Origin of the sequence: Streptomyces dryopteridis (genome assembly GCF_049606955.1) — a bacterium.
GTDB lineage: Bacteria > Actinomycetota > Actinomycetes > Streptomycetales > Streptomycetaceae > Streptomyces.
On record NZ_CP187113.1, the window covers coordinates 3376993 to 3492335 of the forward strand.

Genomic DNA, 115343 nt, shown 5'->3' on the forward strand with positions numbered 1-115343 from the left:
CGCTTACCCAACGAACTCAAGCCCCTCATCATCGTCAACGCCAAAGCGGACGCGCCGCTCATGAATAACCGCCGGACGCTCGCCCGGGGTGAACTCCCAAAGGGGGCGCCGAATATCAACATCCGGCAGCACCCTTAGAGCCTCGGCGAATTCATCCCGGGTCATTACTCCGCCACGGCGTCACTGTAGGAACGAATGCGGTTGATAACCGGCTTGTAGTAGCTCACAAAGAGACCCTTCTTAGGGCCCTTCTTGATGGTGAACTCAACAAGCTCAAGAGCGAGTTCCGCCACAGCCTCACCGCCGACACGCTCAAGGTCATTCGCGTACTCGTGAAGCACAGCGGCCATGGTCCAAGAGCCGGTCTGGAAGCGGAAGAGTCCAAGCTCAGGATCATCCGCCAGACGGAACGTGATGTTGATGGACGGGGACGGACCCATGAAATCCTTCGCCGCCTGCTTTCGCTCCGCGAAAAGCTCAGGGCAAAGGCACGGCTTACCCTTGCGCTCATCCGGCGAAAGGAACTTAGTGCCGTCGCAGTGGTGGACAAGCTTGTTGCGGTTCCACAGCTTCATGTCCGCCTTGATAGCGTCCGGCCCCTCAAGGATGACCGGCACAGACTCACGCGAAGTGAACACGTCTATGTAGTTCTCAGATGTGGTCTCTTCGTTCTCCACCGGCTGACCACCAAAGAGCTGAGCAACAGCCTTGGCAACTTCCGGGTCACCGGTAGAGATACGCCACTCAGAGAGGCTCTCAGGCTCCTTCTCGCCCTTGTCGTTAAGGACCGAGTGGCCAGAGTGGAACTTGCCCACGGTGTCATCAGAGAACGTGACGCGGGGCTTGGGCTTGTTGTTGGGGTCGGTGTCCCAAAGGTTAAGCAGCATGCGGAATCTCTCCAAAGAGGTCAAGTGATTTGGAGAGAGGGGGAGGGAGGTTCCCCGGCTGATCAGCTAGCCGGTCCGTCCCTCGCCCCTCTCTACTAGCCCTTGGGTGCGAGGGATTCCGCCTACCGGGCCCGGCGCTCAGTTCCGGTGACAAGCTTTCCGGCGGACTTTGCGATAGCGCGACCGATGACGGTCTTACTGGTCTCCCGGTCCCACGTGAAGACCTTTCGGAGAGTCAGGAACAGATCAAAGACATGGGCCTGAATGGATACCGGCTTGAACGCCCACTGTTCCGGGGTGATGTGCAGTACAGCAGCGCCATCGAATTCCGGCATGGGCTCACGGTTGCCGTCCGGGTCAATGATGAAATCGGCGTGCGCATATGCGGCCATCTGTAGGGCCACATCCGCGTAGGTGGCCTTGGACGTCTTCCAGTCCACAATCAGGATGTGAGGCACCCCGGAACGGTCCGGGGTCGGCTTCCCCACTTTGTCCAGCCACACGCGGAGAATGGCGTCAAAGCTTCCCGCGTAGTCGTGCGTGTCGGACCACGCCACATCTTCCGCGCGGAGTAGTTCGGGGTTCACCGCCTCAAGGAACTCAGCGAACATCACGCGGTAGGGCTCAAGGTCCGGGTGGACGTGGCCGACGTACTCACCCCGAATCATGCGCTCGAAGAGGTCATGAGCCTGAGAGCCGATATCGGCCCGAATCTTGGTGTACCGGCGAGCGGCACCCTTGAGGAAATCAACTGCCGCTTCGCGTCCGGCTGTTGCGTGCATCTGCTCTACGAACGGCAGGGAATCAACGGCGAGTTCGGCAACCATCTTGGCGTTCCAGAAAGCCAAGAACGGCTTAGGAAGCATAGAGATGATGGACGTTACGCCCGGCCTTTTGATGGTGCTGTCTTCCGGGTCGATATAGAACCGGGTGCCGGAACGCTGGATAGTGCGGACGGTTCCCACTGTGCCCCCTTGGGCTTGGAAGTGCTTACAGGGGGGCTAGGGGGCGAGGGATTCCGCGTAGGGGAGTGGTGACGAGTGACGACCGTGAGGGGGCTTCCGGGTTGGTCCCACAGAAGAGACTGACTGAGTGATGTATGGGTGGAACAGAACTACTCGTCATTCCGTCACTCGTCACCACCTGCCCACGCCGCCACCCCACCCGGGGCCCTGTACGCCCGTCTGCGGGCATGGAAAAGCCCCCGGGTCCGAAGACACCGGGGGCCGTCCGCTAGGCCGTTAGGCAGGCACTCAGGGCCTTTCCTCTTGAGTCAGGTTGAACAGCTCGTTCAACTGACTGGCGATCCTCAGGAATCCTTCACGGGTGGGTTCGCCGTTTGCGTCGCAGTCCTGCTGTCGGATTGCGTCCCCCAGGGGGCCCCATCCGTCTTCGGGGTGCCGACCGCGCGCCTTGATCTCTTGCCATGCTTTGGCAAGCCCCCCGGGGGTAAACGGTCCGAACGTAAACTCCCCTTCGGTTACAAAGTCGGCAACGAAACCCGGTTCCCATTCCGGATTCCAACCGGGGGCCCGGAAGCTCTCCGCGTAGGCGAGTGCGTAAACCATCTCGTCCCACTGGACCGCGATTACGCCCGATGTCTGCTTAGCGCGGGGCGCCGTGGCAATTGCGTTCCACTCGTTCCGCTGAGTCAGGATCTTGCGCTTAGCGTTAGCGTCAGGAATGTACGGGCCGAAGTTGTCCAGCACCCCCGCGTACCACTCAGCGATTTCGTCTTGTGTCGTCTTCGCTGCGCGCTCCCTCGTTTCCGTTTTCGCCTCACCCTTCCTGGCAGCGTCGTACCCTTTCGCGCTCAGGAAGTAGTGCCGCTTACCAGTTTCCGGGTGCACGTAGGACTCAAGCATTCCGGCGCGTTCCATGGCCTTGAGGGTGCTCACGTGGCCCTTGGCGGCACCGTTGGGCCCATGCTTCCCAGCTATAGCGTCTTTCATGATGGCTGACCAGTTTGATTCGGTCACGTCCGGTCCCCTTACTGTCGGACCCCACCACCTACTTGATTAGTAGGTGGTCTTACGGGAAGGGCCCCCGCCCCATCCTTGCGGGAATGAAGCGGGGGCCCGTGGTGCCGGTCGGTCAGCCGGTCTTAAAGAAGGGCGGCAATCGCAGCCTTGATCTTCTCAAGCTCAGCTTCCAGCTTTTCGCGAAGAGCCTTCTTGCCCTCTTCGGAAACCTTGCCGATCGTCTTCACGTCAAGGTTCTTGTTCGCCTTCTCCACCTTGTTGAGGTACTGAGCGGCGTAGACGTCCGGGGTGATGTTGGCGGACGTGGCAGCGGCTTCCTCGCCCTCACCCTCGCCGGTACCCTCGCCCTCGCCCTCGCCGGACGTCAGTTCCTTCTTTGCGGCGGCAGCGAGTTCCGCCGCACGGTCCGCGTTCCACTTGTCCTCTTCAAGCTCAAGCTTGGACTTGCCCCGAGAGATCTTGTGGTACTCGAACACTGCTTCCGAAATCGGCTTGTCCGGGTGAGCGGCAGCGGCCTTTTCGAACCGGGCGGCAAGTTCAGGCTTGCTGTCAAGGCTCGCCACAAAGTCACGGCGGGCCGAAGCGTGCTGGTTCTGGATGGCCTTGAGCAACTTCTCAAGGGTCTTGTGACCCTCGAAGGTGTCCGGGATACCGGCCTCAGCGAGCGCGTCCGTGGTCATCTTGCGGAACGCGTTCTTGAGGCTGTCACCGGCAAACATGATGTCCGGGTCACCGTGCTTGTTGGTGAAGCCAACGGCAAGTTCCATCTTCGTGTCTGCGATTTCACGGGCCAGGCGAGAGAACTTGATGTTGTGGACCAGCGCGTCACCGATGCGCTTCGCGGCAGCGGACACCTTCTCTTCGGCACCCGGGATGTCTTCCCAGTTCTGCGTTTCGAGAGAGGCGACCTCAGCCTTAGGGGCGGTCTTCGCGGCTTCCTTCGCGGCTTCCTCAGCCTTGGTCAGTTCCGCCTTAAGCGTGGCCTTGACACCAGCGGCACCCGTGCCAGTGATCTTGTTGATAGCGGTCTTGATCTCCGCCGCAAGTTCCGTGACAGCATCCCCCTTGCCCTCAGCGGCCAGAGAGGGGATACGCTCGATGCTGGCCCGAACGTCCTCAGCGGCCTTGTCCTGAGCGGCCTTGTCCATCGTCTTCGCTGCCATGGTGGCTTCCTTCTCTTCGGTGTTGGTGGTGCCGGTCTCAGGGGTCTCAAGGGGAACCGCTACGGCGGTCTTCACCTTGATGGCGCGGTCAAGTCCGGGGATGGTGACGGTCTCTTCAAGGATCTCAACCGGACCGGTCTCAACAAGGGCAGAGCACTTGATGCACAGCTCAAGGTCCGGTCCCTTCTGCTCATGCGCGGCACCCCATGAACGGAAGGGAGTCTTGGCCTTGGTCCCGCAGTAAGGGGCCCAGAGCGCCCCGTCCGGGCCGTCAACCAACTTGAGAGCATGCGGCATCTTGCCACCGTTGGTTGCGCCGACCATGACGTCTCCGCGAACCTCAGACAGTTTGAGCTTTGCAGTCATGTTCCCCGCCTCTTCGTTGTTATCGGTCTCGGGCGCCACGTCGTCATGCATCGGCGCGGCCTCTTCCGCCGCAAGCTGGGCAAGAGCCGCCTTTTCGCAGGTCTTGCAGAGCTTACGGCCACCCTGCCGGGCAGCGTTCAGGGCGTCAGCGAGAGAGTTGTAAGTCTTGCCCGCAGCAAGGCGGTAGCGGGTGATTGATCCACATGCGTTCTGCGAGTAGTCGGTGACGTAACCGCCCGCGTCACTGCCACCACTAGTGGTACGAATCGCCACCCCGTCGATGTGGTTCGTGGTCGCGTTGTACTTGATGGTGAACATGCTCCCCGCCCCTCGTTCCGCTCCGCCTTGCCAACAAGGAAGACACTAGCGGGCCGATCATGGTCCGCGCAACCCCACCTACTGAATTAGTAGGTGGTCCCGATGGGTCGTCACCCGATCGGGTTGCATGGGTACGCAAAAGCCCCCCTTCCTGAAGGAAGAGGGGCGATGTGTCTAGCGGGGTGAGATCAACTCGTCTACGGCGCAGTGCAGTTGGGGAAGTGTGCCCGTGTTGATGAGCGTGCGGTCTGCGGGGTAGTCGTCTAGTGCCGTCTCGCTTACGTGTGAAGCGTGGCCAATCTCGGCAAGCGTCATGTCTGCTAGCCCCGGGGTCGGTCGCTCTACTCGGACTAGCAGGAACCCACGGGCCTTGAGGGCTTCCGCTTCGTTGGGGTAGCGGACATCAGTCACGACCACGGGCAGGTTCCATGTATCCGCCACGTGGATCTTGTCCATGGCCACGTTGACCCAATAGTCGGCGTCATGCGTGCGGACCGTGTGGCCCAGACGTTGAAGGGTGCGGCGAATCTCCGGGAAGCGAACCTTTGCCGTCTCCCACCCGTGACGCCGGATTACATCCGAAAGGCGGTACGAGTAATAGCCGTGCGTCCCTGACTCCCCACTAACGATGGGGTCCAGCGAAAGGGCCATTCCCTTAAGTGGGTCGGCAAAAGCGATTCGGGTAAAGGAGAATGCGGAGACTAGCCGCTTTCCCACTTCGTCCTTACCGGAACGAGCCTTACCCATAAGCGCGATGTTGCGATAGGACATCCGTCGTACCCCCATAGCCGTTGTGGTCTCTCACAGCTATGGGGGTGCGACGGATTCCACTACTCCTTGCGATGCTTGCCGTCAGCATCTAGCAGAGCACCCGCAAGGGTCTTCGCGTTCTCTAGGCGCTGCACAGCCTCACCGGTACCGAGCACCGCAGCGACCACACCCAGAATGAGCGCGGACGGCAAAGACGGCACGTAGTGCGCCACCAGGGCGAGCACCGCAACGGCTAGCGCGTAGAGACGAGTGGCGTGATTCTTGGCGAAGGTCATTGACAAAGTCCTTTCGTGACTGTCTGTAAAAATTGGCCCTGGGGCCGGCATGGCCTGAATCGGTACAGAAACGGACATGCCGGGCCCCGCGGGAACTACGTTGTGTTACTTAGATACGCGCGGGACCTTGAGCGCATCCCACTGCCGCTTACCCGGCCACCCGTCGCAGTAGGCGCGCGCGTCGCCTAGCTTCACCTGCCACTTGCGGAAGGAAGCCCGGTCAGCCTCGCCCCACTCAGGGGACGGACCGACGCGGTAAGCACTGCACCCCTCAGCAACTAGCCGCTTGCCCATGGCAGTTACGATCGGGCTATTGGGGTGCCGCTTGAAGAACGCCTCACCAGGGAACGGCTCATAACCGGCAGGCTTGCTAGGGGTGGAGCCACCCGGCAGCGCGCCTAGAAGGGTCTTGAGGCTGGACGGACCGGGAACCCCGTCAGCGTCCGAACCGGCGAATCCTAGCGACCGCTGAAAGTCCGCGTAGTTGAGTGTGTCGGCGTCCGTCCAGTTCGGCCCCGGTCCCTCGCTGTAGTGCGAGCCAAAGCCCCTAGCCACAAGGGCCGCGCCAACCTGCGTCACGTGGTCACCAGTGGCGCCGTAGCCGTACGTGAGACCGTTGATGACCACCTGGGCGCGGGACGGTCCAGACGGGCCGCTATCGCCGTACGAGGGGCGACCAAAGCCCAGGATGACCGAACGGCCACGGGTGCGCCGGTAAACCCCGTCACCGTTGCCCTGAGAGCCACTGTTGCCGCTGGACGTGTTGCCCTCAATAGTGCGGACGTTGGAGCCTGCCGCAGCGTCGAACTCAACTACTCCAACGTGGTCCGCGACCGGGCCACCATCCCAAGTGAAGAACACGATGTCACCCCGCTTTGCGGCAGAGTTGGCGCTGAGCCACTGACCACGGCCCTTGAACCAATTCACATGCGACGGGCAGTAGGCGAACTTGCCGACCGCCTCAGCGTTGCCGGACAGCTCTGCCCACATGGAAACGGCCATGTCGCACCACGGCTCGTTATTCATGGGATACCAACGGCCAAACTTGGTGTCGTTATTCGCCCCCTCCTTGTAGCTAGCGTCAGCGTCAGCCGAAGCGGCGGCAAGCATAGAGTCAATAGACATTCTGCATTCCTCTCAACAGAAAGCCCCGCCCGGATTCAGCCCGGACGGGGCAGGGGGTCACCTACTAATTCAGTAGGTGGTTACTGCATGGCAACGGCCATGATGGGCGGGTCGTGGTCCACAAGGCCGCTGGATGGGGTGACTGTCGCCGGTAGTGTCGTCTGCCCACTCAGGTACCAGTTACGGCAAAAGGCTGTGGTCCCTAGATAGAAGTTGGACGGGCTGGAAGGGGCTTCATTCTGAATGTGGAAGTAGTAGAAATCGGTGGCACTTCCAGCGGTCATGAGGAACGCAAGCCAGTAGCGACCGGGCTGCATGACGTAACTTGCCGTTAGGGGAAGCGGTACGGCGCCCACGTGGTTGGTGTTCATGCCAGACGGGGAACCGCTGACCTGACCGGCCGCAGCGACGCTAGATAGCGCCGTACTGCCCGACCATGCGACGCGTGCGCCTGCCTCGCTGTAAATGCCCGCCATGAATCGTGCGGCGGGAATGGTGGTGGAGCCTGCCCAGCCACGTGCGTGGATAACCACCCGGTTAACCGTGGTTGCCTCAGTGATATTCACTGCGCACATGTAGAGCCGCTGAATGGCTGCCGCCTTGAGTGTGGTCGGGTTGGCGACCGAACCAGGGTCGACGGACCACGCCTCAAAACCTAGAGCCTTAGCGTTCCACTCGTTACGCCCGGTGCCATCGACGTAGAACTGACGCCCATTGGGTTCCTGAACCATCAGGCTTCCGCCTGCTGCCCACATGTTGATGCCGTTCGGGTTTGCCGCAGACGGGCCCCCTCCGGCGTCAATGGCGAGTACGCCGCTAACGCCGGAACCGATACTGGTTGAGCTTGCCGCTCCGCCAATGCGGATGTTCTTATCGGCGTAGAGATTCCCTAGGGGGAGTCGAATGCTACCGCTCTTGCGAACGGCCAATAGGTCAGCGGCTGCATCGTTCTGCACCTTGAGTGGGTCGGTGGCGGTAGCGTCAGCGCTGATCACAACCGGGCCGGGCGGGATGCCCCCGCCGGAACCAACGGTGACAATCGTCCCGTTGGTCTGCCGTACCTTCATAACGCCACCCTCGGCGTACGCCACTACGCCGTTAGTCGGGTTGGTTGTTGGGGCCACGTTGACGTTCTTGATGGCTAGTACGAATGTGCCCCCGGCGAAATCGGAAGTCGTGTCGCCAATGGCCATGTTGTATGCCGTGTTGGCTAGTGCGTTGCTGTACCAGGAACCATCCTTGAGTACGGTGAAGCGGGTCGTGTTGGTTCCGTCGCCGTAGACGTTCAGCGGCGCATTCGTGCCGTTACCTCGGAAGGTAGCCGCGACATTGGACGTGGTGCCGGTTGCCGACAGCGCACCAACATCCACAGCGTTAAGGGTGATGTCCGGGCCAAGCTTCGTGTTGACCGAATTCACATTTCCTAGACCGGGGTCGCCCTTGTCGCCCTTGAGCCCCTGGATTCCCTGGATTCCTTGCGCGCCCGTCGCGCCGGTATTGCCTGTGTCTCCCTTCGGGCCCTTGATGTTGCCAAGGGCGGAACCCCAGGAAGACGCGCCACGCTGCCACATGTCGCCGGTATCTGTGCGGATGAGAATGTCACCCGGCTTAGCGTCAGTACTCGGCGTGGTCGTGGTGTTCAGGAAGATTTGGGAGCCGTGAATGTCGGCCCCCACCTTCGCCCAGGTGCCGCCGGTCTTCTTCCAGTTCGTGACTGTGGTATGCGTGACACCTAGCAGCGTGCGAGTGTCGTACTGGACATAGAAGTCGTTGTTAAGCCCTGCGCCCGCAGCAGGGGCAGCGGTTCCGGTGAGTATCTGACTACCGGCCACGGGAACATAGTTCGGCGTGAGCGGGTCAGCCGGGGCAATGTCGGCAAGGTCAACGTCCGCCACGGCCTTAGGCAGCAGCATTGAGAACGTACGCGAACCGACCACACCAGAGAGGTTCTCTTTAACGGTGTAGGACCAGCTAGAGGGATTCGCCCCGGGTGCGTCGGTCGCCGGTAGCGTGACTTCAAAGCGGCCAGTCTCGTCAAGCTGAGCGACGACCGGACCGGCAATGAACAGATCGGAATCGGGGAACGTCAGCAGCGCGGGAATGCTGAACGTCACGGTTCCCTGTAGTGCGCGGCCATCCGGACCGTAGTAGGTGCCATGCACCTTAACCGTAGGGATTGAACCAGGAATAGGCATGGGCCCCCCAAAGAGGGGGACCACCTACTAACTCAGTAGGTGGTCCCGGAAGAATGGATGGTTACGGGCGGGCTAGGAGGCGGTCAATCTGTGCACGTAGCTCAGCGTTCTCGCGTCGCAGTTCGCGCACTTCCTTGTGTAGCGCGGCTAGCTCTTCGCCCTGCCGTTCAACCTTGGATCGGTAGGCTTCCGCCTCTTCCTTCCAAGACGCAACCATGCCGTCCCGGAATCGGCGCATGGTGAACGCGGCGAAGACGAGCAGGGGGACAACGATTTCCGCTGCCCCGAATAGTCGGGTTAGGTCCATCATTGTCCTTACACGAAGAAGTAGGGTTCGGTCAGGTCAGGCTGACGCGTCCATGCGGCATCCATGTTTCGGAGCCATGCCCACCCGTTAGGGGATGCCTCAGGAATTCGCTCCTTGGGTAGGCCAACGCAGTAATGCATAGCGCTAATGCCATACTCGGTGGGCTTGTTGGACCACCCGGCGGGAACGGTTACCCATCCGGTAGTTACGTTCGGGCGATTCTTTGGCAGAACCATCGTTTCGTAGCTGGTGTTGTTCGGCATTTCCAGCGAACCGCCGGTACCGGGTGCGGCCTTGTTTGTATCCTTGGAGAACACGAACACGTCAGTTGTCATCGGCTGCGTGACAGGTGCGGGCAGGAACGCGTACCGGTGCTGTAGCTCAACGGTGTAGACCGTGTTGTTGTCTTCATAGTCCCATCCGAAGGGGATGCCGTGAACCCAGCGAATTACGCCCGACCCGATATACCTCTCTGCGTCACCCTTGAGCTGTAGCACGCGGGACGCACTGACAATCTCACGCCCGGCATCGCTGGTGTGCCGGAACGCGGCAAGCCTGACTTCCGCCTCAGCCTTACCCGTGATCAGGAAGTCTGTAATGAACTTGCATTCCAGACGGTCGAAAGTCATTCCGGTTACGTTGGCGATGGAGACGCTAGACCAGACGTTTCCGCCGACCGGGGGGCGCCCCTGAGCCGCCCACTCAACTGCGGGATATCGGTCAAACTTATTGACCGGGGCAGGCGCACGCTCAATGGCGTTCAGGCGCCGCTTTACCTCAGAAAGCTCATTGATCAGCGAGGGCGGGACTACGTTAGCTTGGGTTGGCATTGCTGAATAGCTCCTTACTGGCAAGCGCTAGCTTGATAGTTTCGGTTCCGTTCGCGTCCACTGCCGTGGCGCATTCGGTCACAACGAATTCGTCAAAGAGCGCCACGTAACCCGCGTTCACGTCCACAGCGGTAACGTCCCCAGGTGTGAAGTCCAGCGGTCCGAACATGCCCGGGTAGAGCGTCAGCTCAGGAATTGCCACGGGAACGGCCCCCGCATTAATCGTTGCCTGAGCTTTGTCAATGAGGGTTTGGGTTTCCTTGACGTCGGTATATGAGCCGACCATGAGCCGTTCCGGCATGGTGGCTTCAAGGGACGGGTTAGTGAACACGCCAACGAGCTTTTCGCCGTTGCCCTTGTCGGCACCGGTTGCGTAGGCCACGGTGCATAGGGCGGTACTGTCGTAGCTCACAGACGTCACGTTGCAGTTCGCGCGGTGAGTGAGGCTGTGAGACGTGGCTACACCTTCACGGCTTGATATCAGGAACCGGTGACCAACCTTCTTTCCCGACGTCACCCAGTAAGGGGAGTAGCGGAAGTTGAAGCCCCCGATATTGTCGGCAAGCTCTTCGATTGCCTCAGCAGCGTTCTTGAGTTCGTATTTAGTCCACACCGTTGTTCGGATGTGGCCGGTTGAAGTGACAAGGCTGGTGTCCGTGGCAATGCCGTTGTCCGCGTTGAAGTAGGCGAACCAGTCCTTGAGGATGGTTGCTTGTTCCTTGCTCTTCGCGGTCCAGCCGTTGACGAAGTAGCGGCCCTGATAGTGCGAGTGGTAGCCGGTCGCATTGAGTGCAAGCGTTCCCGCGTCTATATCACCCACTAGGGTCCAAAGGATTCCACCCCACACAGGGATGTTGTCCCGCAGGACCACAAGGCCGCTCGCCCCCGGGCGAAGGGAGTTGGGGTCAGCCTCAGGAGCAAAGAGCGGTATACCGACGCTTGCGCTTCCGGCGCCGTTCAGTGCGTGCGTAAAAGCTAGGGAGGTAACCGGCAGCGTGGCTACTACGTTGCCGGTCTTTAGGTCCGTCTGAACAACGGCGTATGCAGCGCTGGTCACTAGACCCACCTATCCCGCCACGTGAGCACGGCTGTAGAGGCGGCATTCACCGCAAGGGTTGTCATGGATAGGCGGTGTTCGCCAAAGCCGTATTCGGGCCACGTAGAGCCGGGGGTAACTCGGTCCGTGAAGTCGGTACCCGTAGCCGTAGCCGTGACCCGCTGTGCCTCAGAGTCGATGGTGATTCCACCGGCAAGGTTGGTCATGCCGAACCAAAGGCCAGTCACTTCGTCAGTGAGCTTGCAGTCCTTTGCGTTGGTCAGCTTGATAAGTGGCCGGACGGCAACGGACCCAGGGGAGTTGAAGTAAAGCTTGGGGGTGGAACCCTGCCACGGGGCCGACAGGTTCTTAGTCGTCAATGCGTCGCTGTAAATGTGGGGGTCAGTGGCGAAGAGTTCCACCACTACGTTGCACACCTGATAGGCGAAGTTGAGATCAAGGGGGCCGGACCGCTTGCGCGCACGTACGTTCACGAACCCCGTTAGATCGCCGCCTACGCCAGGAAATCGGAACCGTAGGGGCTTCTCACGCTCGGCAGGCTGAAAGGCCGCGTAGAGCGCGCTGAGAGCTTTCGTGAACTCTTCCCGGGTGGCGCCGTAAACCTCAAGGGTCAGCGTCACGGTTCGGCCGTTCATGTAGTCATCGCCCGCGTACAGACCGTGACGCTGAACGAGCGTCAGATCAGATGTTCGCACGTCCGGCATGGACAGCAGACCGTCAACGCCAACGATAGAGACGGGCGAGTCAGGTTCACCCATGACCAGCCCGTTGAACTCACAAGTCCAGTCGTTCAACTCGCCCATCTCTACCCCCTATTGAGTTGGACCACCTACTAATTCAGTAGGTGGCTACCGGGGCGCCGTGCGCAGCGCCCATGCCACCTGCCGACCAATCGCGTACGGGTCGGCGTTGGTCTGCACGTTCACAACCACACCCCCGGCGGACGGGCCAGCGTGGTTGGGGATGACAGACGATCCCTTGGGGAGGTTCAGCCACTCAGGGCCACGCTCACCAACGCGGGTGAGGCCCCCTGCCGGACCACCCATGGCGCGGATCTTCGGAATGGGGTTGCGCGGAAGATCGACCCCAACCGGCCCGATTCCGATACGGTCCGGGATTGCCCAGTTGAGTAGGTCGATCAAGGAATTGATGGCGCTCTTGAGTCCACGCGCCACCGCGTCACCGATGCTTCCGCCGAAGCTAGCTAGCTGGGAAAGCCCCTGGCCTAGCGTGTCGATGATGGTTCGCCCGACACTCGCCGCAGCGCTACCGATGCTCCCGACGAAACTCATGATCCTGCCGGGTAGGTCCCGGAAGAATCCGATAACCGCGTCTAGTCCTTCCTTGGCCTTGTCGCGCACCCATAGGAAAGCCTCAGCGGTCTTCGTCTTGATGGTGTCCCAATGCTTGATCAAGAGCCCCGGACCCGTGAAATTCAGGAAGAGGTCAACCAGCCAGTTGAAGACCTGCTTGACCTTGTCCCAAACCCACTGGAAAGCCTCGGTCGTCCACGTCTTGATCTGATCCCAGTTGGTCCAAATCAACAGCGCTAGAGCAACGATTGCCGCAATGACAATGGCAATCGGGCCCATGGCAATTAGCCACGCTGCCGCCATGCGTGCCGCCTGCAACATGGACTGAGCACCCATGGCAATCCAAGTAGCCACCATGACCGCACCATTGGCCACGGCGGCAGCCGCACCGGCAACCCACTGCCCAACGACTATGGCGCCGGATATGACCGCCTGAGCCCCCGCCTTGAGCCACCCTCCGACCACTGCCCATGAGGCTGTGACCTGAGCGAAAGCGGATGTGGTGGACGCTGCCCCAGACGTCACCCACGCAGTCACGGCAGCGATTCCCTGAGTGACTGAGGTAACGCCCCACGTGATGAGCGCGGGAAGGAGAAACACCGTAATGGCCGTGGCTATTGCGGTGAAGGTGGTCTTGTGGTCACCGATGAAAGAGAAGGTGGAGTTGACCACTTCACCAAAGGTGCGGACCGCCGGAACGACATTGTCAACCAGGACGGTTTTTGCTGCACTTCCGATCGGGGCGAAAGTCCGGGCTAGGGATTCCAGCTTAGGAATTACCTTGCCGCCAACAAGGTCAACGGCGCCGGTCTCAAGGGTCCGCCAGAAAGCCGTCAGCTTGGCAGTAGCGTTATCGTGCATGGTCTTGCCTGCGCGATCGGCAGCGCCGGAAACCTTATCCAGTCCGTTGGACGCTGCCGCCGTGGCAGGGTCCATGGCAAACAGTGCCTTACCCATTACGTTCGCGGGATCACCGAAGAGAGCCGCAGCGGCATTTAGCTGCACGGTCTCGTCCTTGGTTCCCCGCAACGCCTTAAGCGTCATGCCTAGGGCTTCCTCAGCGGACTTGCCGCCCTTTTGCATCTTGGCGGCAATTTTGTCTGAGTTCAGCCCAATGGACTTGAACGCCTCTTCAACTGCCGTCCCGCCCGCAACGGCCTTTTCACCGAACTGGCCTAGCGCGTCGGCAACCTGGTCACTGTCTCGCGCTCCTGCCTGTAGGGCCTGAGAGATAAGGCCCATGGACGTCTTGCCGTCTAGGCCGATGCGCTCAAACTGAACCGAGTATTCGTTGAATGTGTCTAGCAAATCCTCAGCTTTATTTGAACCGTTCTGCGCACCGACAACGAGAATGTCAAAGGCTTCCTTGGCATTCTTCGCCATGCCGGTTTTAAGCATGGTGCCGACGGCATTAGCAGTAGGGCCGACGTCATCGCCTAGGACGGACGCAACATCCATTGCCCGCTTCGAGATGTCGGCAAGCTCATCCGACGTCGCTCCGGCCGGTACTAGACCCTGCTGCCAAAGGTTCTTGAGGGCCTCATTCGCGTCAGCGATAGACTCGCCGTAACCGGCGGAATAGACCTTACCCGCCGCCTGCCCAAGGGCCTTAGCCTGCTCAGGGTTGGCGCCTAGCTGCGCGGATAGGAGATCGTTACCGGCTTCCTTTTCGAGAGCCTTGCCAATACCCATGGCAAGCGCCCCGCCAATAGCGAGACCGGCGCCCAGTGCAAGCCCCTTGAGCTTTTCGCCAAAGCCCCCGACTTCCTGACCGGCATCCTCAATGCCGTTGGCAACTTCGTCCCCTAGGCGCCCCGCCTCTTCCGACGCTTCCTTTAGCGCGTCGGTTAGCTCAGTGCCTAGCTCAGAGACTTCCGCAGAAGCCTTGGCCATGCTCTTTGCTAGGTCGGAAACATCACCTAGCAATGTGATCTTGATGGGCTCCCCGGCCACGCCGCACCCCTATTCAGTTGTAACTCTGTGTATATCCCGCGGTATGCCGGCGGTATACGCAGAGTGAGAATTACGTCATAACCGGGGTCCGCCTGACCCCATCGGCCGGAGCCGACGTGCGCCCCCGGGACGCATTCCGGGCTTGCTTGTTCTGCTCTTCAACGTCGCTCACCATTTGGTCTGTGAGCGTGTTGAAATCCCTCAGCGAGAGTGAGCGCACATCGGCCCACGTAAGGCCCCTGTAATGCCCTACAAGCCGCGCACAGGTAATTACTCGCTGAGCGCGGTAGGGTCCTTCGGTACGGCCTTGAGGGAGATGCGCAGCTTGCCCGCATCCTCAGCGGTGAAAGTCGGGTCCTCGCGCCGCTTAATGACCACGGCCATAGCGCGAAGGAGCTTTGCCTTTCGCGCGCCCGGCTTAGCGAGCTGGTCTAGCGGACCGTCAATAATGTCTTCGATGATGTCAATCTCATCAATGGAGAGAGAGTCAATGTCGATGGACAGAACCTCACCCAGGGTGCCGACATTCTCGGCAGTCTTCTTAGCCATGGTTAACTCTCCAATTTGTTTTTGAGTACGGCGGTAATCTCACGCTCGTACGTATCCGAGACGGCTTCGGAATTCCTCGCCATTGCTCGGTAAAGGAATCGGTTAGGGCGAATGCCCCGCCGAGGAGAGCCGAAGTGAATTGCTCCGGCATAAGGTGCGCGGGCTTTAGTGCCTGCCTTGATGGCGGCGAAGTTAGCCGACGCGACCACCTTTACGGACTTGGCCAGTTTCCCGGGCCGGTACTTCTTGCTGTCCTTAGGTGTGCGCGTATGCTGCGGGACACCCGCTTGGGCATCCGGCCGGACTATCTCCGCTGCTGACTTGTTGGCGTCGCGCACGCTCTTGTTGAGGTCTTTGTCTTTGAGTTTCCTGAGAGCTTGCTTAAGCTCGTTCAGCCCATCGACCTGAACTGAAAACCTAGACGATGCCACGCGATCACCTACTAATTCAGTAGGTGCCCTTAAGGGGCAACCCATCCGGGGGTGGGCTCAATATAGGTGAGCTTGAGTGCAGCAGTGTTCGCCGTGCCCGGATCAAGAATGCGGAACGGAAGCTCAGCAACCGTGACGTCATCAACCGACGCTTCCGGTGAATCGCCAGTGAACTGGATTGCGGGTGCCTCGATCTTGACCGACGTGCCCGGGGTGAGCCCCACAAGGTCAACCGTCAGAGCGGCAATCTTGCCCGCCACAAACGCTTCGTAGACCTTGAGGGTGTCATTGGTGAACTCGCCCTCTAGCGTGCCCTCGTATGTCGGCACGGCGGCGCGTACAGGCTTGGCCTTGAGTGAGCTACCTCGCAGAAAGCGCCGATCAACCTTCATGCCTAGATCGCCGGTCAGCTCAAGGGAGTTAACTGAAAGCGGGACCGACACGTTGTCAATCTTGAGGGCGACGGCCGTACGTGACCAGTCGTAGGGGAGTGCGGCAGCGGGGTAGGTGATCGGTAGGAACTGACCAGCGGTAACGGTGTGCGAAACATCCTGAAAGTCAAAGTTCGCAGTGAGGGTTACCGCGTTCTCAACTTCAGCTGTCAGGGTGAATTCTGTTGCCTGGCAACCAACGTGCTTGTAGGCAACGTTCGTTCCGTCCGTGGTAGGCCGGATCATCTGCGACGTGAACGAGGGGGCAGCGCTCTGCGTGCTGGTCTCGAATACGTGCGTGGTCTTGCCAGTCGTTCCGTTCGCCGTGCTGGTGGTCTTATCGAAGATGGCAGAGAAGAGAGCAGCCGCGCCTGCGTCTAGTAGGTCAACTTCTAGTTCGCCCTCGCCGCCCATGTTGATGATGTTCCGGCGGTCGGCACGCGCGGTCTGTAGCCCGGTCCGGAATCCAACCGACTCAATGAACTCACGCGTAGTCTTCCAGCTATCTGCCTTGCCCTCATAGCCGAGCACGGTCGTAGCCGCAGTGCCGTAGGTGGTTTCCTTGCCAATGCCGATAGCAGCGTCTAGCGCCATGGGATCACTTCCTTAGGTGACGCGTCCGCGAATCTTGATGCGGACTGTGATAGCGGCGTAAGCGCCGTCGGTGTTTTCGGCCGTCTCCGTCTCGGAGGATTCAGGCCGGATGTCTATGAGCCCCGAAACACTGGCCCGGTCCAGAGACCGGCACGCTTCCGTGATGTGCTCACGTAGCCCGTAGACGGCCCTCTCAGCGGCTATCGGGTCACCCGGGGATACGACTAGCGCGTGTGCCTCTACGTAGCCCGTGACGGCCGTAGGCTTGTGCGGACCGGCACGCATGCCGGTGGGTACAAGTTCGTCATCCGACGTGGCGCCTAGCCACACCTGTAGGCGACGGTCAGCCTTGCCCGTCTCGGCGAAGGTGCACTGAACACCGGCAGGCACAAGGGACTTGAGCTTGGTGAAGAGGGCAACCTTTGCGTCAAAGATCAGCACGGTTCCCCCTACATGAAAATGAACGGCAAGCGGACGCGATAGCGGTTTAGCTGCGCGTTCACTTCCGGCAGAGAAGTGGGGCGCCACGTACCACCAGCCTGCGAAAGCTGGATAGAACCAAACTCACTTTGTAGCTGTAGGGCCCGGTCCGGAATGCGCGACACAAGGTCAAGGCAGTATTGCCGGGCGATAGTCCGCACACACCATTCAATGGTTGCGGGTGTGGGGTTTCCGGCCGTGCCCCACTTCTGGCCGGTGTAGCTTTCGACGGTCTCAACCGCGTAGTCAATCGCTTGACTGAGCGTGTTGTCCGCGAAGAGCGAAGAGTCTTCGAGCCCATCAAGGGCCCGCAACTCGTCAATGGTTACGTAAGACATGGGCCCCCCAAGGGTGGGGGACCACCTGCTGATTCAGTAGATGATCCCCCCTCAAGTACCGCTACGCCTTAGGCGCCAACGGTCAGAACCTTCGCGGCGCGCTCATCCACAAGCAGGCCGTCCGCACGCTGTAGGAAGCGGTAAACAATCTGGTCAGTGTTGAACTTGAAGTCAACGGACTTGTCCACGCGAAGACCACCGGCAAGACGAACGTTGTACTTGCTCAGGTCACCGAAGAGAATCTTGGTGTCCGGCACGCCAACGTCAGTCAGTACGGGACGACCGTTGAAGGTGTCCGGGGCGCCAACCTGAATGCTGGACTGCCATAGGTACTGACCGTCAGTGCCCTTTAGCTTGCGCATCTGCGCGGCGCGCTTGTCGGAGACGACGAATGCAGCGTTGGCGCGGTAGCTCTGCGGAAGCTCGTAGAAGAGATCAATGAGCGCATCCGAAACGGTCGCATCCTTGGCAACTGCGCTGAACGTAGCGGTAGCCGCAGACGCAGCAGTGAAGATGCCCTTGGGCTGTGCAGTACCCGAACCGGTCAGGAAGTGCGCACCCATGCCGGTACCGATCGCCGGACCCGCGTCGCCCACCAGGAAGCCAACAAGGTCTAGTGCCTGATCGGCAACGAACTCACTGGAAACAGTGGACGCGTAGCCGTACTTGTAGGCACCCACGGACCGCTGAACGGTGGTCGGCTGAGACTCGCCAATTGCCGCACCCTCGTTGACGATTGCAGCCGCAGCGCGGCCCGTAACAACGGTAAAGTCCATCGGCTCACCGCTGGACGTGGTGAGGATGGTAGCGCCACCCCGCATGATGGTGGAACGCTCTACCGCCTCAGCGAGTAGGCGACCGAAGAGCGTCCGGCCAAACGTGGTGTTACCCGGGTTGGTCTTCGTGTCGATAGCGCGAGTCTCAGGCGCGAACGTGGCCGACTCGTTGAATCCCATGGACCGAAGCTGACTTGCTGCCTCAGCTAGCTTGTCCTGAGTGTCGCCCTTGGAGCCGGTCCCCTTGAGACCGGCCATGAGAGCGGAGACACCCTCATTGGACTTGAGCGTCTCAATGCCCCGCTTAATCCGGCCGTCAAAGTCGGCAATGGAATCTAGTAGCTTCTCTTCCTTGGAGCGCGCGTCGGCGTCCATGGTCTTACCGGCAAACTCTTCGGCAAGTGCACGTAGCTCGTTCGCGGCACGCTCACGTGCCTCAAAGTTCGCGCTCAGGGTAGTAGCGTCCATGAGGTAACCCCTATTCAGTTGGTATGTAGTTGGACGTGTGACCACCTACTGAATTAGTAGGTGGGCCGCTTTCACGTAGTGGCGCGAACAAGCGGCGGAAGATTGCGGACGTGATCAATAGGCGCAACGTCCGGGGGAGTCGTAAGGCAATCGGGCAGTGAACGAAGCGCCGCTTCCGTGGTCGGGTAGGCGGGGTTCACAACGGGGCCGACTTCCACCACATCCATAGACGTGATCTCGCGGACCGGTAGGCCGGTCTCTTCGTCGTCGGCATTCGCGCGACGCTGCCCCCCATCGTTCACGCGGAACGTGAACGAACTCCCGGACAGATCACCGCGCTTGAGAAGTGCGGCTACATCCCTGCCGGTAGTGGTATCGGGTAGCTCAATCTCGTACCAGCCCCCGCGCTCATCCTCGCCCACGGTGAGGGTGCCGGACGAAACCCGCCCTAGCAGCGAGCGAGTGTCATGGTTGAACGTGGCATAGACGTCATTGGCCTTGAGGGACGGGCCACCAGCCCCGGGAACGATACGTTCCCGAAAGCCCCCAAGGTTGTGTGACAGCTCGTTGAATCGGTACGCGTAGCCCCGCATGACGGTCTTACCGTCCTCGCGTGCACGCTCCTCAAGTGGGCTAGTGAATAGGCGCAGTTCGCGCGTCTCAGTCATTGGGCGTGTCCCCCTCTTCGTCGGTTGGGTCCGGCTCATCCGGCTCTTCGTCCGGCTTATCCGCCTCGTCATCCGGCGCCGGGGGTTCGGGTGCAGGTTCCGGCTCAGGCTCTTCCGCTGCCACGTCGGCAAGGTTCATGGGCACACGGTGCGTGGCGCCCATGCCATCCGGCAGGGGTTCCATGTCTTCCCACGCGCGCACTTCGTCAATGCTGTAAATGCCCTGCTGTAGCCCGATGGAATACATGTCCATGCGTTCCTTCGGTGCCCCGCGCTGAATTCCATCAAGAGAGAACTTGACGAATAGCTGACGGTTCGCGGTCTCAGCGAAGAGCAGACGAGTAAGCCCCGCCTCAATGCGCTCAAGCCAGGGACGTAGGGAGAACTGAGCGAAAGCCTGATTCTGTTCAGCTAGGCCCGAACCCCATGACGTCGAATTAGTCGCATCGGCAATTAGGTGCGGGGGCACGCCGAAGATTCGGGCGATTTCCGGAACCTGAAATTGGCGCGTCTGTAGGAACTGGGCTTCATCCGGCGACATAGTCACCTTGGAAAACTTCGCACCCTCAGTCAGTAGCGCGACCCTATGCGCGTTGTCTGCACCCGAATTGGCCAGGCGCCACGCTTCACGCGCACGGGATAGGCCGTCTTCGGACATGGCGCCCGGTACCTCAACCACGGCACCCGGCATGGCTCCATTCGCGAAGAACTTAGAGCCGTACTTCTGGGCAGCAAGGGCGAGGCCGATGGACTCACGCGCGTAGGTGATGGGGGAGACCCCAGTGAATTCGCCCGGCAGCATCATCCCCGGGATATGGAGAATCTCCCTCGGGGTGAACCAGCCAATAGCAACTTCGTTGCCGTCGTCGTCAACGTCGAAAGCCTCAAATGCCTTACGGCGCTGACCGTCCGCCATGACCGTGTGCGTTGTGATGCGGGACGGGTCCAGCACGTCAAGCCCGGCAATGGTGGTGTTATCCGTAGTCCAGCGCACGGCTAGATACGCGTTGCCCTCAAGCAGTAGAGAGAGCACGCACTGAGACAGTAGGTCGATACGGCCAAGCCCGCCCGGCTCAGCGGTCGGATAGTCAAGCCACATAGGCGACTTGATTTCCTTCCGTACTCCGCCACGACGTGAGTACGTCGCAACAGGCAGGGTGGCTATCGTCTCGCTCAGAAGCCGGATGCAGCCGAAGACCGCCGACACCTGTAGAGCGGAAGACGCGTCCACGCGCTGACCACTTGCAGCGACTACACCCGGGTAGGGGTACATGTCGGACGTGTCTTCCCACGTGGCGCGCGACTCATCCGGGGTGCCCCGGCGGAAAAGGTCAGACCAGAATCCCACCGGGCACCCCTCATTCAGTTGATGTTCTGTTGTGTATTCAGTTGGACCACCTACTAGTTCAGTAGGTGGTAGCTAGTCCCACGGCACGGATGGATCACCGCCCATGACGTGCACCTCACCCTTGTCGTCTTCCCACGTTGCGAGGATCGCAGCGTTGATGAATCCGGGGTTGTCCTCACGCCACATCACCGCACCGTGAACGGCGAGGATCATGGCAATTGCAAGGTCAATCTTCCGGCGCGATGCGGCGTACTCCTTCGTGACGCGCGCACCGTTCTTGTCTTCGCGCAACACCGCGTTACCGATATGGCGAGCAAGGGCCGGATTCCCGTCATGGGTAAGCCGACCGTCCCGGCAAGCGTCGTATACCGCCTGAGTGGCGGGGATCATTCGCTTCAGGCTGTTGGTGGGGAACGCTTCAACCGGGAAGCCCTCGGCTTCAAGGTTGTCTAGCGTCTCCTCCCACCGGTACGGATCGGCAACAAGGTTGCGCACGACGTACACCCGTAGCGCTTCGTTCAGTGCGTCGCGTACGTCAGCCATCGGGACACGCCAATGAGCGTCATCCTGCGGGGCTTCCCAGTGACCTAGTACGAAGACCCTGAGGTCTTCCACGCGGCAGGCAACCAATGCGGTTGAGTCCCCCTTCCATGACCCATCGAAGCCCAGTACAACGGCGTCCCCGGGGGCAAGGGTGTCTTCCCTCGCAAGCTCATCCCAAAGGCCATGAGGCAGCCACGTAGACGCGCCACGGACGAACTGACTGAGTCGGTAGATCCGGAAGCTTGCCTCAGTGCTCCGCTGGACAGCAGCGCGGAAGTCTTCCTCATTGAGGATCTCGTAAGAGGGGTTGCATGCTTTCCAGACGTCCGGGTCCGTGTGATCCACGGTGTCGCCAATGCGCGGACCCCATGAGCGGTAAAACAACGTAGGGTCGTTCAGCTCACCAGAGTTGACCCGCTCGCCGGTCTCGCACAGCTTGGCAAAGGGGCCGTCCGGGTCCGGTCCGGCCGTACTCACAACCCAAGTCATGGGCTGGTTACGAGCGGCGGAACCCAGGGTCAGCGCGTCGAATAGATCAGCGTTCTTACTGAACGCGTACTCATCAAGGCTGACCGCTGAGGGGTTTAGACCCTGCTGCCTGCCAGCATCGGCAGACACAACGCGGTACGTCGAATCCTTGAACTTGATGACGTCCCGCTGAACGTCGCAAACAGCGCTGAGCTTGGGCGACGCATTGACCATTTGCTTGGCAGCGTCAAAGACCATTCGGGCTTGGTTTCTATCATTCGCCGCAGCAATGATCTGACGCTGAGCGTCGGCCCGGTCCGCCACCAAGTGGTAGAGCATGATGGCAGCGGCAATCGTTGACTTGCCGTTCTTGCGGGCAATGCACACCACGGCCATACGGTGCTTGCGATGCCACCGGCCGAATGTGTCTTGCCGTAGCTCGTACGCATCAACGAGTAGGTCACGTTGCCAGGGGAGTAGCCGGAAAGGCTGACCGGCAAAGGAACCGGTGAGATAGCAAAACCGCTCAATCCAGTTGGCGACGCGGTAGCCCTCACTCGGAAAGGGAGCGTCAGCGGGAATGTGCCGCGCAATCACGGGGTCTAGCCCGTCCACGCGTCACCCCCTAAAAGTCTTCCGGTCCAGCCGCTACGCGGCGTGCCTCAGCGGCAACGATGCCCAGGCGCATGCGCGCTTCCGGAGTGAAACCGATGACGGTCTCAATCGCCCTGAGTTCCTTCTCAGTGGACTCAACAAACCTGAGCGCCGGATGCATGACCGGCTGACCGTTGTAGCCCTCACTCATGTACCCATCAGCGTCCACCTGAGCCAGCAACACCGCGCGCCGGTCATGCAATTCGCTGTACCTCAAAATGATGTTGCGGTCAGTGTCGGGGGAGTAGGCGCCAGAACCAGCGGACCATACGGAGCGCCACACTTCGCGGCCGGTGGCCTTGAGGTGAGCGGGCACCCTGGGGGCGCGTCCCTCATAGACGATGGGGGCCGATGCTTCGGCAGCAGTGTTGGCGTTGCCCGTCCGCTGATCGGGGCTCTTGCTTCGCGACACGTAGACACCACCTAACGGGTACTTACGGACCCCTTAACGGGTGCCTTTCTCACGTGGGCTAACCGGCGCGTGCCCAGTGTTCACGGGCCTTACAGCGGGTGGGGGGCTTGGGTTCGCCATCACACCTAGCGCGCGTATTTCGAGCTTGGGCCGGGATCGCCAGGAGGCATGCGGCCCGAACTTTCGGAACGCTCCTCCCCGCCATGCGCCGTTAAAACGGGCGCTTGCCAAAGTCGGTTGCAGTCTTGGCCTTGTGGCACGCCTTGCAAAGGACTTGCACGTTGCCGTCTACGTCTTCACCGCCAAGCGCAAGCGGCTTGATGTGGTCAATGTCCACCTGACTCGGAAGGTACATACGTAGGCATGTAGCACACGTGCCAGACACAGCCTTACGCACAGCCTTACGCAGACGGGCAGCAGCGTTATTGCCCGCAGCTATAGCCGCGCGACGCTTGGCGTGTGACTGCACTGAGCGTCTGGCTTCATAGCCCTTGTGGTGAGAGGAGCAACGCCCCTTGTGGGTAGCCCACTCGCGACACTCAAGGCACCGGGTACGCATAGCCACCCCCCCCCTACTCAACACCCCCCCCTACCGGGAAGGGCCCCCTACCACCTACTGAATCAGTAGGTGGTCATGTGTACCCACTGAGGGAGTCGAACCCTCACACACCACGTTCTAAGCGTGGCGGCTTTACCGTGTTTGCCTAAGTGGGCTAGCTTGCGTCGGGTTGGATTCGAACCAACGTTGCCCCACTCATAGGGGAGTCCTAGGCCACTGAACGACCAACGCTTTAGGCCCGTCTGTGAGAGCTACTCACTAGGCCAAGGGATCACAATGTGAGCCCCTAGCGCTCCCTACCGGATTCGAACCGGTGGCTACCCGTACGACAAACGGGGGCTCTAACCACTGAGCTAAGGAAGCATTGCCACACTGACCAGTGGGGGCCGAATTGGCCGATTGGGTCAGTGTGGCGCGCTCGAAAGAGGAAGACTCAGACCGCCTGTAGTGGAGGGTGCGCGGTACCCCCTCTCTCTACCCTTACTAGGGTGCGAAGGATTCCACTCAACCCCGTGCTTGGGGGCGAGGGATTCCGTGCGGGGGAGTGGGGGCCGGTGGCCCGTGGTGACGAGTGACGGTTGTGAGGGCACTTCCGGTTTGGTCCCACAGAAGAGCTTGATTAGATGATGTATAGGTGGAACAGGACTACTCGTCATTTCGTCACTCGTCACCCCACTTTTATACAGAGAGTGACTGGAAGTGGGGATTGGCTACGTAGAGTGTCGGTGGAGCGCTATCGCTCATCTACCCACCCGCTGAGTAAGGGTGCCCTCACCAGGGTTGCCGTTGTGTTGCACATCACAAAGCCCTGTGTGGCCGTCTGAGGGCATGGAAAAGCCCCGGTCCATACGACTGACCGGGGCTCTCCTCATAGGTGCCTACAGGGGCGCTCAGGCCGCTTCGCTGGCCTCTTCGGTCCCGCCCTCACCGGCAAACGTGAGTGAGACCCGCTTTGAAGCGTCGTACTGCACCCAACGGTTGCCGCGCATCGCTGACTTGTGGACAACGATGCGATCCACGAAAAGGGCGACGAAACGACGCTTGCTCTCAAGGGTGGCCGTTGCCCACCAGGAACCCTCTCCCATGGGGTCGCCGTTGCCCTCTTCGGAGTTGATCCACTGCTGAATAGGCAGGGCGGGCGCGTCCGCCTCAGCGAGGGTCTGCAAGGCATCGTCTAGTGCCTTGAGGCGGGTTTCCGCAGCGTCCATCTCTTCGAGTACGGCCCTACGTGTGGCCGGACCCTTGTCCTTAACGGCCTTATAGTCCTCTTCGCATTCAACGAGGCGTTGGGCCGCCTCATGCCGCTCAGTGACAAGCTGCGCGCGCTCACGGGCGTTACTGGGGCTTTCCTGCGTGCGGGCAAACCGCTTAGTCGCCTCAAGCAGGAAACCGGCCGTGTCCCCGTCTTCCTCCGCCGCAATAATGCGGGCGAAAATCCGGCGGGCAACATATTCGTCTAGGTGGTGCTGGACCATGGTGTTGTTGCCGTTGTGGCCGGGCACGTTCCGGAAGTTGCACCGGTATGAGGGGCTAGGGGACGTGCCACCCCCGTAATAGGCGCACATCGACTTGTCGCATGCGCACATGAGGATTGGCTCATCCTCAGGGTTGCGCAGTGCCGAGAGGAGCGACGTACCCCGTGTGAGCCCCCTGCCCTGCCCACGGGAGTCAAGCCACGCTTGCAGTTCCCACCACTCATCCACGGGAATGATGGGGGCGTAGTCGTACTTCTTTGCCGTGCCGTCCTCGTTCCGCTGAATGCGGTATGCCCATTTGGCCTTTTCGCCCTTTGTGTTGGGCTCGGCCATGTATCCGGCAAGCCGAGGGTCACGCAGAATGCGGTTAAGGGTCGTCACTTCCCACTTGGCGTGTTTCTGGACGCCCCCAATTCGCTTGCCCCGTGTTGGCACATCGTCAAGGTGCATTTGGTGCACCAAACCGGCGAGCGAGCCAGGGTGGCGCTTTCCCTGCTGAATGGGTTCGTCGCGGTGCTTCTTGATGGTTGCCCAGCACCACTGAATGACTTTGGCCTCTTCCTCGCGCGGGCGGAGCCGCTGGATTTCCACGCCGTCCACAAATTCCTTGTACGCCTCAAAGCCGAAAGGCGCGTGTCCACCGAGCCACCCCCCGCGCTCACGGTGCTTTTCGAACGTGCCCCGGACCGCAATGGACTTGTTGCGCGACTCGTTGTGCCCCGCCTCAAACCTCATGATGATATTCATGAGTTCCATTACGTTATCGCTCGTGAATTCACCCTCATTCACGGACACGATGCGGACGCCCAGTTGGAACAGTTCGAGCACCTGCATTAGCACGATGTTGATGTTTTGCCGGGAAAAGCGCGACGCGTAGTGAACAACGATCATGTTGATACGACCAACACGAGCGTCATTCATCATTCGGTCAAAGCCCTTGCGTTCGGCGTCTGGGTCGTAGCCCGACTTGCCGATGTCCTCATAGAAGTCTACGAAGTTGAACCCCTTCTCTGTCGTGTAGCCCTTGGTCTTGTCCCGCTGGTCTTCCGGCGAAGCTTCGCTCTTGTTAGCTTTCTTGCGTGACTGCCGGATGTAGCACGCGCAGTAGACGCCGGTGCCGCTCACGGTGGTACCCCCTGTGATCATGGGGGCATCGTACCCCCAAACTGTGACTACCGTTCGGCGCCACCACCAAGATGGACGGTTGCGCCGCGATCTACCCGGCGCTCGCCGCGATCTTCATCGCGCAGATCTTCGACGTGCAGCTCGGCATCGGTGACTACCTGCTGATCGCGTTCGTCTCCGTGGTCGGCTCCGCCGCCACCGCCGGTCTGACCGGCGCGACCGTGATGCTGACCCTGACCCTGTCCACCCTGGGCCTGCCGCTGGAGGGCGTCGGCCTGCTGCTGGCCATCGACCCGATCCTCGACATGATGCGCACCGCCACCAACGTGGCCGGTCAGGCCCTGGTCCCGGTCATCGTCGCGGCCCGCGAGAACATCCTCGACACGAAGGCGTACGAGTCGGCCTCCTCCTCCCCGCTGGACGAGCCCGCCGCCCCGGCCAAGACCCCGGTCCCGGCCGCCGCCTGATCCGCCGGAGCCCCGCCGCTCGTCGGCACCGGCGTCCGAAGCCCCCGCCCCCGTCCGGGCGGGGGCTTCGTCGTGCCCGTGCGCCGGGGTGGTACGTCGGCGGGTCGGCAGGGCAGCCCCGGGGGACCTCCGTCCCCCTTGCGGGACGGGCCGGGCGCACTAGGGTCGGTCCCAACGCGGTGCGGCGGTCCGCGTCCCCGGACACGTTCGACGGGGCGGGGTCGCCGCCGTCGGTCGGAGGAGGAGTTCGGGTGACGATGTCCAAGGGGTCCAACGTGCCGGTCGGCGCACCGGCGGTGCGGGCGGTGCTCGGCTGGACGGCCCGCCCCGGCACGCCCGACGCCGACGCATCCGCCCTCCTGCTCGTCGGGGACCGGGTCCGCGACGACGACGACTTCGTCTTCTACAACCAGCCCCGGCACCCGGCCGGTGCCGTGCGCCACGAGGGCAAGCGCACCGTCGGCGACGCCGTCACCGACACCCTGGCGGTGGACCTGCACGCCGTGGAGCCCTCGGTGGAACGGGTGCTCCTGGCCGCGTCCGCCGACGGCGGCACCTTCGGGTCCGTCCCCGGTCTGCACGTCCGGCTCCTCGACGCGGCCACCGACGCCGAGATCGCCCGCTTCGACAGCCCCGGCGCCGGGGCCGAGACGGCGTTCATCCTGGGCGAGCTGTACCGGCGGGCCGGGGCGTGGAAGTTCCGGGCGGTCGGCCAGGGCTACGACTCGGGGCTGGCCGGTCTGGCCCGGGACTTCGGGATTTCCGTGGACGAGCCCCAGACTCCCGCACCGGCCCCGACCCCGGCGCCCGCGCCCCCGATCTCCATGAGCCGCCCGGCCGCCGCCCGGACGAGCCCTCCCGCGCCGCCCGCGCCGGCTCAGGCCCCCGCCCCGCACGCGCAGTCCCCGTACGTGACCAACCCCTTCGGCACCCCCCGGGGCGCCGGCCCGGCCACCCCGACCCCCGCTCCCGCCGCCGCGAGTGCGGCCCGGCCGGTGCGCCTGGAGAAGGTCACGCTCACCAAGCAGGCCCCGACCGTCTCCCTCGCCAAGCAGGGCGGTTCCTCCGGCGCGATGCGGGTGAACCTGAACTGGACCATGCGCGAACGCCCCCAGCGCGGGTTCCTGTCCGGGCTGATGAACCGGGACCTCGACCTGGACCTGGCCTGTCTGTGGGAGCTGACCGACGGATCGAAGGGCATCGTGCAGGCCCTGGGCCGCCAGTTCGGCTCCCTGACCGCCCCGCCCTACATCCAGCTCGACGGCGACGACCGCACGGGCGCCTCGGCCGGCGGCGAGAACCTCACGATCAACCTCGACCACAGTGCCAAGTTCCGGCGCATCCTCATCTTCGCCTGCATCTACGAGGGGGCCGTCACCTTCAAGGGCATCGACGGGATCGTCACCCTGTACCCGCAGCACGGCGCCCCGATCGAGCTGCGCCTGGACGAGTGCACCCAGAAGGTCGCCCCCGCCGTGGCCGTGGCGATGGTGGAGAACGTGGGCGGTGAACTCGTGGTCCGGCGCGAGGCCCGATTCATCGCCCCCGACCGGACGGGCGGCATCCAGAGCGCGGTGGACGCGGCCTACGGCTGGGGCCTGCGCTGGGGCATCGGCCGCAAGTAGCCCCGTCACCGATCGGTCCGGGTGAAGAGGCGTCCGGCCAGGTCCACGCCGGTGATCCGGCCGGAGGAGTCCCGGGTGAAGAACCCGCGCTGGCCGGACAGGCCGCCGGCCGTCACCACGTACTCGTCGCCGGGGAGCAGGCCCATCGCGGCGGGCTCGTGGTCCGGGGGCATGGGGGTGTCGGAGGCGGCGCGCACCTCGGCCTTCAAGGCCGCCCCGAGGGCCATGCCGTGCTCGTCGGCGGTGATGGTGAGCCACATCGCGTCGATCTCGTAGACCCCGGCGAACTCTGCGGCCCGCGCCGGGTCGTGGGGGAGGGGCTCGGGGTCGCGGTCGACAGCGCCCAGCACGTTTTCCAGGGCCCAGCGCACCACCTCTTGGTTGAAGACGATGCCGGCGGGCCCGGCGTTCGCCGCCGAGGTCACGGCGAACCCGCGCTCGGGGGCCAGGAGCAGTTCGGCGAACTGGCCGTTGGTGGAGCCGCCGTGCCCGATGGTGGGGACCCCGTCGATCTCGCGGAGGAACCAGCACAGCCCCAGGGCGTCGCCGAGGGTGCTCGCGCGCAGGGTCGCGGTGGGGGTGCGCATCGCCCGCAGGGTCTCGGGGGTCAGGAGGCGCTCGCCGTTCGGGGCGCGGCCGTCGCCGAGGTGGAACGCGGCCCAGCGGAGTTGGTCGGCGGCGGAGGCGAGGGCGCCGCCGCCCGGGTGGTCGGCCCGGCCGATCCGCCAGTCGCCGACCCCTTCGAGGGCGCCGTCCGGGCTGGTGTTGTGGCCCACGGCCGGCGGCCGGTCGGCGGCGGGGTCACGGGCGGGGTCGGGGCGGCCGGGGCTGGTGCGGCCGGGGTCGGGGGCGAAGGTGGTGGAGTCCAGGCCCAAGGGGGTCAGGAGCAGGTCTTGTACGGCCCGTTCGTAGGTCCGGCCGGTGACCTTCTCGATGACCCGGCCCAGCAGGTTGAACCCGGCCTGGCTGTAGGAGGGTCTGGCGCCGGGTTCGCCGATCAGGGTGAGTTCGTCGAGCCCGGCGACGAACGCGGCCAGGGCGTCGTCCCCCTCCCCGGTGTCGGTGACCAGGTTCCAGTCGAGGCCGGCGGTGTGGTTGAGCAGCATCCGCAGGGTGATCCGGTCGGCGGCGGCCGGGTCGGCGAGCCGGAGTTCGGGCACGTGGCGCGTCACCGGGTCGTTCAGGTGCACCGCGCCCTGTTCGGCGAGTCGGAGCAGGGCGGTGGCGGTGAGGGTCTTGGTGATCGAACCGACGGCGAACGGGGTGTGCTCGTCCACGGGCCGCGGCGCGTCGGCGGGGTCCAGGGAGGTCACGCCGTGGGAGGCGAAGAGCTCGTGGCCGCCGTGGCGGATGCCGGCCGAGGCCCCGGGGATGCCGTGCCGTCGGGCGGCGTCGGCGACGAAGGCGGTGAAGCGGGCGCGGAGGGTCGGGTCGAAGGTCATGGTGGGGCTCCCTTGGGTGTGCGGGTGGGTGGGTGGGCGTGGCGTGTGAGTGGGTGCCGTGCGCGGCGGGTCGGAGTCAGAGGGCGATGAGGGCCAGGGCGCCGAGGGCGCCGCCGAAGACCACCGCGTGGCGCGCGTTCTGGAGGATCCGGACCCAGGTCGGGAACGCGTTCTCGGCGACGGTGAGCAGGCCGCGCACGTCGATCCGGGCCAGTTCCCCGCCCTTGCGGGCGAAGGCGGCGGTGACGGAGCGGACGGCGGTGAGGTTGCTGTGGAGGATCGCCGCGTTGACGAGCACGACCGCGACGGTCAGCGTCCAGGTGACCGGGCCGGCCCAGGAGACGCCGGCGAGGTTCGCGCCGGCGCCCGTCAGCATCGCGGCGGCGATGGTCACCGGGGCCCAGGTCTCGTGCCCGCCGGCGTCGAAGCGCATCCCGTTCTCCGTGAGCACCGAGGGGCGGACGCCCTGGCGGGTCAGTTCGGCCTCGGCGGCGGCCATGGCGTGAGCGCCGTGCCGGGCGCGGACCAGCGGGATGGAGAGGAACGCGAGGGCGACGAGCGACTGGAGGACGGCGGCGAACACGTTCACGGGGACTCCCTGGTCCGGTGGTCCGGCTCGGCGCCGGATCGACTTGAACTAAGTAGGAGAGAAGAGTGCCCGACGACTTGAACACTGTGCAAGAGGTTTCCTGAACTTTGTTCAAGAGGGGTGCCGGCGCCTATCGTGGGCCCATGCCGCGCAACACGCTGACCTTGGAACAGATCGCCTCGACCGCGATCGAGCTGCTCGACGACGAGGGCTTGGAGGGGCTGAACATGCGCAGCCTCGGCAAGCGCCTCGGCTCGGCCCCCACGGCCGTCTACTGGCACGTCAAGAACAAGGACGACCTCGTGGTCCTCGTCGGCGACCGGGTCTGGGAGGAGGTCGCGCTGCCCGAGGCCGAGGCCCCGGACTGGCGCGAGCCGGCCGAGGCCCTGGCGACCGGCCTGTACGAGCTGTTCGGGCGGCACCCCTGGCTGGTGCAGGCGATGGGCTCGCACGTGTTCTACGGCCCGGCCAAGGCCCGCTACGACGATCGGATCCTGGAGGTCTTCGAGGTCGCCGGGTTCACCGGCCCGCAGGCCGACCTGGCCGCCACCGCCGTGTTCACCTTCGTGCTCGGCAACGCCGTCACCGCCGCCGCGACCGGCTCCCTGCACCGCCGGCTGGGCCGGGACGGCTCGAACGTGGAGGAGGCGCTGGCGCGGATGATGGAGGAGGCCGCCGAGGTGGCCGCCGCACACCCGCGGATCCGGGCCCGGCTGGACTCGCCGGTCGCGGACTACAACGGGGTGCCCGACGGGGTCTTCGAACACGGCCTGCGGGCCCTGCTGCACGGCCTGGAGGCGGCCCGGCGCGCGGCCCCCTGAGGCGCGGCCCCCTGGCGCGCGGCCACTCCGAGGCGCGATCCCTCAGGTGCGCCCCCGAGGCGCCGCCCTCCGCGCCCGGGCGGTCGTCAGTCCAGGTCGTGCCAGGAGAACGCGGCGATGCGCCATCCCGCCGGGGTGCGGACGAACTGGAAGGTCTTCGTGCCGCCGCCCTCGAAGGCGACCCCGTCGAGGATCCCCGACTTGCGGTAGGTCCCGATCCGCGCGGCCACGTCGCCGGAGACCTCGGTGTGCTCCGAGGTCTCCCACTCCGCGAACTCCACCAGCCGCCCGGAGGCCAGCAGTTCGCGCCGGGGTTCGACGAACTCGGCGACGGTGTGGGCCGTGAATCCGGGCCCGGTGCGCACGATGATCCCGCCCGGCAGCATCAGGTCCGAGATCCGGGAGACCCGGGCGGGCCGGCCGCCGCGGTTGTCGAAGGCGCCGAAGAACTCGGCGGTCAGGGAGTCGAGTTCGGCCTTGGTCGCGGCGGCGGTCGCGGCAGTGGTCACGGGCGGACGGTAACACCGAGCCCGGCCCGCGAACAGGGCGCGCGCAGGGCATGTGCGGGGCGTGCACCGGCGGTTTCCGGCCGGCCGGGCCCGGGGTCGACGCGGGTGCCGGCGGGCCGCCGGGGGGCGGGCGGCGGGGCCGGCGGGTGTGGGGGAGGTGTGCGAGGTGTGTGCGCGGGGCTGGTCAGGGGCCGTTACCCGTGCGTACATTACCGGCGGTAACGCGCAGTGACGCGCCGTCCAGACCCGAGGAGGGTCCCGTGCCGCCCGTGGAATTCGCGCCGCAGTCACCATCCCCGCGACCGTCGCCGGCCGACTCCCCACCGTCCGCCCGGCCCGCCCCGCCCGCCCCGCCGGTCCTGACCGTCGAGGACGGCGTCGTCCGCCAGGCATGGGTGCCCGCGCTGGTGCCCCCGCCCCACACCGGCTCCCTCGCCGACATCCCCTTCGACAACGCCCGCGAGGCCCCCGACGCCCCCGTCCTCGCCCGCAAGGGCCCCGACGGGCGGTGGCACGACGTGTCCGCCGCCGCCTTCGCCGCCGAGGTCCTCGCCCTCGCCAAGGGCCTGATCGCGGTCGGCCTGAACCCCGGCGACCGGCTCGCCGTGATGTCCCGCACCACCTGGGAGTGGACCCTCTTCGACTTCGCCGCCTGGGCCGCCGGCCTGGTCACCGTGCCCGTCTACCCCACCGCCTCGGCCCACCAGGTCGCCTGGATCCTGCACGACTCCGGCGCCGTCGCCTGCCTGGTCGAGGACACCGAACGGGCCCGCCTGGTCAGCGGCGAACGCGGCCGGCTGCCCGGCCTGCTGCACCTGTGGCAGTGCGACACCGGAGCCGTCGCCCAGCTCGTGGCCGCCGGCGCGCACCTCCCCGACCACGTGGTCCACGAACGCCGCGCCTCGCTCGTCCCCGCCCACGTCGCGACCCTCGTGCACACCTCCGGCACCACCGGCCGCTCCAAGGGCTGCGTCCTGACCCACGGCAACTTCCTCTCCGAGGTCGACAACGCCGTCGAACTCCTCCACCCCGTCTTCCGCTCCCTCACCGACGAACCCGCCACCACCCTGCTCTTCCTGCCGCTCGCCCACGTCTTCGGCCGGATGGTCGCCATCGGCTGCCTGCGCGCCCGCGTCAAACTCGGGCACGCCCCCAGCATCGCCGGCGAGGACCTCCTCGCCGACCTGGCCGGATTCCGCCCCACCTTCCTCCTCGCCATCCCCTACGTGCTGGAGAAGGTCCACAACAGCGCCCGGGCCACCGCCGAACGCGCCGGCAAGGCCGCCGCCTTCGACCGCGCCGCCGAGACCGCCCGCGCCTGGGGCGAGGCGACCCTCGCCGGACGTCGCCCCGGACTGGCCCTGCGCGCCGCCCACGCCCTCTACGAGCCCCTCGTCTACCGGCGCATCCGCGAGGCCCTGGGCGGCCGGGTCCGGCACGCGATCTCCGGCGGCTCCCCGCTCGGCTCCCGCCTCGCCGCCTTCTACGCGGGCGTCGGCATCCGCGTCTACGAGGGCTACGGGCTCACCGAGACCACCGGCGCCGCCACCGTCACCCCGCCGCACGACCCCCGCCCCGGCACCGTCGGCCTGCCCCTGCCCGGCACCGGCGTCCGCATCGCCGACGACGGCGAGATCTGGCTGTGCGGCCGGAACGTGTTCGCCGGCTACTGGAACACCGGCGAGACCCAGGCCCCCGACCACTGGTTCGCCACCGGGGACATCGGCGCCCTCGACGAGGCCGGACACCTCGCCATCACCGGCCGCAAGAAGGACCTGATCATCACCTCGGGCGGCAAGAACGTGGCCCCGGCCCCGCTGGAGGACGCCGTCCGCGCCCACCCGCTGGTCGGCCAGTGCCTGGTCCTCGGCGACCGCCGGCCCTACGTCACGGCCCTGATCACCCTCGAACCCGAGGGCCTCGCGCACTGGCGGTGGATGCGCCGCAAACAGGACGTGCCGCTGCCCGTCCTCGTCCACGACCCCGACCTGCGCGCCGACGTGCAACGCGCGGTGGACGAGGCCAACCGGCTGGTCTCCCGCGCCGAGTCCATCCGCCGCTTCGCCCTCCTGCCCACCGAGTTCACCGAGGTCAGAGGCCATCTGACACCTTCGCTGAAACTGCGCCGGGCCGCCATCCTGCGCGACCACGAGGCGATCGTCGCCGGGCTCTACGCCGAACGGGGCTGAGGCCGGCGCCGAACGGGCGCCGCCCCCGCCGAACGAGCGGGGCCGGGACGGGCCGCCTATCGTGGGCGGACCGGCCGGACGCGCAGGCGTCGGACCGAGGGGGCCACGCCAGGACCCCCCGCGCCCGGGCCGCTCCCCGGCCCGACGCGGGGCGCCAGAGTGCCAGGAGGGTGCCGTGCGCCGCCGTTCCCGCCCGATGCCGATACCGCCGTCCGCCCGCGCCGTCGCCCTCGCGACCGCCGCGCTGCTCGCCGGCGGCCTCCTCGGGCCCGTCGCCCCCGCCCTCGCCGCGCCCACCCCGCACCCCAGCGGGACCGCGACCCCGACCCCGCCCCCGTTCGTCTCGCCGACGCCCGCCCCGATCCCCCCGGCCCCCGCGCGCACCGCGCAGCCCACCGACGAGCCCACCGAGGTCCCCGTCGAACCGCCCGCGCCCGTGCCCACCGGCGGGGAGCTGCCGCCCGACGAGTCGATGCTCGCCGACGCCCACCAGAAGATCCGCTGGGGCGACTGCCCGAACCGCCCCAAGGACCCCAACCTGCGCTGCGGCACCGCCCTCGTGCCCCTGGACCACGCCCACCCCGACAAGGGCAGCATCCGGCTGGCGCTGCTGAAGATCCCCGCCACCGGCCCGCACCGCCTCGGCTCCCTCTTCCTGAACTTCGGCGGCCCCGGCGGCCAGGGCACCGAGGGCCTCGCCGCCGCCCGGCACCAGTTCATCGACCTCGGCGAGTCCTACGACCTGATCGGCTTCGACCCGCGCGGGGTCGGCTACAGCGCGCCCGTGAGCTGCGGGGACGACGACCTGAGCGTCCCGCCCGGGGCCGACGCCGCCGCCCAGCTCGCCGCCTTGCGCGCCTACGCCAAACGCTGCGCGGAACACTCCGGCCCGGTGCTGCCGCACGTGGGCACCGTGGACGTGGCCCGCGACCTTGACGTGCTGCGCCAAGCCGTCGGCGACCGCAAGCTCAACTACCTCGGGTTCTCCTACGGCACCCGGCTCGGCGCCGTCTACGCCGCCCTCTACCCGCGCAACGTCGGACGGATGGTCCTCGACGGCGTGGACACCCTCTCCGAACCCCTCGCCGAACAGGCCCTGGTCTCGGCCGCCGGCCAACAACAGGCCCTCGACAACTTCCTCGGCTGGTGCGCCAAACAGACCGGCTGCGTGCTCGGCACCAACTCCCGCACCGCCAGGACCCGCCTCGACGCGCTCGTGCGCCGCATGGACGCCGAACCCCTCGTCGGCGACGACGGCACCCTGTTCACCGGCGGCGACGTGATCGGCGCGATCGGCACCGCCCTGTACTCCCGGACCGCCTGGCCGATCCTCGCCGAGGCCCTCAACCTGGCCTCCCGCGACCACGACCCCAGCGGGCTGCTGCAACTCGGCGGGGGAGCGCCCGACCCGCAGGACCCGGACTCGGGGGCCGTCGGCGGCCCCGTGCCCGTGCCCGCCGACAACTTCCGGGCCGCCCTCAACGCCGTGAACTGCGCCGACGACCCCGACCGCAGCCTCGACAAGGCCACCCCGCAGGTCGTGGAACGCGAGATCGACGCCCTGGAGCCGCTGTTCGAGCGGGCCTCGCCGCTGTTCGGCCGGACCCAGCTCGCCACCGTCCTCGCCTGCTACGGGCGCCCCGCCGGCACGGACTTCATCCGCGACATCCAGCCCCCCAAGGGACTGCCCCGACTGCTGCTCGTCGGCACCCGGGGCGACCCGGCCACCCCCTACCGGTGGACCGAGGAGACCGCCCGCCGGCTCGGCCCGAGCGCCACGATCCTCGACTACAAGGGCGACGGGCACGGGGCCTACGCCGTCTCCCGCTGCGTCCGCGCCGAGGTCGACACCTTCCTCGTCGAGGGCCGGCTGCCGCGCGGCACCCGCTCCTGCGGCGCGAACGAGTAGCCGAACGGGCCCCCGGCGCCCGCCCCGCGAGGGAACGGACACCGGGGGCCCGGCGACGCACGGCCCGGCGACGCGCGGCCGGTGAAGGGCGGCCCCGTGATGGGCCGCCCGCGTCGGGGTCAGCAGTTGGGTCGCGCGGCCTTCCCCGCGAACCGGTCCGCCATCCACCCCAGCACCCGCGGCGCCTGGGTGATCACCCCGCTGACGTGCTCACCGATCAGGATCGTGTCCCACTCCACGTTCGCGCCGCGCGCGCACCAACCGGACCGCACCTCCCGACCCACCGCGTACGGGATCAACTCGTCGCCCAGCGCGTGGTACTGGAACACCGGGGCGGCCGGCGCGATCAGGCCGAGCTTCGACTGGTTCAGCCGGGCCTGCCACTCGGGCCGGTCCAGGGGGTTCGTCGTGGTCAGGTCCGAGATCTTGCTGAAGGCCCCGACCCCCGCGTCGATGATCACGCAGTTCTCGCGCAGGAACCCGACCAGCTTCTTCCCCTTGTCGTTGAGGTACGAGTCCAGCTTCAGCTCGGGGAAGGCCGCGTCCTGACCGGCCGCCGCCATGAACACCAGGCCGGCGCCATAGGAACCGTCGTTGAAGTCGGCGACCTTCAGCAGATCACCCGGGACCCCGCCGGTGGCCGTGCCCTTCACCTTCAACTCCGGCGCGTAGCTCCCGGACAGCTGGGCGGCCCAGCTCGACGCCTGCCCGCCCTGCGAGTAGCCCATGATCCCGACCGGGCTGTCCGGCCCCAGCCCCGCGCCCCGTGCCTCGGGCAGCCGCAGGGCCGCGCGGGCCGCGTCCAACATCGCGTGCCCGGCGGACGGGCCCACCGTGTACGTGTGGGTGCCGGGGGTGCCGAGCCCCTCGTAGTCGGTGACGACCACGGCCCACCCGCGCCAGGTGAGCTGCTGGATCAGGTTGGCCTCCATGGCCGTGCCCTTGGGGAAGTTGGCGCTGGGCGCGCAGGAATCGCCCAGCCCGACCGTGCCCACCGCGTACGTGACCAGCGGACGAGGGCCGGTGCGCCCGTCACGGGGGACGATCACGGTGCCGGAGACCACGTTCGGGGCCCCGTCGGCGGTGGTGGAGCGGTACTCGATCCGCCAGGCGTCGGTGTTGGTGGGTTGCAGGGGCAGGGGGTGAAATTCGGAGGGCGCGGTGGTCACCAGGTCGCCCGGGGACCCGCCGGCGGCGGCGGGGGTGTCGGCGGCGGTGGCCGGGGCGGTGAGCAGGGCGCCGACGGAGACGGCGGCGAGGGCGCCGGCGAGCACGAGTTCGCGAATACGCATGGGGCGGCTCTCCCAAGGGGTGCGCAGCGAGTGGGGGTGTGGCCCGAAGGTAGCGAGCTGCCGGCCCCCGGGTCGCTGACCGGAACGCGCGCCTTTGCCGACCCGGCGCGTCACACGCCCCGTCACCCGGGCTCTGCGCGCAGTGGTTTCACGCCGTTTCACGTGAAACAACGCGATACGGCGGGGTGCGCGGAGGGCTGCGACGAGACGCGCTGCGCCGCGCGTGTTTCACGTGAAACAGCGCGGGCCGCCGGCCTCCCCCGGCCCGTCCCCGGCCGTGTCCGGCGCGGGTTCGGCGGGTGCGCCGAGGGCGCGGTGGCGGGCCGGGGTGGTGCCCGTCCAGCGCCGGAACGCCCGGTGGAAGGCGGTGTCCTCGGAGAAGCCCAGGCGCACCGCCAGTTCCCCGATCGGTTCGACCCCGCCCGCGAGCGCGGCCAGGGCCTCGTCCCGCAGCAGTTCGTCCCGCAGCCGCCGGTACGAGGTGTGCTCGCGCTCCAACCGCCTTCGCAGCGTGGCCGGCGAGACCGCGAGCCGCTCCGCGACCTCGCCCGCCCCCGGCAGCGGCCGACCGGTCCGCAACGCGCCCGAGAGCGCCCCGCGGACCTGCTCGCCCACCGGCACCCGCCCGTGCGCGGGCCGCGCCAGCAGGTCGAACGGGGCCCGCCGCAGCATCGCGTCCACCGCCGCCTCGTCCCGCACCAGCGGCGCCGACAGGGCCCGCGCGTCGAACCACACCCCCGTCACCTCCGCCTCGAAGCGCGCGGGGCAGTCGAAGAGCTCGGCGTACTCCTCGTGGTGAACGGGCGGGGGGTAGGCGAACTCGGCGCGCAGCAAGGGAATGTCGCGGCCGATCAGCCAACTGCCCAGCCGGTGGAAGATGATCAGCACGCTCTCGGTGAGAAAACGGTGTCGGTCGCCGGGGAACGCGTCGAACAGGCGGAACACGGCGTGCGGCCCGGGTGGACGCTGCACGGCCAGCCGCGGGCCGCCCGGGAAGAGCCCGTAGAACCGGCCCGCCCGGTCGAGGGCGGAGCCGAGGTCGGGGCAGCCCAGGGCGGCCTTGCACATCATCGCGAAGGTGCCCGGCCGGCTCGGCGTCGCGCCCAGCCCCAGGAACTCGTCCTGCGTGGCGAGGTACAGGGCGCGGAACAGGCGGGAGAACTGCCCGGCCGTGACCCGGGCCCGCGCGTCCTCCGCGAGCAGCGGGGGGATGTTCGCCTCGTGCAGCAGCGTGGCGGTGTCGATGCCGGCCCGCCGTGCCCCGTCGAGCACGGCTCGTACGTGGTGCACCGTGACCGTCCGCCGTCCCGGGGTCAGCGTCATGACACGACGGTAACGGCGCTGAGCGCCCGGGTCAGCGGGGGCGACGGGATTGGTCATGGCGGGGGTGGCCGCGCCCTGTCGAGCATCGGGGGACGAGCACGAGCACGAGCACGAGGACGGACACGAGGACGAGCCGGAGCGGGACGCGGCGGAGGGCGAGGGCCGATGGACGCGCAGCACGGGACACCGGGGACGCACGGCACGGGGACGGGCGGGGCAGGAGCGGGCGGGACAGGGGCGAGCGGGACAGGGACGGACGGGCCGGGGACGGGTGGGGCGGGGACGGACGCGCCGGGGTTCGGCGGGGTGTCGGCCGGCGCAGAGCCCGTGCCCGTGCCCGTGACGCTGGCCGGGCTCTCCGACCACGTCGCGGCCCGCCACGGCGCCGCCCCCGCCGTCCGCTTCCGCGACCCGGCCGCCCCGGAGGGCTGGGCCGTGCGCGACTACGCGACCCTGGGCGCGGACTGCGCGACCGCCGGCGAGGTGCTGCGGGGGCTCGGGGTGCGGCCGGGGGACCGGGTCGCGGTGATCGGCGAGACCCGGTACGCGTGGACCGTCACGCACCTGGGGGCCTTGCGGATCGGCGCCGTGATCGTGCCCGTCTATCCCACGGCGGGCCCGGAGGAGCTGTGCTGGGTGCTGTCCGACTCGGGGGCGACGGTCGCGGTCTGCGACGACGAGGACCGGGCCGAACGGGTACGGGACCTGCGCGGGCGGTTCCCGGCGCTGCGGGAGGTGGTCGTGATGGCGGCGCTCACCGACCCGGCCGGCGGCCCCGTGCCCCCGGGGCCGGCCGCCGAGCCGCACCCCGACGCCGAGGCCGCCCTCGTCTACACCTCCGGCACCACGGGCCCGCCCAAGGGCTGCCGGCTCAGCCACGGGAACTTCACGGCCGTGCAGCGGGCCTCGGTGCCGCTGGTGGTGTCGGAGCCCGGGGACCGCACGTACCTGTACCTGCCGCTGGCCCACCTGCTGGCCCAGATGATCCAGTTCACGACCCTGCTGAAGGGCGGGGAGCTGGCCTACTTCGGCGGCCGGGTGGAGGACGTGATCGGGGAACTCGCGGAGGTCAGCCCCACCCACCTGCCGTCCGTGCCGCGCCTGTTCGAGAAGGTGCACGCGGTGGTCGCGGGCCTGGCGGCGGGATCCGAGGGCGGGTCGGAACGGCTGGCGGAGGCCGTCCGGGTGGGGGTGCTCAAGGCGGAGGGCGAGGAGCTGACGAAGACCGAACGGGAGACGTGGCAGAGCGCGGAGGACGGCCTGTACGGGCTGGTGCGGGCCGCGTTCGGGGGCCGGCTGCGGTGGGCGACCACGGGCGGCGCCCCGATCGCGATCGAGACCCTGGACCTGCTGCGGGCCTGCGGGATCCGGGTGTTCGAGGGCTACGGGATGACGGAGTCGGGCGGGCTGATCACCCTCAACCACCCGGGGGCGGTCCGGTACGGCACGGTCGGACGGCCGGTGGAGGGCTGCGAGGTGCGGATCGCCGAGGACGGGGAGGTGCTGGCGCGCGGCCCGATGGTCTTCGGCGGCTACCACGCGAACCCGACGGCCACGGACGAGACGCTGGACGGGGAGGGCTGGCTGCGGACGGGCGATCTCGGAACCCTCGACGAGGACGGGTTCCTGCGGATCACGGGCCGCAAGAAGGAGCTGATCATCACCTCGGCGGGCAAGAACATCACCCCCACGGAGGTGGAGTTCGCGGTCCAGCGGGCCCGCCTGGTCTCGCGGGCCGTGCTGGTCGGGGACCGGCGACCGTACCCGGTCGCGCTGATCACCCTGGACGAGGCGGAGCTCGCGGGCTGGGCGAAGGAGACGGGCACGGAGGTCGGGAACCGGCCGGCGAACCACCCGGCGGTCCGGGCGGAGGTCGAACGGGCGGTGACGGAGGCCAACGAACGGGTCGCCCGCCCGGCCCGGATCCGCGCGTTCGCGATCCTGGACGAGGAGTTCACCGTCGCTGCGGGCACCCTCACCCCCACGCTGAAACTGCGCCGCGCCGAGATCCTGCGGCGGTACGCGGAGCGGGTGGAGGCCCTGTACGCGACGGGCCCGAAGCCCGACGCCACACCCTGATCCCGGGGCCCGGCAGCGGGCCCTGACCTTGGGTGGAGAGCGTCACGCACGGGACCCACCGCCCTCGGGGGGAGGAGGACGGGGTCACCGGGCGGGTTCGGGAACGGGGTTTCGAGAGCGGGGCGCGGGGGCGGGGCTCAGAAGGTGAGGTCGGGCGGGGGCGGCGGGGCGGCGGAGTGCGAACGGCAGCGGGGGCAGCGGCACGGGGGCCAGCGGGGCGCGTACTCGCGGGAGCCGGCCCGCCGGTCGGGGATCACCGTCCACCGGGGCCCCCAACTGCGCCCGCCGTCCCGCGAGACCCGCAGGGTCATGACTGCCTCCCCGGCGGGTGCGGCCCCCGGGGGCTCGGCGTCGGGCCGGCTCACGGCCTCGGCTCCGGCCCCTCGCCGGCGGGCAGCACCCAGGAGTGCGGCCCGGGGTGCCCGCCCCACAGCGTGCACACCTCGCCGCCGGCCTCCGAGCCGTCCTCGCGGGAGAGGCACTCGGGGTTCTCCTCGGGCCGCATCAACGCCGGATCCTCGCCCCAACGGGCCCACAGCGAGGTGAACACGGGCGGGTCCTCGACGCGGTAACAGACGTGGTCCGCGTGCTCCCCCGGGTGCCCGGCGACGAGCTCGCACGCGGCGCGGGCGTCGTGGTCGGTGTCGGGCGGCACGAGGGCGAGGACGGCGGGGGTCAGGAAGCGCGTGGAGGCGCCACAGGGTCGGGTCACGTCGACTCCAAGGGGAGTGGGGGGAGGCACCGGTGGTACAGGGGCGGTCGGGCAAGGCGCACGGGGTCCCGCACGCATCCGGAAGCGCTGCTCTCCGTGTCGGTTCCGGCACGGGGCGTACTCAGGTTGGCCTAGGGTCGTGACCACCATCAACTTGTTGTTCCTGGCAGATAGGTCGGTGAAGCGTCAATGAACAAGCGCGAGTTGACCCCCGAAGTGAGTCCGGCCGCAGCCTTCGGCGCGCGTTTGCGCAGCCTGCGTGAGGGGCGGGGCTGGAAGCAGACCGAACTGGGGGAGCAGATGGGGTACTCCGGTGCGCACATATCCGCCGTGGAAAACGGTCGCAAGATTCCAACTCGCCGTCTCGCGCAAAGTGGGGACAAGGTCTTCGGGCTCAAGGAACCGGACACCCTCGTGGCGGCCGAACGGAACCTCCGCCTCGGAGTGCTGCTGGACGGCTTCCCCGAGTACGCGGCGCTGGAGGCGCGGGCGATCGACCTGCGGCTGTACCAGATCGGGATCATTCCCGGGCTGATCCAGACCCCGGCCTACGCGCGGACGCTGGCGCTGGCCTCGGTGCGACGCGGGGTCATCGCACCTGAGCTGGCCGAGGAGCGACTGGAGTTCCTGGCGCAGCGGCAGAGCAAGCTGGTGCGAGCGAACCTCCCGATGCTGTTCGTGGTCTTGGACGAGAGCTGCGTGCGCAGGCTCGTCGGAGGGCGGGAGGTGATGGCCGAGCAGCTGGAGCACCTGATTGAGTTCGCGGAGCGGCCGAACACGGTTCTCCAGATTGCACCCTTCGAGATGGGGGAGCGGAGGGCCATCAACCTGCCGGTCAACCTGCTGACGATGGCCGACCGCAGTGGTGTGGCCTACATGGAGGCCCAGAACCAGGGGTTTCTGGAGCGTGAATCAGTTGCGGTGCGGGATCTGTTCACGGCCTACCATCAGCTCCAGGCCGAGTCCCTGTCGCAGCCGGACTCCGTGGCCATGATCAACGCGGTACGAAAGGGCTATCAGTGAGCACATCGACCCACACCCCGGCCATCTCGCACTGGCACAAGTCGAGCCACAGCAGCAACGGGGGCAACTGCCTCGAAGTCTGGGTCACCTCGTCCTACAGCGACAACGGCGGCGATTGCGTCTCCGTCGCCGGGAACGTCGCCGCTGTGCACGGGGTCGTGCCCGTGCGGGATTCCAAGGTGCCTGCCGGGGCCGTGTTGCGGCCGTCCGTGGACGCGTTCTCGGCGTTTGTCGCCGGTGTGAAGGACGGCGCCTTCCCGGCCGTGTGAGTGCCGCCGGGGGCTTGTGGTGTGGCCCCCGGCCGGTCGGGGCAGTCTGTCGCCGTCAGTGCGTGCGTGACGGCGAGGGGAGAGTCCTGTGAGCGGCGACGGTGTGACCGGGTGGGTCAAGTCCTTCTACAGCAGCAACGGCGGTGACTGCCTGGAGGTCTGGGCGACCTCTTCCTACAGCGGCAGCAACGGCGGCAACTGCGTCTCCGTCGCCGGGAACGTCGCCGCCGTGCACGGGGTTGTGCCCGTGCGGGATTCCAAGGTGCCCGCCGGGGCCGTGTTGCGGCCGTCCGTCGGCGCGTTCTCGGCGTTCGTCGCCGGGGTCAAGGGCGGGGCCTTCTCGGGCGTGTGAGTTCTCGCGCCGGCCCCGCCTGACGGCACCGGCCGCCTACAGGTACTGCGCGTAGTTGTCGAGGACGCGCATGATCTCCGGGGCCTCCGCCGAGGGCAGTTGCAGGACGACCTCCTCGATGCCCAGTTCGGCGTAGTGCGCGAGCTTGCCGGGGGTGGGGCGGACCGCGTACGGGATGACCGTGAGCGTCTTCGGGTCGCGGCCCGCCTCCTCCCAGACCCGTCGCAGTTCGGGCAGGGTCTCGGAGAGCCCGCCGCCGCCGATGGGCAGCCAGCCGTCGGCGTGCTCGGCGATGGCCGCGAAGAGTTTGGGGCCGGCCGCGCCGCCGATGAGGGTGCGGGGGCCGTGCAGGGTGCCGAGGGTGTGGGCGGGGCCGAGGTCGCGGGGCGCGGTGGCCGGTTTGGGGTGGGCGTGCGAGGCGGCGACGGAGCCGTGCGCGCCCTCGTAGGCGGTGGGTTCGGGGGCCCACAGGGCCCGCATGAGGGCCATCCGGTCCCGGGTGACCTCTCGTCGTTCGCGCCAGGTGACGCCGTGGTCGGCGGCCTCTTCGACGTTCCAGCCGTAGCCGAGGCCGAGGGAGAACCGGCCGCCGCTGAGGTGGTCGAGGGTGGCGATCTGCTTGGCGAGGGCGATCGGGTCGTGTTCCACGACGAGGGTGACGCCGGTGCCGAGTCGGAGTTTGCGGGTGACGGCGGCGGCCTGGGCGAGGGCGACGAAGGGGTCGAGGGTGCGCCCGTACTCCTCGGGCAGGTCCCCGCCCATGGGGGCGGGGGTGGTGCGGGAGACGGGGATGTGGGTGTGTTCGGGCAGCCAGAGGCCGGCGAAGCCGCGTTCCTCCAGGGAGCGGGCGAGCCGGACCGGGGTGATGGTGTGGTCGGTCAGGAAGACGGTCGTCGCGATCCGCATCGGTGCACCTCCGTGGGGTGGGAGGCCCACGGTACGACGCACGGGCCGCCGGGCGTGAGGGGTCGGCGAGCGGGTCGGCTGATGATGCGTCAGAGGGTGCGTCAGATGGCCGGATAGCGGTTCGCCCACGCCGTGCCGGCGACGGTGGGGCCGTGCAGGGTGTGCCCCTGGGTCATCTCCAGCGCGAAGTCGTCGGCGAGCTCCAGCAGCGTCGCCCGGCCCTCCAGCTCGGCGAGCCACAGGGCGGGCAGGGCGGTCTCGCCGTCGCGGGCGCCGAGTAGGGCCCCGGTGAGGGCGCCGGTGACGGTGGAGTCGCCGCCGTGGTTGACGGCCAGGCGCAGGCCGTGCCGGACGTCGACGGCGACGAGGGCGCAGTAGGCGGCGACGGCGAGGGCGTCGTCGGCGTCGCGGCCCGCGCACAGGCTCTCCACGACGGCCGGGTGCGGGGCCGGGGCGGTGTCCTCGGCGGCGTCGAGGGCGCGGTGCAGGGCGGCGGTGACGGGGTCGTGGCCGGGGTGTTCGGCGAGCAGGTCGAGGGTGTCGGCGAGGGCCGTGGTGAGGGGGCGGCCCCGGGTGAGGCCGTGGACGGTGGTGGCGAGGGCGCCGGCGGCCAGGGTGGCGGTGGGGTGGCCGTGGCTCTGGGCGGCGCACTCCACGGTGAGCTGGAGGACGAGTCGGGGTTCCCAGTCCACGAGGAGGCCGAAGGGGGCCGAGCGGGCCGCTGCCGCCGCGTCGCGGGCGGTGGGGTTCTTGGGGGTGTCGGGGGTGCCGGGGACGGGGTCGCCGAAGCCGGTGAGGCAGGCCCGGTCGGGGCCGCGGCGGGCGTGCAGCCAGTCCTCGCGGGCGAGCCGGCCGGTGCCGGGGCGGCGCTGGTCGGGGTTGGCGTCGTGCTGGCCGTCGGCCCAGCGGAGGTAGGCGCGGTGCAGGTCGGTGGGCGGGTGCCAGGAGCCGCCGTCACGGCGCACGTGGGCGCGGATCAGGCCGTCGGTGGTGAACACGGCGAGCTGGGTGGTGGCGGTGACGGCGCCGCGCCGGCCGAAGGCGGGGGAGGGCTCGGTGAGGCCGGCGGGGCCGTGGGCGGCTCGGATGCCGGCGAGGGAGAGGCCGGCGACGGGGGCGCCGAGGGCGTCGCCGAGGGCCGCGCCGAGCAGGGTGCCGCGCACCCGGGCCCGGTAGTCCTGCTGGGTCGCGCGGTCCCAGTGCCGGGCGGCGGTCGGCGGGGTGCCGGTCGAGGCCGCGGGGGCGTCGCCGTTCGGGGTGTCGGTCGGGACGGTGTCCCGCGCGCCGGTCGGGACGGTGTCCGGCGTGCCGGTCGGGGCCGGGACCGGGTCCGGCGTGGTGCCCGGAGCGGTGTCGGCGGTGGCGGTCGTCGGAGCGGCGCCGGTCGCGTTCATGTGGTGGTCTCCCCCTGCTCTCCCCTGGCGACGCACTGTAATCGACGCGAAGGGCCCAACCGGAAGGAGTCGGTCGGAAGGCGGGGAAGTGAGCGCGAAAAGGCCGAATAGTGAAGGGAGCGGGGCGGGTTGGGACCTTCGGCAGATGCCGATGAACTGCGCGGAGCCGCACCGTGACACGTTTTGCCGGCCGACGTCCGACCGGTCGGTTCCGGCCACGTCGCGTTCACCGGTCGTTCGCGCCGCCCGCCCAGCCTCTTAGCCATGAAGAAGGCAACCCTCGCCCAGGCCGCTCTCGCCGCCGCGGTCTCCCTCTCCCTCTCGCTCGCCCTCGCCCCGGCCGCCTCCGCCCACGGGTCAGGCCACGGCTCCGACCGGTCCTCCGTCCCGTTCACCGCCGCGACCGTCACCGCCGGCGCGACCCCCGGCACGTACACGCTGACCTGGGACACCAAGGGCGTGAAGAAGGTCCGGATCGAGGCGAACGGCAAGGTCGTGGCGCGCGGCGGGGCCAAGGGCAGCGCCCAGGTCACCGGCCTGCCGGCCGGCGTGGACCGCCAGTGGTTCGACTTCTCCGCCGACCGCGGGCGCGGCCTGCGCCTGGCCGACCGGCTGATCAAGCTGGAGGGCACCGCCAACTTCCGCGACGCCGGCGGCTACCGCACGGCCGACGGCAAGTGGGTGAAGATGGGCGAGGTCTACCGCTCCGACGCCCTCAACAAGCTCACCGACGCCGACCTCGCCAAGCTCAAGCGCCTCAAGGTCAAGACCGTCTTTGATCTGCGGATGCAGGAGGAGCGCACCAAGGACGTCGACCGCGTGCCCGCCGGCGCGCGCTACGTGGTCGCCGACGTGCTCGGGGCCTCCGGCTCCTTCGCCACCCTGCCCCGCACCCCCGACGAGGCCGTCAAGGCGATGATCGACGCCGAGAAGGTGATGGTCAGCTCGGACTCCGGGCGCGCCGCCTACACCTCCGTCTTCAAGGGCATCGGCAACGACCGGGACCGGGCCGTCCTCTTCCACTGCACCGCCGGCAAGGACCGCACGGGCTGGGCCGACGCCGCGCTGCTGACCGCGCTCGGCGTGCCGCGCGAGACCGTCATGGCCGACTACCTGGCCAGCAACGACTACCGCAAGGCCGCCAACGAGCAGGTCCTCGCGCACCTGCCGGCCGCGCAGGCCGCCGTCTACAAGCCGCTGCTCGACGTGCGCCCCGAGTACCTGAACGCCGGGTACGCCGAGGTCAACGCCAAGTACGGCAGCTTCGACCGGTACCTGAAGCAGGGCCTGGGCGTGGACGCGCGGGACCTGCGCGAGCTGAAGCGGGACCTGCTCGTCGGCTGACGCGCGGGCGAGCGGCCCGGTCGGACCCCGGGGGCCGCACCCCCCGGGCGGGCACGCCGCGGCCCCGACGGAGACCCTCCGTCGGGGCCGCGGCGCGTTCCGGGGGGTGCCGTTCCCCGGCCCGGCCTCCGGCCCGTTCGGGCTCAGCCGTCCGCGAGTGGCAGCAGTTCCGGCAGGTGACCGTCCGAGCCCTCCGCCGTGGCCCGGCGTTCCGCCGGGACCTCGCCGTACAGCGTGGTGCGCGGGCGGGAGGGGCGGCCCGCGGCCGTGGCGATGGCCTCCAGGTCGCGGATCGACTTGTACGAGCCCCAGCCCGAGCCGGCCATCCGCGAGATGGTCTCCTCCATCAGCGTCCCGCCGAGGTCGTTGGCGCCCGAGCGCAGCATCTCGGCCGCGCCCTCCGCGCCGAGCTTGACCCAGCTGGTCTGGATGTTGGGGATGTGCGGGTGCAGCAGCAGCCGCGCCATCGCCGTCACGGCCCGGTTGTCCCGGTCGGTGGGGCCGGGGCGGGCGATGCCCGCGAGGTAGACGGGGGCGTTGGTGTGGATGAACGGCAGGGTGACGAACTCGGTGAACCCGCCGGTGCGCTCCTGGATGCGGGCCAGGGTGCGGAAGTGGCCGAGCCAGTGCCGGGGCTGGTCCACGTGCCCGTACATCATCGTGGACGAGGAGCGCAGGCCCAGCTCGTGGGCGGTGGTGATCACCTCGATCCAGTCGGCGGCCGGCAGCTTGCCCTTGGTGAGGACCCAGCGGACCTCGTCGTCGAGGATCTCGGCGGCGGTGCCGGGAATGGAGTCGAGCCCGGCCTCCTTGGCGGCCGTCAGCCAGTCCCGGATCGACATGCCGGTGCGGGTGGCGCCGTTGACGACCTCCATCGGCGAGAACGCGTGCACGTGCATCCCCGGCACCCGCTGCTTCACCGCGCGCGCGATGTCGAAGTAGGCGGTGCCCGGCAGGTCGGGGTGGATGCCGCCCTGCATGCACACCTCGACCGCGCCGACCTCCCACGCCTGCGCCGCGCGGTCGGCGACCTGGTCGAGGGAGAGGGTGTAGGCGTCGGCGTCGGTGCGGCGCTGCGCGAAGGCGCAGAACCGGCAGCCGGTGTAACAGACGTTGGTGAAGTTGATGTTGCGGGTGACGATGTAGGTCACCTCGTCGCCGACCACCGATTTGCGCAGGTCGTCGGCGATCTCGCAGAGGGCGTCCAGGGCCGGCCCGTCGGCGTGCAGCAGGGCGAGGGCCTGGCCGTCGGTGAGCCGGGTCGGGTCGTCGGCGGCCTGCCGCAGCGCGTCGCGCACGTCGGTGTCGAGCCGGTCGGGGGCCATGCCGGGGGCCGCGGCCTCCCGCAGCGCCTCCCAGTCCCCGTACACGTGGTCGAAGTCCCCGCGCCGGTCCTCCGTGCGGCCCTCGGTGTCGATCTCGCGGTGCAGGTCCACGCGGCCCGTGCCGCCCCCGCCGCCCGCCGCGCCGAAGCCCTCGTCCGGCTCCTGCCAGGGCAGCCCGACCGGGATCGCGCCCTCGATCGCCAGCCCCGTCTCCGGGTCGGCCAGGGCCCGCACGTGCGGCAGCAGCCGCGGGTCGAGCCAGGGCTCGCCGCGCGCGATGAACTCGGGGTAGATCGTGAGGCGTTCGCGCAGCTCGAAGCCGGCCTCCGCCGTGCGCCGCGCCAACTCCTCGATGTGCGGCCAGGGCCGCTCGGGGTTGACGTGGTCGGGGGTGAGCGGGGAGACCCCGCCCCAGTCGTCGATGCCCGCGCCGATCAGCAGCGCGTACTCGGCGTCCACGAGGTTCGGCGGGGCCTGGATGCGGGCCGCCGGGCCCAGCACCAGCCGGGCCACCGCCACGCACGCCGCCAGCTCCGACAGCTCCGCGTCCGGCATCCCGCGCATCGCCGTGTCCGGCTTGGCGCGGAAGTTCTGCACGATGACCTCTTGCAGGCCCTGGTAGGAGCGCTGCACGCGACGCAGCTCGAACAGCGCCTCCGCCCGCTCCTCGTAGCTCTCGCCGATCCCGATCAGGACCCCGGTGGTGAACGGCACGTTGGAGCGGCCCGCGTCCTGGAGCACCCGCAGGCGGACGGCGGGCTCCTTGTCGGGGGAACCGTGGTGCGGGCCGCCGGGCTCGGACCACAGGCGGGTCGCGGTGGTCTCCAGCATCATGCCCATGGACGGGGCCACCGGCTTGAGCCGCTGGAGGTCCGACCAGGACAGCACGCCCGGGTTCAGGTGCGGCAGCAGCCCGGTCTCCTCCAGCACCCGGATCGCCATGGCCCGCACGTAGGCGAGGGTGTCGTCGTAGCCGTGCGCGTCGAGCCACTCGCGGGCCTCGGGCCAGCGGTCCTCGGGCCGGTCCCCGAGGGTGAACAGGGCCTCCTTGCAGCCGAGGGCGGCGCCCTCGCGCGCGATGGCCAGCACCTCGTCGGGGGAGAGGAACATGCCGTGGCCCTCGCGGCGCAGCTTGCCCGGCACCGTCACGAAGGTGCAGTAGTGGCAGCGGTCGCGGCACAGCCGGGTCAGCGGGATGAACACCTTGCGGGAGTACGTGACGACGCCCGCCCGGCCGGCCGCCCGCAGGCCCGCGTCACGGACCTTCGCGGCGCTCGACGCCAGATCCGTCAGGTCCGCGCCCCGCGCCCGCAGCAGCACGGCCGCCTCGGTCACGTCGAGGGAGACCCCGGAACGGGCCCGCTTCAGGGCCCGGCGCATCGCGTTCTCGGTGGGTGCCGGTTCGGACCGGGCCGGCGGCACCGGCATCGGCAGGTCGACGGCGCGGGCCGTCGGCGCGGACGGGAGCGACAAGGGGGCCCCGTCGGCGGTGGGTTCGGCGGGAACCTCGGCGGACGGTGACGGGGGCACGGGCGGGGGAGGGGACACGGGAGCGGACGCGGGCCCGGCGCCGGCGGCCGGGGCGACCGCGTCGATCGGTTCCCGGTCGGCGCCCGGAGCCGGGGTGCTCGGTATGGTCATGCAGCGAGCATACGATCACGCGGTCGAGGCCCGACGGGGCCGCGAAGGCCCCGCCCCACCCCCTCCGTCCCGGCCGTCACGCGGCCATCACCGCATCAGCTCCCCCGCGTTGACCAGCAGGGATTGGCCGGTGATCGCCCTCGCGCGGTCGGAGGCGAGGAAGGCGACGGCGTCCGCGACGTCCCCGTCGGTGGCCAGTTCCGGCAGGGCCATCCGCCGGTCGAGACGGGCCCGCACCTCCTCCTCCGGCACCCCCTCGGTGTGCGCGGTGAACGTGACGAACGCCTGCACCGGCGGCCCCCACATCCAGCCCGGCAGCACGGTGTTGACCCGGATCCGATCAGGCCCCAGCTCCCGGGCCAACGAGTACATCGCCGAGGTCAGGGCCCCTTTGGAGGCCGCGTAGGCGGCCTGGGCCACCTCGCTGGGCGCGGCCACCGCCGACTGGGTGCCGATGATGACCACCGAGCCGCCGCGCTCCTTGAGGGCGGGCAGACAGGCGCGGGTCATGCGGAGGGTTCCCAGCAGGTTGACGTCGATGATCCCCTGCCAGGTGGCGAAATCCGCATCCGCCAGACCGCCGAAGTAGGAGTCCCACGCGGCCACGTGGACCACCGCGTCGAGCCGGCCGAAACGCTCCGTCGCGAGCGCCGCGAGGGCCTCGCAGCGGGACTCGTCGGTGATGTCGGTGGGCAGCCAGGCGGTGTGCGTGCCGTCCGGGTCGATCTCGGCGGCGGTCTTGGCCAGGGCGGTCTCCGTCCGGGCCCCGAGCACGGCGTTCCCGCCGTCGCGGACCACGGTCGCGGCCACCTGCCGGCCGAGTCCGGCCCCGACCCCGGAGACGACGACGGTCTTTCCTCGCAGCAGCACGGCGGATCCTTCCGACGGGCGGTGTCCCACGGGTCCCCACGCGGAACCTGACGGAGCGTCAGGCTAGGCGGGCGGGCGCACACGGGCAAGGCCCGGAAGCCACGTGAGCCTGGCGCGGCGCGTGGGCCGGGCGGCACGCCGCCCGAGGGCCGCGCACTGGGTGGGGCCGTGCCCCTGCCCGTGTGCGGCCCCTGCCTGTGCGCGGCCCCCGCCCGTGTGCGGCCCCTGCCCGTACGCGGGCGTTCGGTTGCTTGTGGCTGTCGCCCGTGCGCCCGCACGCCGCGTTCTCGCGTGCCCGGGATCGCGGCTCCGCCCGCGCGCGTCGGTCAGGCGGGGTGTGGGGCCGTCCGGTCGGTCGTCGGCCGGTTGGTCGGCGTTTGGTCGATCGCCGTTGCGAGGCGGTCCAGGCCCACCGCGATCTCGGCGGGCGTGTGGGTGGTGAACGTCAGCCGCAGGGTGCGCGGGTCGGGCTCCGTCGCGAAGAACGGCGCGCCCGGCACGAAGGCCACGTCGTGCCCGACCGCCCGCCGCAGCAGCTCCGTCGCGTCCCACCCCTTCGGCAGCCGGGCCCACACGAACATGCCGCCCTCGGGACGGTTCCACGTGGAACCGTCCGGCAGCGCCGCGCCCAGCCCGCCGAGCAGCGCGTCCCGCCGCTCCCGGTAGGCGCCCCGCACCTTGGCCACGTGCCCGTCGAGATCGGCGGCGCGCAGGTAGTGCGCGGCGGCGAGCTGGTCCACGGAGGAGGTGTGCAGATCGCTCGACTGCTTGACGACCGCCGCCGCCCGCAGCTCCGCGCGCGGGGCCCGCAGCCAGCCCAGCCGCAGCCCGGGCGCGAGGACCTTGGAGAAGCTGCCGAGCAGCAGCGTGCGGTCCTCGGCGCCGGGTGTCGCCGCCACCCACGGCACGTGCGCGCCCTCGAAGCGCAGTTCGCCGTACGGGTCGTCCTCCAGCACCCGCAGCCCGTGCCGCGCCGCGATCGCGGCCACGGCGGTCCGGCGTTCGGCGGGCAGGGTGCGGCCGGTGGGGTTCTGGAAGGTGGGGACGGTGTAGAGCAGCCGGGGCCGCTCGCGCAGCACCGCGGCCTCCAGGGCCTCCGGCAGCAGCCCGGAGTCGTCGCAGGCCACGGGCACCGTGCGCACGCCGGCGAGGCGGAAGCCCTGGAGGGCGGCGAGGTAGGTGGGGTTCTCGACCAGGACCGTGTCCCCGGGTTCCAGCAGGGTCGCCGTGACGAGGGCCAGGGCCTGCTGGGAGCCGGTGGTGACGAGCAGGTCCTCGGCGGTGGTGGGCAGGCCGCGGACGGTGAGCCGGTCGGCGACGGCGGCCCGCAGATCCGGGTCGCCCTCGGTGGTGGAGTACTGGAGGGCCCGGCCGGCGTGTCGGGTCAGGGCCGCCTCGAAGCCGGCGCGCAGGCCGGCGGCGTCGAAGAGTTCGGGGGCGGGCAGGCCGCCGGCGAAGGAGATCACCCCGGGGCGCTGGGTGACGGCGAGGATCTCGCGCACGGCGGAGCCCTCGGCGGTGCGGGCGCGGGCCGCGAACGGCGGCAGCGGCGCGGGGGAGGCGCCGGGGGCGGGCGCGGGCGCGTTCGCGGGTCTCGGCGGGGTGGCGGGGGCCTGGGCGGGCGGCGGGACGGTCATGGCGGGCTCCTCGGGCACTCACGGCGGTCGGCGGGCGGAGGGAGGTGGGCGGCAGCGTAACCGGAGAAAGGTGTAGAGGGCACGGGGTTGTTCGGGATGTGGGACGCGGGGCCCGGCTCGCGGCCGGAACGTCCCGGATCGCGCCGCACCCCTCCCGCACTGACGGATCATCAGCTACACCGGTTCCCATGACCGCATCCGAGAACGCCACCGCCCCCGGCGCCGGCGAGCCCGCCGACCCCCGGGGCGTCGAGCACTACGGGAGACTGGCCGCCGTCGGCCCGTACGGCGTCCACCCCGGGCACGCGCTGATCACGATGGTCGAACCCCACCCGGGCCACGAGTACGCCTACAACCGCTGGTACGAGGACGACCATTACTACGCCGGCGCCATGGCCATGCCCTGGATGTTCGCCGGCCGCCGCTGGGTCGCCACCCGCGACCTCCAGGAACTGCGCTACCCGGAGAAGTCCGCGATCGCCCAGCCCGTCACCGCCGGCTGCTACCTCTCCACCTACTGGGTCACCGACGGCCGCTACGACGAGCACATGAAGTGGACCGTCGGCATCAACAAGCGCCTCAACCGCGACGGGCGGGTCTACCAGGACCGCACCCACGTGTTCACGTCGTTCCAGGACCACGAGGCCACCGTCTACCGCGACGGCGCCGCCGGCCCCCGCGACTTCCACGCCCTGGACCACCCCTACGCGGGCCTCGTCCTCCAGGTGATCGACGCCGAGGACGAGGCGGGCCGCGCCGAACTGCTGGAGTGGCTGCGCGCCCGCGCCCTGCCGCGCCGCATCGCGGGCTCCCCCGTCGCCATGGTCACGATCTTCCGGCCCACGCCCCTGCCCGGCGACCGGATGACGTACGTCAAGCAGGTGGAGGGGGTCGACACCCGCCTGACCCTGCTCTGGTTCCTCCAGGTCGACCCGCGCGACTGCCGCGAGCACTTCGGGGGCCTGGACGAGGAGGTCGCGGAGAGCGGGCTGGGCCGGGTCGAGCTGGTGGCCCCGTTCATCCCCACCGTGCCCGGCACCGACCGCTACGTCGACCAACTCCGCTGACCGAGGCCCGGCGCATGTCGCACGGCGCACGGACGCGCCCGTGCCCGTGCCCCCTGGCGGAGGGCACGGGCACGGGCGGGTGCTGCTCGCGGAACTCCCTCGGCAGGGACGGCGGACCAGCCGAGAGGGTTCTCGTCGGTGAAGCGGGTGAAGCGGGTGAAGCGGGTGGTGCTGTGGTGCGGGTGGTGCCGGTGAGGTGTGCGCGCCGGGGTGGGCGCGGGTCACCGAGGGGCTCAGACGAGCCGACCGGCGGTCACCTCGTCGACGAAGGAGGTCCAGGACTCGGGGGCGAAGGCGAGGTTCGGTCCGTCCGTCACCTTGGAGTCGCGGACGGCGACGGCGGTGGCGACGGGGGACTTGACCTCGACGCAGGCACCGTTGCCGGTGGAGTAGGAGGACTTGATCCAGGTGGCGGTGGCGCCCTGACGAATGGCCATGTTCATCTCCGGTCCAGCGTTGCGTAGCGCAGATCGATGTGGAGGGTCGTCGGCCGGGGTGTCGGAACCGCTGGGGAACCGCCGGATCCGACCGACGTGATCGACGCTACCCGCACCGCCGGAGGGCGGACGGGGCCGTTCACTCGGTGGGGTGGCATATTCCGATGTCCTCTTCCGTGGGTCGCGGTACACGGTGTACCGTGCCGCGCCCGCAGCACCGGAGCCCCACCCGTCACTTCTTTCCCGCGTGCTCCTCGATGATGTCGGCGATGTAGTCCCGGGTCTGCTCCACACCGAGGGCCTGGGCCCGCAGGTGCTCGTACATGACGCTGTACTTCTGCACGTCGTTGGTCTTCTCCAGGTACAGGTCGCTGGTGACCCCCTCGATGTAGACCACCGTCGAATCGGTCGCGTCGGGGAACTCCAGGATCGCGTACTGCCCGTTCACGCCGGGGTGCGCGCCCATCGCGAACGGGATGACCTGGATCGTCACGTGCGGCAGCCGCGACTGCTCGATCAGCCACTGCAACTGCTCCACCATCACCTCGCCGTCCCCGACCCGGCGGCGCAGCGCCGCCTCGTCGAGCACCGCCCACAAGCGCAGCGGTCCGACCTGCTGATTGGTGTTCTGGTCGCCCTCGACCAGGCGCAACTGCCGCCGCATGCGCACGTTCACGCGCTTGTCGATCTCCGACTGCGAGATCTCCGGCACCGCGCCCAGGATCAGGGCCTGCGCGTACTCCGTGGTCTGGAGCAGGCCCGGGATCACCTGCGGCTCGTAGACGCGCAGGCTCGTCGCGTCCGTCTCCAGGCCGATGTACACGCTGTAGGGCAGATCGCCGAAGGCGTGCCACCAGCCCTGCTGGCGGGACTCCTTGGCCATCTGCATGAGGGAGTCCACCACGCGCGGATCCGCCACCTCGTACACCTCGCACAGGTCGCGCACGTCACGCTGACTGATGGACCGACGACCGTTCTCCAGCCGACTGATCTTGGACTGGGAGACCAGCAGCCGCTCGGCGACCGCCTCGGCGGTCATGCCCCGCTCCTCGCGGAGCTTGCGCAGCTCCATGCCCAGTCGGCGGCGTCGGACGGTGGGATTGACATTGGACGCCACGGGATCGGCACCTCCGCCTTCTCGCTGTGTGTCTGTTGGTGAGCACACTGCCACCGAAGAGCGCCGTGCCGCCGGGGAACGGGAGGAAAACCGACGCGCGGGGTGACGCGGCCGGCGGACCGACCGCGCCACCCCGCGCGGGTGGTTCGGGTCGTGCGCTGTGCAGGTGGAGCATGTGCGTCGTGCACGCCGGTCCGTGCGCCGGAGCGCGCGGGGGTACGGCGGTGGATCAGCGGGACGCGGCGCGCGCCATGGCGCCGGAACGACGCGGCTGGTGCGGTACCCCGCCCCCGGGCGTCGTCGCCCGCTCACGACGCGGCTGTGCGGCCACGCCGTTCTGTACGTCCAGCACGGCGTGCGCCACCAGGCCGCCCATCGGGTCGTGCCTGATCAGGTCCCGCAGTCGGGACCGGGACGAACGCCCCTCGTTGCCGGGGTACAGGTGCTTGCCGAGTCCGACCGCGTGGGCCAGCGCGGCGAGCGCCGCGGTCCGCTGGTCCGGCGGCACGCCGGTGCGGATCGCGCTGTCCAACCGGGCACGGATCTCCCGGCTGATCGCCGTGTCGACCGCCTGGTAGCGGGTCGTCGGCAGCACCCCGCACATCTGACCGGCCACGGCATGCACCATGCCGCACCGCTCCAGATGCGAGAGGTACGTCTGGCGGAGCCCCAGCCGGGGTCCGCCGATCCAGTGGACCGCCCGAACCGGGCTGCCACGACGGCGCAGCAGCTCCAGTGCGGAGTCCAAGGTCGGATCTCCTGTCGGCCGTGGCATCACCACGGCGATACGATCCCCATCAGGGGCTATCCGTCCCGCGAGAGCCAGCTCCACGAGCTGGGCCCCGGCCAGGCCGAGGTCGAGCGACTGCGGCTGCGCCGTGGTACCCGTGGTCGGGTCCAAGGCGAGCAGCAGGAGCTCCTCCGGGATTGTTCTGCGGCTCTTGCCCATCCATGCCTCCCCGCGTGGATGAGTGACAGGGTGACCCCTCTCACATTCATCTGTCGAGAGTGCCTGGTCGCTTTGTACGGGAACTCGCAGCTATGTCGTTCTCGTCTACCACGAGGGCGATACCCCCGGACAGGACACTGTGAGACGGTTCGGACAGCCCGGACGGGCGTGACGAGGAGGAAGCTGGTGGCGGGCGAGGTCCCCGACAAGTCGGCAGAGCAGGGTTCGTCGGGGACGACGGGCTCATCGCGCGCGGAGCAGGACCCGAGGCTGTCGGTGTTCCGCCCCCGAGACCCGGAACCCGAGCGGGAGACCGCGCCGGAACGCCGAGCGGACCGTTCCGTTCCGCCGACCAAGGCCCCCGACGACTCGACCCCCGACGAGCCGGTCACCGATGAGCCGGTCAACGACGAGCCGGTCGAGGTCACGGCGGACTCGGACGCGCCGACCTCCGACCCGGACGCCGAGGCCGAGCGGGCCACCGGCGAACGCGCCCCCGCCGAAGACGGCCGGGTCGCCGATCCGGCCGAGGCCGAGCGGACCGCCGTGTTCCGGATGCCCCGTCCGAAGCCCGCCGCCGAGGACTCCGAGCCCGCGCCGGCCGCCGCCGAGGACCGTTCGACCTCCGGTTCCGCTTCGGACCGTGACACGGACCGGGCTTCCGGCCGCGACGCCGAACGCGACGCGGACCGCGCGGGCGCCGGTGCCGGCGCCTCCGACGCGGCCGTCGTCGGGAGCTCCGCCAAGAGCTCCGCCAAGACTTCGGACGAGCCTGCACGTGGGTCCGCGTCGGGCCGTGCCCCCGTCGTCGATCCCCGGCTCGGGGTCGCCCGCCCCGGCGCGTCCGCGTCCGAATCCGCTTCCGGTTCGGACTCCGGTTCGGAACGGGGGGAGGAGCCGAAGCCGCTGCCCGCCAGTGAGCGGACCGCCGTCTTCCGCACCGTCCGCAAGGACCCCGCCCGCGACGGGAACGAGGACGCGGACGGCGGCACGGGCGGCGGCACGGACGGGGACGCGCCCGCCGACCGGGACCGCCGGACCGCCGTGTTCCGCACCCTCCGCCGCGACCCCTCCGGCACCGGCGACACCGACACGGACACGGACACGGACGCCGACGCCGACCGGGACGCGCCGGAGCCGGAGGTCGAGCGGACCACCGTCTTCCGTGCCATACGGCGCGACGACGAGCGTCCCGCGTCCCGCCCCGGGACCTTCGTGCCGCTGCGCGAGGACGCGGACCTTCCGCGTCCGGTCTCCGCCTCCGAGCGCGAGCCGAAGGGCGAGGTGCACGGCACCCGTCGCCCCGCCGGCTCCGACGCGACCGGCGAGCCGGAGAACGAGCGGGCCCCGAGGGCCGGCAAGGACGCCGAGCCCGCCAAGGGCGAGACCGCCGCCAAGGGAGCCAAGCCCGCGAACACCCCGAACACCCCGAACGCCCCCAAGGGTGAGAAGGGGGAGAAGGGCACCAAGGAGGAGAAGGGGGAGAAGGGGACCAAGGGCGCCGCCGGCGCCGAGCGCTCCGCGCCCTCCGCCGCCGCCTCCGCGTCCCCCTCCGCCCCGCCCTCGGACCCGCCGCGTCCGGGCCGCGTGCCCCCGCCGGGCGGCGCCGGCCGCGTGCCCCCGCCGACCTCCGGCCCCTACGCCGCGCGTCCGGGCACCCCCGACGAGACCCAGCAGGTCTCCCTCCACGGCCCCGAGCGCACGACGCAGCAGCCGCTGCCCCCGCTCCCGCCGCTGGACATGCTCGCGCAGCTCACGAACAACCCGCCCCCGCCGCCCAGTGCGATGCGGTCCACGGTCCGCCGGATCAAGATCTACGGGCCGATCCTCACGCTGATCGTGCTGGTCCTGGCCGTGGTGCAGGCGTTCCGGCCGCTGCCCGCGCCGACGCTGGTGGCCACCGGCAAGACCTCGTTCACCTTCGAGGGCGGCAAGCCCGAGCTGACCTGGCCGGCCTCCGGGCAGGCCGTGATGGCCGCGAGCGGACTCGGCGTGATCGGCTCCTCCGGCGAGCCGAAGCCGGTGCCGATCGCGAGCGTCACCAAGTCGATGACGGCGTACATCATCATGCGCGACCACCCCTTCAAGAAGGGTGAACCGGGCAAGATGATCGACATCGACCAGACCGCCGAGGACGAGGGCAAGAAGAACAATTCGACCGACAACGAGTCCACCCTCGACACGGTCCAGGCCGGGCAGAAGATCTCCGAGCACGATGCGATCGCCGCGCTCATGATCCCCTCCGCCAACAACATCGCGCGGCTGCTGGCCCGCTGGGACTCCGGGTCGCAGGAGGCGTTCGTCAAGAAGATGAACGACACCGCCAAGGAACTCGGCATGACCAACACCACCTACACCGACCCCTCCGGCCTGGACGCGACCACCGTCTCCACGGCCGAGGACCAGGTGAAGCTGGGGCTGAAGCTGGTCGAGATCGACGCGCTGATGGCCATCACCAAGCTGCCGACGTGGACCGACCCCTCGGGCAAGACCTGGCGGAACTGGAACGCGCTCGTCCCGTACGACGACTCCCTCGGCATCAAGACCGGCACCACCACGAAGGCCGGCGGCAACCTGCTCTTCGCGGCGAAGAAGAAGGTCGGCGACACCGAGCAGCTGCTGGTCGGGGCGGTGCTCGCGCAGCACAAGGCGCCGATCATCGACACCGTCGTCGACAACAGCCGCAAACTGCTGGTCTCCACGCAGAAGTCGCTGGTCGGGGCCACGGTCGTGAAGAAGGGGCAGGTCGTCGGGTACGTGGACGACGGGCTCGGCGGCCGCACCCCGCTGGTGACCACGAAGGACGTGACGGCGGTGGGCTGGCCCTCGCTGACCGTGTCCCTGAAGCTGGGCACCGACGGCAAGCCGTTGGTCGCCGAGGCGGCCTCCGGCACCGAGGTCGGCGTGCTGACCGTCGGCGAGGGCGCCAGCCGGATCGAGGTGCCCGTCGCGGTGAAGGGCGAGCTGTCGAAGCCGGGCCTGTTCGCGAAGCTGACGCGGCTGGGCTGAGCCGACGTGCGCGCGCCGGCGCCCCGGGCACAACCCCGGGGCGCCGGCGCGCGTCTTCGGGTCGTACGGAGAACGCGCTGTGGGGAGTGAACGAGTGACCACCGCCGAACGAGGGCCGCGCCCGGTCGAGGGCCGGGCGCCGGCCGGCGCGGGCGAGGGCCCGGAGCCGATACGGAGCGCGCCGGGCCCCTCGGACCGCCCGGACGCCCCGAACCCGACGCGGCCGGAGCGGACGGCGGCCGAGGCCGCGGCCGGGGCGACGGCCGAACCGTCGGCGTCAGGGGCGACGGCGCCCGGGGCGCCGGCCGGTGCGGCGCCGGGTCGGGCCCGGCGGGTGCGGCTCGCGCTGGAACGGCGTCCGGTGCTGGTGGCCTCGGCGGTCGCCGCCGTCCTGCACGTGGTGTGGTTCTTCTGCTTCGCCAACAGCGGCGGCGACCTCGCCGCGCAGGACGCGTGGGCGGAGTTCGTCGGCCGGCACCCCGACTCGGCCTACAACCTGGCCTGGTTCGGCGGGATGCACCCCGTCTCGTACAGCGTGATCTCCCCGTACCTCATGCACGTGTTCGGCGTGCGCACGACGATGATGATCGCCGGGACCCTCTCGGCGGCCCTGGTCGCGCTGATCCTCAGCCGCTCCCGGGGCACGGTGAAGGTGCCGCTGTGGCCCGCCCTCGCCGGGGTCTACGGCCTGTTCTGCAACGCGCTCTCCGGCCGGGTCACCTTCGGCCTCGGGGCCATGTTCGCGCTCGCGGCGGTCGCCGCCGTGTTCTGCTGGCCGCGCAAGTGGGCGCGCCGGCGGTGGCTGAAGGCCGTGGTCGCGGCGCCGCTCGCGGGGCTCGCGACGGCGGCGAGCCCGGTGGCGGGCCTGTTCCTCGGCATGGTCGCGGCGGGCCTGTTCCTGTCGAAGCGACGGCCCGGGGCGTACGTGCTGGGGCTGCCGCCGGTGGCGGTGGTCGCGCTGTCGGCGTGGCTGTTCCCGTTCTCCGGCACCCAGCCGATGAAGATCGGCTCGGCCTGGCTGCCGTTCGTGTTCGCGCTGCTGATCGTGGTCCTCGTCCCCAAGCGGTGGAAGACGGTCCGGATCGCGTCGGCGGTGTACGCCCTGGCCGTGTTCCTGACCTGGGTCGTGGACTCGCAGATCGGGTCGAACGTGACCCGCATGGTGATGCTCTTCGGCGGGGCCGTGCTGCTCGCGGCGCTGCCGTACGCCGGGCCCCGGCGGGGTCGGCACTGGTGGGCGGTGCTCGCCGCGTTCATCGGGCTCAACGCGTGGATCACCAGCAACTCGGTCACCGACATCATCCGCACCACCCCGCTGGCCGCGTGGAACCGCGAGCTGACCCCGCTCGTGGACCAGCTCCAGAAGGTGGGGGCCGACCGCGGCCGGGTCGAGGTGGTCCCCGCCTCCAGCCACCGCGAGTCCTCCGCGTTCCCCAGCCACGTCAACCTGGCGCGCGGCTGGAACCGGCAGGCCGACACGGAACGCAACCCGCTGTTCTACGACGGCAGCCTGACGGCCGAGAACTACCGCGAGTGGCTGGCGCGCTGGGCGGTGCACTACGTGGTGCTGTCCGCCGACAAACCCGACTCGGGGGGCGTGGACGAGGCTGAGCTGATCGACTCGGGGCTCCCGTACCTGACGCAGGTGTGGGGGGACGCGAACTGGCGGCTGTTCCGCGTGGACGACCCGACTCCGCTGGTCAGCGGGGAGGCGGAGGCCACGCGCGCGGGCGAGGACCAGATGGTGATCGAGGTGAAGAAGGCCGGGCGGGTCACCGTGCGGATCCCGCACTCGCCGTGGCTGGGGCTGGTGGACGCCGAGGGGCGGCCGGTCGCGCCGCCGCAGGAGACCTTCGCGTCGAAGGTGGTGGGAGCGGTCCCGAAGGCTTACACGAACGTGGCCGGCTGCCTGTTCCAGGCGGCGCCCGACGCGGCCGGGGACGTGTGGACGGTGCTGCTGGCGCCCGAGCCGGGGGTGTACCGGGTGGCGGCCCCGTACCAGCTGCCGCGCGGCACGCCGTGCCCGCGGGAACTGGTGGGCACGGGCACCGACGCGGCGGTCGGCCCGTGACGGGGTGCGGGTGAGGCTGCGCGCGTGACGGGGTGCTCGTGAGGGGGTGCTCGTGACGTGCGGTGGCTCGTGACGGGGTGCGGGTGACGGTGCGCGCTTGACGTGGGGCTCGTGACGGGGTGCACGTGACGGGGTGCACGTGAGGGTGCGGGCCGGACGCTGCTCCGTCCGGGTGCGGGGCGCGGGGAGTCCGCATAGGCTCCGAAGCGAGCCGCATTTCCCCCCATACGGGGCATCCCGGAGGAGGCACGTGCCGATGAGCGCGAGCGAGAAGAAGGGCCACGACGAAGCCCTGGAGCGGGCGAAGGCGCACGCCTTGGAGGTGCGCCGGGCCGGGCACGGGCACGGTTTCGAGGGCCCGCTGCGCAGCAAGGTGAAGGGCGGCGCGCACACGAAGGCGGCGCTCAAGAGGTCCGGCAGCCCGCAGGGCGACCGGATCGGCGAACGAAGCCGCGGCCTGAGCTGACCGCCGCGCGGGCCCTCCCGGACGTGCCCCGCACGTCACCGGGAGGGCCTTTCGGTGACCGGGGTCGGGGCGAAGGGCGGGGGTGCGGCGGGTCGTGGGTCCCCCGATCCCGCACGATGATGTGACCGTTACATTCCCTACGCATTACCCCAACATGGGGCATTTATGGTCATAGGGTTCTGCCCTCCACCCTCCCGGAGTCCGCGACCATGACCACGACCGCCCTCCGCCCCGCCGCCCACCGGCGGGCCCTCGTCACCACCGGCCTGCTGCTCGGCCTCGTCGGCGGCCTCACCGCCTGCGGCGGCACCGAGAGCGCCGTGAAGCCGCCGCCCGCCCCGCGCGTCTCCAACACGGCGACCACCCCGACCGCGGCGGCCCCGCCGCTGCCGCCCGCCAAGCCCACCGGCCTGAAGATCGCGTCGGCCGGCGTGGACGCGAAGCGGATGGTGGACCTCTCGGTCGACGGCGACACCGGCGAGCTCGGGGTCCCCGACGCCGACAAGGACGCCGACGTCCCCGGCTGGTGGACCCAGGGGGTCACCCCCGGCGAGAAGGGGGTCTCCGTGCTCGTCGCCCACTTCGACACCAGGCACGGTCCCGCGCTCATGAAGAACGTCAAGGACATCAAGCTCGGCGACGTCATCGAGGTCCCGCGCGAGGACGGCCGCACCGCGAAGTTCACGATCCGCGAGATCCAGGACGTGAACAAGAAGGACTTCCCCACCGAGAAGGTCTACGGCGCCACCGACCGCCCCGAACTGCGGGTGCTGACCTGCGGCGGCGAGATCGAGAACGGCCACCGCGCCAACAACGTCATCCTCTACGCGGACCTCCACACCACCTGATCCGCCCCGCGCGTCACCCTCGCCCTCCGGAGGCCCCCACCCCGGATCGCCGCCCCCCGTCGTCGTTCCCCAGGCCCCCGCCATGCCCACCCCACCGACTCCGCCCACCTCACCGACTCCGCCCACCCCACTCACCCGGCCCCGCCCGTCTCGTCCGCGGCGCGCGCCGGGCCCGCCCGGCCCGGCGCCGCGCCGGCGCTCCCGCACCGGTGCCGGCCTCGTACCCCTCCTCGCCGCGCTCTGCGTGCTCGCGCTGCCCGTGCTCACCGGCTGTGGCCGGCCCGACGGTTCGGCGCTCACCGCCGAGCAGGGCCGGGCCGTCCCCCGCGCGCACGGCCCGCAGCGCCTCTGGCCCGACCGGCCTCCCGCCGCCCCGACCGGCGACGAGGACGCCGAGGGCCCCGGCCCCGTGCCCGTCCCGGGGCTGCCCGTGCCCAGCGGCGACCTGCACGACGTGACCGCCCTCGCCGTGCTCCGCGCCGACCTCGCCGCGACCCGCACCGGCGACGACGACTGCGCGGACCGCGCGGACCGTGCCGACACCGACCCCCTCGCCGAGGCCCTCGCCGGCTGCGACCGTCACCCCGTGGGCCCCGCCGCCGGCTGCGCCGTGCGTCCCGCCGCGTACCGGGACCTGACCGGCGACGGCCTCGACGAGCTGATCCTCGGTGTGGACCTGCCCGACGGGCAGCTCGACGTCCGCGTGTACACCCTCCACGACGGCGCCCTCGCCCGGATCATGGACACCACCCAGCGGGTGCTCAGCGTGGACCTCACCGCCCGCAAGGTGATCATCCGTTCCACCGGGGGCGGCCCGGACGCCGAGCACCGCGACGAATGGGCCTGGTGCGAGGACCGGCGGGCCATGCGGCCGCGCCTGATGGAGATCGTCCGCCCCACGGACCCGCCCCGGACGGCCGCCTCGTGACCGCCGCCCCGACCACCGAACGTGTTTCACGTGAAACAGGTGCCCGCGCGCCCCGCCGTCGGCCCCGCACCCCGGCCTGGTCCGCGACCCTCACGTGGAAGGCGGCCGTGTTCATCACCCTGATGTGCTGCGGTCTCGCCGCCCTCCTCGGCGGCCTCGTGCACGACGCGATGACCCGTCAGACCATCGAGAACGCCCGGGAGAAGGCCCTCACCCGCCTCGACCGCACCGTCGCCGGCTACGAGACCGGCTCCCGCGGACTGCCCGGCGAAGGCGTGGACCCGCCCGAACTGCCCGCCCCGCTCAGGGACCTCGCCGCACGCGGGGTCCGGGCCACGGGCCTCGGCGAACTACGCGGCAAACCCGTCATGTGGGCCGCCGGCCCCGCCGACCACGGCCGCGTCCTCGGCGCCGCCGTCGACCACACCGGCGCCGCCCGCGCCCTCGAAGAACTCGACCGTGCCATCCTCGGCTCCTCCGGACTCGCCATCGGCGGCACCCTGTGCATCGGCGCCCTCGGCGTCACCCGCATCACCCGGCGGCTGCACCAGACCGCCGCCGTGGCCCGCCGGATCTCCGCCGGCGACCTCGACGCGCGCGTCGCCGACTCCCCGCGGCACCGCGACGAGGTCACCGCCGTCTCCACCGCCCTCGACACGATGGCGGCCACCCTGCAACGCAAACTCGAATCCGAACGCCGCTTCACCGCCGACGTGGCCCACGAACTGCGCACCCCCCTCACCGGCCTGAACGCCGCCGCCGAACTCCTCCCGCCCGGCCGCCCCGCCGAACTCGTCCGCGACCGGGTCGGCGCCATGCGCTCCCTCACCGAGGACCTGCTGGAGATCTCCCGCCTCGACACCGGCACCGAACGCCCCGAACTCGCCGAACACGACCTGGCCGAACTCGCCGCCCGCGCCGTCCGCGGCGCCCCCGAGGGCACCGCCCTGGAGGTCCGCGGCGACCCGGTCCACGTCACGACCGACCGCCGCCGCCTGGAACGCGTCCTGGGCAACCTGATCGCCAACGCCCACAAACACGGCGCCACCCCGGTCACCGTCACGGTCGAGTCCCACACCCTCACCGTCACCGACTCCGGCCCCGGCTACCCCGCCTACCTCCTCACCGACGGCCCCCAACGCTTCCGCACGGAGGGCACGAACAAGGGCCACGGCCTGGGCCTCACGATCGCCACGGGCCAAGCCGCGGCCCTGGACGCCACCCTCACCCTCACCAACCCCAAATCCGGCGGCGCCCGGGCCGAGGTGGTCCTGCGCCCGACCGGCGTGGGGACGGCCGCCCCGCCCCCACCACCTCCCCCCGGTCAAAGCGCAGGTGACACAGTGTCGGAAGTGCCCTGCGAGGCCCGCCGCGCACTGCTGAGATGGGCGCACCGCGAGTCACCTGCCGAGTAAGAGGACACATGACCACGACCCACGCCACCGAGGAGTTCCGGGCCGCACGGGACCTGTTGCTGCGCCACCGGGAGGACCACGAAGCGGCCCGCCGCGCCTTCGTGTGGCCCCGGCCCGAACACTTCAACTGGGCGCTGGACTGGTTCGACGTCATCGCGCGGGACAACGACCGCATCGCGCTGCACATCGCGGAGGAGGACGGCACCCGGACGCAGGTCTCCTTCGCCGAGATGTCAGGGCGCTCGGACCGGGTCGCAAGCCGGCTGCGCTCCCTGGGGGTGCGGGCGGGAGACCGGATGCTGGTGATGCTGGGCAACCAGGTCGAGCTGTGGGAGACGGCCCTCGCCGCGATGAAACTGCGGGCCGTCGTCATCCCGTGCACCCCGCTGCTGGGCCCGGCCGACCTCACCGACCGGGTCGAGCGTGCTGAGGTCTCGCACGTGCTGGTTCGCGTCGAGGACACCCCGAAATTCGACTCCGTGCCCGGGGAGTACGGGCGGATCGCGGTCGGCGCCGCGCCCGGCGGGCTCCCGGCGGGCTGGACCGATTACGCGGACGCGGCGGCGGTGGGCCTGGGCTTCGTGCCGGACGGGCCGACCCGCGCCGATGATCCCCTGATGCTGTACTTCACCTCCGGCACCACGTCCCGGCCGAAGCTGGTGGAGCACACCCACGTCTCCTACCCGATCGGGCACCTGGCGACGATGTACTGGATCGGGCTGCGCCCGGGGGACGTGCACCTGAACATCTCGTCTCCGGGCTGGGCCAAGCACGCCTGGTCGAACCTGTTCGCCCCGTGGAACGCCGAGGCGACCGTGTTCATCCACAACTACTCCCGCTTCGACCCCGCCCGGCTGATGGCCGAGATGGACCGGGCGGGGGTCACCTCGTTCTGCGCCCCGCCCACGGTTTGGCGGATGCTGATCCAGGCCGATCTCGGGCTGCTGGCGCGGCCGCCACGCGAGGTGGTGGGGGCCGGGGAGCCGCTCAACCCCGAGGTGATCGAGCGGGTGCGGCAGGCGTGGGGGGTGACCATCCGTGACGGGTTCGGGCAGACCGAGACGGCGGTGCAGGTCGCGAACACGCCCGGCATGGAGGTGCGGCCCGGCTCCATGGGGTTGCCCACGCCGGGGTTCGACGTGGTGCTGGTGGACCCGGTCACGGGGCGTGTGGGGGTGGAAGAGGGGGAGATCTGTCTGGACCTCGCCGGCGCCCCGGTGGGGCTGATGGCCGGGTATCGGGGCGACGAGGAGCGCACCCGTGAGGTGATGGCCGGCGGGTACTACCGCACGGGCGACATCGGGTCCCGGGACGCGGACGGCCGGTTGACGTACGTGGGCCGGGCCGACGACGTGTTCAAGTCCTCGGACTACAAGATCTCGCCGTTCGAGCTGGAGAGCGCGCTGCTGGAGCACGAGGCGGTGGCCGAGGTGGCCGTGGTGCCGTCGCCCGACCCGGTGCGGTTGAGCGTGCCGAAGGCGTACGTGGTCCTCGCGGCCGGGTACGAGCCCGGACCGGAGACGGCGCGTGCGCTGTTCGCGCACTCGCGGGCGGTGCTGGCCCCGTACAAGCGGGTGCGGCGCGTGGAGTTCGCCCCGTTGCCCAAGACGGTGTCCGGGAAGATCCGGCGGGCCGAACTGCGGGATCTGACGGCCCAGGGCGCGCCGGCCGAGTACCGCGAGGAGGACCTGCGCTGACGTGCGGGGCCCCGGAAAGAAGGGGCGGCACCGACCACCGGTCGGTGCCGCCCCCTCGTCGCGTGGTCGTCCGGGTCAGATGCCCACGGGCCAGCCGGCGCGCCGGGCGCGCAGCGCGGCGGTGTGCGGCACGAGGGCCACGACGGGGATGGCCCGCTCGGTGCGGCCGCGGAAGCCGGCGAAGTTGGCGTCCTGCGCGATCTGTCGGGCCCACAGGGCCTCGTGCTCCTCCTCGGGCACGAGGACGGGGCGGACCGGCCGGTGCTCCTCGCCCACCTCGACGAGGGCCTCGCCCGCGGCCATCAGGTTCAGGTACCAGGCGGGCTCGGTGGGGGCGCCGCCGTTCGCCGCGAAGACGATCAGCCGGTCGCCATCGACGAGGTGCACCAAGGGGGTGGTGCGGGGGAGCCGGGAGCGCCGCCCGGTGGTGGTGAGGAGGAGCAGGTCGATGCCCGCGAAGTCGGCCACCGTACCCCGGTTGGCCCGGAACTCCTCGATGACGCGGAGGTTGAACGGGTTGCTGTTGACGGGAGATTCCCCGATGACGGTCATGACGTCCCCTGTTTTCCGGTGCGTTCGATTCGAATGCCGGGATGCCGCGCGATCCGGTTTACCCGGATCGCGGCAGCGGTCACCCGGGCCTCACCTTGTTTCTCTCAAATTGCTCTCGAACCTTCCCGGCAGTTCCCTCGAATCCGTTTCGGAGCTCTCTCGAAGTCTGCTCGAACGTGAATCGAGGACGTTCATGAGTTGCTCCACGGAGATTCCGGACGGTAGACGCGCACCGAGGTCTCGCGGGCGTACGGCATGTCCTCGGGCATGTTGATGAGTTCCATGCTCAGGCCCCACGGGGTGGTGAAGTAGACCCACCGGTCGCCCGCGATCGGGCCGTCCTCGATGGTCTCGGGCTCGCCCAGGATCGTCACGCCCGGGTACGCGCGCAGGTACTCGACGGCCTTGTCCACGTCGTCGACGAAGAGGGCGAAGTGGTGGCCGCCCCAGTCGCTGTTCAGGGGGCGGCGGCGGTCCTGGTCGGGGGCCGTGTACTCGAAGAGTTCCAGGTTGAGGGCGGCTCCCAGGCGGAGCATCGCGATCTTGGCGGAGGCTCGCGGGTGGACGGCGAGCTTGCGGGTCATCCACTCGCCGTCCGGGTCCTCCACGGGGCCGAGGCGGTAGGCGACCTCCGCACCGATGGCCTCGGTGAAGAAGGTCACCGCCTCGTCCAGGTCCGGGACGGTGTAGGCGATGTGGTGGACGGCGCGGGCTCCGGGAATTATCGGCACGAAAGGTCTCCCTGGAAATCGTTACTTCCGTTTTCTTCTGGGTCGTGATGGTGTTCTCGGGCGGCCGAATACGTCAATCGGAGGTCTCGAAAGGTGAGGGAACTCATGCGAGACCTGACCAAGTGCTGAGTTTCGGCGCACGAAACTGACACAGTCCCCCGGTGTCGTCCCGACGCGACCGTCGCGCTGTTCTCATGAGGTCACCGCAAGGGAATCGGCGCGAGTGACGACAAGGGACGAATCGATGAGAACGCTGAAACGCCGCGGGATACTCGCCGCGGGATCCGGGGTGGCGGTCGGTGCCGCCTTCGGTCTCCAGGGCACGGCCGGAGCCGTCGGGGTCGGGACGTCGGGCGCGGGGGCCCGTGCGACCGCCGCGACCGGATCCGACGCGGTGACGGTGACCCCCTCCGACCCTCGGTACGCGGACCTGCGGTCGGGCATGAACCAGCGCTGGGTGGCGGCCCCCGAGAAGATCGTGCTGCCCCGCACCACCGCCGACGTGGTCGCGGCGGTGCAGTCCGCCGTGGACGCGGGCAAGCGCATCACCGTCGCGGGCGGCGGACACTGCTTCGAGGACTTCGTCTACAACGACGAGACGAAGGTCGTCCTCAACATGTCCCTGATGAACGCGGTCGCGTTCGACACCGCGATGGGGGCGTTCGTCGTCGAGGGCGGCGCGACGCTGCTCGACGTGTACGAGGCCCTGCACGGCGGTTGGGGCGTGACCATCCCGGGCGGGATCTGCCACTCGGTCGGCATCGGCGGGCACGTGGCGGGCGGGGGCTTCGGCATGCTCTCGCGTCAGCACGGCCTGACCGTCGACCACCTGCACGCCGTCGAGGTGGTCGTCGTGGACGCGGCCGGCCGCGCCAAGCGCGTGGTGGCGACCCGGGCCGCGACCGACCCGCACCAGGACCTGTTCTGGGCGCACACCGGTGGCGGCGGCGGCAGCTTCGGCGTGATCACCCGGTACTGGTTCCGCACCCCCGGGGCCACCGGCAACGACCCGACCAGGCTGCTGCCGAAGGCGCCGGCCGAGGTGTACATCAGCAACCTGTTCTGGCCCTGGGAGAAGGTCACGAAGGAGGGCTTCGCCCGCCTGGTGACCCACTACGGGGAGTGGCTGGAGGCCAACAACACGGCCGGCACCACGGCCGGTTCGCTGTTCTCGTGGATGCTCCTCAACCACCGCTCGGCGGGGAACCTGGGGCTCATCATCCAGGTCGACGCCTCCCTCCCGGACGCCGCCCGGGTCCTGTCGGACCACCTCGCCGGGCTCAACGCCGCGCTCGGCGTGGCCACCACCCCGGTGCGGCGCGCCGGCGTGGTCGACTCGCAGTACTCCTCCACCCGCAAGCTCCCGTGGCTGCGGGGCACCAAGTACATCGGTTCGGTCTCCGCGACCCAGCTGGACCCGACCATGCGCGGCATCCACAAGTCCTCGCACCTGGTCAAGCCGACCCCGGCCGCGCAGATCGACGCCATGTACCGGCACCTGACCAACGACGACGCGGTCAGCCCCTTCGCCGGCATCGTCTACGCCTCGGCCGGCGGCGCGATCGGCACGGTGCCCTCGCACGCGACGGCGGTCGCCCAGCGCGCGGCCATCATGAAGACGAACTTCGAGAGCGTCTGGTACGAGGCTGCCGACGACGCCGTGAACCTGGGCTGGGTGCGCAACGTGTTCGCCGACGTGTACGCGGACACCGGCGGCGTGCCCGTCCCCAACGGGGTCACGGACGGCTGCTACATCAACTACCCCGACGGGGACCTGGGCGACCCGGCCCACAACAAGTCCACCACCCCCTGGCACGACCTCTACTGGAAGGGCAACTACGCCCGTCTCCAGCGTGCCAAGCGCGCGTACGACCCCCGGAACGTCTTCCGACACCGGCAGTCGATCCGACCGTAGGCCCCGGCGGCCCGGCCCCGGCCCGGCCCCGGTCCTCGCGCGCACCGCGCCACACCACCCACCACCATCCCTCCAGGAGTGATCTCGCCATGCGCACCACCACCTTGGGCGTCAACGGCCCCGCGATCGGACGCATCGGTCTGGGCACGATGGGCATGTCCTTCGGCTACGACCCGCACGGCCAGGACGACGACGCGTCGGTTCGCACCATCCACAAGGCGCTCGACCTGGGCGTCAACCTGATCGACACGGCGGACGCGTACGGTCCGTTCACCAACGAGGAGCTCGTCGGCCGTGCCCTCAAGGGCAACCGTGACCGGGTGGTCCTGTCCACCAAGGGCGGCCTCGTCGTCGACGAGAACGGCATCGGCCTCAACGGCTCCCCCGAGCACCTGAAGTCGGCCGTGGACGAGAGCCTGCGCCGGCTCGGCACGGACCACATCGACCTGTACTTCCTGCATCGGGTGGACCCCTCGGTACCGCTGGAGGAGAGCTGGGGCGCCCTCGCCGAGCAGGTGGCCGCGGGCAAGATCGGCCGGCTGGGCCTGTCCGCCGTGACGGTGGAGCAGATCCGGGCCGCGCAGGCGGTGCACGCCGTGGCGGCCGTGCAGTCCGAGGCGTCCCTGTTCACCCGTGACGCCTTCGCCGACGTCATCCCCTTCACCGCCGAGCAGGGCATCGTCTTCATGCCGTTCTCCCCGCTCGGGCGTGGCCTGCTGACCGGCGCCTTCGCGGCCCCGGCGGACCTGCCCAAGGACGACTGGCGCAGCACCCAGCCGCGCTTCACCCAGGAGGCGTTCGCGCACAACAAGGCGATCGTCGACGTGGTCCGCGCGGTCGGCGACCGGCACGGCGCGACCCCGGCCCAGGTCGCGCTGGCCTGGCTGCTCGCCCGCGGCGAGCACCTTCTGCCCATTCCCGGCACCAAGAACGAGGCCCGCCTGGTGCAGAACGCCGGCGCCGCCGACGTGGAGCTGACCGCCGCCGACTTGGCCGAGCTCGACGCGCTGCCCGCGCCGCAGGGCGCGCCGGAGGCGTGATCCGCCGGGTCCACGACGAAGGGCCCGCACACCCCGGGGGAGCCCGTCGCCCCACCTCGCCCGCCGACCGTCGTCGGCGGGCGGGGTACCCGGCGGCCATCGGCCGCGCGCCGCATCCACCCATCCCACCCGCACGAGAGGACCCCTGAGATGACCGAGACCGTACCGTCCAGCGTGTACCCCGGCTCCCGCCCGCGCAGCCTGGCCGCCGCCCTCGACATCCCCCGCCCGCCCGAACTGACGTGGTACGTCCAGGCCCGTCAGCCCGTGGCCTACGAGGTGTCGATCACCCGCGGCCTGCTGAACCCGGCCAACCCCGCACTCGCGCGTGCCGTGGGCGGTGACGGGCACACCGGGGTCCGCACCCTCGTGGTGATCGACCGGGTCGTGGACGAGCTGTACGGGGAGCGGCTGCGCGCCTACTTCGACGCCTGGCGGGTCGAGGCCCGCTGGAAGGTGATGCGGGGCGACGAGGAGACCAAGAACCTCGACCAGGTCGTGGAGGTCACCGAGGCGATGACCGCCATGGGCATCCTGCGCCGCACCGAGAAGGTCGTGGTCGTGGGCGGCGGGGTGCTGATGGACGTGGTCGGCATGGCCGCGAGCCTCTACCGCCGGGGCGTGCCCTACGTGCGCGTCCCCACCAGCCTGGTCGGGCAGATCGACGCGGGCATCGGCGTGAAGACGGGCGTCAACCACGGCACCCACAAGAACCGGCTGGGCACCTACTACGCGCCCGAGGCCGCCTTGATCGACCCGGAGTTCCTGCGCACGGTGCCGGCCCGGCACGTCGCCAACGGCCTCGCCGAGATCATCAAGATGGCCCTGATCAAGGACGGCGCCCTGTTCCGGCTGCTGGAGGAGGTCGTCGCGGACGTCGACAGCGACTCCCTCGCCGACTGCGGCCCGGCCACGGGTGAGATCGTGTCGCGGGCGATCGCCGGCATGTTGGACGAGCTGGAGCCGAACCTGTGGGAGGCGGTGCTGGAGCGGTCCGTGGACTACGGGCACACCTTCAGCCCGTCCCTGGAACTGCGCGCGGACCCGCCGCTGTTGCACGGCGAGGCGGTGGCCGTGGACATGGCGGTGTGTATCGCCCTGGCGGCGGGCCGGGACCTGATCACCGAGGCCGAGGCCGAGCGGGCGCTGGGCCTGATCGCGGCCGCGGGCCTGCCCGTGGTGCACCCGGTCTTCACCCCCGAGCTGCTGGAGGTCGGTCTTGAGGACGCGGTCAAGCACCGGGACGGGTTCCAGCGGCTGCCGCTGACGCGCGGGCTCGGCGCGTGCGCCTTCGTCAACGACGTGACCGGCGAGGAACTGAGCACGGCCCTGAAGTTCGTGCACACCTTCGCCGACGACCTCGACGTCGCGCCGGTGAACGGCGACCGGCGGTGAGCGAGTCCTCCGAGGTGTTCGTGTTCGACGTGGGGGGCACGCACCTGCGGCACGCCCGCTGGTCGGTGGGCCGGGGCCTCGCGGACGTGAAGGACAGCGCGACCCCGAGCCGCTTGCTGCGCCCGGAGCTGTCGGCGGCGCAGATCCAGAGCCTGCTCATCGACCAGATGTGCGACGCGGTTCCGGTCGGGGTGGACGCGGTGGCGGGGATCTCCTTCGGCGCCGCGCTCGACCACCGCAGCGGCATCGTGTACGGGTCGGGGCCGCTGTTCGGGGACACGACCACCGTGCTCGACCTGCCGGGAATGCTGTACGAGCGGCGTCCCGACGTGGACTGGTACGTGGTCAACGACGTGACCGCGGCGCTGCTGCACTTCGCGTCCGCGCCGCGTTTCCGCGGGCACCGCAAGGTGGCCCTGCTGACGGTGAGCTCGGGGATCGCCTGTCGGACGATCGACCTGCGTCGGGACGTCATCCCGACCGACGCGTGCGGTCTTCAGGGCGAGGTCGGGCACCTGCCCGCGCCCGCGTACCTGGCCGGCCGTCCCGTCGAACTGACCTGTGACTGCGGTGAGTCCGGGCACGTGGCGGCCTACTCCTCCGGCCCCGGCATCCGCCGGATGGCGACGGTCCTGCGCGAACGGGTCGGCGCCCGCTGGGACGACTCCCTGCTCGGCAAGGCCATGGCCGCCGGCGACCCGTTCGAGGCCGCGTTCACGACCGCCCTCGACGCGGCCGACGAACTCGCCGGCGAACTGCTCGACGCCGTGACGGCCCCCGTCGCCGACGTCCTGCGCAACGCCCTGTGCCTCGACCCCGAGATCGACGAACTGGCCCTGACCGGCGGCGCCGCCGTCGCCCTCGGCGAGCACTACCGTCGGGCGGTCCTGCGCCACCTGCGCCGCACCCCGCTCTACCTCACCGGCGAGCGGGCCCCGGAATGGGTCGAGGAGCACGTCACGGTCTGTGGACCCGGCGAGGCCAACGGGCTCGTCGGCGCCGGCATCGCGGCCCTCGCGGCGGCCAACGGGACCCGCATGGAGGCCCTCCTGCGGCCCGCCCCGGGCGACCGGGACGCCACCCACCAGGCCATCGTCCGCGACGACCGCGGCCTGCACCTGCTGCCGCGACCCACCGCGGAACCGGGCCCCGGCGAGATCAGCGTCCGCACGGCGGTGGCCGGCGTCTGCGGCACGGACCTTCAGATGCTGCGGGGCCTGCGCCAGGACGGCGCCCCCGTGCTCGGCCACGAGGGCATCTCCCGCGTGGTCGCCGTCGGTGAGGGCGTCGACCGCGGCCTGGCCCCCGGAACCCTCGTCGTGGTCAACCCCACCCACCGCACCGACCCCACCTTCCTCCTCGGCCACAACGTGGACGGCCTGCTCCAGGAACGCACCCTGATCCCGGCCAACGCCGTCCGGGGCGGTCTCGTCGTCCCGCTGCCGACCGTCCCGCAAGGCGAACTGGCCGCGCTCGTGGAGCCCCTGGCCGTGGTCCGCTACGCCATGCTCACCCTGCGCGAACGCAACCCCGGCACCCTCCTCGTGTTCGGCGACGGCACGGTGGGACACCTCGCCGTGCGCACGGCCAAGCACTGGGTCGGCCCCCGGGTGCGCACCGTGCAGGTCCACCACACCGGCGAGGGCATGGACTGGAGCGCGGCCGCCCCGCACGCCGCGGACGTGCGCGTCCAGCACGGCCGGTTCACCCCGGAGGAACTCGCCTCGCACTTCGCGGACGGCCCCGTCGCGGTGCTCCTCGCCACCCCGGCCGTGGCCATGCTCTCCTGCATGGAGACGGCCCTGGCCGCGACCGCCGGCCGCGAGGTCCTCGTGGACCTGCTCGGCGGCGTGCCCAAGGGCGGCCGGGTCGCCGCCCTGCCCGGCGCGGACCTTGGCACCATCCGCGCGGCCAACTGCGCCGGCGTGCCCGAACCGCCGCACATCGAGTCCCTCACCACCGCCGACGGACACCCCGTGCGGGTCTTCGGCCACCGGGGCGCCTCCAACTGCCACCTGCTGGACGCCGCCGCCGAGCTGTGCCGCGAACCCGAGCTGTACCGGGACCTCGTCACGCACGTGGTGGAACCCGCCGAGGCGGTGCGCATCATGTCGCGGCTCGCCGTGAGCCGCCGCCGCACGGTGGACGGCCGCCGCATGGTGAAGCTGGCGGTGCGGTTCGCGGCGGAGAAGTCGTGACCCCGCTCGTCGGACTCGTCGACTGGCGGCTGCCGGCGACCGGACCGGCGGCCGTGACCCTGGCCGCCCGTGCGGGCGCGGACGGCGTCCAGGTCGACCTCGGCGGCCCGGGCCGCGCGGACCCGATCGACGGGCCCGGCCGGCTCGCCGCCGTCCGCGCGGCCTCCTCCGCCCACGGGGTCCCGGTCCTGGCCGTCTCCGCCAACACCCTCAACGACATCGGGCTGACCGCGCCGGACGGCAGCGCGGACGGGGCCCGGGTCCGGGGGGTGCTGGCCCGGCTCCTCGACGCCGCCGAGGCCCTGGGCGCGGGGCTGGTCCTCGTGCCCAGCTTCCGGCGCAGCGCCATCGACGGCCCCGCGGCGCTGCACCGCACCGCCGAGGTGCTGTCCCGGGCCGCGGCCGAGGCGGCGGCCCGGGGCCTGCTGCTGGCGGGGGAGAACGTGCTCCCGCCTGCCGCCGCCGTCGACCTCGTCACCCGCGTGGGCTCCCCGGCGTTCCGCCTGTTGCTCGACACGTACAACCCCCGGGAGGCCGGCCTCGACACGACGGAACTGGTCGCGGCCACCGCCCCGTTCCTCGCCGACCAGATCCACCTCAAGGACGGCCCCGCCGGCCCCGGGGGCACGCCGCTGCTCGGGGACGGGGACGGCGCCCTCGACACCACCCTCGACGCGGTCCGTCGCCACCGCGTCCACCCGTACGCGGTGGTCCTGGAGAACGACCACCGGACCACCGACCCCCGGCTGCTCGCCGAGGACCTGCGCCGGGCCCGCCGCCACGCCGCCGCCCTCGCCCCGGCCGCCACCACCGCCACCGCCGACGACCCGGCGCGGACCCCGCCCGCCCGGGCGACGGAGAGGACCAGCACGTGACCACCACCACCCCGACCACCACACCGGTCGCCGGCACACTGACCGCCCGGGCCCTCCTGTTCGACATGGACGGCACCCTCGTGGACTCCGGTGCCGCCGTCGAACGCACCTGGACCCGGTTCGCCGACCGCCACGGCCTGGACGTCGCCGCGATCCTCGCCGACTCCCACGGCCGCCCCACGGCGGAGACCGTCGCCCGGCACGCCCCGCCCGGCACCGACCTCGCCGCGGAGACCGAATGGCTCGTGCGCCAGGACGTCGCCGACACCACCGGCACCGTCGCCCTCCCCGGCGCCGCCGCCCTCCTCGCCGCCCTGCCCGTCGAGCGCTGGGCCCTGGTGACCTCCGCGAGCGGCGAACTGGCCCGCCGCCGGATGGCCGCCGCCGGCCTGCCGATGCCCCGGGTCGTGGTCAGCGCCGATGACGTCGTCCACGGCAAGCCCGACCCCGAGGGCTACGTCCGGGCCGCCGCCGCGCTCGGCGTCGCACCCGCCGAGGCCCTGGTCCTGGAGGACGCCGAGGCGGGCCTGCGCGCCGCGCTCGCCGCCGGCGCCCCCGCCCTGGTCGTCGGCCCGCACGGCGGCCCGCTCGCCGACGGACTGCCCCGGATCACCGACTTCGACGGCATCGTGCCGCGGATCCTCGCCGACGGCATCGCGCTCGAACTCCCCGCGTCCCGCCCCTGAGCCCCGCCCCCGACCGCGCCGGCCACCGCCGCCACCAGCCTAAGGAACCCGCACATGTCCCTGGACCCCACCCACCAGCACCCCGGTGTCACCGGTCACGTCGCACCCGGCTTCGAAGCCGTCCGCGAGGAGTTCGCACGCAATTTCTCCGAGCGCGACGACCAGGGTGCGGCACTGGCCGTCACCCGCCGCGGCGAACTCGTCGTGGACCTGGTCGGAGGCGTCGCCGACAAGCACACCGGCCGCGCCTGGGACCACGACACCCTCCAGATGATCTTCTCGGGGAGCAAGGGGATCATGGTCACCGCCCTGCTGCTCCTCGTCGACCGGGGCAGCGTCGAACTCGACGCGCCCGTGGCCCGCTACTGGCCCGAGTTCGCCGCACGGGGCAAGGAACGGATCACCGTCCGCGAGGTGGTCACCTTCACCGCCCGGATGCCCGCCGTGGCCGCGCGCCTGGCCCAAGGCGACCTGAGCGACGCCGAGGGCATGGCCAAGCTGCTGGCGGACCAGGCCCCCGAACCCGACCCCCGGGCCGAGGGCATCCTCTACGGCCCCTACGCCGCGGGGTGGATCGTCGCCGAGATCGTGCGCCGCGTGGACGGACGAACCCTGGACCGCTTCTTCGCCGAGGAGATCGCCCGCCCCCACGACCTCGACATCCACTTCGGCACCGGCCCCGAACTCGACCACCGCACCGCGTACACCGAGTACGGATCCGGCTTCCGGGCCCAGTTCAGCGGCTACTTCACCAGCGAGGACCCGCTCACCCAGCGGATCTGGCAGAACCCCATCCCCTTCCCCGAGGACGAGGGCGTCTGGAACACCGCCGACCGCCGCCATTCCCTGATCCCCGCCGCCAACGTCAGCGGCAGCGCCCGCGCCTTCGCCCGCATGTACGGCCTGCTCGCCCTCGACGCGGTCCGCCCCGACGGCGAAGCCCCCGCGATCCTCTCGCGCACCCTGCTGGAGGAGGCAGCCGCCCCGCGCGTGCGCAAGACGGACCAGCTCATCGACGTGCCCATGGTCTACGGCGGGGGTGGCTACCGGCTGCGGACCAAGGAACGCCCCGGTCCGGACGGGAACTCCTTCGGCCACGACGGCGCCGGAGGCTCCGCGAACCAGGCGTGGCCCCGGGCCGGGGTCGGCGTCTCCTACGTCATGAACCGGTTGATCGCGCTCGGCCCCGACGACAAGCGGGCCGGGTCCGTCCTCAAGGCCGTCGCCGCCGCCGTCACCGCACTGGACGCCGAGGACCGGACATGACCGACTCCTTCGTCCAGCTGCTCACCCCCGAAGGGGAGCGCGTCACCCACCCCGACTACGCCCTGGACCCGACCCCCGACGAACTGCGCGCGCTCTACCGCGACCTGGTCGTGGTCCGCCGCGTCGACGCCGAGGGCATCGCTCTGCAACGTCAGGGCGAACTGGGCCTGTGGCCCTCGCTGCTGGGCCAGGAGGCCGCGCAGGTGGGCTCGGCCCGGGCGCTCCGGCCGGCGGACCGGGTGTTCCCCAGCTACCGCGAACACGGCGTCGCCTGGTGCCGGGGCGTGGACCCGCTGGACCTCATGGCACTGTTCCGGGGCGCCGACCACGGCGGCTGGGATCCCGAGGCCCACAACGTGCACCTCTACACCCTCGTCATCGGCTCGCAGACCCTGCACGCCACCGGCTACGCCATGGGCGTGGCCAAGGACGGCGCCGACGAGGCCGTGATCGCGTACTTCGGCGACGGGGCGACCAGCCAGGGCGACGTGTCCGAGGCGTTCAACTTCGCGGCGGTCAACGGCGCGCCGGTGGTGTTCTTCTGCCAGAACAACCAGTGGGCGATCTCGGAGTCCAACGAGAAGCAGACCCGCGTACCCATCCACCAGCGGGCCCAGGGCTTCGGTTTCCCGGGCGTCCGGGTCGACGGCAACGACGTGCTGGCCTGCCTGGCCGTCACGCGCGCCGCCCTCGACCACACCCGCCAGGGCGCCGGCCCGTACCTGATCGAGGCGTACACCTACCGGATGGGAGCACACACCACCTCGGACGACCCGACCCGCTACCGGGACGCCGCCGAGGTCGAGCGGTGGGAGGCCCGGGACCCGATCCTGCGGCTGCGCCGCCTGCTCACCCGGGAGGGGCACGCCGACGCGGCCTTCCTCGCGGCCGTGGACGCGGAGGCCGAGACGATCGGCCGCCGGGTCCGGGAGGGCGTGCGCACCATGCCCGACCCCGACCACGACCTGTTGTTCCGGCACGTGTACGCCGGGGAGCACGCGCTCGTCGCGGAGGAACGCGCGGAGTTCGCGCGCTACCAGGACTCCTTCGTCCCGGTGGAGGCCTGACATGGCGGTACAGACGACGACCCTGGGCAAAGCGATCAACGCCGGGCTGCGCGCCGCCTTGGAGAGCGACCCCAAGGTGCTGGTCATGGGGGAGGATGTGGGCCGGCTCGGCGGCGTCTTCCGGATCACCGACGGGCTCCAGAAGGACTTCGGCGAGGGCCGGGTCATCGACGCCCCGCTCGCGGAGTCGGGGATCGTCGGCACCGCGATCGGGCTGGCGCTGCGCGGCTACCGGCCGGTGGTGGAGATCCAGTTCGACGGGTTCGTGTTCCCGGCGTACGACCAGATCGTCACCCAGCTCGCGAAGATGCACGCGCGGTCCCGCGGGCGGGTCAGGCTCCCGGTGGTCATCCGGATCCCGTACGGCGGCGGCATCGGCGCGGTGGAGCACCACAGTGAGTCCCCCGAGGCGCTGTTCGCGCACGTCCCGGGGCTGAAGGTGGTCTCCCCGTCGACCCCGTCGGACGCGTACTGGATGCTGCGGCAGGCGGTCGCCGGCGAGGATCCGGTGATCTTCTTCGAGCCGAAGCGGCGCTACTACGAGAAGGGCGAGGTGGACGTCGAGGCGATCCCCGACGCCCTGCACACCGCGCGGGTGGTGCGTGCCGGTTCCGACGTGACCCTGGCCGCCTACGGGCCGATGGTGAAGGTGTGCCGCGAGGCCGCCGAGGCCGCCGCCGAGGAGGGCAAGTCGGTGGAGGTGCTGGACCTGCGGTCGATGTCCCCGGTGGACTTCGACGGGATCCAGCGTTCCGTGGAGCGCACCCGGCGCCTGGTCGTGGTGCACGAGGCCCCGGTCTTCCTGGGGGTCGGGGCGGAGATCGCGGCGCGGATCACCGAGCGCTGCTTCTACCACCTGGAGGCCCCGGTGCTGCGGGTCGGCGGGTTCCACGCGCCGTACCCGCCGGCGCGGTTGGAGGACGAGTACCTGCCCGGACTGGATCGCGTGCTCGACGCCGTCGACCGCGCATTGACGTACTGAAGCCGAAGCCACAGGGAGGACGGAACGTGACGACCATGACCGCGACCGCGTCCACGACGCGCGCGTTCAGGATGCCCGACGTGGGCGAGGGCCTGGCCGACGCCGAGATCCTGAAGTGGTTCGTGGCGGTGGGCGACACCGTCACCGACGGGCAGGTGGTGTGTGAGGTCGAGACGGCGAAGGCGGCCGTCGAGCTTCCCATTCCGTTCGACGGGACGGTGTCGGCGCTGCACTTCGAGGAGGGTGTGACCGTCGACGTCGGTCAGGTCATCATCTCCGTCGAGGTGGCGGGCGCGGCCGGCGTCGAGGCCCCGGCCCCGGAGCGCCCGGCGGTCGAGTCGGCCCCGGCCGGTGGTGACGCCGGGGCGGGCTCGGAGGCGGCCCCGGCGCGGCAGCCGGTGCTGGTCGGGTACGGGGTGTCCCAGGGCTCCACGAAGCGGCGGGCCCGCAAGACCGGCCCGGCGTCGGCCCCGGCCGTCGCGCCCGTGGTGCCGGCGCAGGCCCCGGCCGCCCCGGCGCCCGCGCCGGTCGTGGCCGAGGCGCCGGCGGAGCCGGTGGGGGAGCGTCCGTTGGCCAAGCCGCCGGTGCGCAAGCTGGCGAAGGACCTGGGCGTGGACCTGTTCGCCGTGGTGCCCACGGGCGCGCACGGGATCGTGACGCGTGAGGACGTGCTGGCCGCGGCGGCGCCCGCGCCGGCGGTCTCGCCGAACGGGACCGCGGCCCCTGTTGCTGCGCCTGCCCCTTCGACGGCCCCGGCCCCGGCCTCGGCTTCGGTTTCGGTGGTGGGTGTGCGGGAGACGCGGATTCCGGTGAAGGGGGTCCGCAAGGTGACGGCGCAGGCGATGGTCGGTTCGGCGTTCACCGCCCCGCACGTCACCGAGTTCGTCACCCTCGACGTGACCCGCACGATGAAGCTGGTCGCGGAGTTGAGGGAGGACCCGGACCTGGCGGGGCTGCGGATCAATCCGATGCTGCTCATCGCCAAGGCCGTGCTCGTGGCGGTCCGCCGCAATCCGGAGGTCAACGCCTCCTGGGACGAGGCGGCGCAGGAGATCGTGCTCAAGCACTACGTGAACCTCGGCATCGCGGCGGCGACTCCGCGGGGTCTGATCGTCCCGAACGTCAAGGACGCGCAGGACAAGACGCTGCCGGAGTTGAGCCGGGCCCTGTCCGAGTTGGTGGCCACGGCCCGGGAGGGCAGGACCTCCCCGGCCGACATGCAGGGCGGCACGATCACGATCACCAATGTGGGCGTGTTCGGCGTGGACACCGGGACCCCGATCCTCAACCCGGGGGAGTCGGCGATCCTCGCGGTCGGCGCGATCAAGCCGCGGCCGTGGGTCCACAAGGGCAAGGTCAAGCCGCGTCAGGTCACCACTCTGGCGCTCTCCTTCGACCACCGCCTGATCGACGGCGAACTCGGCTCGAAGTTCCTCGCGGACATCGCCGCCGTGCTGGAACACCCCCGCCGACTCATCACCTGGGCCTGACCGGCACCAGACGGTTCGACATCTCACGAAGGGAAGAACGAAGGACATGGGCAACGCACTCTCCCGACTCCGCGCCGAGGGGGTGGCGGTGTGGGCGGAGACCACGCTCACCGCCGAGGGCCCCGAGGCCGGGATCCGCGCGGCCGTGACCGAGGGCCGGGTCACCGGCCTGCGGATCACCGCTCCTCTCGACGCCGCCCCGGACGCCGTCCGGCACGCCTGCGACCTGCTGTCGCGGGCGGACCGGACCCCGAGCGGCGCCGTCGGGCCGGTGGTGTTGCCGGTCCTGCCGCCCCCGGGCCCGGACCCGGACGCCCGGAGCCTCGTGGCGGCGGCTCGCGCGCTGGTCCGCGCCGTGGACCGGCCCAACCTGCGGGTGGGCCTGCCGGGCGTGCCGGCCGTCGCCGAGGCCGTCACCGATTTGATCGCCGAGGGCGTCTCCGTGCAGGTGGGCCCGGTGTACTCCGGGGAGCGGTTGGGCGAGCTGGTCCGGGCCCACCTGGCCGGTCTGGAGCGGGCGGTGGACGCCGGGCTGGACCTGTCCTCGATCGACCTGGGGGTGGAGTTCGCGGTGGGACCGGTGGACGGGGCCGTGGACGTCCTCCTCGACAAGGCGGGGACCGAGGAGGCCAAGGCGTTCCAGGGACGCGCCGGCCTCGCCGCGGCCCGGCTGGCCTACCACGAGTTCGCGGAGGCGTGGGCCCCCGGGGCGTCGCCGCGCCTGGCCGCGCTCGTGGCGGCCGGGGCCCGGCCGGGGCTCCTCGTGTGGACCTCGGCGTACGACCTCGTGCCCGGTCGGCGCGGCACCCGCTACGTCGAGGAACTCGTGGCGCCCGGCACCGCCGTGGTCCTGCCCGCGGGTGTGCTCGACGCGGTCGCGCAGGACGCGCTGATCGGCGGCGCTCGGGCCCATCGCGAACGGGAGGGGTCCCGGCGGGTCCTGGACTATCTGAGCTGGTTCGGGGTACGGCACCCCGAGGTGGTCGCGGAGTTGGAGCGCGCACCGGTCGACCGCCCGGCCGTGGCGGCCTGATCGCCGGTCTCGGCCCGGCGCTCCATCACCCGGGCCAGGTGGGCGACCGAGGCCAGGGTGATGTGCCGGTGCCAGCCGCCGTAGGACCGGCCCTCGAAGTCGCGCAGCCCGACCTCCTCGCCGATCTCGGCGAAGTCGTGCTCGACCCGCCCGCCCAGCTTCGTCAGGGTCAGCAGGTCGCCCGCCGGCGTCGGATCCGTGTCGACCAGCCAGAGCCGTGACACCGGAGCGTTCGGGTCCTGCCATTCGCCCAACAGCAGCAGGTCCCGGTCGGGGCGGGGCTCCGACGCGCGGCGGGCCGGGTCGGTGGCCGGCAGCCGCACGGGCACGCACACCACCAGCGAGGTGCGGGCCGCGTCCTTCGCCGTCGGGTCCGTCCAGCCGGCGGACCTGCGCAGGCCCTTGACCGCTTCGACGATGTCACGGGCGTGCCACCAGCGGGCGCCGTAGCCGGGCGAACGGCGGTCGGCCGGCACCAAAGGGGTGCTGTCGGCCACCCGCAGCAGGAACGGCATGCGGTGCGTCCGCAGCGCGCGGGCCATGGACAGGGCATCGATGCCCGGGTACCGCTCGATGACGACGGGCAGGAGCGGCAGACGGGGACGCCGTGTCAGCTCCAGGACGGACGCGACGGCCGACTGTTCGACGGTCTCCTCGACGACGTGCTCGGGGATGCCGGCCCGGCGGCGCCGCTCGTCGTCCCGCAGCCAGCCCGAGGGCAGCGAGAGCCGCCAGTTGACCGGCACCGCGAATCGTTCGGAGGCCAGCCACACGCCGAACGCGTGCTGGCCCCCGGCCGCCTGTCCCCGGGCCGGTCGCGTCCGGCAGCCCACTCCGACGGAGTGGCTCCCGGTCTTGGGGATGACCAGGGACTGCAGGACCCACGCCTGCGGCACCTCCGGCAGGAGGGCCCGACGGGCCAGGGCCTCGCGCAGGGGCAGCCATGCCCAGGGGGAGCAGCTGATGAAGTGGTGCAGCCGCTGGACGGACTCGGATCCGCCGGCGGAACGCGCCACGTTGCGGATGGACTTGCGGCCCCGCGCGGTGAGCAGTCCCTGGACGTACCGCTCGGCGTTCTCGCGCTGGTCCCGCCGCTTGAGCACCCCGGGGAACAACTCCGCGCCGAGTCGATCGGCTGCGTCGTGTTGCCGGGCGGGTGCCCCGGGGTCCCGGGCGAGGACACCACCACGATCCCCGGAGCCTCGCATCGACCGGGGGTGGTCCGGGCACGGGTTCGACACGAGGGCGGGCGGGGCGGTGCGGGCGATGGTGACGGTGTTCACGGAGCCTCTTCGGGTGACGCGGTCTTGCCGGACCGATCCACTGAAAAAGATCCGCTTCGCATCCCGGTGGACCCTGCCTGGGAGCCCGCTCGGCCCTGACTCGACAGTCGACCGTCCCACGAAACGAGGCCGACCGGAAACGGGATTCCGGTCGGCCTCGTCTGTACGGTGCCCCCGGCAGGATTCGAACCTGCGACACCCGCTTTAGGAGAGCGGTGCTCTATCCCCTGAGCTACGAAGGCGGGGTGGGTCGGGTCTGGGCGGGTGGCTGTGCGGGCACGGCGGCTTCGCCCAAGGTTGACCAGGGACAGAGTAGCCGATCGCGACGAATCGGCGGTGCCGGTTCTTCGGTCAGGGGGTGGGGGGTCGGAGGAGGGCGAGGGCTTCGGCCGGGTCGGCGGTGATCGAGACCAGGTCGGCCAGGGGGAGGGGGAGGAAGCCTTCCAGTTCCATGCGGCGGAGTTGTTCGTGCAGGCCGTCGTAGAAGCCCGCCGTGTTCAGCAGGACGACCGGCTTGGTGGTCCTGCGGTGTTTGCGGAGTTCCAGGATCTCGGTGGCCTCGTCGAGGGTGCCCATGCCGCCCACCATGATCACGAAGGCGTCGGCCCGTTCCATGAGCGCCGCCTTGCGTGCCGCGAGGTCGCGGGTGAAGAGCATCTCGTCGGGGGCGGTCACCGGGCGGGCCTTGGCGGCCAGGAAGTCGACCGAGACCCCCGAGAGCCGGCCGCCCGCCTCGCTGACGCCGTCGGCGACGACCTTCATCAGGCCGGTGTCGGAGCCGCCCCAGACGAGGGTGTGGCCGGCCTCGCCGAGGAGTTCCGCGAACCGGCGGGCCGGCTCGGTGTAGCGCACGTCGAGGTCGGCGGCGGAGAGGAAGACGCAAACGTTCACCGGCCCACCGTAACGGCGCCCCCGCCGGCCGGGTCCGGGGGGTGGACGGGGCGGCGGGGTGGTGGGCCGCTTCTCGGGGATTGGCCGGGGCGGGCCGGGCGCGGGGGGTCTAGCGTGCCGGCATGCGCTTTCACGTCGTCGACGCCTTCACCGACCGACCCTTCGCCGGGAACCCCGCCGGCGTGGTCGTGCTGCCCGCCGGGGAGTGGCCCGCGGACGCGCGGCTCCAGGCCGCGGCCGCCGAACTCGCCCACCCCGAGACCGCCTTCGTGCTGCCGGGGGCCTCGGACGCGGAGGGGGAGATCCGGTGGTTCACGCCGACCGTCGAGGCATCCCTCTGCGGGCACGCCACCCTCGCGGCCGCCCACGTCCTGCACACCGAGCACGGCCGCACCGGCACGCTGGCCCTGAGCAGCCGCCGGCACGGCACGCTGTTCGCCCGGATCGACGCGGACGGGGCGATCACCCTGGACTTCCCGGCCGCCCCGCACCACCCCGCGCCGGTGCCCGAGGGGCTCGTGGCCGCGCTCGGCGGCGCGGCCGTGCCCGAGGCGGTGTTCACCACGGGGGCCCTCGGCGACCTGCTGGTGGTCCTCGCGGACGAGGCCGCCGTGCACGCCGTGCGCCCCGATTTCCTCGCCATCGCCGCGCTCACCGCGCGCGAGGGCCTGCGGGGGCTGGCGGTGACGGCGCCGGCGGCCGATCCGGCGGGGTCGGGGTACGCGTTCGCGTCACGGTTCTTCGCGCCCGCCCACGGCATCCCGGAGGACCCGGTGACGGGCAGCGCGCACACCGCGTTCGCCCCGTACTGGGCGGCCCGGCTGGGCCGCGACGGGCTGGTCGGCGCGCAGGGCTCGGCCCGCCGGGGCCGGGTGCGGACCGAGGTCGTGGGGGACCGGGTGCTGCTGGCCGGCGGGGCCCTGACCACGGTCACCGGCGAGCTGCACGTCTTCTGAGGGCAGCCCTCGCGGGGTCAGCGCATCCGCAGGGCCGCCGCGAAGTCCATCTTGTCCTCCAGGCGGCCGAGGTTGCGGCCGGTCAGGGCCTCGATGCGGCTGATCCGGTACCGCAGCGAGTTCACGTGCAGGTGCAGGGCCGCGCCGCAGCGGGCCCAGGACCCGTCGTGTTCGAGGAACGCGCGCAGGGTGGGCACGAGGTCGCTGCGGTAGCGCCGGTCGTACTCGTGCAGGGGGGCGAGCAGCCGGCGGCTGAAGGCGCGCCGGACCTCCGCCGGGATCAGCGGCAGCAGGGCCATCACGTGCGCGGCCAGGTCCTCGGGTCCGCACACGGCGACCGCGCCCTGCCCCCGGCGCGGCCCGAGCGGCCCGGGCGGGCCGGGTGTGCCCGTCGGGTCCTCGGGCGCGGCGGGGGGTGTGCGGACGGGGCGGTCCATGCCGGCGCCGGCGCGGGCCGCGAGGGTCTCGCGCAGTTCGCGGGCCCGGCGGGCCTCCCGGTCGCGGCGTTCGCCCCGGCCCGAGCCGGGGCCACCGGGCGTGGGCACGCCGCCGAGCTGGCCCTCGGCGATCTGCCGGGCGTTGCGGGCCTCGGCGAGGGCGTGGTGCAGTTCGGCGGCGTCCTCGACGGGGCCGCCGGTGCCGAGGGTGAGGGCCTCGTCGGGCCACAGTCCGCGCGGGAGGGAGGCGTTCGCGACCCGGCGCAGGGCGTCGGGGGTGAGGGTCTCGTCGGCGTCGAGGAGGACGAAGGCGACGGCTTCGCGGCCGTCGCCGGTGGGGGTGACGGCGATCCGGTCGGCGGCCTCGGGGCCGAGGCAGCGCGGGTGCAGCAGGATCTCGGCGAGCAGTTCGGCGACGGGCGGCGGCCCGGCCGGGCGCCGGCCGGTGCCCGGCGCCGGTGTCGGGGTCGGTGTCGGGGTCGGACCGGGGGCGGAGGGTCCCGGGCGCTCGGGGCCGCCGGGCACGGGCGGGGTGGGCGCGGCGCCGGCGGGCCCGGGGCCGTCGCCGGGGCCGATGCCCGCCGCGAAACCCGGCCCGTCGCCGGGGAGGGGCGCCAGGCGCGCGGTGACGAGCTGCCGGCGGGTGGGGGCGGGCGGCGGCACGGCGCCGGGGAGGTGGGGCGTCGAGGGTTCGGCGAGCCGGCCGCCGGTGGCGAGCCGGGCGGCGGCCTCCTCCAGCAGGGCCTGTCCGGGACCGGGGGAGGTGGTGGACTCCAGCAGGGTCAGCAGCCGGCCGGCGGTGCGGCGGCGGGCGAGGCGTTCGGTGTCGCGTCCGCCGCGTTCGGCGGCCACGAGGCGGGCCAGCCGGTCGACGAGGTCGAGGCGTTCGCCGTGCCACTGGTCGGTGTCGGCCTCGACGGCGATGAACCAGTCGGTGATCGCGGGGCGGGCCACGGGGCCGGAGCGGACGGGGAACAGGGAGTACGCCGTGGACCGGGCGGTGGTGCGGTGCGGGGGGCGCAGCGCGGCGCGCTGGGCGGTGAGGAAACGGGCGGCGAGGGCGGCGGCGGTGTTCTCGGGGAGCGCGGGCAGGGCGCCGGCGATCTGGCGGCCGGTGGGGGACAGGATGCGGGCGCTCAGGTCGAGTTCGGTGCGGAGCAGGTCGAGGATGGCGTCGGCGCCGGTGCCGGCGTGCTGTTCGGTGGTGAGCCGGCGGTGGCGGTCGACGAGGGCGGTGAGGGTGCCGACGCGGGCCCCGGTGAGGGTGCGGCGGACGTGTTCGGTGATCGTCGCGAACGAGAGGTCGACGTCGACGGCGAGCAGCGGCAGGCCGTGACGGGCGCAGGCGGCGGTGAGGTCGGCGGGGACGTGCCCGTAGCGGGCCTCGCCGGCGGCGAGGGCGCCGGCGCGGGCGCGGACCAGGGCGCGCACGAACTCCTCGGTGCGGGCGGGGTCCTCGGCGCGGTGCCAGGCCAGGCCGGACAGCACGAGCCGGTCGGGTTCGACGAAGCGGTCGGGGGCGGGGAGGTCCACGGTGACGGCGCCGGTGATCCGGCGGTCCGCCCAACCGGCGGGCCAGGCACGGGGCCAGGCACGCGGCGGCCGTTCGGGGTCGGGGTGCGCGGAACCGGGGCGTGCGGAGCCGGGGTGCGCGGGGGTGCCCTGCCCACCGTTCCCGTCGGTCCCACCGTTCCCGCCGTGCCCGTGCCCGTGCCCGTCGTGCGCCGGGTTCGGTGGGTTCGGTGGGTCAGGGGGGAGGGGGACGGGGGTCAGCGGCGGGGCGCCGCCGGGCTCGGGGTGGACGAGGTCGCGCAGCCGCATGCGTCCCAGCGTGCCACGGTCGGGGCCGGTCGCGGGGCGGGCCGGGGCGGGTTCGGCGGCCGGTGACAGCGGGTCCGTCAGGTCCGCGCGGACGCCGGGGCCGGGTGGGTCCGGGCGGTCGGGCCGCGGGACCCGGTGCGGGGTGGGGCGGAACACGGGCGGGACCTCCACGGCTCAGGGGATGATCACCACGGGCCGGTGCGCGATCCGGCTGAGTCGGCCCGAGACGGAGGCGATCAGCCGGCGCAGCACCCCGGTGGTGCCGCCGACGACGATCGCGTGCGCCTCGTACTCCTCGGCCAGGGACTCCAGTTCCCCGCAGACCGAGCCGCGGCGTTCCACCAGCACCCACGCGAGTTCGTCGAGTTCGGGCGCCGCGCGCAGTTCCCGGCCCAGTTCCTCGCTGCGGTCGTGTTCCGGTTCCACCAGCACGGGCGGTTGGGCGCCGGCCTTCGCGACCATCGGGACCGGGTCCACCACGTGCGCCACGACCAGCGCGCAGTTCTGGCGTCGGGCCATGCCGGTCGCGTAGGCGAGGGCGCGTTCGCTGGACGGCGAGCCGTCGAAGCCCACGACCACGGAACGCCGGAACGCCGGGTCGGGGCCGGGGCCTGTGTTCATGCTGCCGACGATAGGTCGCCGGACCCCCCGTTTGGAGGTCCCGGGACAGGCAGTCCACTTTCGGCGACAAGGGTGTCCCCGAAGGGTGGTCCGAGGGGTGATCGAGCTGTCCTCCCGGGCGCTCGGAAGTCGGATTTCGGGCGCGGTCGGTCAACCTCCCCCCGCCCTAGCGTCGGTGTCATCAGGAAAACCCCCCACCGGACGTATCGCGGCGGTCCCGAGAGATCGGCCCCGCCCCCGGTGACCGAAGTCAACGGAGGCACTGCAATGACGCACGTCACCGCTCTGCGCGGCACGATTGTCTACTTCACCGACGACCCGTTCCTGGTCGGCAAGGAGAAGGCGTTCGTCTCGCACGAGGACGGCCTGCTGATCGCCGAGGACGGGATCATCACGGCGGTGGGGCCCTGGACGGAGACCAAGGACAAGCTGCCCGAGGGCGTCGAGGTCGAGCACTACGAGGGCCACGTCATCTCGGCCGGGTTCATCGACTCGCACATCCACTACGTGCAGACCGGCATGATCGGCTCCTACGGCGAGCAGCTCATCGACTGGTTGAACAACTACACGTTCATCGAGGAGCAGAAGCTCAAGGACCCGTCGGCGGCGCGCGAGATGGCCGCGATGTTCTGCGACCAGCTGGTCCGCAACGGCACGACCACCGGTTTCACCTTCGCGGCCGTCTACCCGGACACGGTGGACGCGTTGTTCGAGGAGACCGAGCGCCGCAATATGCGGATGATCGCGGGCAAGGTCATGATGGACCGCAACGCCCCCGACGGCCTCCTGGACACCGCGCAGTCCTCCTACGACGAGTCCAAGGCGCTGCTGGAGAAGTGGAACGGCCGCGGCCGCCAGCAGTACGCGATCACCCCCCGCTTCGCCCCCACCTCCACCCCCGAGCAGCTCGAGGCCGCCGGCGCCCTGTGGAAGGAGCACCCGGAGGCGCACGTCCACTCGCACCTGATGGAGAACATCGGCGAGATGGCGTGGGTGAAGGAGCTGTTCCCGGACCGCGCCAACTACCTCGACGTGTACGACCACTACGGCCTGGTGGGCCGTCGCTCGATGTACGCGCACGGCGTGCACATCGAGGAGGAGCACATGCGGTTGCTGCACGAGCGCGAGGCCGCGATCTCCCACTGCCCGACCTCGAACCTGTTCCTCGGCTCCGGGCTGTTCCCGCTGCGCGAGGCCAAGGACCCCAGCCGCCCGGTGCACGTGGGCATGGGCACCGACATCGGCGCGGGCACCAGCTTCTCGATGCTCCAGACGATGAACGAGGCGTACAAGGTCGCCCAGCTGCGCAACCACCCGCTGGAGGCCGTGAACAGCTTCTTCCTCGCGACCCTCGGCTCGGCCCGCTCCCTCGACATCGAGGACAAGGTCGGCACCCTGACCCCGGGTCACGAGGCCGACATCGTGGTCCTCGACCCCCGCGCCACCCCGATCATGGACTACCGCATGGACCGCTCCCAGAACGTGGAGGACGTGCTGTTCGTCCTCGGCACGATGGGCGACGACCGTTCGGTCAAGGCCACCTACGTGGCCGGCAAGAAGGCGTACGAGCGCGCCTGACCCCGCGCCCCGTACGGCCCCGTCCGGCCCGCCCGTTCCGCGGCCTCCCCGCGACGGGCACCGGCCCCCGGGCCTGATCCCCGGGGGCCGGACCCCCTCACCCGGTTTCCCCTCGCCGGTTTCCCCCACCCGGTTTCCCTCGACCGGTTCCCCACCCCTCGCCCCACCCCTCGCCCCACCCCCCCTTCTCCTCTCTCCTCTCCTCCTCCACCCCCGCCGCCAGGAAGTCCGCTGCCATGAACAAGACGTACTCCAAGCTCGGAGGAAGCCAGGCGTGGTTCGTCTGGGTCCTCTCCACCACCTTCGTGGTGTGGCTCTTCAACATCCAGACGGGTTACGGCCTGGTCCAGCAGGCCATCGTCGAGGACACCGGGATGCTGCTGGCGCAGGCCACCCTCTGCGCCTCCATCTACACGTTCTCCTTCTCCATCGCGCAGTTCTTCTCCGGCGCCCTGATCGACCGCTTCGGCACCCGGCCCCTGATGGCCGTCGCCGTGGGCTTCGTGACCGCGGGCACCTTCCTGATGGCCTTCGCCAACGGGTTCGCGATGCTGGCGATGTCCCAGGTCGTCATGTCGATCGGTGCCTCCTTCGGCTTCGTCGGCACGGGCTACCTCGGCGGCAAGTGGTTCGGCGGGGCCAAGTTCGGCATGATGTTCGGCCTGCTCCAGATGGTGTGCGCCATCGGCTCGGCCGTGAACCAGCCGCTCATCAACTGGCTGCTGTCGCTGATGAGCTGGCGCACGATGATGACGGGCTACGCCGTCGTCGGTGTCGCCCTCGGTGTCGCCGCCCTGATGTTCATCCGCAACCCGCACACCCCCGAGGACGAGAAGGTCTCGGACGAGCCGCGTCGCGCCCTGGTCCCGGCCGTGCTCTCCGACGTCAAGGAGGGCCTGACCAACACGCAGGTCGTCTTCGCCTCGATCTTCGCCTTCATGTCGATGGGCGCGATGCTCGCCGTCGCCATCATCTGGGGCCCGCTGGTCATCACGGCCTCCGGTTCCACCGCCGGCGCGGCCGCCCTCGCCACCGGCGCCGCCTGGATCGGCATGGCCGTCGGCTCCCCGGCCTTCCAGGCCATCGCCGACCGCACCGGCCGCAAGCCCGCCTCCATCTGGGGCTGCTTCGGCCAGGTCATCACCACCGCCGGTCTGATCTACTTCCCCGGCAACAGCTTCATGGCCACCGTGTGGATGTTCCTGATGGGCTTCATGGCCGCCTCGCACATGCTGGGCTTCACCATCGGCGGCGAGTCCGTCCCCGGCCGCCTGATCGGCACCTCCGCCGCCATCGTCAACGCGGCCTGCTTCATCGGCGGCGGCATCATGATGGCCCTCCCCAACTGGATGGGCACCGACGCCACGAGCCTCGGCTCCCTCCAGGGCACCCTCTGGACCATCCCGGCCCTGCTGGTCGTCGGTTGCCTGGCCTGTCTCCCGCTGAAGGAGACCCTGGTCCCCAAGGCCCCGGCCGAGGCCGACGAGACCACTCCGCAGCGGGTGGAGGAGAAGGTCGGCGCGTAACGCGGAACGGCGCGCACCGGCCGGGACCGGGCCCCGCACGGCACGAACCGTGCGGGGCCCGACCCGTTTCCCCGTCCCTCACCGCGAACCGCCGTCCCTCACCCCGGCCCGCCCGCCGGCCCATCGGGCCTGTCCTCGGCCCCGCCGCTTGGGGCCCATCGCCCCTGAACCCGTGCCCCGTGCCGCTGGGATCCTGAAAGGGATCAAAGGCGATCACGGGTCGGGGTCGGCGCGGTGCGGAAGAGGTGGGTCATGGCGGATCGAACGCCCTTCCCCTCCCCGCGCCCTCGCGCCGCCCACGGCCTGTTCCCCCGGGGCGCGGCCCTGCGCCAGGACCTCGTGATCGCGCTGGCCGTCTGCCTGCTGGCGCGGCTGGTGCCCGCGCCGGACGCCTTGGCCACCGGCCTCGTGCAGTCCCCGGTGCTCCAGTACTCCTGCGGGATCTTCGCGTCCTGTGCGTTGGTGTTGCGGCGGACGCGGCCGGAGTTGTGCGTGGTGGTGGCGTTCGCGGCGACGTTCGCGTTGGACACGCGGTACAGCCTGACGGCGGCGGCGTACGCGTTGGGTCGCTACGGTCGGCCGCGGCACCGGTTGTTGATCCTGGGGTTCGTGGCGGGTCTGTATCTGGCGTCGCGGGAGTTGACCGGGACGGTGGAGCCGAGTCACGTGGTGCTGCTGTATTCGACCCTGTTGGAGATCATCAGTCCTGCCGTGCTGGGTGCGTTGTTGGAGCGGCAGGAGCGGTTGCAGGAGGCGTTGAGCCGGCGGCTGGATCAGGCGGAGCACGCGGTGGATCACGCGGTGCGGTTCGCGTTGTTGGAGAGTCGTACGCGGCTTGCGTTCGATCTGCACACCAATGCCGGGCATCGGGCGGCGTTGTTGGTGTTGCAGGCGGGTGGGTTGTTGGTTCGGAAGGACCTGTCGCCGGCGGCGCGGGAGCAGGTGGAGCGGATGGAGGAGAACGCGCTCTGCGTGATGCGGGAGTTGGGTTCGGCGGTGGACATGATCCGGGATCCGTTGGGTCGGGACGTGCGGGGGCGGGGGGTCTCGTGCGCGGACTTCCTGGCGGGGCTGGCCCGCAACCTCGCGGGTGACGGCATGCGCGTCAGCTTCCGCGCAGGGACCGTGCCCCGCCGGATCTCGCCCGAGACGGACGAACTGCTCCGCCGCGCCGCCCGCGAGAGCCTCGCCCACATCGTCCGCTACGCCCCCCGGGCCGAGGTCACCCTCTTCCTCGACAGCGCCGGGGAACGGGTCTCGCTGGAGGTCGGGCACCGGCACGAACCGCACGTCGGCCCGTGCACCCTCGCGGGCCGCGACGGCTTCGAGTTCCTCGCCCTCCAGGACGAGGTCACGGCGGCCGGCGGCACCTCGGTGGCGGGGCCGCGTCCCGGGGACTCCTTCCTGGTGCGCGTGGAACTGCCCCTGGGCCCGTCCGAGCCGGCAGCCGCGTCACAGCCCCCTCCCGAGTCCGCCCCCGAGCCCGCACCCGCGCCCGCCTCGTCCCCGTCCGCGTCGCCGGTGACCGCCCCGGTCCCGGTACCCGTCCCCACCCCCGCAGGAGGCCCCGCATGAGCGTCTTCCGGCTCGTCATCGCCGACGACCACGCCCTGATCCGGTCCGGGATGCGGGTGCTCCTCGACGCGGAGGACTCCCTGGAGGTGGTCGGGGAGGCGGAGAACGGCGCCGAGGCCCTCACCCTGGTCACCACCCACAGACCCGACGTGGTCCTCATGGACCTGCACATGCCCGAGATGGACGGCATCGAGGCCACCCGCCGCATGATGCGGCTGCCCAACCCGCCCCGCGTCCTGATCCTCACCTCCGTCCCCACCGACGACCGCGTCGTCGAAGCCCTCGAAGCCGGCGCCGCCGGCTTCATCCTCAAGGACCTCCGCTCCCAAGAGCTGCTCTCCGCCCTCCTCGCCGTCGCCCGCGGCGTCCCCGTCCTCGCCCCCTCCGTCATGGGCGGATTGCTCCGCCGCGCCTCCGTCGGACACGGCACCCCCGGCCGCACGGCCGAACTCCGCGAGAAGGTCGCCGGTCTCAGCGAGAGCGAACGCCGCGTGCTGGCCCTGCTCGGCCGGGGCCTGTCCAACGCCCGGATCGCCTCCGAACTGCACCTGTCCGGGGCCAGCGTCAAGACCTACGTCTCGCGCACCCTGGCGAAACTGGGCCTGGAGAACCGCACCCAGGCGGCGCTCATCGCCCGCGACCTCGGAGTCAACGAGGGAGAACGGACCGTCAACCTTTCGACCACCTGAACGGGGCTCCCGCGCCCTAGGGTCGACAGCAGGGGGGAGAAGCGGCCACCGTCCACGACGCCGATGCGAAGGAGCCGGTCACATGGGACACACCTCGGACGAAGCCTGGTTCGAGATCACGCACGCATTCCCGCGCCTCCCCGGGGAGGACGAGGACTGGTGGCACACGGCCCGGTGCTCGGTGAGCACCGAGTGCGCCGAGCTCTTCTACTCGGAGAAGACCGGGTCCGCCGCGCGCGCCAAACGGATCTGCGCCGAATGCCCGGCCCGCACCGAGTGCCTCGACTACGCGCAGAAGCACGGCGAGAGCCACGGCATCTGGGGCGGCCTGACCGGCCACGAGCGCCGCGTCCTGGCCCTGCGCGGCTGACCGCCCCCGCGCCGCCGCCCCACCCCGTTTCACGTGAAACAGCACCCTGTTTCACGTGAAACGGCCTGTTTCACGTGAAACAGCCGGGCTCAGGCCACCACCCGCAGGTGCCGTCCGCTCTCCGGCGTCGGATGCCCCAGCGGGGCCGTCGGTCCGTTGAAGACGATCAGCGGCCGGACCGCGTCCGAGTCCACCGGCGCCGCCGACACCAGCTCCCAGGCCGCGCCGACCAGCTCGAACCCGTACTCGTGCGTGGTCATCGGGGTGGGGTCCAACCGGCCCCGCTCGATCAGCCGCAGCGCCCGCTCCAGCCAGACCCGCCCGAGCTCGTCCGTGGGACCCGAACAGCGGGCCTCCGTGACCCGACCGGCCGGGCTCAGCACGGCGCGCAGCGGCGCGCCGGACCCGGTCCACTCCCCGGTGCCGGTCAGGGCCGCGTCCACGCCCCGGCCGCCGGTCAGCTCCCGGATCCGCGCCACGGGGTCCTCGTACAGGGGGTCCACGATCACGTCGGCCCCGCAGCGCAGGGACAGCTTCTGTCGGCGGGCCGCCGACTCCACGGCGATCACCAGCCCGGCCCCCGCGAGCCGTGCCGCCAGCGTCACCGCGAGCCCGCCCGCCCCCTGACCGAACACGGCGACCGCGCCGGCCGGCGCGGGCCGCACGGATTCCAGCGCGGCCAGTCCCGAGACCAGCGGCCCGGCCGCGTACAGGGCCTGGTGGTCGGTGACCCGCTCGTCGAGGGTGACCAGGGTGCGTTCGGGGGAGCGGACGGTGAAGTACTCCGCGAGCCGGCCCTGACCGACCGCGATCACCCGTTCGCCCACCGCCGCGACCCGCGGGTCCACGCGTTCGCCGACCGCCGCGACCACCCCGACGGCCTCGTGGCCCAGCTCGCTCTCCACCCGGTCGTGGTGCGCGGAGGGTGGGCAGACCAGGGCGGCCGTGCTGCGCACCAGTACCTCGTCCGGCCCCGGGGCCGGCACCGGGCGGTCCACGAGGCGGGCCTCTCCGTCGGTGAGTACGAGGGCCTTCATGGTGGGGCGCACGGGGACTCCTTGGCTCGGCGACGACTTTCCCGACGGCCGGCGCCTCGTCGCGGCGACCGTCGTGGGGCGGGTGGGGCGTCCATCGGGGGCGACGGGCGGCGCCGGACCACGCGCGCGGAACGGGCCCGCGCGACGCGGTGTCGGCGTCACCCTCAACCCTCCCCAAGGACGGAGCCGATCACCCGGGGCCGGAGGTCGCCCGTCCACGGGTCTTGGGTCGTCGCGAGATCGGCCCCGCAGTGGCCCTTGGGCCCGTGCGGGAGGCGGTCGCAAGCCGCCGTGCGGACCGGTCACACGTCCCGGACGCGCACAGGAAGCGGACCCCTCGCGGTGTGCTCCGTGAGGGGTCCGGTGCAGGTCAGGGGTGGTGCGGGGGGATTCAGGGGCGGGTGATCCGGACCTGGTAGCCGCCGTCCTTCAGGCGTCCGACCACTGAGACGCCCACGCCGGAGCGTTCGTCGGTGTACGACTCGCCCGGTCCGAAGGGGGCGTCGGAGAGCTCGGCGTGCACGTTGGGCCGCCGGGTGCAGCCGCCGCTGGAGGAGGCGCTGTCGTTGACGGTGACGGGCCCGCGCCCGGTGTCCACCTCGGAGTCCACCTCGTAGACGAGCACCCCGGGCTTGCACACGGCCTCGTCGTTGCCGGCGCGGGTCCGGACCTCGACGGCCAGCCCCCGGCTCTCGGAGAGCGGCACGAAGGCGAGCTTGACCCCGCCGGGCGTGGCCAGGGGGCTGAGCCGGTGGTCGCTGGTGCCGGCGGCGGAGGCGCAGCTGATCTGCTCGGGGTCGAGCCAGCCGAGCTTCCACTTGTGCCAGCCGAGCAGGTCGTTGTTGGCGCCCCAGTCCTCGCTCATGATGTCCCAGTGGCCGACCGTGCCGCCGCCCTCGCTGGTGTAGAGGTCGGGGAGGCCGAAGACGTGCCCGTTCTCGTGGGGCAGGACGCGGTAGCCGGTCTCGCGGAAGCTGCCGGAGCCGTCGTCCTGCCGGGAGTAGACGAACGAGGTGTTGGAGAGCGGGACGCCGTCGGCGACGGGTGCCTCGTGGTTGCCGGAGAAGGTCACCGAGAGCACGGTGTCGAGGGCGGAGGGGCCCGCGTTGGGGGTGACGAGGATGTTGACGAGGTCGTACCGGCTGAAGTCGACCTCGTTGTCGGCGGCCTGCACGATGTGCTCGACCAGGCGCCGGTAGCCGGGTTCGTAGGGGGAGCCGCGGCCGATGCCGTAGGCGGCGAAGGGCATCGGCATCCGCAGCCAGTCCCGTATCGGGGCCTCGGGGCGGTAGTCCAGCCGGCCGTAGGAGCTGGTGCGGAACCAGTCGGAGGTCTGCGGGAAGAACTCGGCGAGCCGGTCGAGGGCGGAGCCCTCGCCCTTGGCGTCGGGGAAGTCGATCATCAGGTTGAGGGCGCGGACCTCGCCGGTGGACTTCGCGTACCCGGGCGCGGTGGGCAGGCCCTCGGACATCTGCACGCCCATGGTGCCGGCGATGCGGCAGGGGGCGAGGCGGGTCTCGGCGGTGGTGACCGCGACGGGGCCGGCGGCGCTGGGGGTGCGGTCGGGGACTCCGGCGCTGGCGGTGGCGGTGACGCCGATGGCCAGCGCGGTGAGGCCGACGTACGCGCTGCGTATCCGGTGGCGGGTCTGCGTCATGAAGCTCGCCTTCGGCTGCGCGGCAGCCGGTCGGGTCCGTGCTGCTCTCCTTGCGCTCACCCTCCGACGGGGCGCGTGGGGGCGCGCGCGGAGTGCGTCCGAACGGGCGCGCGACCCGAGAGTGTGTGACGCAGGTCACATGGGCCTCCGGAATGAGCGGGGACTCTCTCCCCGTTTCACCCTGTGTTCCGCCAAACGGGGAAGGGCTCCCCGTATTCACGCTCCCGGGAAGGGGCATCCACCATGCAGCGCCACGCGACCGAGGCCGGCGAGCTCCGGGCGCCCGACCGGGCCCCCGACCTGATCCCGCCGACCGCTCCGGCCGCGCCGGACGCCTCCGGTCGCCGCATGCCGCGCCCCCGGGCCGACGCGCTGCGCAACCGGGAGCGGATCCTGGTCGCGGCCCGCGAGCTGTACGTGGAGCAGGGCACGACCGCCGCCTTCGACGAGATCGCCCGCCGCGCCGGGGTCGGCAACGCCACCCTCTACCGGCACTTCCCGGACCGGGTCGCCCTGGTCCGGCACGTGGTCCTGCACGTCCTGGAGCGCATCACCGAGCACGCCCGCGCGGCCCGCGTCGAGGAGGCGGACGCCTTCGACGCGGTCTGCCGCTTCGCCCACGCCGCCGCCGACGAGCGGATCGGCGCCCTGTGCCCGCTGCTCTCGGAGGGCTTCGACCACGACCACCCCGACCTGCTCGCCGGCCGCGAGACCCTGGAGACGGCGGTCGAGGACCTGATCCGGCACGGCCAGGAGGCCGGGGCCCTGCGCCCCGACATCGGCGCCGGCGACCTGATGATGGCCCTCTCCCAGCTCGCCCGTCCGCTGCCGGGCACCTGCGTCTCGCACGTGGACCGCTACGTGCACCGGCACCTGCAACTGCTCCTCGACGGGCTGCGCGCCCCCGGCCGCTCCGCCCTGCCCGGCAGCCCGGCCACCGTGGCCGACCTGCGCCGCGAGGATCCCGAGCCGGTCGCCCCGGCCCGCACCCCGGCGTCCGCCGGGTAAGCCCCACCGCCCCGCCCCGACCGGCCGGGCCCCATGCCACCGCGCGGCCCGCGCCGCGCGTCACCGAACACCCCACACCGCCGGCCCGTCCGGCGTTCCCGCACCACGAGGTTGGACCCCGTCATGCCCGAAACGCCCCCCGCCCGCTCCGCCGCCAAGGCGCCGCTGCCCGATCCGGCGGCGCACGCCAACCGCTGGAAGGCCCTGGTCTTCATCTCCCTGGCGCAGCTCATGGTGGTCCTCGACGCGACCATCGTGAACATCGCCCTGCCCTCGGCCCAGCAGGACCTCGGGCTGACCGACGGAAACCGCCAGTGGGTCATCACCGCCTACGCCCTGGCCTTCGGCGGTCTGCTGCTGTTCGGCGGCCGGATCGCCGACCTGTGGGGCCGCAAGCGGGCCTTCCTCGTCGGCCTCGGCGGCTTCGCCGTGGCCTCCGCGCTCGGCGGCGCCGCGACCGGCGAGGCCATGATGCTCGGCGCCCGCGCCCTCCAGGGCGTGTTCGGCGCGCTGCTCGCCCCGGCCGCCCTGTCCCTGCTCGCCGTGAGCTTCACCGACGCCAAGGAGCGGGCCAAGGCGTTCGGCGTGTTCGGCGCGATCGCGGGCGGCGGCGGCGCCGTGGGCCTGCTGCTCGGCGGTTTCCTCACCGAGTACCTGAACTGGCGCTGGACCTTCTACGTCAACATCCCGTTCGCCGTGGTCGCCGCGATCGGCGCCTGGCTCGTGATCCGCGAGCCCGCCGGCGGCCGCAACCGGGCCCCGCTGGACATCCCCGGCGTGCTGCTTTCCACCTCCGGCCTGGTCGCGCTGGTCTACGGCTTCACCCGCGCCGAGTCCGACGGCTGGAGCGACCCGGTCACCCTGGGCCTGTTCGTGGCCTCGGTGCTGCTGCTCGGCGCCTTCGTGCTGGTCGAGTCGAAGGTCGCGCACCCGCTGCTGCCGCTGCGCGTGATCACCGACCGCAACCGCGCCGGCGTCTACCTCTCGCTGGGCCTGGCCGTGATCGGCATGTTCGGCCTGTTCCTCTTCCTCACCTACTACCTCCAGGTCGTCAAGGGCTACTCCCCGGTCCGCACCGGCTTCGCCTTCCTCCCGATGGTCGCCGGCATGATCACGGGCTCCACCCAGATCGGCGCCCGCCTGATGACCCGGGTCGCTCCCCGTTGGCTGATGGGCCCCGGCTTCGTGCTCGCGGCCCTCGGCATGGCGCTGCTCACCCAGCTCTCGGTGGACTCCTCCTACCCGGCGCTGATCCTGCCCGCGCAGCTGATGCTGGGCCTGGGCATGGGCACCGCCTTCATGCCGGCCATGTCCATGGCCACCCACGGCATCGCCCCGGCCGACGCGGGCGTGGCCTCGGCCATGGTCAATACCTCCCAGCAGGTCGGCGGCGCGATCGGCACGGCGCTGCTCAACACCATCGCGGCCTCCGCCACCACCGGCTGGCTCACCGACCACGCCGCCCGGCTCGCGGGCGGCGGCGACGGGGCCCGGCTCGCGCAGTTGGAGGCCATGACCCACGGCTACGCCTCGGCGATCCGCTGGGCGGTGGCCATCCTCGCGGTCAGCGCGGTGATCACCTTCACCATGGTCACCACCGGCCGGCCCGGCACCGGCGGGCGCGGTCCGGCCGCGTCCGGCGGCGGCAAGGGCGCCGAGGAGGTCGAGCACATCCCGGTGATCGCGCACTGACACGCCCGCGCGGAATGAATTCCCACCCCTGGTGGTTCAAACTTGAACCACCAGGGGTGGGGTCGTTCCGGCCCCCGACCCCGCCGCCGACCGACCGACCCGCGACCCAGCCGTCGCCGTCCGTCGATCCCGCCGAGAAGGGGGGCCGTCGTGCCGACCGCCTCGCCCATGCCCGCCCTGTACCTCAGCCACGGGGCGCCCCCGCTCGCCGACGACCCGCTCTGGCCCGCCGAGCTGGCCGCCTGGTCCGCCGAGCTGCCGCGCCCGCGCGCGATCCTCATGGTCTCGGCCCACTGGGAGGAGGCTCCGCTCGCCCTCTCGGCCACCACCCCCACCCCGCTCGTGTACGACTTCTGGGGCTTCCCGCGGCACTACTACGAGGTGCGCTACGAGGCCCCCGGCGCCCCCGCCCTCGCCGACTCCGTCCGCAAGCTGCTGCGCGGCCCCGGCACGCCCGTGCAGGACGTGCCCGACCGGGGGCTGGACCACGGCGCCTACGTGCCGCTCGTGGAGATGTACCCCGAGGCCGACGTGCCCGTGCTCCAGATCTCCCTGCCCACCCTCGACCCCGAGCGCCTGATGGACATCGGCCGCCGGCTCGCCCCGCTGCGCGAGGAGGGGGTGCTGATCGTCGGCAGCGGCTTCTTCACCCACAACCTCGCCGCCCTGCGGCAGTCCGCCGACGGCTCGGTGCCGAGCTGGTCGGCCGAGTTCGACGCCTGGGGCGCGGAGGCCCTCGCGGGCAAGGACGTGGACCGGCTGCTCGACTTCGCCCACGCCGCCCCGGCCGGCCGGCTCGCCCACCCGCGCACGGAGCACTTCGCGCCGCTGTTCGTCACCCTCGGCGCGGCGGACGCCCTCGGCGACCTCGGGGCGCAGCGCACCGCCGTGGACGGGTTCTGGATGGGGCTGGCCAAGCGGTCGATCCAGTTCGGCTGAATCCCGAATCGGGACATTTCGCGCAGGTCGAGGCAACCGATGGGCGTGGGTCCGCGTCTTCGGGGTAGGCGTGCGGGTCCGGAGGGGCCGCCGATGTTGTGACGCCGGTCTCAGAGCGGGACCGGCGCGCCGCGCCGGCGAACCCTCCGCCCCGACCCGTACCCGCGCCCTGACCTGCGCTTCCGTGCCGGTCGGCGAGATCCGTCCGCAGCGTGGCGGCGCAGGATACTGCAAGATCTCGAAAAAGGGGACGGTGCGTGGGAATTCTGTCCCGATTCCGTGCGTTGTTTCCTTCGGATGCGGGCACTCGGGAGGGTGTTCCGGGGGCCGCAGCCGCACTGACCGCCGCCGGACACACACGCGACCGAACCTTTCAAGGGAGTACGCATGGCAACCCGCGCCGTCGCCCGCCGTCAGACCACCACGGCCGGCTCCGCCCGAGCCACCGGCGGTGAGATAGCCGACCGCGACCTGGTCGGCATGTACCTCGACGAGATCGCGCGTACCCCGCTCCTCGACGCCGCCCGTGAGGTCGAACTCTCCCAGATCATCGAGGCCGGCGTGTTCGCGCGCCGCATCCTCGACAACGACCCCGAGGTGGACCCGAAGGCCGCCCGCGACGCCGACCGCGCCGAGCTGGAGCTGCTGGTGGAGGAGGGCGAGCGGGCCAAGGAGGTCTTCATCCGCTCCAACCTGCGCCTGGTCGTCGCCGTGGCCCGTCGCTACCCGCGCAGCGGCCTGCCCCTGCTCGACCTGATCCAGGAGGGCAACGCGGGCCTGGTCCGCGCCGTGGAGAAGTTCGACTACGCCAAGGGCTTCAAGTTCTCCACGTACGCCACGTGGTGGATCCGCCAGGCCATCACCCGCTCCATCGCCGACCAGTCGCGCACCATCCGCCTCCCCGTCCACCTGGTCGAGGAACTGGGCCGGATCCGTCGGGTGCAGCGCGAGTTCAACCGCGAGAACGGCCGCGACCCGGAGCACGCCGAGATCGCCGCGGAGCTGGGCTCCACCGAGCGCCGCGTGGCCGACGTGCTCGACTGGGCCCGTGACCCGGTCAGCCTCAACATGTCGGTGGACGACGAGGGCGAGACCCAGTTCGGCGACCTGCTGGAGGACACCTCGGCGATCTCCCCCGAGCAGTCCGTCCTCTCCCTGCTGCGCAGCGAGGAGCTGGAGGACCTGATCGCCAAGCTCGACCAGCGCACCGCGTCCATCATCAAGATGCGCTACGGCATCGACGACGGCCGCGAGCGCACCCTCACCGAGGTCGGCAAGCAGCACGGCCTGACCCGCGAGCGGATCCGCCAGATCGAGAAGCACGCCCTCCTCGAACTCAAGCGCATGGCCCGCGACACCGGCTTCGACGCGGTCGCCTGACCCCACCGGCGAGACCCCGGGCCCCGGCCCGGGGTCGGGTTGTGGAATGCGGTCACCCCCTGTCCGCATCAGGTCCTAGATTGCTCCACATGAGCACCGAGACCTCCACGACATCGCCCGAGAACGCGCGCGGGCCCCTACCGCAGGAAGGGACCACCCCGCCCACCACCGCCCCCGAGGCGCCCGCCCCCGATCGGCGGCGCTGGTTCGCGCTGGCCATCGTCATGACCGCGGCCTTCATGGACCTGGTCGACGTCACCATCGTCAACATCGCCATCCCGCATCTGCGGGCCGATCTGAACACCTCCACCAGCGCCATCCAGTGGATCACCGCCGGGTACGCGTTGGCCTTCGCGGCGGGCCTGATCACGGGCGGTCGCCTCGGCGACATCCACGGCCGCAAGCGGGTCTTCCTGATCGGCATCTCGGGCTTCACGGTCGCCTCGCTGCTCTGCGGTCTCGCCGCCGACCCGGCCATGCTCGTCGCCTCCCGCATCCTCCAGGGCGGCATGGCCGCGCTGATGGTGCCGCAGGTGCTCGCCATCATCCACGTCACCTTCCCGCCCCACGAGCGCGGCAAGGTCTTCGGCCTGTTCGGCGCGATCATCGGCCTCGGCGCCGTCTCCGGCCCGCTGCTCGGCGCCCTGCTCACCGAGTGGAACCTCTTCGGCCTCCAGTGGCGCCCGATCTTCCTGATCAACCTGCCCGTCGGCATCGCCGGCGTGCTGCTGGGCCGGGCCTTCATCACCGAGTCCAAGGCCCCGCGCGCCCTGCGCCTGGACCTCGTGGGCATGGTGCTGGCCACCGTCGGCATGGTCCTGCTGATCCTGCCGCTCACCCAGGGCCGCGAGAACGACTGGCCGCTGTGGGGCTTCCTGTGCATGGCCGCCGCGCCCCTGGTGCTGATCGGCTTCGTGCTCTTCGAGCGCCACAAGTCCCGCACGGGCGGGTCCCCGCTGGTCGAGCTCTCGCTGTTCTCGGTCAAGAGCTTCGCCGGCGGCATCGCCGTCCAGTTCACCTTCGGCATCGCCACCGGCGTGTTCTTCCTGGTCTGGACCCTGTACATGCAGGTGGGCCTGGGCTGGACGGCGCTGCGCGCGGGCCTGACGGGCGTGCCCTTCTCGCTGGCCGTCTCGCTGGCCGCCGCCGTGTCCGTGCAGAAGCTCGTGCCCCGGTTCGGCCGGCTCGTGCTCCAGGCGGGCGCCCTGCTGATGGCCGCCGGACTCTTCCTCTACCTGGCGCTGTCCGGCCACTACGGCCAGGCCATCACCTCCTGGCAGATGATCCCGCCCCTGGTCGTGCTGGGCCTGGGCATGGGCCTGATCGTGGCCCCGCTGACCGACACCGTGCTCTCCCGGGTCCCGCGCGAGCACGCCGGCTCGGCCTCCGGGCTGATCAACTCCGTGGGCCAGATGGGCAACGCCCTGGGCCTGGGCCTCACCTCGATCGTGTTCTTCGGTCAGATCGCCGACGACCTCGCCTTCGGCCCGCCCTACGTGGCGGCCTTCCGGCACGCCCTGTGGTGGGTCGCGGGCATCCTGCTGCTGATCTTCGCGGTGATGTTCACCCTGCCCCGCCGCTCGCCGACCCCGCAGGAATCGGGGGACTGGGCCGGCTGATCGACCCGGGCCCTTCGGCCCCACCTCCGCGGACATGCCCGTTCTCTTGGACGGGCATGTCCGTTTCTGTTTGTTTCCTCCCCGACTCGGGCGTAAGCTCGCAGAGAACCCACAGACTCGGGCATGAAACGGACGTGAATCATGTACGCACCGGAGCGGCAGCAGGAGATCCTGCGGCTCGCCCGCGAGGCCGGCCGGGTGGAGGTCCTCGCGCTCGCCGACCGCTTCCAGGTCACCGCCGAGACCGTCCGCCGCGACCTGACCGCCCTCGACCGCGCCGGCCTCGTCCGCCGCGTGCACGGCGGCGCCATCCCGGCCGGGCGCCTCGACTTCGAGCCCGACCTCTCCGAGCGCGAGGGCACCGCCGCCGACGAGAAGGACCGGATCGCCCGCGCCGCCCTCGCCGTGCTCCCCGAGTCCGGTTCCGTGATCCTCGACGCGGGCACCACCGTGGCCCGCCTCGCCGCCGAGCTCCCCCTGGACCGCGAACTCACCGTCGTCACGCACGCCCTCCCCGTCGCCGCCCGCCTCGCCGACCACCCCGGGGTGGACCTGCACCTCGTCGGCGGCCGGGTCCGGCGCCGCACCCGGGCCGCCGTCGACTCCTGGGCCCTGCGCGCCTACGGCGAGATCCGCGCCGACGTGCTGATCCTGGCCACCAACGGCTTCACCCCCACCGGCGGCCTGACCACCCCCGACCTCGCCGAGGCCGCCGTCAAACGCGCCGCCGTCGCCGCCGCCCGCCGCGTCGTCCTCCTCGCCGACTCGGCCAAGGCCGGCCAGGAGCACTTCGCCCGGTTCGCGAACTTCTCCGAGATCGACCTGCTCATCACCGACACCGGCCTGACCGCCGACGACCAGGCGGCGATCGAGGCCGCCGGCACGGAAGTAGCGCTCGCATGATCCTCACCGTCACCCCCAACCCCTCCCTCGACCGCACCTACGAGGTGCCCGGACTCGAACGGGGCGAGGTCCTGCGCGCCGCGACCGACCGGGTGGACCCGGGCGGCAAGGGCGTCAACGTCTCCCGCGCGGTGGCCGCCGCCGGCGCCCGCACCACCGCCGTCCTCCCCCTCGGCGGCGCCCCCGGCGCCCTCCTGGCCGAACTGCTGCACGCCCAGGGCGTCGACGTCACCGCCGTCACGATCGCCGGCCAGACCCGCTCCAACATCGCGCTGGCCGAACCCGACGGCACCCTCACCAAGATCAACGCGCCCGGTCCCGAGCTGAGCCCCGCCGAATCCGGGCTGCTCCTCGACACCGTCCGCACCCACGCCACCGACGCCGAGTGGATCGCCTGCTGCGGCAGCCTCCCGCGCGGCCTGGCCCCCGAGTGGTACGCCGACCTCGTGCGCACCGCCCACACCGCCGGCCGCCGCGTCGCCCTCGACACCTCCGGCCCCGCCCTGCTCGCCGCCCTCGCGGCCGGGCCCGACGTGGTCAAGCCCAACGCCGAGGAACTCGCCGCCGCCGTCGGCCGCCCGCTCGCCACCCTCGGCGACGTGGTCAAGGCCGCCGAGGAACTGCGCGCGCTGGGCGCCCGCGCCGTCCTCGCCAGCCTCGGCGCCGACGGCCAACTCCTCGTCGACGACTCCGGAGTCCACCACGGCACCGCCGCCGTGGACCGGGTCCGCAGCAACGTCGGCGCCGGCGACGCCTCCCTCGCCGGCTTCCTGATCGCCGGCGGCGCCGGCCCCGAGGCCCTGGCCTCGGCCCTCGCGCACGGCGCCGCCGCCGTCCAACTCCCCGGCAGCGCGCTGCCGACCCCAGCGGACCTCCGCCTCGACGCGGTCCGCGTCACCGGCCAGGACCTGCCCCTGGACCTCCCCCTGTCCGAACCCGTCGGTGTCTGAAGGACGCGCGCGAAGGAGCGAGCGATGAACAGCGAGATGATCACCCCGGACCTGGTCGACCTCGACCTGGCCGCCGACACCAAGGAAGCGGCGGCCCGCGCCCTCGCCGAACGCATGGTGGACCTGGGCCGCGTCAGCGACCTGGACGGGTTCCTGGCCGACGTGGCCGCCCGCGAGGCCCAGATGCCCACCGGCCTCGACGGCGGCATCGGCATCCCCCACTGCCGCAGCGCCCACGTCACCGCCCCCACCCTGGCCTTCGGCCGCGCCGCCCGAGGCATCGACTTCGGCGCCCCGGACGGCCCCGCCGACCTGGTCTTCCTGATCGCCGCGCCCACCGGCGCCGACGAGGACCACCTCTCCATCCTCTCCACCCTGGCCCGCCGCCTCATGCGCCCCGAGTTCACCGACGCCCTGCGCGCCGTCGACTCCCCGGCCGAGGCCGCCCGCCTGATATCCGGCGACGAGACCCCCCGCCCGACCCCCGAAGAGGCCCCCGAACCGGCCCCCGAAGAGGCCGCCGCCGAGGCCCCCTTCCGGATCGTCGCCGTCACCTCCTGCCCCACCGGCATCGCCCACACCTACATGGCGGCCGAGTCCCTCACCCAGGCGGCCCGCGCCGAGGGCATCGAGATCACCGTCGAGACCCAGGGCTCCGCCGGGTTCACCAAGCTCACCCCCGAGGCCATCGCCGCCGCCGACGCCGTGGTCTTCGCCCACGACGTGCCGGTCCGCGACCGCGCCCGCTTCGCCGGCAAGCCCACCGTGGACGTCGGTGTGAAGGCCGGCATCAACCGCCCGGCCGAACTCCTCGCCGAGGCCCGCGAGAAGGCCGCGCGCGGCGAGGTCGAGGACACCGGCCGCGCCGCCGACGCCCCCGACGAGGCCGCCGAACCCGAGGGCAAGGGCGCCAAGCTGCGCACCTGGCTCATGTCCGGGGTCAGCTACATGGTCCCGTTCGTGGCCGCCGGCGGTCTGCTGATCGCCCTGGCCTTCGCGATCGGCGGCTACTCCATCGACAAGGCGCCCTCGGTCGCCGAGCACTTCGTCTGGACCGAGGCCGCCAGTTGGGCCGCCCTCCTCTTCCAGACCGGCGGCCTCGCCTTCGGCTTCCTCATCCCGGTCCTCGCCGGCTACATCGCCTACGGCATGGCCGACCGCCCCGGCCTGGTGCCCGGGTTCGTCGGCGGCTCCGTCGCCCTCACCATCAACGCGGGCTTCCTCGGCGGCCTGATCGCCGGTCTCATCGCCGGTGGGACCGTGCTCGCCGTGCAGCGGGTGCGGATCCCGACCGCGCTGCGCGGGATCATGCCGGTGGTGGTGCTGCCGCTGATCGGCTCCGCGGTCACCGCGTTCCTGATGTTCCTGGTCGTCGGCAAGCCCATCGCCTCCCTCCAGAAGGCCCTCACCGACTGGCTGTCCGGCCTCTCCGGCGCCAACGCGATCATCCTCGGCGTGATCCTCGGCCTGATGATGTGCTTCGACCTCGGCGGCCCCCTCAACAAGGTGGCCTACGCCTTCGCCATCGGCGGCCTGGCCACCCCCAACGAGGGCTCCCTGAAGGTCATGGCCGCCGTGATGGCCGCCGGCATGGTCCCGCCGCTGGCGATGGCCCTGGCCACCACCGTGCGCGGCCGGCTCTTCTCCAAGGCCGAACGCGAGAACGGCAAGGCCGCCTGGTTCCTCGGCGCCTCCTTCATCAGCGAGGGCGCCATCCCGTTCGCCGCGGCCGACCCGCTGCGCGTCATCCCGGCCTCCATGGTCGGCGGCGCGGTCACCGGAGCCCTGTCCATGGCCTTCGAGTGCACCCTGAGGGCTCCGCACGGCGGCGTGTTCGTCATCCCGCTGATCGGCAACCCGTTCCTGTACCTGCTCGCCATCGCGGCCGGCACCGCCGTCACCGCCGGCCTGGTGATCCTGCTCAAGGGCATGCGCAAGGACGCGCCGAGCGCGGTCCGGGCGCCCGCCGAGCCGGTCGCGGAAGCGGCCGAGCCGAAGACTCCGGTCGCCGTCTGACCCCACCCGCGCACGACACACCCCACCCGCCGGCCCGGAGCGCCCCCAGCGCCCCGGGCCGGCGCGCGCTCAGCGCACCCGCAGCTCCATCGCCCCCCGGGCCGCGCTCTCCGTCTCGTACACCTCGCACATGTGCCGCCCGTCGGGCGTGGCCGTGTGCTCCACCTCCCACAGGCTCAGCTCCGTCCCGTCGAGCAGCACGAAGGCGTGCTCGTAGAGCCGGACGGCGATCTCGCGGCCCTCGCCGCGCGGGGCCCGGGGCCCGAACGCCTGGGTGATGGTGTGGGCGAAGGCCGACCGCAGGCGCTCGGCCGTGCGCGCCCCCGGCCGATCGGGGTTCTCGGCCCGGCGCAGCACCCGCCGGGCGTGGTCGGCGGACTCCTCCACCCGGTACTCGCGGCCGCCGGACGCCGCGAACAGCCCCGCCGCGTCCCGAGGCCCCTCCTCGACCGGGTCGTGGTCGACCCCGGGCAGCGGGTCGAAACCGGCCGACCGGCGCCCGGCGCGCGCCAGTTCGGCGATGTTCGCGAACACCTCGTGCACGGTCTCGCCGCCCGGTCCGGGCCGCCGGTGTTCGAGCTCCCACAGCGAGAGGGAGGAGCCGTCGGCGAGCAGGTAGGTGTGGCGGTGGGTGCGCCGCAGGCGTTCGCCGTCCGGGGTGTGCTGGGCGCTGGAACAGGACGAACTGTGGGCGATGGCCCCGCCGAGGCGTTCGACGAGGGCGTCGGGCAGGTCGAAGGAGTTGAGGGCGCGGCCGAGGAGACGGCCGAGCTGCTCCTCGGTGGTCTCGTACGGGGTGGTCTCGTACGGATCGCTCACGGTGGCTCTCCTGGCATCGTCGCCATTGCGGGTCGTCACGGCACGGAAGCACAACGTAACCCCTGGCGCTGACATCACGTCCGGGGTTCGGTAAAACGTCCGGGTCTTCTCGGGGGTTCCCGAACCCGTTACGGTCAACTTCCGCGCGAACAGGGGGCTTTCGTCGATGTTGGGGTGGTAATGGGGGACTATGGCCGGCATGGCAACCAACACCGTGGGCCTGCCGCGCCAACAGGGCTCGGGCGCCGGCCCCCGCCCGGGCGCCGCGCCCGCCCCCTCCCGACCGATGGCCTGGCTGCTGATCCTCACCGGGGCCGCCGGACTCCTGGCCTCCTGGGTGATCACCCTCGACAAGTTCCTGCTGCTGGAGGACCCGGACTTCAAGCCGGCGTGCAGCCTCAACCCGGTGGTCTCCTGCGGCAGCGTCATGCAGAGCGAGCAGGCCGCCGCCTTCGGCTTCCCCAACCCGATGCTCGGGCTGGTGGCGTACGGGGTGGTGGTCTGCGTGGGCGCCGGGCTGCTGGCCGGGGCCGCGTACCGGCCGTGGTTCTGGCTGGGCCTGAACGCGGGCACCCTGTTCGGCACCGGCTTCTGCGCCTGGCTGATGACCCAGTCGCTGTACGAGATCAACGCCCTGTGCCTGTGGTGCTGTCTGGCCTGGGTGGCGACGCTCGCGATGTTCTGGGGGGTCACGGCGCACAACGTGCGCTCCGGCGCGCTCCCGGCGCCCGGCCCGGTGCGCACGGCGTTCGTCGAGGCGCCCTGGGTTTTCCCGGTGATCCACACCGGGGTGATCGGGATGCTGGTCCTGACCCGCTGGTGGGAGTTCTGGACCTCCTGACCCCCGCTCCCGGCCCCGGCGGGGGCGGGCATGCGCGAGGGCCCCGGCGACAGGATGTCGCCGGGGCCCTCGGTCACGTCACCGCGTCGCTCCGCGGGCGGCAGGCGCCCGGACCGTGAGGTGCTGCGGGGTGGGTCAGCTGCCGGCGGAGGCGTTGCCGGAGAGGACCGGGATGTTGCTCAGGATGTGGGAGAGCGGCTCGTCGCCCTTGGCCTGGGTGGAGTTCTCGGTGCACTGCTGGTTCATCGGGTTGGACAGGACGTTGATGTCCTGGACGCCGACGTTGACCAGGGCCAGGATCGACTGGGCGTTGACCTTCGCCGGCAGGCCGATGCAGGGCTTGTTCAGGGTGCCCTGGACCAGGCTGAGCTGCGGGCTCATGTCGCCGTGGGTCTTCTGGTTGCCGTAGACCTGCGAGGCGCCGTTGCCGTTCACGGTGTTGATGCCGTTGTCGTTGCCGATGGCCATCGCGGGGGCGGCCACGGCGGCACCCGCGCCGACGATGGAGGCGGTGACAGCGGCGGTGGCCATAATCTTCTTGAGCATCATTGGTCCTTTTGTCGCACGAGTGCCCGCTTGTGGAGCGCACTGACCAACGGGGCCCCGCCGGTTCCGGTTCCGTTCCGTCACCCGAACGGCCCGTCGGCCGCGAGCTTTCGCCCCTGACGGGTGAGCCCGCCCCGGACGCCCGCTCGAAGCCCGTACGCAGCGCTTACTTCCTTCGTGGGACGGCTCGGGCAGGGCTCCGCACGCCGTTCGAGGGGCCCGGGTTCGGCGTGCACCCATCAAGTTCCGGTTGCGCTCCGTGCGAGGTGTTCGCACGGTGGGTGAGGAAGCGGAACGCCAGTGGACCGCTTGCCACACGAGTCGAAGGAACTCCCCATGCGTCACAACCCGACCCCCCGTACCCGCGCCCGCTTCGTCGTCCCCTCGGTCCTGGCCGCCGTCATACTGTCCGGCGCCGCGGCCGCTCCGGCGGTCGCCCAGGAGAACGGGGCGGAGCAGGCGAGGTCCTGGCACCGGCAGTGGACCCCGAACGCGGCCGAGCAGGTCGAGCGGGCCGAACAGGCCGAGCCGCCGGCCGCGCGGGCCGCCGCCGGACCCATCGAGGACCTGCTGTCCTCGCTGACCTCGCAGCTCGACGGCATCCTCAAGTCGATCGGCGCGGCCCTGCCGGCCGGGACGAAGCTGCCCGACGTGAAGCTGCCCACGGTGCCCACCGTGCCCGAGCTGCCCTCGATCCCGGGGGTGGAGATGCCGAAGCTGCCGACCGTGCAGCTCCCGGCGCTGCCCGCGATGCCGCAGGCGCCCGCCGCACCGCAGGCGCCCGCGGGCCCGGCGGGACCGGAGGTCCCGGCACTGCCCGAACTGCCGTAGCGGACCCAAAAGGGCAGTGAGTGGGCAAACGGCGCGAACGGTTCGGTCGCGAATACGACCAATGCTCCGATCAGGTTCGATCGCGGCCGAAACCGTATCCCCGCGTGAGGTGGACCGTTTCGCTCGTTGTGGGCCCCGAACCGGGGTCGGACATCGAAGAGAAGGTGCACTTCCCATGAACACTGCCAAGAAGGCCGCCATGGTCCTGGCCACCGCCGGTCTCGCCGCTGCGGGCGCCGCCGGCACCGCCGCCGCCGACTCCTCCGCGGAGGGCGCGGCCGTGGGTTCCCCCGGTGTCCTCTCCGGCAACCTCGGTCAGGTTCCGGTCCACGTCCCGGTCAACGTCTGCGGTGACTCCGTGAACGTGATCGGCGCCCTGAACCCGGCGTTCGGCAACACCTGCGTCAACGACTGACGACGCTCCCTCCGGTCCGCCGGAGATCGCGCCCCTCGGGGCGCGGCACCACTGACAGTGGGGGCCACCGGAATCCCGGTGGCCCCCACTGGCGTTTCCGCGACCGTCAGCCCTGGCCGCCGAGGCCGTTGTTGATGTGCATCCCGCCGAGGAGGCCGGGGGCGGCCTCGCCGAGCAGGTTGGCCGCGCCCAGCGCGGTGCCGGGCAGGTCGTTGCGGGCCTTGTTCACGGCGGCGGCCGTGCTCACCACCTTCTCCACGGTCTGGTCCTGCTCGGCGAGGGCGTTGCCCGCGTGCTGGGTGAGCCCCTCCGAGACCGGGGTCGCGGCGGCGATGAGCTCCTCGGCCCCGCCGGTGAGGCTCATCGGCACGGCGGCCGGGGCGTCCGCGGCGAGAGCGGGGGAGGCGGCCACACCGAGAGCGGCCACGGAACCGACGACCGCCGCGGCGACCTTCGCGTACTTCATTGTCGAAATCCTTTTCCAGCGGAGACCGTCGCACCGCTTTCGACGTGAGCAACGATTCGTCACCCGTACGGAAACCCCGTTGACCGATCTCTTCCGAACGGCCACCGGAACGGGCGAGGAAACGGCCGAAGAATATCCTCGAAGGATTCTCCGGCCGTGGGTTTTTCCGATGAGAGGAGGCGTCGTATGACCGTTTCTCAGGCGACCCGTCCGCGCCGGTAGAGAATCGCGCCGCCGAGCAGCAGGGCGGAGGCCAGGGCGGCGGCCGCGGCGGGGGAGCCGAGGCCGGTCTCGGCGAGCTGCGGCGGGCCGGTGCGGACCACGGTGGTGGTGGTCGGGCCGCCGGGGGCGGGCGCGGGGGTGTCGACGACCGGGGCCGGCGGGGTGCTCGTGGGCGGGGTCGCCACGGGCGGTGCGCTGACGGGCGGGGCGCTGACGGGAGGCGCGGCGACCGGCGGGGTCGTCACGGGGGGAGTCGCCGCGGGGGGCGCGGTGACCGGGGGCGTGCTCACCGGCGGGGCGGTGACCGGGGGCGCGGTGACCGGGGGTTGGCCGAGGTCGGGCAGGGTCGGGACGGAGGGCAGCGTGGGCGGGGTGACCTCGGGGACCTGCGGGAGGGGCGGCAGCTCGGCCCGCGGGGGCGTCCGGGGGGTCTCGGGCGCCGGCTGCGGGGCCTCGGGCTGAGAGGTCTCGGGCTGAGAGGTCTCGGGCTGGGGGGTCTCGTGCTGCGGGCGGGGCTCGGGGACCTCGCCGGGGAAGGGGCCCGAGGGGGTCTCGGCGACGGGCGGGGCGGCCGGGGGCTGCTCCACGACCGGCGCGGGCTGCTCGGGCGCGGGCGCCGGCGGCGGGGTGACGGGCGGGGGCACGGGCGGCAGGTGCTCGTGGACCGGCGGGTGTTCGAGGACGGGGGCCGGCGGCAGCGGCGCGGGCGGCGGGAGCTGCTCGTGGGGGTGCGGGGGGACCGGGCCGGGACCGGCGTGCTCCTCGTCGCACTCCTCCCGCTCCTCCTCGTGGCCCTCGTCGTCGCCGTACCCGCCGTAGCCGCGGTCCTCGTGGCGCTCGGGGGGCCGCGGCTGCCAACGGGGCTGCTCGTACCCGCCCTGCCCGCCGTGGCCGGCCTGGTCGCCGTAGCCGCTCTGCCCGCCGTAGCCGCCCTGGCCGCCGTACCCGCCGTAGCCGCCGCTCTCGCGGTCGTGGAGGTACTGGCGGAAGGCGGCGGCGTGCTCGGGGCTCAGGTGGCGCTCGAACTCGGCCTCCTCGACGTGGTGCGGCGCGGAGGTCCGGGCCGGGGCCTCGTGCGTGGCGCAGTCGTTGCCGAAGGCGGGGTTCAGGCCGGCGCCGGCGTCCACGCTGTTGCCGCACACGTTGGGGGCGAAGGTGATCGGCACGGAGACGCTGTTGCCGGAGAGCACGCCGGGGGAGTGGGAGACCTCCGCCGCGGCCGTCCCGGCGTAGGCGGCTCCGGTGGCGATCGACAGCAGGCTGGACGCGGCCGCCGCGGTGAGCACCCCCTTGCCCAGTACCTGTCGGCTCAGTACCTGTCGTCGCATGGGCCCTTCCCTGTCTGGATCGAGGTCTGCATCGAGGTGAAAAGAAGGACGGCCCCGGAGTGCACCGCCGTGCACTCCGAGGCCACCTTGAGGAGGTCCGCCCTCACGGGCGTCGAGCGCGGGGCGCTCGGTCAGGCGTTGACGCAGGTGTTGCCGAACGAGGGGTTCAGCAGCGCGATCACGTTCACGGTGTTGCCGCACACGTTCACGGGGATGTGGACGGGAACCTGGATGACGTTGCCCGAGAGGACACCGGGGGAGTGGGCGGCGACGCCCTCGGCGCCGGCGTCGGCGATGGCGGGGGTGGCGGCACCGGCGGCCATGAGGACACCCGCGAGCGCGGCAGCGGCCTTCGTGTACTTCATTTCTTTTCGATCCTTCCCACACCGGTGTATGCCGCATTCGCGACCCTCGCGCTGCGCGCACGGTTCTCACCGTCCGTCGACACCGTTGCAGGAATGACAACGAGCGATTCGGGGAAAAGAAACCGCCCGGCTTCGGGGGAGTTTTCCCGGTTCACCCTGATCGCCCTGTCGGTCTTTGTGAATTCCAGGGCAATGCGCGGGCGGCGAAACGGTAATTCTTTTCCTCGTGTTCGAGCGGCCCCGGGCGTCCGGGGCCGGACGCGGCGAGGCCGCCGCGACCCGATGGGTGCGGCGGCCTCGCGCGATGACGCGGTGCGTCGGATCAGCTGCCCGAGGACACGTTGCCGGAGAGGACCGGGATGTTGTCCAGGATGTGGGAGAGCGGCTCGTCGCCCTTGGCCTGGGTGGAGTTCTCGGTGCACTGCTGGTTCATCGGGTTGGACAGGACCGGGATGTCCTGGACGCCGACGTTGACCAGGGCCAGGATCGACTGGGCGTTCACCTTGGCCGGCAGGGCGATGCAGGGCTTGTTGAACGAGCCCTGGATGAGCGCCATCTGGGGGCTCATGTTGCCGTAGGTGGCCTGGTTGCCGTAGATCTGGGCCGAGTTGTTGCCGTTCGTGGTGTTGATGCCGTTGTCGTTCCCGATGGCCATCGCCTGCGGGGCCATGGCCGCGCCCATGCCAACGACGGAGGCGGTGACCGCCGCGGAGGCCATGATCTTCTTAATCACTGTGGTCCCTTTTCTGCATGATTGCCCGGTACAGGAGCACTCGGATCAACTGCCCGCGTCCGGCTCGGGTTGCGTGTCTTCACCCGGATGCCGACGTTTCGCGGGCCGCTGTTGACGCCTCAGGCGTTCACGCAGGTGTTGCCGAAGGCGGGGTTGAGGATCCCGATCACGTTTGCGGTCAGGCCACACACGTTCACCGGCACGTCGACCGGGATCTGGCCGAGGTTGCCGCTCGCGACGCCGGGGGAGTGGGCCGCGAAGCCCTCGGCGGCGGCGCCGTCGACGCCGTGCGCGGAGGCGACGCCGGCGGCGCCCATCAGCACCGTCAGGCCGGCCAGGGCCGGGGTCGCGGCGCGGAGCAGCGTCTTCTTCATCGGGATATTCCTTTCGGTTCGAACAATGGTGCACCCCCATAACGACGCTCCCGGCGGCAGGGTGCGACACGTCGCCCAAAAGGCCGTACAAGCGAGTCCGACGTGATTTCCGGCCCGCTTTCTGACAAAGTGCGAAACCGGTTTTGCCCTCTTGATCGAATATGGAGACGAGGGTCATGGGGTCCTGTCGGAGAATCCTGGGCGTGCTCGGCCTGCTCTCCTCGCTCGCGCTTTCACCCTCCGTTCCCGCCGCCGCCCGGGCGGTGTCCCCGGTCGGCGAAAAGGCCGACATTCCGCTCACCCGGCGTTACCAGGCCGTCCGCCACGGCGGGCTGGTCAGGGCCTCGAACTCGGCGATCTCCTGTCGCGCCGGGGTGGCCCCGGTCCGGCCCGGCGCGCCGAGCTGCGCGGCGGCCCGCGCGGGCGCCCAAGCGGCCAACGGCTCGTACGAGATGTTCTACAGCGACCTCGACGACAACCCCGACACCTACAACACCACCCGCGCCGAGCTGCGGATCCCGGCCGGCGCGAAGGTGGAGTACGCCCGGCTGTACTGGGGCGGCAACCTCCGGGTCGGCGAGCAGAAGCCGCCCGCCGACAACGGGCGGGTGCTGATCGCCGAACCCGGCGGCGCCTACCGCGAGGTCCTCGCCGACACCCTGATCGGGCACCGCACCGACTCCGGCCGGGACGCCTACCAGGCATCCGCCGACGTGACCCCGCTGGTGCGCTCCGCCGGCTCGGGCCTGTGGACCGTGTCCCAGCTCAACGTGGCCATGGGCAACACCCCGGTCGGGGCCTGGGGCGGGTGGACGCTGGTGGTCGCCTACGACCACCCGCGCGAGCCGCTGCGCCGGGTGAGCCTGTGGGACGGGTTCGGGCCCGCCGGCGAACTCGGCCCGCTCCGCCTCGACGGGCTCGGGGCGCCGCCCGGGGCCGCCGGACGGGTGGGCCTGGTCGCCTACGACGGCGATCCCGGGGTCCGGGGGGACTCGCTGACCGTGACGGCCGACCGGGGGGCCTCCCGCCGGCTCGGCGACGCCGTGAATCCCCCCGACGACGTCCTGAATTCCACGATCTCCGAATTCGGCCGTCACTCGACAGGACGACAACCCGAATATCAGAACACCCTCGGCTACGACGCCGACCTCCTCGATCTGGGGCCGGCGCTCACCCGCGGCGCCGACACCCTCGAATTCCGCCTCGACGGCGCGAACGCGTCCCCACTCCTCGGGGTGCTCTTCACTCAGACCGACGTGCGCCCCTGAGGCCACCGAACGAGAGTCCCTGCCGTGCCCTCTCCCTCGACCGCCCTGACCGTCCTGCACCTCACCCAACCCGTCGAGGGCGGCGTCGCCCGCGTCGTCCACGACCTCGTGCGCGCCCAACGGGCCGCCGGCATGCGGGTGTTCGTCGGCTGTCCCGACGAACCCCGATTCGACGCCGCCCTGCGCGCCACCGGCGCCGAGGTGCTGCCCTGGCGCGCCGGCCGGTCGCCCGGACCCCGACTGGCCGCCGAGACCCTGGCCGCCGCCCGGCTCGTGCGCCGGCTGCGGCCGGACGTGCTGCACCTGCACAGCGCCAAGGCCGGGCTCGCCGGCCGGCTCGCCGCCCGCGGCGGCGTGCGCACCGTCTTCCAACCGCACGCCTGGTCCTTCGACGCCGTCACCGGCCGGACCGCCGACCTCGCCCGACGCTGGGAACGCCTGGGGGCCCGCTGGGCCGACCGGGTGGTCTGCGTCAGCGAGGCCGAGCGGCAGACGGGTGTCGCGGCCGGTGTGGACGCACCGTGGAGCGTCGTGCGCAACGGCGTGGACCTCGACCACTACCGCCCCGAACTCCCCGATCCCGAACGGGACCGCGAGGCCGCCCTGGCCCGGCTCGACCTCCCGGCCGGATTCCGGGGCCCCGGACCCCTCGTGGTCTGCGTCGGACGACTGTGCGAACAGAAGGGTCAGGACGTGCTGCTCGCGGCCTGGCCGGAACTCCTCGGGACGGTGCCCGAGGCCCGACTCGTCCTGGTGGGCGACGGCCCGGCGGGTGAGGAACTGCGCCGAACGGCCCCCACCGGGGTCCACTTCGCGGGCGCCGTGCCGGACCCCAGGCCGTGGCTCCGGGCCGCCTCCCTCGTTGTACTGCCGTCGCGCTGGGAGGGCATGGCGCTCGCCCCGCTCGAAGCGATGGCCTGTGGCCGGCCGGTCCTGGTCTCCGACGTCAGCGGCGCCCGGGAGAGCCTGCCGCCCGGCCACGTGCGGCGCTGCCTGGTCCCCCCGAGGGACCCGGCGGCACTGGCCAAGGCCCTCGGCGACCTGCTGGCCGACCCCGGCGCCCTCGCCGGATTCGGCCGGGAGGCCCGGCAACACGCCCGGACCGAATTCGACGTGCGGCGGACCACGGACGCGGTCACCGGCCTGTACCACGAACTGCTGGGCAGGTCCCGGCCCTTGAACCAGGAGCGCAACAGCCGATGACCATGGACAGCGCACACGCACCCCACCCGGGGAGGGGCGGGGGCACCCCACCCGCCACGGCCGTCCGCCGCTCCGCCCCCGCCATCCACCCACCGCGCGGACCCCGTTCGGAACAGGCCCGCCCCACCGTCCGCCCCCAACGCGTACGGCGCCGCGAGACCGTCCTGCCCT

The 115343-nt window shown here is 70.8% G+C and carries 101 protein-coding genes, 4 tRNA genes and 2 pseudogenes (1 of these 107 running past the window's edge); 49 read left to right on the plus strand and 58 right to left on the minus strand.

Features of this window, described 5'->3' with window-relative positions:
- Positions 1-164: 164 nt before the first annotated feature.
- The 27 genes from ACN20G_RS14450 to ACN20G_RS14580 form a co-directional block, all read right to left on the minus strand.
- Positions 165-887 carry a hypothetical protein gene (locus ACN20G_RS14450; protein WP_424213182.1) on the minus strand — a complete coding sequence of 241 codons (723 nt, stop codon included), beginning with the start codon at positions 885-887 and terminating at the stop codon, positions 165-167.
- Between the two features lie 122 nt (positions 888-1009).
- Positions 1010-1852: a hypothetical protein gene (locus ACN20G_RS14455; RefSeq protein WP_424213183.1), complete on the minus strand. Its 843-nt coding sequence runs from the start codon at positions 1850-1852 to the stop codon at positions 1010-1012.
- A gap of 288 nt (positions 1853-2140) precedes the next feature.
- Complete coding sequence (locus ACN20G_RS14460; RefSeq protein ID WP_424213184.1) at positions 2141-2785, minus strand: hypothetical protein; 645 nt, start codon at positions 2783-2785, stop codon at positions 2141-2143.
- Positions 2786-2991: 206 nt separating this feature from the next.
- Positions 2992-4716, minus strand: a complete 1725-nt coding sequence (locus ACN20G_RS14465) for a hypothetical protein (RefSeq protein ID WP_424213185.1) — start codon at positions 4714-4716, stop codon at positions 2992-2994.
- Positions 4717-4890: 174 nt separating this feature from the next.
- Positions 4891-5487 (minus strand): hypothetical protein, encoded by a 597-nt coding sequence (locus ACN20G_RS14470; RefSeq protein WP_424213186.1) that lies wholly within the window; start codon positions 5485-5487, stop codon positions 4891-4893.
- Between the two features lie 59 nt (positions 5488-5546).
- Positions 5547-5762, minus strand: a complete 216-nt coding sequence (locus ACN20G_RS14475) for a hypothetical protein (RefSeq protein WP_424213187.1) — start codon at positions 5760-5762, stop codon at positions 5547-5549.
- A gap of 105 nt (positions 5763-5867) precedes the next feature.
- Complete coding sequence (locus ACN20G_RS14480; protein WP_424213188.1) at positions 5868-6887, minus strand: peptidoglycan-binding protein; 1020 nt, start codon at positions 6885-6887, stop codon at positions 5868-5870.
- 80 nt (positions 6888-6967) lie between these two features.
- A complete protein-coding gene (locus tag ACN20G_RS14485; RefSeq protein WP_424213189.1) occupies positions 6968-9001 on the minus strand; it encodes a collagen-like triple helix repeat-containing protein in 2034 nt (677 codons plus the stop codon).
- A 396-nt stretch (positions 9002-9397) separates the two neighbouring features.
- A complete protein-coding gene (locus ACN20G_RS14490) occupies positions 9398-10018 on the minus strand; it encodes a hypothetical protein (protein ID WP_424213190.1) in 621 nt (206 codons plus the stop codon).
- Positions 10019-10202: 184 nt separating this feature from the next.
- On the minus strand, positions 10203-11276 hold the full coding sequence (locus ACN20G_RS14495; RefSeq protein WP_424213191.1) for a hypothetical protein: 1074 nt from the start codon (positions 11274-11276) through the stop codon (positions 10203-10205).
- Complete coding sequence (locus tag ACN20G_RS14500) at positions 11276-12079, minus strand: hypothetical protein (protein WP_424213192.1); 804 nt, start codon at positions 12077-12079, stop codon at positions 11276-11278. The genes ACN20G_RS14495 and ACN20G_RS14500 overlap by 1 nt, the downstream gene beginning before the upstream one ends.
- Before the next feature lie 45 nt (positions 12080-12124).
- The gene (locus ACN20G_RS14505) at positions 12125-14542 is read right to left on the minus strand and encodes a phage tail tape measure protein (RefSeq protein ID WP_424213193.1); all 2418 of its coding nucleotides are present in this window, start codon (positions 14540-14542) and stop codon (positions 12125-12127) included.
- A 270-nt stretch (positions 14543-14812) separates the two neighbouring features.
- Positions 14813-15091: a hypothetical protein gene (locus ACN20G_RS14510; protein ID WP_390784085.1), complete on the minus strand. Its 279-nt coding sequence runs from the start codon at positions 15089-15091 to the stop codon at positions 14813-14815.
- A gap of 2 nt (positions 15092-15093) precedes the next feature.
- Positions 15094-15522, minus strand: coding sequence for an HK97-gp10 family putative phage morphogenesis protein (locus tag ACN20G_RS14515; RefSeq protein WP_424213194.1), 429 nt, complete (start codon positions 15520-15522; stop codon positions 15094-15096).
- Between the two features lie 29 nt (positions 15523-15551).
- Entirely contained in the window at positions 15552-16547 is a 996-nt protein-coding gene (locus ACN20G_RS14520) for a phage tail tube protein (protein WP_424213195.1), read from the minus strand.
- Positions 16548-16559: 12 nt separating this feature from the next.
- Positions 16560-16988: a hypothetical protein gene (locus ACN20G_RS14525; protein ID WP_424213196.1), complete on the minus strand. Its 429-nt coding sequence runs from the start codon at positions 16986-16988 to the stop codon at positions 16560-16562.
- A gap of 8 nt (positions 16989-16996) precedes the next feature.
- On the minus strand, positions 16997-17365 hold the full coding sequence (locus ACN20G_RS14530) for a hypothetical protein (RefSeq protein WP_424213197.1): 369 nt from the start codon (positions 17363-17365) through the stop codon (positions 16997-16999).
- Between the two features lie 68 nt (positions 17366-17433).
- A complete protein-coding gene (locus ACN20G_RS14535; protein WP_424213198.1) occupies positions 17434-18609 on the minus strand; it encodes a phage major capsid protein in 1176 nt (391 codons plus the stop codon).
- A gap of 71 nt (positions 18610-18680) precedes the next feature.
- The gene (locus ACN20G_RS14540; protein ID WP_424213199.1) at positions 18681-19277 is read right to left on the minus strand and encodes an HK97 family phage prohead protease; all 597 of its coding nucleotides are present in this window, start codon (positions 19275-19277) and stop codon (positions 18681-18683) included.
- On the minus strand, positions 19270-20508 hold the full coding sequence (locus ACN20G_RS14545) for a phage portal protein (RefSeq protein WP_424213200.1): 1239 nt from the start codon (positions 20506-20508) through the stop codon (positions 19270-19272). Before ACN20G_RS14545 ends, ACN20G_RS14540 begins: the two co-directional genes overlap by 8 nt.
- A gap of 189 nt (positions 20509-20697) precedes the next feature.
- Positions 20698-22251 (minus strand): terminase large subunit domain-containing protein, encoded by a 1554-nt coding sequence (locus ACN20G_RS14550; RefSeq protein ID WP_424213201.1) that lies wholly within the window; start codon positions 22249-22251, stop codon positions 20698-20700.
- 10 nt (positions 22252-22261) lie between these two features.
- Positions 22262-22606, minus strand: coding sequence for a phage terminase small subunit P27 family (locus tag ACN20G_RS14555; protein ID WP_424215508.1), 345 nt, complete (start codon positions 22604-22606; stop codon positions 22262-22264).
- A gap of 307 nt (positions 22607-22913) precedes the next feature.
- On the minus strand, positions 22914-23261 hold the full coding sequence (locus tag ACN20G_RS14560; RefSeq protein WP_424215509.1) for an HNH endonuclease: 348 nt from the start codon (positions 23259-23261) through the stop codon (positions 22914-22916).
- An 80-nt stretch (positions 23262-23341) separates the two neighbouring features.
- Positions 23342-23416: transfer RNA gene (locus tag ACN20G_RS14565), tRNA-Leu, on the minus strand.
- Between the two features lie 5 nt (positions 23417-23421).
- Positions 23422-23492, minus strand: a tRNA-Ser gene (locus ACN20G_RS14570).
- A gap of 59 nt (positions 23493-23551) precedes the next feature.
- A tRNA-Asp gene (locus ACN20G_RS14575) sits at positions 23552-23624 on the minus strand.
- A gap of 527 nt (positions 23625-24151) precedes the next feature.
- A complete protein-coding gene (locus tag ACN20G_RS14580; RefSeq protein ID WP_424213202.1) occupies positions 24152-25861 on the minus strand; it encodes a recombinase family protein in 1710 nt (569 codons plus the stop codon).
- Positions 25862-25908: 47 nt separating this feature from the next.
- On the opposite strand from ACN20G_RS14580, the pseudogene ACN20G_RS14585 reads away from it, so the two are divergent.
- Positions 25909-26328 (plus strand): annotated as a pseudogene (locus ACN20G_RS14585) (dicarboxylate/amino acid:cation symporter); the annotation flags it as partial.
- Between the two features lie 257 nt (positions 26329-26585).
- A complete protein-coding gene (locus tag ACN20G_RS14590) occupies positions 26586-27953 on the plus strand; it encodes a TerD family protein (protein WP_424215510.1) in 1368 nt (455 codons plus the stop codon).
- A gap of 5 nt (positions 27954-27958) precedes the next feature.
- Here ACN20G_RS14590 and ACN20G_RS14595 read toward each other — a convergent pair whose 3' ends face one another.
- Both ACN20G_RS14595 and ACN20G_RS14600 read right to left on the minus strand, forming a co-directional pair.
- A complete protein-coding gene (locus ACN20G_RS14595) occupies positions 27959-29395 on the minus strand; it encodes a serine hydrolase domain-containing protein (RefSeq protein WP_424213203.1) in 1437 nt (478 codons plus the stop codon).
- Positions 29396-29471: 76 nt separating this feature from the next.
- Positions 29472-29984, minus strand: coding sequence for a hypothetical protein (locus ACN20G_RS14600; protein ID WP_424213204.1), 513 nt, complete (start codon positions 29982-29984; stop codon positions 29472-29474).
- A gap of 143 nt (positions 29985-30127) precedes the next feature.
- Here ACN20G_RS14600 and ACN20G_RS14605 point away from each other — a divergent pair, with 143 nt between their 5' ends.
- Positions 30128-30805: a TetR/AcrR family transcriptional regulator gene (locus ACN20G_RS14605; RefSeq protein ID WP_424213205.1), complete on the plus strand. Its 678-nt coding sequence runs from the start codon at positions 30128-30130 to the stop codon at positions 30803-30805.
- 86 nt (positions 30806-30891) lie between these two features.
- Here the strand turns inward: ACN20G_RS14605 and ACN20G_RS14610 are convergent, their stop codons facing one another.
- On the minus strand, positions 30892-31314 hold the full coding sequence (locus ACN20G_RS14610; protein WP_424213206.1) for a DUF4440 domain-containing protein: 423 nt from the start codon (positions 31312-31314) through the stop codon (positions 30892-30894).
- Between the two features lie 260 nt (positions 31315-31574).
- Between ACN20G_RS14610 and ACN20G_RS14615 the strand changes: the two genes are divergently transcribed.
- Both ACN20G_RS14615 and ACN20G_RS14620 read left to right on the plus strand, forming a co-directional pair.
- A complete protein-coding gene (locus ACN20G_RS14615) occupies positions 31575-33503 on the plus strand; it encodes an AMP-dependent synthetase/ligase (RefSeq protein WP_424213207.1) in 1929 nt (642 codons plus the stop codon).
- A 175-nt stretch (positions 33504-33678) separates the two neighbouring features.
- Positions 33679-35412 carry an alpha/beta hydrolase gene (locus ACN20G_RS14620; protein WP_424213208.1) on the plus strand — a complete coding sequence of 578 codons (1734 nt, stop codon included), beginning with the start codon at positions 33679-33681 and terminating at the stop codon, positions 35410-35412.
- Positions 35413-35531: 119 nt separating this feature from the next.
- On the opposite strand, the gene ACN20G_RS14625 is transcribed toward ACN20G_RS14620, so the two are convergent.
- Together ACN20G_RS14625 and ACN20G_RS14630 are read right to left on the minus strand one after the other, a co-directional pair.
- Positions 35532-36704 (minus strand): lipase family protein, encoded by a 1173-nt coding sequence (locus tag ACN20G_RS14625; protein WP_424213209.1) that lies wholly within the window; start codon positions 36702-36704, stop codon positions 35532-35534.
- A 228-nt stretch (positions 36705-36932) separates the two neighbouring features.
- Entirely contained in the window at positions 36933-38027 is a 1095-nt protein-coding gene (locus ACN20G_RS14630) for an AraC family transcriptional regulator (protein WP_424213210.1), read from the minus strand.
- A gap of 333 nt (positions 38028-38360) precedes the next feature.
- Here ACN20G_RS14630 and ACN20G_RS14635 point away from each other — a divergent pair, with 333 nt between their 5' ends.
- Positions 38361-40106 (plus strand): AMP-dependent synthetase/ligase, encoded by a 1746-nt coding sequence (locus ACN20G_RS14635; RefSeq protein ID WP_424213211.1) that lies wholly within the window; start codon positions 38361-38363, stop codon positions 40104-40106.
- A 137-nt stretch (positions 40107-40243) separates the two neighbouring features.
- Here ACN20G_RS14635 and ACN20G_RS14640 read toward each other — a convergent pair whose 3' ends face one another.
- Both ACN20G_RS14640 and ACN20G_RS14645 read right to left on the minus strand, forming a co-directional pair.
- Positions 40244-40471, minus strand: a complete 228-nt coding sequence (locus ACN20G_RS14640) for a hypothetical protein (RefSeq protein WP_424213212.1) — start codon at positions 40469-40471, stop codon at positions 40244-40246.
- Positions 40468-40818 (minus strand): hypothetical protein, encoded by a 351-nt coding sequence (locus tag ACN20G_RS14645; RefSeq protein WP_424213213.1) that lies wholly within the window; start codon positions 40816-40818, stop codon positions 40468-40470. Before ACN20G_RS14645 ends, ACN20G_RS14640 begins: the two co-directional genes overlap by 4 nt.
- A gap of 189 nt (positions 40819-41007) precedes the next feature.
- Here ACN20G_RS14645 and ACN20G_RS14650 point away from each other — a divergent pair, with 189 nt between their 5' ends.
- From ACN20G_RS14650 to ACN20G_RS14660, 3 genes are all read left to right on the plus strand, one after another.
- Positions 41008-41841 (plus strand): helix-turn-helix domain-containing protein, encoded by an 834-nt coding sequence (locus tag ACN20G_RS14650; protein ID WP_424213214.1) that lies wholly within the window; start codon positions 41008-41010, stop codon positions 41839-41841.
- Positions 41842-41864: 23 nt separating this feature from the next.
- Entirely contained in the window at positions 41865-42110 is a 246-nt protein-coding gene (locus ACN20G_RS14655) for a DUF397 domain-containing protein (protein WP_424215511.1), read from the plus strand.
- An 88-nt stretch (positions 42111-42198) separates the two neighbouring features.
- Positions 42199-42462, plus strand: a complete 264-nt coding sequence (locus ACN20G_RS14660) for a DUF397 domain-containing protein (protein ID WP_424213215.1) — start codon at positions 42199-42201, stop codon at positions 42460-42462.
- Between the two features lie 36 nt (positions 42463-42498).
- Here the strand turns inward: ACN20G_RS14660 and ACN20G_RS14665 are convergent, their stop codons facing one another.
- Entirely contained in the window at positions 42499-43368 is an 870-nt protein-coding gene (locus ACN20G_RS14665; RefSeq protein ID WP_424213216.1) for an LLM class F420-dependent oxidoreductase, read from the minus strand.
- 101 nt (positions 43369-43469) lie between these two features.
- Positions 43470-44762 (minus strand): ADP-ribosylglycohydrolase family protein, encoded by a 1293-nt coding sequence (locus tag ACN20G_RS14670; protein ID WP_424213217.1) that lies wholly within the window; start codon positions 44760-44762, stop codon positions 43470-43472.
- Positions 44763-45026: 264 nt separating this feature from the next.
- Between ACN20G_RS14670 and ACN20G_RS14675 the strand changes: the two genes are divergently transcribed.
- Entirely contained in the window at positions 45027-46106 is a 1080-nt protein-coding gene (locus ACN20G_RS14675; protein ID WP_424213218.1) for a tyrosine-protein phosphatase, read from the plus strand.
- Between the two features lie 143 nt (positions 46107-46249).
- Here ACN20G_RS14675 and ACN20G_RS14680 read toward each other — a convergent pair whose 3' ends face one another.
- From ACN20G_RS14680 to ACN20G_RS14690, 3 genes are all read right to left on the minus strand, one after another.
- The gene (locus ACN20G_RS14680; protein WP_424215512.1) at positions 46250-48859 is read right to left on the minus strand and encodes a bifunctional FO biosynthesis protein CofGH; all 2610 of its coding nucleotides are present in this window, start codon (positions 48857-48859) and stop codon (positions 46250-46252) included.
- A 300-nt stretch (positions 48860-49159) separates the two neighbouring features.
- Positions 49160-49942, minus strand: coding sequence for an SDR family oxidoreductase (locus ACN20G_RS14685; protein WP_424213219.1), 783 nt, complete (start codon positions 49940-49942; stop codon positions 49160-49162).
- Positions 49943-50268: 326 nt separating this feature from the next.
- Complete coding sequence (locus tag ACN20G_RS14690; protein WP_424213220.1) at positions 50269-51579, minus strand: PLP-dependent aminotransferase family protein; 1311 nt, start codon at positions 51577-51579, stop codon at positions 50269-50271.
- A 188-nt stretch (positions 51580-51767) separates the two neighbouring features.
- On the opposite strand from ACN20G_RS14690, the gene ACN20G_RS14695 reads away from it, so the two are divergent.
- Positions 51768-52646: a hypothetical protein gene (locus ACN20G_RS14695; RefSeq protein ID WP_424213221.1), complete on the plus strand. Its 879-nt coding sequence runs from the start codon at positions 51768-51770 to the stop codon at positions 52644-52646.
- 233 nt (positions 52647-52879) lie between these two features.
- Here ACN20G_RS14695 and ACN20G_RS14700 read toward each other — a convergent pair whose 3' ends face one another.
- The 3 genes from ACN20G_RS14700 to ACN20G_RS14710 form a co-directional block, all read right to left on the minus strand.
- Positions 52880-53083: a DUF397 domain-containing protein gene (locus tag ACN20G_RS14700; RefSeq protein ID WP_424213222.1), complete on the minus strand. Its 204-nt coding sequence runs from the start codon at positions 53081-53083 to the stop codon at positions 52880-52882.
- Between the two features lie 232 nt (positions 53084-53315).
- Positions 53316-54200 carry a helix-turn-helix domain-containing protein gene (locus ACN20G_RS14705; protein WP_424213223.1) on the minus strand — a complete coding sequence of 295 codons (885 nt, stop codon included), beginning with the start codon at positions 54198-54200 and terminating at the stop codon, positions 53316-53318.
- 229 nt (positions 54201-54429) lie between these two features.
- Positions 54430-55149 carry a GOLPH3/VPS74 family protein gene (locus ACN20G_RS14710; protein WP_424213224.1) on the minus strand — a complete coding sequence of 240 codons (720 nt, stop codon included), beginning with the start codon at positions 55147-55149 and terminating at the stop codon, positions 54430-54432.
- Between the two features lie 276 nt (positions 55150-55425).
- Between ACN20G_RS14710 and ACN20G_RS14715 the strand changes: the two genes are divergently transcribed.
- The 7 genes from ACN20G_RS14715 to ACN20G_RS14745 all read left to right on the plus strand — a co-directional run bounded on the left by ACN20G_RS14715 (position 55426) and on the right by ACN20G_RS14745 (position 65583).
- Entirely contained in the window at positions 55426-58158 is a 2733-nt protein-coding gene (locus ACN20G_RS14715; protein ID WP_424213225.1) for a hypothetical protein, read from the plus strand.
- A gap of 94 nt (positions 58159-58252) precedes the next feature.
- Positions 58253-60229 (plus strand): MFS transporter, encoded by a 1977-nt coding sequence (locus ACN20G_RS14720; protein ID WP_424213226.1) that lies wholly within the window; start codon positions 58253-58255, stop codon positions 60227-60229.
- Positions 60230-60485: 256 nt separating this feature from the next.
- The gene (locus ACN20G_RS14725; RefSeq protein WP_424213227.1) at positions 60486-60695 is read left to right on the plus strand and encodes a hypothetical protein; all 210 of its coding nucleotides are present in this window, start codon (positions 60486-60488) and stop codon (positions 60693-60695) included.
- Between the two features lie 209 nt (positions 60696-60904).
- Positions 60905-61543, plus strand: coding sequence for a sortase domain-bontaining protein (locus ACN20G_RS14730; protein ID WP_424213228.1), 639 nt, complete (start codon positions 60905-60907; stop codon positions 61541-61543).
- Between the two features lie 244 nt (positions 61544-61787).
- Positions 61788-62471: a hypothetical protein gene (locus ACN20G_RS14735; protein ID WP_424213229.1), complete on the plus strand. Its 684-nt coding sequence runs from the start codon at positions 61788-61790 to the stop codon at positions 62469-62471.
- A complete protein-coding gene (locus ACN20G_RS14740) occupies positions 62468-63886 on the plus strand; it encodes a sensor histidine kinase (protein WP_424213230.1) in 1419 nt (472 codons plus the stop codon). The genes ACN20G_RS14735 and ACN20G_RS14740 overlap by 4 nt, the downstream gene beginning before the upstream one ends.
- 8 nt (positions 63887-63894) lie before the next feature.
- Complete coding sequence (locus ACN20G_RS14745) at positions 63895-65583, plus strand: AMP-binding protein (protein WP_424213231.1); 1689 nt, start codon at positions 63895-63897, stop codon at positions 65581-65583.
- Positions 65584-65658: 75 nt separating this feature from the next.
- On the opposite strand, the gene ACN20G_RS14750 is transcribed toward ACN20G_RS14745, so the two are convergent.
- Entirely contained in the window at positions 65659-66135 is a 477-nt protein-coding gene (locus tag ACN20G_RS14750; protein ID WP_424213232.1) for a nitroreductase/quinone reductase family protein, read from the minus strand.
- Positions 66136-66326: 191 nt separating this feature from the next.
- Entirely contained in the window at positions 66327-66866 is a 540-nt protein-coding gene (locus ACN20G_RS14755; RefSeq protein ID WP_424213233.1) for a VOC family protein, read from the minus strand.
- 244 nt (positions 66867-67110) lie between these two features.
- Here ACN20G_RS14755 and ACN20G_RS14760 point away from each other — a divergent pair, with 244 nt between their 5' ends.
- From ACN20G_RS14760 to ACN20G_RS14810, 11 genes and pseudogenes are all read left to right on the plus strand, one after another.
- Positions 67111-68781, plus strand: a complete 1671-nt coding sequence (locus tag ACN20G_RS14760) for an FAD-binding oxidoreductase (protein ID WP_424213234.1) — start codon at positions 67111-67113, stop codon at positions 68779-68781.
- Positions 68782-68870: 89 nt separating this feature from the next.
- Positions 68871-69821, plus strand: coding sequence for an aldo/keto reductase (locus ACN20G_RS14765; protein WP_424213235.1), 951 nt, complete (start codon positions 68871-68873; stop codon positions 69819-69821).
- Positions 69822-69971: 150 nt separating this feature from the next.
- Positions 69972-71216: a sedoheptulose 7-phosphate cyclase gene (locus ACN20G_RS14770; protein WP_424213236.1), complete on the plus strand. Its 1245-nt coding sequence runs from the start codon at positions 69972-69974 to the stop codon at positions 71214-71216.
- A complete protein-coding gene (locus ACN20G_RS14775; protein ID WP_424213237.1) occupies positions 71213-73414 on the plus strand; it encodes an ROK family protein in 2202 nt (733 codons plus the stop codon). Before ACN20G_RS14770 ends, ACN20G_RS14775 begins: the two co-directional genes overlap by 4 nt.
- Positions 73411-74289, plus strand: coding sequence for a sugar phosphate isomerase/epimerase family protein (locus ACN20G_RS14780; protein ID WP_424213238.1), 879 nt, complete (start codon positions 73411-73413; stop codon positions 74287-74289). Before ACN20G_RS14775 ends, ACN20G_RS14780 begins: the two co-directional genes overlap by 4 nt.
- The gene (locus tag ACN20G_RS14785) at positions 74286-74975 is read left to right on the plus strand and encodes an HAD-IA family hydrolase (protein ID WP_424213239.1); all 690 of its coding nucleotides are present in this window, start codon (positions 74286-74288) and stop codon (positions 74973-74975) included. The genes ACN20G_RS14780 and ACN20G_RS14785 overlap by 4 nt, the downstream gene beginning before the upstream one ends.
- Before the next feature lie 54 nt (positions 74976-75029).
- A pseudogene (locus ACN20G_RS14790) lies at positions 75030-76136 on the plus strand (serine hydrolase domain-containing protein); the annotation flags it as partial.
- Positions 76103-77308, plus strand: a complete 1206-nt coding sequence (gene pdhA / locus ACN20G_RS14795) for a pyruvate dehydrogenase (acetyl-transferring) E1 component subunit alpha (RefSeq protein WP_424213240.1) — start codon at positions 76103-76105, stop codon at positions 77306-77308. The pseudogene ACN20G_RS14790 and the gene pdhA, both read left to right, overlap by 34 nt.
- A 1-nt stretch (position 77309) precedes the next feature.
- Positions 77310-78290 (plus strand): alpha-ketoacid dehydrogenase subunit beta, encoded by a 981-nt coding sequence (locus tag ACN20G_RS14800; protein ID WP_424213241.1) that lies wholly within the window; start codon positions 77310-77312, stop codon positions 78288-78290.
- 35 nt (positions 78291-78325) lie between these two features.
- Positions 78326-79780, plus strand: a complete 1455-nt coding sequence (locus ACN20G_RS14805) for a dihydrolipoamide acetyltransferase family protein (protein WP_424215513.1) — start codon at positions 78326-78328, stop codon at positions 79778-79780.
- A gap of 46 nt (positions 79781-79826) precedes the next feature.
- Positions 79827-80813: a transaldolase family protein gene (locus ACN20G_RS14810; RefSeq protein ID WP_424213242.1), complete on the plus strand. Its 987-nt coding sequence runs from the start codon at positions 79827-79829 to the stop codon at positions 80811-80813.
- Here the strand turns inward: ACN20G_RS14810 and ACN20G_RS14815 are convergent.
- The 3 genes from ACN20G_RS14815 to ACN20G_RS14825 all read right to left on the minus strand — a co-directional run bounded on the left by ACN20G_RS14815 (position 80726) and on the right by ACN20G_RS14825 (position 82987).
- On the minus strand, positions 80726-82096 hold the full coding sequence (locus ACN20G_RS14815) for an IS701 family transposase (protein ID WP_424213243.1): 1371 nt from the start codon (positions 82094-82096) through the stop codon (positions 80726-80728). The two genes, ACN20G_RS14810 and ACN20G_RS14815, sit on opposite strands and share 88 nt — an antisense overlap.
- Before the next feature lie 169 nt (positions 82097-82265).
- Positions 82266-82338: transfer RNA gene (locus ACN20G_RS14820), tRNA-Arg, on the minus strand.
- A gap of 109 nt (positions 82339-82447) precedes the next feature.
- On the minus strand, positions 82448-82987 hold the full coding sequence (locus ACN20G_RS14825) for a TIGR00730 family Rossman fold protein (RefSeq protein WP_424213244.1): 540 nt from the start codon (positions 82985-82987) through the stop codon (positions 82448-82450).
- Positions 82988-83109: 122 nt separating this feature from the next.
- On the opposite strand from ACN20G_RS14825, the gene ACN20G_RS14830 reads away from it, so the two are divergent.
- Complete coding sequence (locus ACN20G_RS14830) at positions 83110-83943, plus strand: PhzF family phenazine biosynthesis protein (RefSeq protein WP_424213245.1); 834 nt, start codon at positions 83110-83112, stop codon at positions 83941-83943.
- Positions 83944-83960: 17 nt separating this feature from the next.
- Here the strand turns inward: ACN20G_RS14830 and ACN20G_RS14835 are convergent, their stop codons facing one another.
- Both ACN20G_RS14835 and ACN20G_RS14840 read right to left on the minus strand, forming a co-directional pair.
- A complete protein-coding gene (locus ACN20G_RS14835) occupies positions 83961-86372 on the minus strand; it encodes a helix-turn-helix domain-containing protein (RefSeq protein WP_424213246.1) in 2412 nt (803 codons plus the stop codon).
- Positions 86373-86375: 3 nt separating this feature from the next.
- Complete coding sequence (locus tag ACN20G_RS14840) at positions 86376-86822, minus strand: universal stress protein (protein WP_424213247.1); 447 nt, start codon at positions 86820-86822, stop codon at positions 86376-86378.
- A 267-nt stretch (positions 86823-87089) separates the two neighbouring features.
- Between ACN20G_RS14840 and guaD the strand changes: the two genes are divergently transcribed.
- The 5 genes from guaD to ACN20G_RS14865 all read left to right on the plus strand — a co-directional run bounded on the left by guaD (position 87090) and on the right by ACN20G_RS14865 (position 92560).
- Positions 87090-88400: a guanine deaminase gene (gene guaD / locus ACN20G_RS14845; protein ID WP_424213248.1), complete on the plus strand. Its 1311-nt coding sequence runs from the start codon at positions 87090-87092 to the stop codon at positions 88398-88400.
- Between the two features lie 236 nt (positions 88401-88636).
- Entirely contained in the window at positions 88637-89926 is a 1290-nt protein-coding gene (locus ACN20G_RS14850; RefSeq protein WP_424213249.1) for an MFS transporter, read from the plus strand.
- 252 nt (positions 89927-90178) lie between these two features.
- On the plus strand, positions 90179-91501 hold the full coding sequence (locus ACN20G_RS14855; protein ID WP_424213250.1) for a sensor histidine kinase: 1323 nt from the start codon (positions 90179-90181) through the stop codon (positions 91499-91501).
- Positions 91498-92190: a response regulator transcription factor gene (locus ACN20G_RS14860; protein WP_424213251.1), complete on the plus strand. Its 693-nt coding sequence runs from the start codon at positions 91498-91500 to the stop codon at positions 92188-92190. Before ACN20G_RS14855 ends, ACN20G_RS14860 begins: the two co-directional genes overlap by 4 nt.
- An 82-nt stretch (positions 92191-92272) precedes the next feature.
- The gene (locus tag ACN20G_RS14865) at positions 92273-92560 is read left to right on the plus strand and encodes a WhiB family transcriptional regulator (RefSeq protein WP_424213252.1); all 288 of its coding nucleotides are present in this window, start codon (positions 92273-92275) and stop codon (positions 92558-92560) included.
- Positions 92561-92649: 89 nt separating this feature from the next.
- On the opposite strand, the gene ACN20G_RS14870 is transcribed toward ACN20G_RS14865, so the two are convergent.
- Positions 92650-93609: a zinc-dependent alcohol dehydrogenase gene (locus ACN20G_RS14870; protein WP_424213253.1), complete on the minus strand. Its 960-nt coding sequence runs from the start codon at positions 93607-93609 to the stop codon at positions 92650-92652.
- Positions 93610-93988: 379 nt separating this feature from the next.
- Positions 93989-95254 carry a M6 family metalloprotease domain-containing protein gene (locus ACN20G_RS14875; RefSeq protein WP_424213254.1) on the minus strand — a complete coding sequence of 422 codons (1266 nt, stop codon included), beginning with the start codon at positions 95252-95254 and terminating at the stop codon, positions 93989-93991.
- Between the two features lie 243 nt (positions 95255-95497).
- Between ACN20G_RS14875 and ACN20G_RS14880 the strand changes: the two genes are divergently transcribed.
- The 8 genes from ACN20G_RS14880 to ACN20G_RS14915 all read left to right on the plus strand — a co-directional run bounded on the left by ACN20G_RS14880 (position 95498) and on the right by ACN20G_RS14915 (position 105761).
- The gene (locus ACN20G_RS14880) at positions 95498-96262 is read left to right on the plus strand and encodes a TetR/AcrR family transcriptional regulator (RefSeq protein ID WP_424213255.1); all 765 of its coding nucleotides are present in this window, start codon (positions 95498-95500) and stop codon (positions 96260-96262) included.
- A gap of 123 nt (positions 96263-96385) precedes the next feature.
- Positions 96386-97954, plus strand: coding sequence for an MFS transporter (locus tag ACN20G_RS14885; RefSeq protein WP_424213256.1), 1569 nt, complete (start codon positions 96386-96388; stop codon positions 97952-97954).
- A gap of 168 nt (positions 97955-98122) precedes the next feature.
- Entirely contained in the window at positions 98123-98893 is a 771-nt protein-coding gene (locus tag ACN20G_RS14890; protein WP_424215514.1) for a dioxygenase, read from the plus strand.
- Between the two features lie 387 nt (positions 98894-99280).
- A complete protein-coding gene (locus tag ACN20G_RS14895; RefSeq protein WP_424213257.1) occupies positions 99281-100273 on the plus strand; it encodes a sigma-70 family RNA polymerase sigma factor in 993 nt (330 codons plus the stop codon).
- An 89-nt stretch (positions 100274-100362) separates the two neighbouring features.
- Complete coding sequence (locus ACN20G_RS14900; protein ID WP_424213258.1) at positions 100363-101892, plus strand: MFS transporter; 1530 nt, start codon at positions 100363-100365, stop codon at positions 101890-101892.
- A gap of 141 nt (positions 101893-102033) precedes the next feature.
- Complete coding sequence (locus ACN20G_RS14905; protein WP_424213259.1) at positions 102034-102795, plus strand: DeoR/GlpR family DNA-binding transcription regulator; 762 nt, start codon at positions 102034-102036, stop codon at positions 102793-102795.
- Positions 102792-103745: a 1-phosphofructokinase gene (gene pfkB, locus ACN20G_RS14910; protein WP_424213260.1), complete on the plus strand. Its 954-nt coding sequence runs from the start codon at positions 102792-102794 to the stop codon at positions 103743-103745. The genes ACN20G_RS14905 and pfkB overlap by 4 nt, the downstream gene beginning before the upstream one ends.
- A gap of 24 nt (positions 103746-103769) precedes the next feature.
- The gene (locus ACN20G_RS14915) at positions 103770-105761 is read left to right on the plus strand and encodes a PTS fructose transporter subunit IIABC (protein ID WP_424213261.1); all 1992 of its coding nucleotides are present in this window, start codon (positions 103770-103772) and stop codon (positions 105759-105761) included.
- 69 nt (positions 105762-105830) lie between these two features.
- Here the strand turns inward: ACN20G_RS14915 and ACN20G_RS14920 are convergent, their stop codons facing one another.
- On the minus strand, positions 105831-106580 hold the full coding sequence (locus ACN20G_RS14920) for a DUF6227 family protein (RefSeq protein ID WP_424213262.1): 750 nt from the start codon (positions 106578-106580) through the stop codon (positions 105831-105833).
- A gap of 199 nt (positions 106581-106779) precedes the next feature.
- Here ACN20G_RS14920 and ACN20G_RS14925 point away from each other — a divergent pair, with 199 nt between their 5' ends.
- The gene (locus tag ACN20G_RS14925) at positions 106780-107421 is read left to right on the plus strand and encodes a vitamin K epoxide reductase family protein (RefSeq protein WP_424213263.1); all 642 of its coding nucleotides are present in this window, start codon (positions 106780-106782) and stop codon (positions 107419-107421) included.
- A gap of 135 nt (positions 107422-107556) precedes the next feature.
- Here the strand turns inward: ACN20G_RS14925 and ACN20G_RS14930 are convergent, their stop codons facing one another.
- Entirely contained in the window at positions 107557-107967 is a 411-nt protein-coding gene (locus ACN20G_RS14930) for a rodlin (protein WP_424213264.1), read from the minus strand.
- 336 nt (positions 107968-108303) lie between these two features.
- Between ACN20G_RS14930 and ACN20G_RS14935 the strand changes: the two genes are divergently transcribed.
- Both ACN20G_RS14935 and ACN20G_RS14940 read left to right on the plus strand, forming a co-directional pair.
- On the plus strand, positions 108304-108798 hold the full coding sequence (locus ACN20G_RS14935; RefSeq protein ID WP_424213266.1) for a hypothetical protein: 495 nt from the start codon (positions 108304-108306) through the stop codon (positions 108796-108798).
- A 175-nt stretch (positions 108799-108973) separates the two neighbouring features.
- Positions 108974-109213 (plus strand): chaplin, encoded by a 240-nt coding sequence (locus tag ACN20G_RS14940; RefSeq protein WP_424213267.1) that lies wholly within the window; start codon positions 108974-108976, stop codon positions 109211-109213.
- A gap of 106 nt (positions 109214-109319) precedes the next feature.
- Here ACN20G_RS14940 and ACN20G_RS14945 read toward each other — a convergent pair whose 3' ends face one another.
- From ACN20G_RS14945 to ACN20G_RS14965, 5 genes are all read right to left on the minus strand, one after another.
- Positions 109320-109679: a hypothetical protein gene (locus ACN20G_RS14945; RefSeq protein ID WP_424213268.1), complete on the minus strand. Its 360-nt coding sequence runs from the start codon at positions 109677-109679 to the stop codon at positions 109320-109322.
- A gap of 197 nt (positions 109680-109876) precedes the next feature.
- Entirely contained in the window at positions 109877-111229 is a 1353-nt protein-coding gene (locus tag ACN20G_RS14950) for a chaplin family protein (RefSeq protein ID WP_424213269.1), read from the minus strand.
- A 131-nt stretch (positions 111230-111360) separates the two neighbouring features.
- Positions 111361-111594 carry a chaplin gene (locus tag ACN20G_RS14955; protein WP_424213270.1) on the minus strand — a complete coding sequence of 78 codons (234 nt, stop codon included), beginning with the start codon at positions 111592-111594 and terminating at the stop codon, positions 111361-111363.
- Positions 111595-111916: 322 nt separating this feature from the next.
- Entirely contained in the window at positions 111917-112327 is a 411-nt protein-coding gene (locus tag ACN20G_RS14960; RefSeq protein WP_424213271.1) for a rodlin, read from the minus strand.
- Positions 112328-112446: 119 nt separating this feature from the next.
- Positions 112447-112701, minus strand: a complete 255-nt coding sequence (locus tag ACN20G_RS14965; protein ID WP_424213272.1) for a chaplin — start codon at positions 112699-112701, stop codon at positions 112447-112449.
- 176 nt (positions 112702-112877) lie between these two features.
- On the opposite strand from ACN20G_RS14965, the gene ACN20G_RS14970 reads away from it, so the two are divergent.
- The 3 genes in view from ACN20G_RS14970 to ACN20G_RS14980 are tightly spaced (at most 24 nt apart) and all read left to right on the plus strand, a layout consistent with a single transcriptional unit that may run on beyond the window.
- Positions 112878-113969 carry a DUF3344 domain-containing protein gene (locus tag ACN20G_RS14970; protein WP_424213273.1) on the plus strand — a complete coding sequence of 364 codons (1092 nt, stop codon included), beginning with the start codon at positions 112878-112880 and terminating at the stop codon, positions 113967-113969.
- 24 nt (positions 113970-113993) lie between these two features.
- Positions 113994-115172, plus strand: coding sequence for a glycosyltransferase (locus ACN20G_RS14975; protein ID WP_424213274.1), 1179 nt, complete (start codon positions 113994-113996; stop codon positions 115170-115172).
- A gap of 2 nt (positions 115173-115174) precedes the next feature.
- On the plus strand, positions 115175-115343 hold the 5' portion of the coding sequence (locus ACN20G_RS14980; protein ID WP_424215515.1) for a sugar transferase. It continues 1445 nt past the right edge of the window; the window shows 169 of its 1614 coding nt (coding positions 1-169); its start codon is at positions 115175-115177; its stop codon lies beyond the right edge, outside the window.

What these genes read in the sequence shown, in the direction of transcription:
- ACN20G_RS14450 (WP_424213182.1), bottom strand. Translation starts at nt 887, where the DNA reads ATGCTGCTTAACCTTTGGGACACCGACCCCAACAACAAGCCCAAGCCC.
- ACN20G_RS14465 (WP_424213185.1), bottom strand. Translation starts at nt 4,716, where the DNA reads ATGTTCACCATCAAGTACAACGCGACCACGAACCACATCGACGGGGTG.
- ACN20G_RS14470 (WP_424213186.1), bottom strand. Translation starts at nt 5,487, where the DNA reads ATGTCCTATCGCAACATCGCGCTTATGGGTAAGGCTCGTTCCGGTAAG.
- ACN20G_RS14475 (WP_424213187.1), bottom strand. Translation starts at nt 5,762, where the DNA reads ATGACCTTCGCCAAGAATCACGCCACTCGTCTCTACGCGCTAGCCGTT.
- ACN20G_RS14480 (WP_424213188.1), bottom strand. Translation starts at nt 6,887, where the DNA reads ATGTCTATTGACTCTATGCTTGCCGCCGCTTCGGCTGACGCTGACGCT.
- ACN20G_RS14490 (WP_424213190.1), bottom strand. Translation starts at nt 10,018, where the DNA reads ATGACTTTCGACCGTCTGGAATGCAAGTTCATTACAGACTTCCTGATC.
- ACN20G_RS14500 (WP_424213192.1), bottom strand. Translation starts at nt 12,079, where the DNA reads ATGGGCGAGTTGAACGACTGGACTTGTGAGTTCAACGGGCTGGTCATG.
- ACN20G_RS14510 (WP_390784085.1), bottom strand. Translation starts at nt 15,091, where the DNA reads ATGGCTAAGAAGACTGCCGAGAATGTCGGCACCCTGGGTGAGGTTCTG.
- ACN20G_RS14520 (WP_424213195.1), bottom strand. Translation starts at nt 16,547, where the DNA reads ATGGCGCTAGACGCTGCTATCGGCATTGGCAAGGAAACCACCTACGGC.
- ACN20G_RS14530 (WP_424213197.1), bottom strand. Translation starts at nt 17,365, where the DNA reads ATGTCTTACGTAACCATTGACGAGTTGCGGGCCCTTGATGGGCTCGAA.
- ACN20G_RS14535 (WP_424213198.1), bottom strand. Translation starts at nt 18,609, where the DNA reads ATGGACGCTACTACCCTGAGCGCGAACTTTGAGGCACGTGAGCGTGCC.
- ACN20G_RS14540 (WP_424213199.1), bottom strand. Translation starts at nt 19,277, where the DNA reads ATGACTGAGACGCGCGAACTGCGCCTATTCACTAGCCCACTTGAGGAG.
- ACN20G_RS14560 (WP_424215509.1), bottom strand. Translation starts at nt 23,261, where the DNA reads ATGCGTACCCGGTGCCTTGAGTGTCGCGAGTGGGCTACCCACAAGGGG.
- ACN20G_RS14590 (WP_424215510.1), top strand. Translation starts at nt 26,586, where the DNA reads ATGTCCAAGGGGTCCAACGTGCCGGTCGGCGCACCGGCGGTGCGGGCG.
- ACN20G_RS14595 (WP_424213203.1), bottom strand. Translation starts at nt 29,395, where the DNA reads ATGACCTTCGACCCGACCCTCCGCGCCCGCTTCACCGCCTTCGTCGCC.
- ACN20G_RS14605 (WP_424213205.1), top strand. Translation starts at nt 30,128, where the DNA reads ATGCCGCGCAACACGCTGACCTTGGAACAGATCGCCTCGACCGCGATC.
- ACN20G_RS14625 (WP_424213209.1), bottom strand. Translation starts at nt 36,704, where the DNA reads ATGCGTATTCGCGAACTCGTGCTCGCCGGCGCCCTCGCCGCCGTCTCC.
- ACN20G_RS14630 (WP_424213210.1), bottom strand. Translation starts at nt 38,027, where the DNA reads ATGACGCTGACCCCGGGACGGCGGACGGTCACGGTGCACCACGTACGA.
- ACN20G_RS14650 (WP_424213214.1), top strand. Translation starts at nt 41,008, where the DNA reads ATGAACAAGCGCGAGTTGACCCCCGAAGTGAGTCCGGCCGCAGCCTTC.
- ACN20G_RS14665 (WP_424213216.1), bottom strand. Translation starts at nt 43,368, where the DNA reads ATGCGGATCGCGACGACCGTCTTCCTGACCGACCACACCATCACCCCG.
- ACN20G_RS14670 (WP_424213217.1), bottom strand. Translation starts at nt 44,762, where the DNA reads ATGAACGCGACCGGCGCCGCTCCGACGACCGCCACCGCCGACACCGCT.
- ACN20G_RS14675 (WP_424213218.1), top strand. Translation starts at nt 45,027, where the DNA reads ATGAAGAAGGCAACCCTCGCCCAGGCCGCTCTCGCCGCCGCGGTCTCC.
- ACN20G_RS14680 (WP_424215512.1), bottom strand. Translation starts at nt 48,859, where the DNA reads ATGCCGGTGCCGCCGGCCCGGTCCGAACCGGCACCCACCGAGAACGCG.
- ACN20G_RS14690 (WP_424213220.1), bottom strand. Translation starts at nt 51,579, where the DNA reads ATGACCGTCCCGCCGCCCGCCCAGGCCCCCGCCACCCCGCCGAGACCC.
- ACN20G_RS14695 (WP_424213221.1), top strand. Translation starts at nt 51,768, where the DNA reads ATGACCGCATCCGAGAACGCCACCGCCCCCGGCGCCGGCGAGCCCGCC.
- ACN20G_RS14700 (WP_424213222.1), bottom strand. Translation starts at nt 53,083, where the DNA reads ATGGCCATTCGTCAGGGCGCCACCGCCACCTGGATCAAGTCCTCCTAC.
- ACN20G_RS14710 (WP_424213224.1), bottom strand. Translation starts at nt 55,149, where the DNA reads ATGGGCAAGAGCCGCAGAACAATCCCGGAGGAGCTCCTGCTGCTCGCC.
- ACN20G_RS14725 (WP_424213227.1), top strand. Translation starts at nt 60,486, where the DNA reads ATGAGCGCGAGCGAGAAGAAGGGCCACGACGAAGCCCTGGAGCGGGCG.
- ACN20G_RS14730 (WP_424213228.1), top strand. Translation starts at nt 60,905, where the DNA reads ATGACCACGACCGCCCTCCGCCCCGCCGCCCACCGGCGGGCCCTCGTC.
- ACN20G_RS14745 (WP_424213231.1), top strand. Translation starts at nt 63,895, where the DNA reads ATGACCACGACCCACGCCACCGAGGAGTTCCGGGCCGCACGGGACCTG.
- ACN20G_RS14750 (WP_424213232.1), bottom strand. Translation starts at nt 66,135, where the DNA reads ATGACCGTCATCGGGGAATCTCCCGTCAACAGCAACCCGTTCAACCTC.
- ACN20G_RS14760 (WP_424213234.1), top strand. Translation starts at nt 67,111, where the DNA reads ATGAGAACGCTGAAACGCCGCGGGATACTCGCCGCGGGATCCGGGGTG.
- ACN20G_RS14765 (WP_424213235.1), top strand. Translation starts at nt 68,871, where the DNA reads ATGCGCACCACCACCTTGGGCGTCAACGGCCCCGCGATCGGACGCATC.
- ACN20G_RS14770 (WP_424213236.1), top strand. Translation starts at nt 69,972, where the DNA reads ATGACCGAGACCGTACCGTCCAGCGTGTACCCCGGCTCCCGCCCGCGC.
- ACN20G_RS14800 (WP_424213241.1), top strand. Translation starts at nt 77,310, where the DNA reads ATGGCGGTACAGACGACGACCCTGGGCAAAGCGATCAACGCCGGGCTG.
- ACN20G_RS14805 (WP_424215513.1), top strand. Translation starts at nt 78,326, where the DNA reads ATGACCGCGACCGCGTCCACGACGCGCGCGTTCAGGATGCCCGACGTG.
- ACN20G_RS14810 (WP_424213242.1), top strand. Translation starts at nt 79,827, where the DNA reads ATGGGCAACGCACTCTCCCGACTCCGCGCCGAGGGGGTGGCGGTGTGG.
- ACN20G_RS14830 (WP_424213245.1), top strand. Translation starts at nt 83,110, where the DNA reads ATGCGCTTTCACGTCGTCGACGCCTTCACCGACCGACCCTTCGCCGGG.
- ACN20G_RS14840 (WP_424213247.1), bottom strand. Translation starts at nt 86,822, where the DNA reads ATGAACACAGGCCCCGGCCCCGACCCGGCGTTCCGGCGTTCCGTGGTC.
- guaD (WP_424213248.1), top strand. Translation starts at nt 87,090, where the DNA reads ATGACGCACGTCACCGCTCTGCGCGGCACGATTGTCTACTTCACCGAC.
- ACN20G_RS14850 (WP_424213249.1), top strand. Translation starts at nt 88,637, where the DNA reads ATGAACAAGACGTACTCCAAGCTCGGAGGAAGCCAGGCGTGGTTCGTC.
- ACN20G_RS14855 (WP_424213250.1), top strand. Translation starts at nt 90,179, where the DNA reads ATGGCGGATCGAACGCCCTTCCCCTCCCCGCGCCCTCGCGCCGCCCAC.
- ACN20G_RS14860 (WP_424213251.1), top strand. Translation starts at nt 91,498, where the DNA reads ATGAGCGTCTTCCGGCTCGTCATCGCCGACGACCACGCCCTGATCCGG.
- ACN20G_RS14865 (WP_424213252.1), top strand. Translation starts at nt 92,273, where the DNA reads ATGGGACACACCTCGGACGAAGCCTGGTTCGAGATCACGCACGCATTC.
- ACN20G_RS14875 (WP_424213254.1), bottom strand. Translation starts at nt 95,254, where the DNA reads ATGACGCAGACCCGCCACCGGATACGCAGCGCGTACGTCGGCCTCACC.
- ACN20G_RS14880 (WP_424213255.1), top strand. Translation starts at nt 95,498, where the DNA reads ATGCAGCGCCACGCGACCGAGGCCGGCGAGCTCCGGGCGCCCGACCGG.
- ACN20G_RS14885 (WP_424213256.1), top strand. Translation starts at nt 96,386, where the DNA reads ATGCCCGAAACGCCCCCCGCCCGCTCCGCCGCCAAGGCGCCGCTGCCC.
- ACN20G_RS14890 (WP_424215514.1), top strand. Translation starts at nt 98,123, where the DNA reads ATGCCCGCCCTGTACCTCAGCCACGGGGCGCCCCCGCTCGCCGACGAC.
- ACN20G_RS14895 (WP_424213257.1), top strand. Translation starts at nt 99,281, where the DNA reads ATGGCAACCCGCGCCGTCGCCCGCCGTCAGACCACCACGGCCGGCTCC.
- ACN20G_RS14900 (WP_424213258.1), top strand. Translation starts at nt 100,363, where the DNA reads ATGAGCACCGAGACCTCCACGACATCGCCCGAGAACGCGCGCGGGCCC.
- ACN20G_RS14905 (WP_424213259.1), top strand. Translation starts at nt 102,034, where the DNA reads ATGTACGCACCGGAGCGGCAGCAGGAGATCCTGCGGCTCGCCCGCGAG.
- pfkB (WP_424213260.1), top strand. Translation starts at nt 102,792, where the DNA reads ATGATCCTCACCGTCACCCCCAACCCCTCCCTCGACCGCACCTACGAG.
- ACN20G_RS14915 (WP_424213261.1), top strand. Translation starts at nt 103,770, where the DNA reads ATGAACAGCGAGATGATCACCCCGGACCTGGTCGACCTCGACCTGGCC.
- ACN20G_RS14925 (WP_424213263.1), top strand. Translation starts at nt 106,780, where the DNA reads ATGGCAACCAACACCGTGGGCCTGCCGCGCCAACAGGGCTCGGGCGCC.
- ACN20G_RS14930 (WP_424213264.1), bottom strand. Translation starts at nt 107,967, where the DNA reads ATGCTCAAGAAGATTATGGCCACCGCCGCTGTCACCGCCTCCATCGTC.
- ACN20G_RS14935 (WP_424213266.1), top strand. Translation starts at nt 108,304, where the DNA reads ATGCGTCACAACCCGACCCCCCGTACCCGCGCCCGCTTCGTCGTCCCC.
- ACN20G_RS14940 (WP_424213267.1), top strand. Translation starts at nt 108,974, where the DNA reads ATGAACACTGCCAAGAAGGCCGCCATGGTCCTGGCCACCGCCGGTCTC.
- ACN20G_RS14945 (WP_424213268.1), bottom strand. Translation starts at nt 109,679, where the DNA reads ATGAAGTACGCGAAGGTCGCCGCGGCGGTCGTCGGTTCCGTGGCCGCT.
- ACN20G_RS14950 (WP_424213269.1), bottom strand. Translation starts at nt 111,229, where the DNA reads ATGCGACGACAGGTACTGAGCCGACAGGTACTGGGCAAGGGGGTGCTC.
- ACN20G_RS14955 (WP_424213270.1), bottom strand. Translation starts at nt 111,594, where the DNA reads ATGAAGTACACGAAGGCCGCTGCCGCGCTCGCGGGTGTCCTCATGGCC.
- ACN20G_RS14965 (WP_424213272.1), bottom strand. Translation starts at nt 112,701, where the DNA reads ATGAAGAAGACGCTGCTCCGCGCCGCGACCCCGGCCCTGGCCGGCCTG.
- ACN20G_RS14970 (WP_424213273.1), top strand. Translation starts at nt 112,878, where the DNA reads ATGGGGTCCTGTCGGAGAATCCTGGGCGTGCTCGGCCTGCTCTCCTCG.